Below are 114,042 nucleotides of genomic sequence, written 5' to 3'. Positions count from 1 at the left end.
TTGGCGGTGGGCGAGATGTTGGCGTCAAACCCTGATCTGCGCCAATCGCGCAAATCGCGGCTGCGCCGGGATCATCAGGGCGAGCCGGAGCCGCGCATCGTCCAGATCGCCGGCGCGGACCCGGCAACGATGGCCGACGCGGCCCGCTACAACGTAGAGCAAGGCGCGCGCATCATCGACATTAACATGGGCTGCCCCGCGAAGAAGGTCTGCAACAAGTCGGCGGGCTCCGCGCTGCTGGCCGATGAGGCCCTGGTGAGTAACATTCTGGAGGCCGTGGTGGCGGCGGTGGATGTGCCGGTAACGCTGAAGATGCGCACCGGCGTCAGCCCCGATCGGCGCAATGCCGTGCGCATCGCCCGGCTGGCGGAACAGGCTGGGATTCAGGCACTGGCCCTGCACGGACGGACCCGGCAGGATCTCTACCGAGGCGAAGCGGAATACGACACCATCGCCCGGGTGAAACAGGCGATCAGCATTCCGCTGATGGCCAACGGCGATATCGACAGCCCGGAGAAGGCCGCCCACGTACTGCGCCGCACCGGCGCGGATGCGCTGATGATCGGTCGCGGCGCCCACGGCCGTCCTTGGCTGTTTGGCCAGATCCGCCATTATCTGGCGACCGGCGAGGAATTGCCCGAACCGGCGCCGGAAACGATCGCCCGCATCGTGGACGGGCACCTGCGGGCGATGCACGATTTCTACGGCGTGCATCAGGGCGTGCGCATGGCGCGCAAGCACATCGGCTGGTATCTGGACGGACGTCCCGGCGGGGAAGCACTGCGACGCCAGGCCATGCGCCTGGAATGCCCGCTGGCGCAACGCCGTCTGCTGGGCGATTATTTCCGGCGCCTGGCCGATTCACAGGCCGCCTGAGCCCGCGGACAGGAAACACTAAACGGCGAGTACCGACAACGTGAAGAAGATCGAAAAATCCGCCAAGCTGGCGGATGTCTGCTATGACATCCGCGGCCCGGTGCTGGAGCATGCGAAGCGGCTGGAAGACGAAGGCCACCGCATCCTCAAGCTGAACATCGGCAACCCCGCCCCCTTCGGTTTCGAGGCACCGGAGGAGATCCTCCAGGACGTGCTCCACAACCTGCCCACCGCTCAGGGGTATTCCGACTCCAAGGGGGTCTTCGCCGCCCGCAAGGCCGTGGTGCAGCACTGCCAGGCCCGGGGCATCCCGGATGTGGGCATAGACGATGTCTACCTGGGTAACGGCGTCAGCGAGCTGATCGTGATGGCCACCCTGGCGCTGCTGAACAACGGTGATGAACTGCTGATCCCCGCCCCGGACTATCCGCTGTGGACCGCCGCGGTGAGCCTGGCGGGCGGCAAGCCGGTGCATTATCTGTGCGACGAGCAGGCCGACTGGTTCCCGGATCTGGAGGACATCGCGGCCAAGATCGGGCCGCGCACCCGGGGCATCGTGCTGATCAACCCCAACAACCCCACCGGTGCGGTGTATTCCCGGGAACTGCTGGAAGGCGTGGTGGAACTGGCGCGACGCCATGATCTGGTCATCTTCGCCGATGAGATCTACGACAAGATTCTCTATGAGGACGCGGTGCACATTCCCATGGCCTCCCTGGCCGATGACGTGCTCATCCTCAGTTTCGGCGGACTTTCCAAGGTTTACCGGGTGGCGGGGTTCCGCTCCGGCTGGATGTACATCACCGGCCCCAGGGATCAGGCGGCGGGCTACATCGAAGGCCTGGACATGCTCGCGTCCATGCGCCTGTGCGCCAATGTCCCCGCCCAGCATGCCGTGCAGACCGCGCTGGGGGGCTATCAGAGCATTCAGGAATTGATCCGCCCGGGCGGGCGGTTGCGGGAGCAGCGGGACCGGGCCTGGGACCTGCTCAACCAGATACCCGGGGTGAGCTGCGTGAAACCCCGCGGCGCCCTGTACCTCTTCCCCCGACTGGACCCGAAGGTCTACCCCATCCATGACGACCGTCAGCTGGTGCTGGACCTGTTGCGCCAGGAACACCTCTTGCTGGTGGAGGGCACCGCCTTCAATTGGCCGCAACCGGACCATCTGCGCATGGTCTTCCTGCCCTGGCTGGACACGCTGGAGCAGGCCGTGGAGCGCCTGGAACGCTTCCTCGCCCGCTATCGGCAATAGCGCGGCTGGACAGGACGCGGCGCTTGGGTTAGCTTGCGCACGGTGGCCAGGACGCCACGATAGCAATACCAACTACCAGGGATGGAAAAGCGGATGCAACAGCCGCCTGTCTTTGTGCGCCTCAGGGGCGCCCAGCATTCGGATATTTACCCCCGCCGTGATGATACCCGCCCCGCGCTGCGCCTGAGTCGGGACGCCGCCTGCCGCGTGGCCCACACCGGCGGCCGGCTTCAGAAGCCGGCCTCACCGCCCGCGCGACTCGAGCAACTGGGCCTGTCCGTGGCGCACCTTTTGGAGCAGCTACTGCATCTGCGCGACTGGGAGAGCCTGCGGCGTCGTTTCCCGGGCCTGGAGCCGGATGATGTGAGGGAGGCCCTGGACTACGCCGCCTGTCATGGCCTGGCGGGTGTCACGGGCTGAAGGCTTGCCCGAGGGGCAGGATGTGCTATGGATAGGCGCAGGCCAGCGATATCTGCACAGGCGAGCCCGGTATGGCGCATTATCTGTCGTCCTTCTTCAACCCGGCCTCCATCGCCGTCATCGGCGCCAGTGAACGCCCGGGTGCCATCGGCACCCTGGCGATGGCCAATTTCCTCGACAGCAACTTCGGCGGCGCCCTCTATCCGGTCAACCCCCGTCATCGGGAAATACAAGGTCGACAAGCCTACGCGCGGGTAGCGGACATCGCGGAACCGGTGGAACTGGCGGTGGTCGCCACCCCCGCTCGCACCGTCCCTGGGCTGATCCGCGAATGCGGCCAGGCCGGAATTCACGCCGTGGTGGTACTCTCCGCGGGCTTCGGCGAGCAAGGCGAGGCCGGCGTCAGGCTCGAGCGAGACATGCTCGCCGCGGCCCGCAACCACCGTGTACGGATCATCGGCCCCAACTGCATGGGCATCATGCGCCCGCGCCTGGGCGTCAACGCCACCTTCAGCAAGAATGCCGCCCTCCCCGGAGAGCTGGCTCTGGTCTCCCAGAGCGGCGCGCTGTGCACCGCCATTCTGGACTGGGCACTGGAGCGCAGGATGGGCTTCTCCGCCCTGGTGTCCCTGGGGCATGGGGTAGATGTGGGCTTCGGCGAAATCCTCGCCTTTCTCGCCATGGACCCGGCCACCCGCGGCATACTCCTGTACGTGGAAGGCGTGCACGACGCGCGCCGGTTCATGAGCGGGCTGCGCGCGGCGGCGCGGATCAAGCCGGTGGTGGTGGTGAAGGCGGGCCGGCGTGCTCCGGGAGTCCGCGCGGCCATGTCCCACACCGGCGCGCTGGTGGGGGAGGACGACGCCTTCGACGCGGCCTTGGCGCGTGCCGGCGCGGTGCGGGCGGACACCATCGAGCAATTGTTCGCCGCGGCCGAGATACTCGGCAGCGGCATCCGGGTGCAGGGCGAACGGCTCGCCGTTATCACCAACGGCGGTGGGCCCGGCGTGATGGCTGTGGACCGGGCGGCGGACATGGGCGTGGCGCTGGCGGATTTTTCCGAGCCCGGCCAACACGGCCTGCGTGCCCTGCTCCCGCCCCAGGCCGCCGCCGGCAATCCGGTGGATCTGCTCGGCGATGCCGATGCCGGCCGCTACCGCGAGGCGCTGGAGATCTGCCTGCGCGATCCGGCGGTCGACGGCGTGCTTGCCCTGCTCACCCCCCAGGCGGTGGCGGAGCCGGAGGCCACGGCCCGGGCCGTCACCGAGACTGCCGCCGCACAGCGCAAGCCGGTGCTGGCCTGCTGGATGGGCGGAGGGCGTGTCCGGGACGCCAGGCAGTGGTTTGCCGAGCATCGGCTGCCCCATTTCGACTCCCCCGAGGCCGCGGTGGAAGGTTTCTCCTATCTGGTCCGGCATCGGCGAAACCGCCAGCTGCTCTTCCAGGTGCCCGAGGCCAGCAGCCGGCCCCGGGAGCCGGATCTGCAGGCGGCGCACTGGATCATCGAGGCCGCGCTGGAGGAAGGGCGTGGCCTGCTCAGCCAACTGGAATCCAAGGCCCTGCTCGGCGCCTTCGGAATTCCGGTGGTACAGACTGTAGAGGCCCGCAGCGCATCCGAAGCCCTGCTGGTGGCCCAGTCACTGGGCTTTCCCGTAGCCATGAAGATCAATGCGCCGGGGATCACCCACAAGGGCGAGATCGGCGGCGTGCGGCTAAACATCAGCAACGCCCAGGCCGTGCGCAGCGCCTATGTGGATCTGCACGCCTCGGTCGCCCGGTGGGCACCCGAGGCGGAGGTGCACGGCGTTACCGTGGAGTGCATGCACACGCCCCGCCATGGCCGCGAATTGATGGTGGGAGTGCTGCGCGACCCGGTATTCGGACCGGTGATCAGTTTCGGCGCCGGGGGCGCACAGGTGGAAGTGATACAGGACAAGGCCGTGGCCCTGCCGCCCTTGAACAACTATCTCGTGCGGCAATTGATCCAGAGCACACGGGTCGCGCCGTTCCTGGCGGCCTACCGCCACGCCGCCGCGGTGGACATGACGGCGATCGAGGATGTACTGCTGCGGGTGTCGGAACTGGTGTGCGCCCTGCCCCAGATTCTGGAGATGGACATCAACCCGCTCATCGCCGACGAGGATGGCGTACGCGCCGTGGACGCGCGCTTTCGGCTCGCCCCCAGGCAGCCCAGCGCCGACCCCTACGCGCACATGGCCATCGTTCCCTATCCAGCGCAACTGCAGCGGGAAATCACGCTCAGTGACGGCACCCTCGTGACCCTGCGCCCCATACGCCCGGAGGATGCCGAGATGAAGCAGGCCTTCGTGCACGCCCTCTCCCCCCAGTCGCGTTTCTTCCGTTTCATGGAGCACCTGGCCGAACTTAGCGCCGATATGCTGGTGCGCTTCACCCAGATCGATTACGACCGGGAAATGGCCCTGGTAGCCACCACCGTGGACGAACAGGGCGAGGAGCGACAGATCGGCGTCAGCCGCTACGTCACCGATCCGGATGGGTTGAGCTGCGAGTTCGCCCTGGCGGTGGCGGATGACTGGCAGGGCAAGGGGATAGGCACCCGACTGATGAAGGCCCTGATGGAGCAGGCTCGCAGCCGCGGCCTGCAACGCATCCATGGCGAGGTCCTCACCAGCAATGTGCGCATGCTCGGGCTGATGCGTCGGCTGGGCTTTAGCAGCCGTAGAAGTGCGGAGGACTACACGGTCAGCCTGGTCAGCCGCGATTTATAGACTGGGCGCGCCAGCGGCAAGGCTGTCGCGCCGGCCCTAGACCGGCAGCGGGGCCGGGCGGGCAATGCCGTAACCCTGGGAGTAATCCACGCCCAGCTCACGCAAGGCCTGCAGAGTGGCCTCGTCCTCGACGAATTCAGCCACGGTCCGCCGGCCCACGGCGCGCCCCACCCGCACGATGGCATCGAGCATGGCATGGTCCACCGGGTCATGAAGGATGTTGCGCACGAACTCCCCGTCTATCTTCAAATAGCGCACGGGCAGTTGCTTGAGATAGGCGAAGGAGGACATGCCGCTGCCGAAATCGTCCAGCGCGAAGCTACACCCCAAAGCCTGCAGGGACTGCATGAAGCCCCGGGCCTGATTCAGGTTGGCGATGGCATGCGTCTCGGTGATCTCGAAACAGATTCGTTGCGCCTCCACGCCGGTCTCGGCAAGCACCTGTTCAACATGGTGGATGGTCCGAGGGTCCGAGACGCTGGCGCCGGAGAGGTTGATGCTGATCAGTGGCGGGGACTGCCGGCACTGCGAGAGCCAGCGCAGGGCCCGGCTGATGACCATACGGTCGATCTCCGGCATCAGGTTGTAGCGCTCCGCCGCCGGGATGAAGGCACCGGGCGCGATCAGCCCCCCCTGCCCGTCCTCCAGCCGCAGCAGCAACTCCCAGCAGGTAGTGTGCCTGGGGTCATCCGTCTTGACGATGGGCTGGTAGAACAGAGTGAAGCAGTCCTGATCCAAGGCCTTGCGAAGCTCGGTCACCCACTGGATCTGCCCGCGGCGTTGGGCGACCTGGGCATCGTTCGGGCGGAACAGGTGCAGGCGGTTGCGACCGGCATCCTTGGCCAGATAACAGCTCGCATCCGCGGCGCGCAGGGCCTCTTCGCCGCTGTGCACGTCGGCATCCAGCATTACCAGGCCGAGGCTGGCGCCGACGACGAAATTGCGCCCCTGCCAACTGAAACGGAACTGGCGGATCAGATCGATGAAATCCTCGGCGGTACGACGCGCGGCTTGCGGGCTGCAGTCGCGCAGCAAAATGGCGAACTCATCGCCGCCCAGGCGTGCCAGCGTGTCACTGCGTCGCACACGCTCGGCCAGCACCCGGCTCAGTTGGCGCAACAGCTCATCGCCCGCCGAGTGCCCACAGGTGTCATTCACCAACTTGAACTGATCCAGGTCCAGATAACACAGGGCATGGCCGGTATGACCGTCCCGCGCGTCCCGCACCAGCGCATCCAGGCGGCGCTCGAACTCCATGCGGTTCACCAGCCCCGTGAGCCCGTCATGGCAGGCCTGATGGGAGAGCTTCCGGGTAAGCCTGCGCTGCTCACTGACATCGCGCAGCACGATGACCGCGCCCACATTGCCCGCCCGGGTATCACGTATCGCCGACAGGGAAAGCTCCACCGCTATGGGCTCGCCGAGACGGGGGCGAAGCAGGCCCGGGTGGTTGCTGCTGCCGCGTTCGGCCAGTTGCCGCAACTGTCCGAGCAATTCCACCGGTGGGCTGTCATCCTCGGCTTCCAGGCGCAGCACCTGATCCACCCTCAGCCCCGCGCAGGCCTCTTGGGGCCATCCGAGGAGCGCCTCGGCGGCGGGGTTCATGTAGCTCACCGCATGGCGTGCATCGGTGGTCAGCACGGCCTCGCTGACCGACTCCAGGGTGGCCTGGGACCAGCGCTGTTCCTGGGCAAGTTCGGCGGTGCGTTGGTGCAACAACGCCTCAAGCCGCTGTTGCTGTTCCTGCAGGGCAATCTGGGTACGGCGGCGTTCACGGATATCGCGCACCGTCACCACGGTGGCGGCGTCCGCGCCCCGGCGCAGGACGGATACCGAGATCTCGGCGGCGATGGGGCTGCCGTCTCTATGCTGCAGCATGGTCTCGTAGCGGGTAGAGAACTGCTCGCCGTCGATGCGCCGCCGCCAGTTGGCCAGAATCCGGTCCCGGTCTTCCAGATGGAACACCCCGGTGAACAGCGGCATGGCCATGAGCTCATCCTCACGGTAACCGCAGAGCCGGCATAGGGCCTGGTTGACGAACACGAAGCGACGATCCTGGATGATCATCAGCCCCTCGCCCATCTCGTCCAAGGCTTCCACCAGCGCGCGGTAAGCCGCTTCTTCCTGATATTCTTCGGCGACGCTGAGCATTCAAGCTAACCTTTATCCGTCGCATACCGTGATACGGACGGCTGCTGCTGGCGAGCGAATGTGATTTCGTTCTCGTACAGCTAAAGCTAGCATGATAGGCCGCGAAGTGAATGGCGCGGCGCAGCACGCCCCGCGGCTGATGGGGCCGGGCGCCGGCCCCACCAGCATCAGTGCTCGCGGGTGGAATGGAAGCGGATTTCCGGCCAGCGCTCTTCGGCGAGTTGCAGATTCACCCGTGATGGGGCCAGGTAGGTCAGATTACCCGCCACATCCAGGGCCAGGTTGTCACTGGCCTTGCGGCGGAACTCCTCCAGTTTCTGCGGGTCCTCGCTGTCCACCCAGCGAGCGGTGCTGACATTCACCGGTTCGAAGATGCAATCGACCTTGTATTCGTGCTTGAGCCGAAAGGCGACCACGTCGAACTGCAGCACACCCACCGCGCCCACGATCACGTCATTGCTGTTGAGCGGGCGCAGCAACTGCGAAGCACCCTCCTCGCACAGCTGCTCTATACCTTTGTGCAACGCCTTGAGGCGCATGGGGTCCTTGAGCACCGCGCGGCGGAAAAGCTCGGGGGCGAAATTGGGGATGCCGGTAAACTTCAGCGCCTCTCCCTCGGTGAAGGTGTCACCGATCTGGATGGTGCCGTGGTTGTGCAGGCCGATGATGTCGCCGGCGTAGGCGTCCTCCACCTGATCGCGTTCACTGGCCATGAAGGTGATGGCGTTGGCGAGCCGCACGTCCTTGCCGACACGCACGTGCCGCGCCTTCATGCCCTTTTGGTAATGGCCCGAACAGACCCGCAGGAAGGCAATGCGGTCCCGGTGATTGGGGTCCATGTTGGCCTGGATCTTGAACACGAAACCGCTGAAGGCTTCCTCATCCGGCTCCACCTCCCGGCTGGCGGTGGCGCGGGGCTGGGGGGGCGGTGCGTTCTCCACGAAACTGTCCAGCAGCTCGCGAATGCCGAAATTGTTGATCGCCGAGCCGAAGAACACCGGGGTAAGCTTGCCGGCGAGGTAGGCCTGCTGGTCGAAGGGGTTACTGGCCTCACGGATCAGCTCGATCTCCTCGCGCAGCTCCGCGGCGCGCTCACCGAGCAGGTCACTCAGGCGCGGATCCTCCAGGCCCTCGATGACCTCGCCCTCCTGGATCCGGCCGCCATGCGTGGCGCTGAACAGGTGGATGCGGTCGTGGCGCAAGTGGTACACGCCCTTGAAGGACTTGCCCATGCCGATGGGCCAGGTGATCGGGGCGCAGCGGATCTTCAGCACCTGCTCCACCTCGTCCATCACCTCCATCGGGTCGCGGCCTTCCCGGTCCAGCTTGTTGATGAAGGTGATGATGGGGGTATCGCGCAGGCGGCAGACCTCCATCAGCTTGATGGTGCGGTCCTCCACACCCCTGGCACTGTCGATCACCATCAGCGCCGAGTCCACCGCGGTAAGCGTGCGGTAGGTGTCCTCGGAGAAATCCTCATGGCCAGGCGTATCCAGCAGATTGATGATGCAGTCCTTGTACGGGAACTGCATCACCGAGGAGGTCACCGAAATGCCGCGCTGCTTCTCCAGTTCCATCCAGTCGGAGGTGGCATGGGCCTTGGACTTGCGCGCCTTGACCGTACCCGCGAGCTTGATCGCCCCCCCGTAGAGCAGCAGTTTCTCGGTGACGGTGGTCTTGCCGGCGTCCGGATGCGAGATGATCGCAAAGGTGCGCCGTCGGCGGATTTGCTGTGAGAGCGAGCTCATGGTGTGGAACGGTTTCGCGCGGTGGCCGACAGGGCGCGCAGTATAACGAATTGACCGATCTGCCGCGAAACCCCTCCCCCTAGAGCGTGGGAATGACGGCGGCCGGCGGCGGGGTCAGCTCATGGGCCAGGCGAAAAGGAGCCCCTTCCGGGTCGGCGCCGCCCTGGGTCATTCGCTCGCTGATGCGCCGGGGCTCGCCGGTGAGCCGCCAGTCGAACACCACGGCGAAGGCCAGCAGGCTCTTCACGTAATCTCGGGTCTCGGCGTAACTGATGTTCTCTATCCACAGCGCCGCCGGCTGGTCCGGATTGCGCGCCAGCCAGTCCTCCACCCGGTGCGGCCCTGCGTTGTAGGCGGCCGCGGCGAGGATGGGGTTGCCATTGAAGCGGTCCAGCACCTCGCGCAGATAGGCGCTGCCCAGGCGCATATTGATCTCCGCATCCAGCAACGCCGAGGAACCGCTCAGTGGCTGGCGAATCCGCCGTGCCACCGCACGGGCGGTGCTGGGCATCACCTGCATCAGGCCGCGCGCACCCACCGGCGACACGGCATCGGGGGAGAAGGCGCTCTCCTTGCGCATCAGGGCGTAGGCCAACGCCGGATCCAGCGCATTGGCACCGGCGTGCTGGCGCACCTGCGCCGGGAAGGGGGTGGGAAAACGCAGCGCCAGAGCATCGTGCAGACCCGCCCTGTTGGCGGTGAAGATGGCCCGATCATGCCAGTTCCAATAGGCCGCAAGCTGCGCCGCCAGAGCCTGCTGTTCCCGCTCCAGCGGGATCACCGCCGCCTGCCATTCCCGGCGTGCATCTCGCAGCAGACCGAGTGCGCGCAGTTCGGCGGCACGCCGAAAGCCGGGGCGGCTCGCCAACTCCGCCAGCTCCGCGGGTTCCGCCGCAGGGCTCCGGTCGTTGAAACTGTAGGGCAACCGCAATGCGTCGGCGGCCAGGAATCCGTAGTAGCTGCGCTCACGGGCCAGATCGCCCAACAGCAGCCGGCCGGTTTCAGCCTCTCCGGTGAGAACCAGCGCATGCCCCTTCCAATAGAGCCATTCGGATTGGTTCGCGAGTACCGCGGGCAGCTGGTCTATGGCCTGTAGCAAGCCGGCCCAGTCCCGGGCCGCACGATTCATCTTCGCACGCCACAGCAGCACGGTGCGGTCCACCACCGCCTCGGGCAGCTGATAGAGCCAATCCAGCGCCTGCTCCTCACGGCTGTAGGCGGCGCGCAAGGCAATTTCGCGCTGTAATCCGGCACGCTGCGCCGGATGCAGACGCTCGGCGTACTGCTCCAACCAGTGTCGGGCGCCAGGCCGGTCCCGTCTGGCCAGGGACTCGATGGCGTCGCCAATGATCTGCTGGCCGCGAGGGTGCGCCACATCGAAGCCGGGGCGGCGCAAGCTGCGCTGGGGAGCCTGGCGCACGCGCAGCCAATGCTTCACCCACGGCTGTTGGTCAGCGGGCAAACCCCGGGCAAGGTAGCGGGCAAGACCGTGTTGGCGGTGCCGCATGGCGGCCTGGATCCGTTGCCAGCGCCGCTCCGGACTGATCAGGTCACGTTCGTACAGTAGCGCGAATACCGGGTCGCAGGCGTCGGGCTGGGAGCGGCCCACAGTCCAGAGAACCAGCGCCCGCTCTATCCAGTCCTCGTCTACCCCGCCCTTGGCCCGCCGCGCGCGCAGGGCGTAGCAATCGAGCGCCGCCCCCTCCCCGCTGCGGTAATGTCGCCGGAATGGCTCCCAGCGGCCCTGCTTGCCGAGGATCTCCAACCAGTCACGCCGCAGCCAGTAGGCCAGGGGCAAATCCGCATTTTCTTCGAGGAAGGCCTCCACTCGGGCGGTGTCGAGCTCCCAGAGGCGGTTTCGCAGCTGTCGGTATTCCAGATAGGGATGCAGCGGATAGTCGCGGAGGGCTTCCAGGCGCGCATCACCAACCGTCTCCCGGCGCCCCAGCGCCTCGTAGAGTTCCAGGAACTGCTGACGTTGGCGCGCGGTCTCATTCAAGGTGTCCGCCAACAGGGCCGGCGGCAGCAGGAGCAGCAGGATCGGCAACAGTCGGCGAAGAATGATGAACGGCATGCTTTCCCGGCTTGTGTAAGTTGTTGGACCCGTCCATACCAGCATAAGGCCGGCGGTCGGGCTGCCAAAGAGCGCACAGTCAACGATACAATACCCGTCCACACGACCCGGAGGGAACGCCTTGAGCAGGCCTTTTTGGGAAACACTGACCCTGGCGCAAATGAGCGCCGAGCAATGGGAGTCCCTCTGCGACGGTTGCGGGCGTTGTTGTCTGCACAAGCTGGAGGACGACGACAGCGGCGAGGTGTATGTCACGCGTGTCGCTTGCAAGCTGCTGGACACTCACAGCTGCCGCTGCAGCAACTACGGGGAACGCAAGCGCCATGTGCCCGATTGCACCCAGCTGAGCGTCGACAATGTGGGTGCCTTCCACTGGCTGCCTGCGAGCTGCGGCTACCGGCGCGTGGCGGAGGGTCGGGGCCTGGCCTGGTGGCACCCGCTGGTCTCGGGACGCGCGGAGAGCGTGCACGAGGCTGGCATTTCGGTCCGCGGGCAGATTATTTCCGAGGAGCGGGTCAGTCCCTCGGCGCTGGAGGATCACATCGTCGAGCTGTATCCGATGGATGATCCGGACCGTTGATGCCCCGACTTGAGCAGACATCGATCAGCCTCGCCGGTGGCGTGACGCCCCGCCTGCCTTCCAGTAAGATGCCCGCCGATACAACGCCGCCACGGCGACAGTGAGAACGACTGGATACCTCGATGACAAATCAGAACAGCTTCACCCGGGAAGAACTGCTCAAGTGCGGTTACGGCGAACTCTTCGGCCCCGGCAACCCCCAGTTGCCCGTGCCCAATATGCTGATGTTCGACCGCATCACCCACATCAGCGAAGAAGGCGGCGACTACGGCAAGGGCCAGATCATCGCCGAGTTGGACGTCAAACCGGATCTGTGGTTCTTCGGTTGCCACTTCCCCGGCGACCCGGTGATGCCGGGCTGCCTGGGCCTGGACGCGCTCTGGCAGCTGGTGGGCTTCTTCCTCGGCTGGACGGGCGGTACCGGCAAGGGCCGTGCCCTGGGCTGCGGCGAAGTGAAATTCTTCGGCCAGGTACTGCCCGAAGCCAAGGTGGTGACCTACAAGCTGCAGCTCAAGCGACTGATCCGTCGTCGCCTGATCATGGGCATCGCCGACGGCAGCCTGGAAGTGGACGGGCAGCAGATTTACACCGCGGCCGATCTGAAGGTCGGCCTGTTCAAGGACACCTCCGCCCTCGCGGGCGGTTGAGCAAGCATCAACGGCCCAAGGCCGGTATTGCGGGAGGATAGAAGGTGCGTCGAGTTGTAGTCACGGGGATCGGCATCGTTTCCTGCTTGGGCAATGACAAGGCCAGCGTGCTCACATCGCTGCGAGATGGCCGTTCCGGCATACGTCACAAGCCGGATTACGTCGAAATGGGGTTGCGCAGCCAGGTGGCCGGCGTGGTGGATCTGGACGTGGATGAACTGATTCCGCGCAAGGTGCGCCGTTTCATGGGTGATGCCGCGGCCTATGCCTATATCGCCATGGACCAGGCCATTGCCGATGCGGGGCTCACCGAAGAGCAGGTATCCCACCCTCGCACCGGCCTGATCGCCGGCTCCGGCGGTGGCTCCACCGGCAGCCTGGTGGCCGCCGCCGACACCTTGCGTAACCGCGGTGTGCGCAAGATCGGCCCTTACGGCGTGCCCAAGACCATGGCCAGCACCGTCTCGGCCTGCCTGGCCACGCCCTTCAAGATCCAGGGCGTGAACTACTCCATCACCTCCGCCTGCGCCACCAGCGCGCATTGCATCGGCAATGCCATGGAGCAGATCCAGCTGGGCAAGCAGGACATCGTCTTCGCCGGCGGTGGCGAGGAAGAGCACTGGTCCATGAGCATGCTCTTCGATGCCATGGGCGCGCTGTCCACCAGCTACAACGATGCCCCCGAAAAGGCGTCCCGCGCCTACGACAAGGACCGGGACGGCTTCGTCATCGCCGGCGGCGGCGGCATGCTGGTCATCGAATCGCTGGATTCGGCGCTGGCCCGCGGTGCCCATATCCACGCGGAGCTGGTGGGCTACGGCGCCACCTCCGACGGCTACGACATGGTGGCCCCCTCCGGCGAAGGTGCAGCCCGCTGCATGCGCCAGGCCATGGACATGGCCGGTGTGGACGTGGACTACATCAACGCCCACGGCACCAGCACCCCGGTGGGGGATCTGGCCGAACTGGGCGCGATTCGCGAAGTCTTCGGTGACCAGGCCCCCGCGATCAGCTCCACCAAGAGCCTCACGGGCCACTCCCTGGGCGCGGCCGGCGTGCAGGAGGCCATCTACAGCCTCCTGATGCTGGAGCAGGATTTCCTCGCGGCCTCCGCCAATGTGGACAATCTGGATCCGGCGGCCGAGGGCATGCCCATCGTGCGCGAGCGCAAGGACAATGCCGGCCTGAACGCGGTGATGTCGAACAGCTTCGGCTTCGGCGGCACCAACGCCAGCCTGATCTTCCGCCGCTACGAACCCTGAGGCCTCGCGCCTCGGGCGGATTAAGAAACGGCACCCCAAGGCGCCGTTTTTGCTTGGTTCATCGCGGGCTGGAAGGGAACCACCAATGCTTTTCCGGCGACCCGGGCAGTATGGGAGCTCACGCTTGGGCCTCGGCGGCTGCCGCCGTGTCCGGGTGGCTGCTTCTCGATCCAGAGTGCAACAAAGAGAGATCACGCTGTCGCTTTGCGACGGCGCGAGCGTTCTTCTCCCGGCTTCTGGGGTGGAGCTTGCGCCGACAGATGGGGTTCCGGGGTGGGTGCGGTCTGGGGCGGACGTCGATGCAGCCGAGCATCGCAGCCGGAAAGGGAAAAGCGGGTTGCCTGTTTGAGCGAAGCGAGTTTGCAACCCGCCCCTTTCCGGCGAGAAGCGCAGGGGAGCCCGGCGTAGCCGGGCCAAATCGTGGGCCGCCCCAGGCCGCACCCACCCCGGAACCGGCACCCACCCCGGAACCGGCACCAGCACCACAATCCTCGTGACAGGGCCCGCTCCCTAAGACGCCGCTTTCCCGCTAAAGGGCGAAGAACCTTTTATCAACCTGGCCGTGATGCGGCCGCAGGCGGACTCGAGGCTCCAGCCAGGTTAAGCGGTCAGAGCAGCCCGATCGCCTGGAACAACCCCAGCCCATAGGCCAACACAAGAGCAATCAGCACCGGCGACACGTAGCGCACGATGAAGCGCCAGACCCGGTAACCCCGCCCCATGGCCAACTCGTCCCGGCTGGAGGCCTGGTGCATGCGCCAGCCCGCGAAGAGCGCGATCAGCAGCCCGCCCAGGGGCAGCATGATGTTGGAGGAAAGCCCATCGAACAGATCGAACAGAGTCTTGTCCTCCAGCGGCTCGATGAAACCCAGGGGATAGAAATCGGCGAGCAGGTTCAAAGAGAACACGCTGCACAGACCCAGCGCCCAGATGCTGAAGGTGAGCACCGCCGTGGCCTTCCGTCGGCTCCAGTCCCGGTTCTCCACCAGATAGGCCACCGCCGGCTCCAACAGGGACAGCCCCGAGGTCAGGGCCGCGAAACTCACCAGCAGGAAGAACAGCGTGCCGAAGAAAGCGCCGGCGGGCATCTGCCCGAACACATAGGGGAGCGTCTGGAACAGCAGGCCGGGCCCGGCGCTGGCTTCCAAACCGGTAGCGAAGACGATCGGGAAAATCGCGAGCCCCGAGAGCAGCGCCACCAGCGTATCCGCACCGGCAATCAGAAAGGTGGTGCCGGCAATGGAGGCGCGCCGGGGCAGATAGGAGCCGTACACCATGATCGCCCCCATACCCAGACTCAGGGTGAAGAAGGCATGGCCCAGAGCCACCAGCATGGCCTCGCCGCTCAGGGCGCTGAAATCAGCGGTGAACATGAAGCTCAGGCCGCGGCCGAAATCGCCCAAGTGGTAAGCATAGGCCACCAGCAGCAAGAGCAGCAGAAACAGCAGAGGCATCAGCACCCGCACAGCCTGCTCGATACCCGAGCGTATGCCGCGGGCCACCACCAGAAAACACAGCACCATGAACAGCGTGTGCCAGCCCAGCACGACATGCCACTGAGCAAGCATGGCGCCGAACACCGCGTCCACCGCCGGTCCTTCCATACCCGTGAAAGTACCCGCCGCCATCTTGAACACATAGGCAACGGCCCAGCCCGCCACCACGCTGTAGAAAGACAGGATCAGGAAACCGGCGGCAACCCCCAGCCAGCCCAGCCCACTCCAACGCCGAGAAAGGTTTTCCTGGTCGGCGAGACTCGCGAGGCCGTTGATGGGACTTTGCCGGGAGCGTCGGCCGAGCATGGTCTCGGCCATCATCACCGGGATACCGATCACCGCGATACAGGCGAGATACACCAGCACGAAGGCGCCGCCACCGTTCTCACCGGCGATATAGGGAAACTTCCAGATATTGCCCAGCCCCACGGCGGAACCCGTGGCGGCCAGGATGAAAGCGAACGAGCTGCTCCACTCCGCGTGTATCGGTTTGCCCTGGTAGGCCATTGTTCTTGTTCTCCGTGAGATTCTCACGGAATTGTGCGCAATCGGCGTCACGCTGGCAACCGAGGGGCGGCATGCGGGGGACTGGTGCCCGGGGCCGGACTCGAACCGGCACGGCCATGCGGCCGAGGGATTTTCTGTTCCCCTCGTTTAATGCCGGGGGAGACGTACCGCGTGGATTTACTATCCACGCCCTTTTAAACCAGCTTGGAACAGATGTTGTGGCCAATTCCGTGGGGCACGAATTACGGATCGCGAATCAACCCCATTCGGCGGCGGGTTTGGTTCCAATAATGACGGATTCAACAATGAGTCCACCACCTGGAATATTCTCTGATCGGGGCGGCCCCTGCCCTCATCTTGAAGGCCTCCTCAATGCGGACAGCGAGGGGAGGCGAGCGGGACCGGTCGCTCTTGTTCTATCAGATGGACGCACGACCGAAGCTAGGGTGTCTGGGATAGACGCGCCGGATGCCACCCATCCGCATCCCGGTGTCAACCTCAATAGCCAAGAAGGCAGGCCAAGCCAGGCTGGCTGGTGTACCTGAGGAACGCCAGCGGCTCATTTCCTCGTCTTCTGCGAGGTACCTGATGCGGTGCTCCGATTCCTTCCTCCGCTCGATCTCCACCTTAGTTGATGATGAATCCATGGTCCGCGGCAAAGCTCAGCATCTCGCTCAACGACGACAGAGGGCGGTTGTTAGTGCGGTTGGACAGGCCTCGCGACTCGAACAGGAGGGTCATGTCGCCGATGCGCTGCTAGTTGATAACCCCCGGTATGAGGTTCGGTCTCATAGCTTCGCCCTCCTTCGCTCGCGGATGCCAGCTCGCCACGAAGGAGTGCTGTTTTGGCCTGCATCTACCATGCCTCAGTTTTTGCTCTGGAGCGGAAGGAATCCCTCTAGCGCGCCTTGATGGTGGCCGTGGCTTGGTAGCCGTGCCCTTTAGTGAGCACCGGCATTGCATCAACCAGTAGGTTTCTGGTTGAATCGGGCTAGGTTAGCTCGGGTGATGGAACTGGTAGACATTGGGCACTTAAAATGCCCTGGCTTTTAGCCGTGCGGGTTCAAATCCCGCCCCGAGCACCAAGCCCAAGGCGGCGGCCCCTCATCAGGCCTCAAGAAGGGCCTTCAATGATTCAGCAACCCGACGTCCCTTCGAAGTGAGGTGAACGAGCTTTCGACGCCGCTCCATAGGGTCTTCCGTCGCACGCACGAGGTCGAGTCCTGGGCGGTTTAGACGGTGATACTTCGAGAGCGCCGCCACGTTTCTGCTGGTGCTGGACTGTGATATGCCCAGCCGTTCGCACAGCTCTTTCATGGTCAGACCCTCGTAGTTCACGATCAGCATGAAGGCGACAGCCATTTGTAGCGGCATCTCGCTGTCCAACTTTCGGAACTCCTCGAGAAAACGTATGGCCTTGTCGTACGTTTTATCCACTTTCTTTTCCTATGTGACCCATCGGTTGCGCGCTGCGCTTCCCGGCACACTTCGTCGCTCCGGACGAAGAGTAGCCTTGCCCCACGGATAGCTGCATATCACCGCACGCACTTCCCGATTGGGGATCTTATTCGTAGCGGGGGCAGTCGGATTCTACCCCGTGGCTACAGGCACTTCTAAAAAGGTCCATCATAGGCCGCGAGGAGTGTTGCAGCCAAGCGCAGACGATTCAGCATAGAGTACAAGGCGTGCGCATGAGCAAGTGACCCGCGATTTCGGGATCGGCACCGGATCGTTCAAGCGTTGGCGGCGGGAGATGGACGTCGCCGTTGCGTCGGATTTTCCTGGGCTTGGAAACCCGCGTGACCAAGAGCTTGCTCGGCTCAAGCAGGAGCTCGCCCGGGTGAAGCAAGAACGGGACTACGGAGATTACCAAAGGGTGGCGGCTCCCCTCTCCCTATGCCTGCAACTGCCCCTAACCACCGGCCCGCTATACAGGGGTGCATCCGGTTCGCAAAAGGAGGCAACCAGGCCTTATGACGCGCCACATTCCATGTGGTGGCAAGACAAACCTCACCATGTGTGGATACGTGGGCAGCAAAAGAAACCAGAGCGCCTGCTGAGGCCCCATGTCCGGATGGAAAGCCGTTCGCAGTGCTTTCTAGGTACCCTTGCGTCTACCAGTTTCGCCACCCGGGCGGGCGCGGAGTCAGGAACGAATAATGGAGGCTAGGGCCGGAATCGAACCGACGTACACGGCTTTGCAGGCCGCTGCATAACCACTCTGCCACCTAGCCGGTCGAGTGCGTTGAGGACTGAATAATATCAGCCCGCGGGCACCTTGGCGAGATTTCAGGCGAAACCATTCCCCTGAACGACAAAACCCCGGAAAAACCGGGGCCTTGTCTTTATTTGGAGCGGGAAACGAGACTCGAACTCGCGACCCCAACCTTGGCAAGGTTGTGCTCTACCAACTGAGCTATTCCCGCTGCGTCGTTGATGGGCGTGTATTCTACGGCCCCCAGCGAAGCTGTCAAGCCCTTGCGCCAAATTCATGTTCAAGGGCGTTGCGGGCTGAGAAACACCCAGGCGGCCCGTAAATACACGACCATGGAGTACAGGGTCAACGCGGCGGCCACGTAAATCAGCAGCATGCCGATCAGTTGCAGGGGTATCGGCCCCAGATCCTGATTGAACAGCAGGATCAGGATGGCCGCCATCTGCGCGGTGGTCTTGATCTTGCCCACCTGCCCTACCGCCACGCTGGCCCGCTGGCCCAGCTCCGCCATCCATTCCCGCAGCGCGGAAACGGCGATTTCCCGGCCGATGATCACGGCGGCGGGCACCGCCATCCAGGCCGAGGGGTTCAATTCAACCAGCGCCACCAGCGCCACGGCCACCATCAGCTTGTCCGCCACCGGGTCCAGAAAGGCCCCGAAGGCCGAGGTCTGGTTCCAGCGTCGGGCCAGATAGCCATCCAGCCAATCCGTGATGGCCGCCAGGCCGAAGATCGCGGTGGTGGCCAGGTTCGCCCAGCTTGCCTCCAGCAGGAACAGCAGCCCGAACACCGGAATGAAGACAATGCGCGTCAGGGTCAAGGCAATGGGTACATTCCAGGGCATGGGCTCACTCGCTGTGGAAGACGTCGTAGATTTTCTGCGCCAGGGTGCGACTCAGGCCCGGCACCCGGGCCAGGTCCTCCACCCCCGCTCGGGAAACCGCTTGCAGGCCGCCGAACTGCTTCAACAAACTGGCACGACGCTTCGGCCCCAGCCCCGGGATGCTCTCTAGTGCCGATTCCGTGCGCTTTCTGCCCCGCCGGGCCCGATGCCCGGTGATGGCGAAACGATGTGCCTCATCGCGGACCTGCTGCAACAGATGCAAGGCCGGGGAGTTCGGCGGCAGCTGCACCTCCCCTTCCCGCCCGAGCAGGAAAAGGGTTTCCTCCCCCGGCCGGCGCTCCGGCCCCTTGGCAATCCCGAGGACGGCCAGGCCCTCCACCTGCAGTTCCTCGAGCACCTCCCGTGCCTGGCGCAGCTGCCCCTTGCCGCCGTCCACCAGCAGCAGATCGGGCATCACGCCCTCCCCGCTCTTCAACCGGGTATAGCGCCGAGTCAGGGCCTGGCGCATGGCGGCGTAGTCATCGCCCGCGGCTATGCCCTCTATGTTGAAGCGCCGGTAGTCGGACTTCAACGCGCCTTCACGGTTGAACACCACGCAGGACGCCACCGTGGCCTCGCCTCGGGTGTGGCTGATATCGAAGCACTCGATGCGCTCGGGGAGCTCATCCAGCGCCAGCGCGTCCTGCAAGGCCTCGAAGCGCTTGAGCATGCTGGCCCGATCGGCATGGCGCGCCTGCAGGGCGTGCACCGCGTTCTCCCGGGCCATGGCCAGCCAGCGCCGGCGTTCGCCGCGCAGCGCATGGCTGATGCTGACCTTGTGACCGTTCTCCCGGCTCAGAGCTTCTTCCAACAGCCCCTTCTCGGCGATCGGGTGACTGATGATCAGCTCCTTGGGCACACGCTTGCCCAGGTAGTACTGGGCCAGGAAGGCGGCCAGCAGGTCGGCCTCCTCCATGTCGGCCGGCGCGCGGGGGAAGTAGCTCTTGTTGCCCAGATTGTGGCCGGCGCGGAAGAAGAACACCTGCACGCAGGCCTGCCCGCCGGCGGCGACACAGGCCACCACGTCCAGATCCCCCTTGGCGCCGATGATGTACTGACGCTCCTGGATGCTGCGTAGCGCCGCGATCCGGTCGCGCAACTGAGCGGCCTGCTCGAAGTGGCGCCGCTCCGCGTGGCGCTCCATCTGCCGGACCAGCTCCTGGATCACCTCGTCGCTCTTGCCTTCCAGGAACATCTCGGCGTGGCGCACGTCCTCGCGATAGGCCTCGGGGCTGATGAAGTCCACGCAGGGTGCGGTGCAGCGCTTGATCTGATACTGCAGGCAGGGCCGGGTGCGGTTGGCGAAGAAGCTGTCCTCGCACTGGCGCACCGGGAAGACCTTCTGCAGGTGGTTGAGGGTTTCCCGCACCGCGCGGGCGTTGGGGTATGGGCCGAAATAACGCCCTTCGGCCCGGCGCGCGCCGCGATGGGTGGCCAGGCGGGGAAAGCGCTGCTTGCTGGACAGATAGATGTAGGGGTAGCTCTTGTCGTCCCGCAGCAGCACGTTGTAGCGGGGCTTGTGGCGCTTGATCAGGTTGTTCTCGAGGATCAGCGCCTCGGCTTCGGTATGCGTGAGGGTGAGCTCTACCGCGCGGATCTGACGCACCAGCACCGCGGTCTTGCCCTGCTGGCGGGAGCCGACGAAGTAGCTGGACAAGCGTCGGCGCAGGTTGCGCGCCTTGCCCACGTAGAGGATTTCGCCCTCGGCATTGAGCATGCGGTACACGCCGGGCCCATCGGGGGCGGTGCGCAGGAAGGCGCGGGCATCGAAGGTGTCGGGGGGGGGCGTTTGCTCGGTCATGGACTCCGGGGACGGCGCCAGCGGGCGCGCGAGCGCCTCAGCGCAGCTGGTCGATCATGTCGTGGCGTATGGCCAGGTGCGTGAGCTCGACATCGTTCTGCACGCCCAGTTTCTCGTAAAGGCGGTAGCGGTAGGTGCTCACCGTCTTGGGGCTCAGGCAGAGGGTGTCGGAGATTTCCTGCACCTTCACGCCCTGGGTGATCATCATCATCACCTGCACCTCCCGCTGGGAGAGCTTATCGAAGGGATTGCGGGAATTGCCGTTGAGATTGGACAGCGCCATCTGCCGGGCGATGTCGGCGCCGATGTAGCGCTCGCCGCGGGCCACGGCGCGTATCGCGCCGATGATTTCCTGCTCATCGCAACCCTTGGTCAGGTAGCCGGCGGCGCCGGCCTCCAGCAAGCGGGACGGGTAAGGCTCGTCCACGTGCACGGTCAGGGCGATAATCTTCAGGTTCTCGTCGATGCGCAGCAGCTTGCGGGTAGCTTCCAGCCCACCGATACCCGGCATGTTCACATCCATCAGCACCACGGTGGGGTGATGCTCACGCACCAGCTTGAGGGCTTCCTCCCCGGAGGCGGCCTCGGCGATGACCTGGATTCCCTCGGCCTCGTCGAGTATGCGGCGTATGCCACTGCGTACGAGCTGGTGGTCGTCGACCAGCACCACATCGATCATGTGTCCCTGTACTCCCATAATGACTCCCCCTGTCCATCGCGCCGGCTTATGCTAGCGCAGCCGGCAGCATCTGACCATCGACCGGAGACCCCCATGTTGCAAAGACTCTACCCCCTGCCCGCCGCCAGCGAAGCCCTGCAGGGCTGTTATCTGGGCAAGGCGCTGCGCCCGGCGGGCTGGCAGGGCCTGTTCTGCTACGCCAATTACGTCACCAGTTTGGATGGGCGCATCGCCGCACCCGCCAGCGACGGCGGCCTGCGGGTGCCCGAGACCGTGGCGAACCGCCGCGACTGGCGCTTGTTCCAGGAGCTGGCGGCCCATGCCGATGTGCTGATCACCAGCGGGCGTTACCTGCGGGATCTGGAGGAAGGCAGCGCTCAGGACGTACTGCCCATCGGTGGCGAGCGGGAATACGCGGACCTGCGGCTGTGGCGCGCCCAACAGGGTCGTCCACCCCAGCCGGACGTGGCGATCATGAGCGCCAGCCTGGATTTCCCGGTACCCCGGGAATTGCTGGACCAGGGCCGCCGCGTGCAGGTCTTCACCGGCGCGCGGCATGATGAAGCAAGGGCCCGCCGACTACGGGAACAAGGCGCGGAAGTCCACGCCATAGGCCGCGGGGCGGCGGTGTCCGGTAGTGAATTGATGCGCGCGCTGGCGGATCTGGCCTATCACAACGCCTATTGCGTCACCGGCCCCTACGTGCTGCACAGCCTGATGGCCGATGGCGTGGTGAACAGCCTCTTCCTCACCACCGTGAGCCGGATCATCGGCGGCGCGCCCTTCAGCAGCATCGTCGAGGGGCCGCTGCTGGACAAGCCGGTGGATTACCGCCTGGACTGGCTGTATCTGGATACCCAGGCGCCCGATGGCCTGGTGCAGCTGTTCGCACGCTACAACCAGCAATAGGGAGATGCGGACCAACCCCCGTGGGTCTCTGAGCGCCTGGCGGCTTCACCGCCAAGGCGCGGCTCAGCGGCCCGGGATGCCTCCCCGGGTGAGTTGTGCCGGGTCCAGCAGCGCCCGCAGCCTGCTCTCGTCCAGCCCCGTGAGCTCCCGCGCCACCTCGAGTATGGGCCGGCCATCGGCATAGGCCTGCTTGGCGATAGCGGCCGCCTGGTCATAGCCGATCACCGTGTTCAACGCCGTCACCAGGATGGGATTGCGCGACAGCGCCTGATCCAACTGTTCATGGCGCACTTCGAAGCCGGCAATGACGCGCTCGCCCAGCAGCCGCGAGGCATTGGCCAGCAGCTCGAGGCTCTGCAGCAGGTTGTGAGCTATCAGCGGCAACATCACGTTCAGCTGGAAGTTTCCGCTTTGGGCCGCGACGGCGATGGCGGCGTCGTTGCCCATTACCTGCGCCCCCGCCATGGCGACGGCCTCGGGGATCACCGGGTTCACCTTGCCGGGCATGATGCTGCTGCCCGGCTGCAGCGCGGGCAGCGCGATTTCGCCCAGGCCGGCCAGCGGACCACTGTTCATCCAGCGCAAATCGTTGCTGATCTTGATGAGCGCGGTGGCCAGGGCGCGCAGCTGGCCGGAGAGCTCCGCGGCGGTGTCCTGGCTCGCGAGCCGCTCGAAGGCATCCGGCGCGGCTTCGAAGGCGATCCCCGTGCGTTCCGCCAGAGCCGCCGCCACCCGCTGGCCGAACCCGGCCGGCGCATTGATCCCGGTGCCCACGGCGGTGCCGCCCTGGGCCAACAGCCACAGCCGCGGCGCGGTGTCCTGCAGCCGCGCCCGGGCTTGGGCGATCTGGGTGGCCCAGGCACCCAATTCCTGGCCCAGGGTCAGCGGCATGGCGTCCATCAGGTGCGTGCGGCCGGTCTTCACCACCGTGGCGAGCTCCTTCGCGCGCCGGCGGATGGTCGCCTCCAGCTCGGCCAGCGCCGGCAGCAGTTCCTCGTGCAGGGCCATGGCCGCACTTACGTGCAAGGTGGTGGGGATCACATCGTTGCTGCTCTGGCTCATGTTGACGTGATCGTTGGCATGCACCTTCGTGCGGCCCTCGGCGGCCACCAGATGGGCAATCACCTCGTTGGCGTTCATATTGCTGCTGGTGCCGGAGCCGGTCTGGAAGACATCCACCGGAAAGTGTTCATGGTGATTACCGGCGGCGATGGCTTCCGCGGCACGGATGATGGCGTCGGCCTGCTCGCCGCCCAGCCCGCCAAGCTCCCGGTTGGCCCGTGCCGCGCAGGCCTTCACCAGCCCCAGGGCGGCGATGAAGCGCCGGGGCATGGGCTGGCCGCTGATGGGGAAGTTCTCCACCGCGCGCTGGGTCTGGGCGCCGTACAGGGCGCCGGCGGGCACCTTCAGCTCACCCATGCTGTCGGATTCGATGCGGAAGTCCTGCTCGCTCATCGGGCCTCTCCTGTGGGTTCATCCTGACCCAACCGTATCAGGAAAATGTAGCGCATATCCTTTACAATCCGCGCCGTTGCGCCCCTTGCGCGTACTCCATACGCCCATGCTCTAGAGGAACACACCATGGATCTGACCCGGCTTACCGCCATCGCACCCGTAGACGGCCGTTATGGCGACAAGGCCGCGGCCCTGCAGCCGATCTTCAGCGAGTACGGCCTGATTCGCTTCCGCACCGAGGTGGAAGTGCGTTGGCTGCAGGCTCTGGCCGCCGAGCCGCGGATCAGCGAGCTGCCGGCCCTGTCCGCGGAGGCCGATGCGCATCTGGAGCGGATCCTGGCGGAGTTCGACGTGGCTGCCGCCGAGCGGGTGAAGACCATCGAGCGCACCACCAACCATGACGTGAAGGCGGTGGAGTACTTCCTCAAACAGCGTCTGGCGGAATCCGAGGAGCTCAAGGCTCATGTGGAATTCGTGCATTTCGCCTGCACCTCGGAAGACATCAACAACCTCTCCCACGGCCTGATGCTGAAAAGCGCCCGGGACCAGGTGCTGTTGCCGTTGATCGACGAACTCATCGACAGCCTGCGCGCCATGGCCCATGAGCAGGCCGAGCAGCCCATGCTCTCGCGCACCCACGGCCAGCCCGCCTCCCCCACCACCCTGGGCAAGGAAATCGCCAACGTGGTCTACCGCCTGCAACGCCAGCGCGCCCAGATCGCCGCGGTGCCGATCTTCGGCAAGATCAACGGCGCGGTGGGCAACTTCAATGCGCACCTGAGCGCCTACCCGGAGCTGGATTGGCCGGCGCTGGGTCAGCGCTTCGTCGAGAGCCTGGGCCTGGACTCGAACCCCTACACCACCCAGATCGAGCCCCATGACTACATCGCCGAGCTGTTCGATGCCTTCGCGCGGCTGAACACCGTGCTCATCGATTTCGCCCGGGATGTGTGGGGCTATATCTCGGTGGGCTACTTCAAGCAGCGGGTGGTGGCCGGCGAAGTGGGCAGCTCCACCATGCCCCACAAGGTCAATCCCATCGACTTCGAGAACGCCGAGGGCAATCTGGGCATCGCCAACGCGCTGCTGGAGCATCTGGCCCGCAAGCTGCCCATCAGCCGCTGGCAGCGGGATCTCACCGATTCCACCGTACTGCGCAATCTGGGCGTGGGCCTCGCCCATGTGGTGATCTCCCTGCAAGCCCTGCAAAAGGGCATCGGCAAACTGGATGTGAACGCCGAGCGACTGCACGCCGACCTGGACGCGAACTGGGAAGTGCTGGCTGAGCCCATTCAGACGGTGATGCGCCGCTATGGCATGGAGGGTGCCTACGAGAAGCTCAAGGAGCTGACCCGGGGCAAGCGCCTGGACCAGGCCGGGCTGGAGCGCTTCGTGGACAGCCTGGAGCTGCCGGAGGCCGTGCGCGGGGAACTCAAGGCCCTGCGGCCCTGGGGCTATGTGGGCAATGCGGCGGAGCGCGCCAAAGCGGTCTAGACTGCAGGGCATGAGCGACATCCAGACCGACCAAGGTCCGCGGCGCCTGGACAGCCTGGGCGCCCTGCGCGAGGCCACCGATGAACTGCTGCAAGGGGCGCGGCTGAGCGTGGACCTGCTCAGCCGCGACCTGGAGCCCGCCCTGCTCGACCGCGAACCGGTACGCCAGGCCCTGCGAGATCTGTGCACCGGCTCGCGCCGGGCGCAGGTGCGCATCCTGCTCCAGGACAGCACCCGAGCGATCAAGGAAGGCCACAGCCTGGTGGAATTGGCCCGGCGGCTGAGCAGCTTCATGGAAATCCGTCTGCTCGGCCCGGAGCACCAGGCAGTCAACGATGCGCTGCTGATCGTGGACCGGCGCGGCTACATCCGCCGTGAGAGCGGCGACCGGCCCGAGGGGATTGCCGAGCGGGACTCACCCGCGCGCGCCGTGGAGCTCGGCGAGGAGTTCCAGCGCTACTGGGATGCCAGCGTCGCCGACCCGAACCTGCGACGGCTGCACCTGTGAAACACCTCCCCGCCCTGCTGCTCTGCCTGCTTCTCGCCCCGGCCTTCGCCGAGGAAAGCCGCATCAGCCACCTGACGCTGAACTACCACAGCGCCGAGGAGATCCTGCCCCTGCTGCGACCCCATCTGGACGGGACCACCCAACTCAGCGGCCGGGGCCACAGCCTGATACTGCAGGGCGCGCCCGACACGCTGGCGCGTCTGGAAGCGCTGGTGGCGGAACTGGATACCGCCCCCACCAGCCTGCGCATCAGCCTGCGCCGCGGCGAGGCTGGGCACAGGCAGAACCGCGGTTTCAAGGCCCGCGGGCATATCCACTCCCACGAGGGGGCCAGTGGGCAGGTGCGGATCTACCGCGACACCCAGGCCAGCAGCGCTACCACCACGCAAAGCGTGCGGGGGCTGGATGGGCGCCCGGTGCGCATCGCCCAGGCCATCAGCCTGCCGGTGCGCGAGCGCACGGTGCTGGTGGGCCGGCACGGCACGGGTGTGGATGAGCGGGTGCATTACCTGGAGCTGCGCGATGGCTTTCACGCCCTGCCCCGCCTGCAGGGCAGTCGTGTCCGGGTGGACATTCTGGTACAGCAGCAGAGCCCGCGCCCCGGGGGGGCGCCGAGGGCATGGAATTGCTCAGCAGCGTCTCGGGGGAGCTGGGGGAATGGCTGCCGCTCGGTGCCTGGGAGGCCACCGAGAGCCACCGTAACGGCCACCGGCGCCTGTCCACCCGGCAAGCCTCCGAGCGCCAGCAGCGCTGGTGGTTACGGGTCGAGCGGCTGCCCGAATAGGGCCTCGGTGGCATCCGCCTCAGCCGCGCCCCACTGCCGGCGTACCCGATCCCGGTTCAAGGCCAGCCATTGCAGGGCGAGAATGGGCATGGCGGCGTTGATGCCGCCGCTCTCGATCATCGCCAGGGCCTCGTCCAGCGGCAGCACGTGAACCTGAATATCCTCGTCCTCTTCCGGCAGGCCGTATACCCCGCCCACACCTTTCGCATCCACCCGGCCCACGAACAGGGCCGTGCGCTCGCTGGTGCCGCCAGGGCTGACCAGATAATCGAACAGCGGAATCAGCTCCTGCACGGTACAACCGGCCTCTTCCTGCGCCTCTCGCCGCGCCACGTCTTCCGCGCTCTCTCCGGGCTCGATCATGCCGGCGACCACTTCCAGCAACCACGGCCCCAGGGGAGCGTCCACCGCCCCCACCCGGAATTGTTCGGTGAGCACCACCAGGTCCCGCTCCGGGTCATACAGCAATACCCCCGCCGAGTGCCCGCGCTCGAATACCTCGCGGTGAAACTCGCCGCTCATGCCGCCCTCGAACAGCGCATGGCGCAGCGTGTAACGATCGACCCGGAAAAACCCCTGAAACACGGGTTCGCGCTGGATGATCTGAAAACGACGGGACATGAACGCCTCCTTTGGCTCGCGCTTTTTCAACGCTCGAACAGAGCAATGCTCTCCACATGCGCCGTGTGGGGGAACATGTCCATCACGCCGGCGGCACGCAGCTGGTAGCCGAATTCCTTCACCAGCAGGCCCGCGTCCCGGGCCAGGGTCGCCGGGCCGCAGGACACGTAGACGATGCGCTCGGCGCCCAGCTTCGCGATATGGGGGATCATCTCCAGCGCGCCGCTGCGCGGCGGATCCAGCAACACCCGATCGTAGTCGCCCTTGAGCCAGGCGGCGTCGGTCTGATCGTGCATCAGGTTCGCCACGTGGTAGTCCACGTTGCTCAAACCATTGTGCGCCGCGTTCTCCCGGGCCCGGGCCACCAGTTCCTCGGCCCCCTCCACCCCGGTGACCTGCCCTGCCACACGGGCGAGCGGCATGGTGAAATTGCCCAGCCCGCAGAACAGGTCCAGCACCCGCGAGTCGGCGCTGGGTGCGAGCAGTTCCAGGGCCCGCGCGATCATCCGCTGATTGATGTGCTGATTCACCTGGGTGAAGTCGGAGGGGCGAAAGCGCACTTCCACATCGTAGTCGGGGATGCGGTAGTACAGCGATTCCGGCTCGGCGGGCCACACCGGGGCGATGCTGCTCTCATTGCCCGGCTGCTGGTAGATACGGAAACCATGGGCCTGGCCGAATTCGCTCAGCCGCTGCAGATCCGCCTCGGTGAACGGCTCCAGATTGCGAAATACCAGCGCCACGGCGTTGTCGGCCACGGCCACCTCGATCTGCGGCACCGCCCGGTACACGCTCAGCCCGCCGATCAGTTCCGCCAGCGCCGGCAGGCACTCCCCGACCCGGGGGTCCAGCACATGGCAGATGGACAGATCCGCCACGTAGGGGCTGTGCTTTTCCCGAAAGCCCACCAGCACCCGATCCCCCTTGCCGGCCACGTACCTGGCCGCCAACCGGGCTTTGCCCCGATAGCCCCACACCGGGCCGGTGAGCGGTGCCAACACGCGCTCGGGCTCCACGCCGCCGATCTGCCGGAACTGCTCCAGCAGCACCGATTGTTTGAAGGCGATCTGGTCCTCGGGGGTGAGCTGCTGCAGGCTACAGCCGCCGCACAGGCCGAAGTGCGGGCAGCGGGGCTCTATGCGATCGGGGGCGGCCTCCAGCACCTCCAGCAGCTTGCCGTCGGCCACGCCGCGGCGGCGCTTGGTGTATTGGAACATCACCCGCTCGCCGGCCAACGCCCCATGGATGAACACCGGCTTGCCGTCCACATGGGCCAGTCCCCGGCCTTCGTGGCTGAGCTTCTCGGTGAGCGCCTCCACCGGTTCCTGGGGCAGACGGTTACGACGGCGGCGGCTCATGCGTCCACTCCGCTCTGCCAGGTCTTGAGGAAGGTGTCCAGATGCGGCTTGCCCTCGGCGCGCAGGCTGTCGCGCACCCGCTCGCATTCGAGCTCATAGCCCGTCGCGTCCAGCGTGCCGCGCATGAGCTGGAAGCGCAGATACAACAGATAGGTATTCAATACATCGGTCTCGCAGTAATCCCGAATCCGGCCGATCTCGCCGGCCTGGAAGGCCTCCCAGACCTTGCCGCCGCTCATGCCCATCTTGCCGGGAAAGCCGCACAGGCTGGCGAGCTGGTCCAGGGGCGCGGCGGCACGGCCGTTGAAACAGGCCAGCACGTCCATCAGGTCGGTGTGGCGGTCGTGGAAACGGTTCTGATAATTGTTGAAGCGGAATTCCCGATCGCCGTCCCCGTTTTCCCAGTAACGCGGTGCGCTGATGCCGTGGTGCAACGCCCGGTAATGGAGCACCGGCAGATCGAAGCCGCTGCCGTTCCAGGACACCAGGGTGGGTGTGTAGCGCTCCACGCCGTCGAAGAAGCGTTCGATCAGGGAGGCCTCCGCCTCCTCCGGTTCACCCAGGGACCAGACCTTGAAGCGCTCGCCCATGCGCGCGGCGATGGATATGGCCACCACCCGGTGCAGGTGCAGGCGCAGAAAGTCGGAGCCGCCGCTTTGCTGGCGGCGCAGGGCAAACATGGCTTCCGCCGCCGCGTTGTCATCCAGCGCCTCGTCCAGGCCGTACAGGCGCCGCCCGCCGGCCACATCGGGCACGGTTTCTATATCGAAGACAAAGATATTCATAGTGTTGTCGGGCGCACCCGAGCTCAGCCCGGGAACACACCGGTGCTCAGGTAACGATCGCCCCGGTCGCAGACGATGCTGACGATGGTGGCGTTCTCCAGCTCTTCCGACAGGTGCAGGGCCACGGCGGCGGCGCCGCCGGAGGACACTCCGGCGAAGACCCCCTCCCGCGCGGCCAGCAAGCGGGTGTGCTCCTCGGCGGTGGCCTGATCCACCTCCAGTACCTGATCGATGCGCGAGGCCTCGTAGATCTTCGGCAGATAGGCCTCGGGCCAGCGCCGTATGCCGGGGATACTGGCCCCGTCCGCCGGCTGCACGCCGACGATTTGTATATCCGGATTCTGCTCCTTCAGATACTGTGACACCCCCATGATGGTGCCGGTGGTGCCCATGGAGCTGACGAAATGGGTAATCCGACCGCCGGTCTGGCGCCAAAGCTCCGGGCCGGTGCCATCGTAATGAGCGCGCGGGTTGTCGGGGTTGGCGAACTGGTCCAGCACCCGTCCCTCGCCCCTGCCCTGCATCTCCAGGGCCAGATCCCGGGCCTGCTCCATCCCGCCGCTTTGCGGCACCAGGAGCAGTTCGGCGCCGTAGGCCTTCATCGCCGCGCGGCGTTCCTCGCTCATGTTGTCGGGCATGATCAGGACCATGCGGTAGCCGCGTATGGCGGCCGCCATGGCAAGCGCGATTCCGGTATTGCCGCTGGTAGCTTCGATCAGGGTATCGCCGGGGCGGATCTCGCCGCGCTCCTCGGCGTGCTTGATCATGCCCAGCGCCGGTCTATCCTTGACGGATCCGGCCGGATTATTGCCTTCGAGCTTCAGCAACACGTCATTGGGCCGGTGCTGGCCCAATCGTTGCAGGCGAACCAGTGGCGTATTGCCCACGAAATCTTCTATGGTTGGGTACTTCATGGGCGCAGTTTAAGCAAAACCGGACAGGGACAGAAGGCGGGTTTCCACACCGCGCGCTTCGGGGGACAGGGATTGTATTGGGGTATCCGAAAACATCTGGCCGTATTGGCGCTGCTGCCGGGGCTGCTGGCGGCCCTTTTGGCGCTGGGGTATCTGCTTGGGCCGCAGCTGCAGGAGCTGCGTGTGGAGAGCCTGGAGCGTACCCGCGCGCTGGCGGGCTCGCTGGCCGCTGATGCCGCGACACATCTGAACCGCGAGCCGGAGGGTGGTTGGGAGCAGGACTGGCGTGCGCGGGCCAGCCGCATGGCGGAGATACAAACGCTGGGCCTTTATCGCCCCGACGGCCGTCGGCTGGCCGAGTGGGATGCGAGAACCGGCGAGTCCGGCTGGCGCCAACGCCTGGCCACCTGGGCGCTGCCGAAGAACTATCGTACGATCAGCCTCTCCGTCACCCGACCGCCTGAAGCGGTGTTCGACCCGGTTTCCGACCGCTTGAGCCGGGTCCGTCTTGCCCGGCTCAGCCTCACCCTGAATGCCGAGGATATCGCCGGGCCTTACGTGAACCTGCTGTTGCTCGCCCTTGCCTCCGTCGCCGTGGTGATAGGCATGAGCGGGATTTTAGCCATGTTGGTGGACGCGCTCATCGACCAGGTGCTCGACGATATACGCCGGGCGGTGCTGAGGCTGGGACGCGGCCAGTTCGACACGCCGCTGCGGCTGCGCTCATCCGGCCGGCTGGGGGAGCTGGAGCAGGCGATCAACGACAGCACCAAAGCCATGAGCGGGCGACGCCAGCTGTTGCAACAGCAAGTGGAGCGCACCACGCGGGAGCTACGCAATACCCTGCAGGCGGTGGAGACCCAGAACGAGGAGCTGGATCAGGCGCGCAAGCGCGCCTTGGAGGCGAGCCAGGTGAAATCCGAATTCCTGGCCAACATGAGCCACGAGATCCGTACCCCCATCAACGGCATTCTCGGTTTCGCCGATCTGCTGCGCCACACCAGCCTGGACGACGAACAGAGCGACCACGTTCACACCATCAAGCAGTCCTGCGCGAATCTGCTGGCCATCGTCAACGACATACTGGATTTCTCCAAGATCGAGGCAGGCAAGCTGGTCATCGACAACGTGGCCTTCGATCTGCGCGATTGCGTGGAGGAAGTCCTCTCCCTGCTGGCCCCTACCGCCTACGGCAAAAGCCTGGAGCTGCTGCACCTGATCTATGCCGATGTGCCGTTGAAGCTCTACGGTGACCCCATACGCGTGCGCCAGATCCTCACCAATCTGGTGCACAACGCCATCAAGTTCACCCCCGCCGGGCGCGTGGTGGTACGGGTCATGCTGGAGGAGGATGGCAGGGAAGACAGTCTGCTGCGAATCGCCGTCACAGACACCGGCATCGGCCTGAACGACAGCGATCAGGCAAAGCTCTTCCGGGCCTTCAGCCAGGCTGACACCTCCATCACCCGGCGCTTCGGCGGCGCCGGGCTGGGGCTGATCATCTCCCGCAAGCTGGTGGAGCACATGGGCGGCGAAATTCACCTGGAGAGCAGGCCGGGGCAGGGCTCCACCTTCTGGTTTACGCTACGCTGCCTGAAGCAACGAAAGCCCGAGCAGGATACCGAGTCCGGCGCGGACAACCCGCTGACGGGCAAGCGCGTGCTGCTGCTCGATGAGGAGCCCTTGTCCCGACTGGCCCTGCGTCATGTGCTCGAAGGCTGGGACATGCAGGTCCACGAGCAGGTCGACTGGCATCAATTCGCCGTGCGCCTGGCGAGCGGCAATTGGGACCTGGCCCTGCTCGGCCTGCGGCGCAGCGATCTGAACAACCGCATGCTGCGCGGCATACTGGATCGCGACGAAAATCTACGCACCCCCCTGGTGGTACTCGCCAGTACCGTGGACCGCCAAGAGCTGCGCGGCCTCTACCAGCAGGGCGCGCGCGCCGCCCTGACCAAGGCCACCCGCCGCCAGACCCTCTATCGGGAGCTGTGCCGGCTCAGTGGCGCCCAACCGCCGGAGCCGGCCCATAGCCCAATCCCCCCCCTGCCCGCGCCCCGCCGTTACGATCGGCTTCGGGTGCTGGTGGTGGACGATAACGAGATCAATCGACGCCTGGTGTCCAGTGTGCTGGGGCTGCATGGCGTTCGGGCAATGCAGGCAGCGGATGGCGAGACCGCCGTGGCCATCGCCCGCGAGCAGCCTTTCGATCTGATCTTCATGGATCTGCACATGCCCGGCATGAGCGGCGAGGAAGCGAGCCGTGCCATCACGCGCCTTGGCGACAACCGTCCGCGCATTATCGCCCTGACCGCCAATGTGTTGTTGGGTGATGGCGCCGATCTGCAGCGCTACGGCATCGAGCGATGCTTGGTGAAACCGGTCAGCGAGGACCAAATCATTGCCGTACTGGACACCGTAGCACCCCCGGTGGTGCTGGCCGGCGGTAAGCCACCGGCACGCCCCCACGGGGACAGCACCCGGCGTCGCGACCTGTTGGCGGAGTTGCGTGGCATGTTGTTGGCCGAGCTGGACGAACACAGGCGGGATATCCAATCAGCCTATCGAGCCGGTCGTCTGGAAGAGCTGAGGCAACGGGTGCACAAGCTGAACGGTGCGGCCAGCGTTTGCCGACTGGAGGGCCTCAAGGGCGCCTGTCAGGAGCTGGAGGCCAGCCTTCTGCGGGGAGACCGGGTGGTGGTGCCGGGAGGCGTGGAACGCCTGCTGGATGAAATGCGCGCCTTCGCCAGCGCCCGCAAGGCGGCCACGGGGTAAACCCGCGGCTCAGCTCTCCAGCACGACAAAGGCGACCGCGTAGTCTTGTTCGTCGCTAATGCTCAGATGGCAGCGGCGCCCGCCCAGGGCCTGCAAGCGCCGCGCCGCCGCCCCGTGCAGGCGCAACAGGGGTTTTCCCAGGGCATCGTGGCTCACCTCCAGGTCCTTGAAGGTCACTCCGGCCGCAATTCCCGTGCCCAGCGCCTTGGCGGCCGCCTCCTTGGCCGCCAGGCGCCTGGCGAGCACGGCCTCTGGGCGCGGGCTGCGTCGGTAGCCGGCCAGTTCCGCCTCGGTGAGGATGCGCAGGGCGAAACGCTCACCGTGGCGCGCCTGTATCCTCGCCAGGCGCGCCACCCGAACGATGTCCGTTCCCAGCCCGACAATGCTCACCGCCGCGCGTCCAGCATCAGCCGCTTCATTTCCCGCACCGCCTCAGGCAGGCCGCTGTACACGGCCCGGGCGATGATGCTGTGGCCGATGTTGAGCTCGTGGATATCCGCCATGGCGGCGACCGGCTGCACATTGTGATAATGCAGGCCGTGGCCGGCATTCACCCGCAGCCCCAGCGAGACGCCATGGGCCACCGCCGCCTCTATGCGCCGCAGCTCAGCGCCTGCCCGGGCCTCATCGCTGGCCTCCGCATAACACCCGGTGTGGATTTCCACCACCGGCGCGCCGGCCTCCCGGGCGGCATCCAGCTGAACCGGATCCGGGTCTACGAACAGCGATACCCGCACGCCCGCCGCCGCCAGCCGTTCGCAGGCCTCGCGCAGTCGCGGGATCTGCGAGGCCACATCCAGACCGCCCTCGGTGGTCAGCTCCTCGCGCCGTTCCGGCACCAGGCAACAATCCTGGGGACGCAAGCGTTCGGCAATGGCGAGCATCTCCTCGGTAACGGCTATTTCCAGGTTCATGCGGGTCTGCAGCAAATCCCGCAGCAAGGCTACGTCCCGATCCTGAATATGCCGGCGATCCTCCCGCAGATGCAGGGTGATGCCGTCGGCGCCGGCCTGTTCGGCCAGCAGCGCCGCCTGCACCGGGCAGGGATAGGTCGTGCCCCGCGCCTGACGCAGAGTGGCCACGTGATCGATGTTCACGCCCAGGGCAATACTGTGCTGTGGCATGCCTGTCTCCTACTTGCGTTTGCCGGCGAACTGCCGGTACAACTCTCGACTCTTCAGCGGTCGCTCGCCCAGGTAGGGCCGCAGCAACCGCCGCATGGTTCGTGTCAGCGCGCCCAGCTCGGGCGCGAGCGGGTCCTCCCGCGCCAGGGCCAGCAAGGCCCCTCCCGGCACGCTGTCCGGGGCCGGGGCGCCCAGGGGCACCGGCCCGCGTTCAGCCTCGTAACGGTAATGCCCGTGCTCACGCAACGGTTCACCGGCCAGATCGTGATCGAGCAATAAGCCATAGCCCAGCTCATCCAGCAGCCGTTTCTCGAAAACGCGCAACACACCGGCCTCCGGCGCATCGCTTCGAAGGGCTTTCAGCGCGGCGCCATAGGCCGAGAACAGGCCCTCATGGGGGTCCTCACGGCGCAGCAGGCGCATGAGCAATTCGTTCAGGTACAAGCCACTCACCAGGCGCGTGCCACTGAGCGGCCGATGCGCCTCGGCGCCCTCGACATCGGTGAGGGTGTGCAGCTCCCCCCTGCCCTGCCAGGACAGGCGCAGCAAGCCGAAAGGCTGCAGCAGGCCGGCGCGGCGGCTGCGCGGGCCCCGCACCCCGCGGGCGATCAGCCCGACCCGGCCATGATCCCGGCTGTAGATCTCCAGCAGCGCGCTGGTTTCACGGTAGGGCCGCTGATGCAGCAGATAGGCGCTCTGCAGACTGACGCGTTGTGGCGTCATGGGGGCGACTCAACTCTCGTCGTAGCCCAGGGAGCGCAGCGCCCGTTCGTCGTCCGTCCAGCCAGCGCGCAGCTTGACCCAGAGATTGAGATAGACCCGGGTCTGCAACAGCTGCTCGATCTGCAACCGCGCCGCCTGTCCCACCTGCTTGAGGCGATCCCCCTGCTTGCCGATGATGATGGCCTTCTGGCCAGGGCGCTCCACCCAGATCACCGCGCCGATGCGCACCAGCTTGTCGCTTTCCTCGTAGGCCTCGATCTCCACCGTGGTGGCGTAGGGGATTTCCTGCCCCAGTTGGCGCATGAGCTGCTCGCGCACCAGTTCGGCCACCAGAAAGCGGTTGCTGCGGTCGGTGATCTGGTCCTCGGGGAACAGCGGCTGGCTCGTCAGCGGCAGGCGCGAACGGATCTCCTCCTCCAGGGCCGGCAGGTTCTCGCCGCGAGTCGCGGACACCGGCACCACGGCGGCGAACTTCGCCTTTTCACTGAGCGCCTGCAGATGCGGCAGCAGACGGGCCTTGTCGGCAATGCGGTCCACCTTGTTGACGGCGAGGATCACCGGGACGTTCACCCGTCGCAGCCGGTCCAGCACCAGCTCGTCCTCTTCCCGCCACTGCAGGCCCTCCACCAGGAACACCACCACGTCCACATCATCCAGGCTGGAATCGGCGGCGCGGTTGAGGTAGCGGTTCATCGCTCGGGAACCGCCCCGGTGTAGGCCCGGGGTGTCCACGTAGATGATTTGCTGATCGGCCGTACTGTGCACGCCGAGGATACGGTGGCGGGTGGTCTGCGGTCGGCGCGAGACGATGCTGATCTTCTGCCCCAGCAGACGGTTCAGCAGGGTCGACTTTCCCACATTGGGGCGCCCTACAAGCGCAGCAAAACCGCAGGGAATTTCGTTACCTGCGCTGGAATCCTGCTCGTTGGTCAAGATTTTCCCTTGAGTAGTTGTAGCATGTGTTCGGCGGCGGCCTGCTCGGCCTTGCGCCGGCTTCCCGAACGCCCTTCGCCGTAAAAATCGTGACCCTGCAGGCGGCAGGCCACCCGGAAGCTTTGCTCGTGGGCCTTGCCGGTGATCTGCAGAAGCTCGTACTCCGGCAGCGGCTTGCCCCCCGCCTGCAGGTATTCCTGCAGGCGGGTCTTGGGGTCTTTCAAGCTCTCCACGTCCGGCAGATCCGCCAGCCGTGCCGCGTACAGCCGGTGCAGGAGCGCCACCGCCGCCTCGAAGCCGCCGTCCAGGTACACCGCGCCGACGATGGCCTCCACCGCGTCGGCGAGGATGGATTCGCGTCGGTGGCCGCCGCTTTTCAGCTCACCGCCGCCCAGCCGCATCCACTCCCCCAGTCCCAGATCCCGGGAGATCAGCGCCAGGCTGCCGCGGTTGACCAGATTCGCTCGCAGGCGGCTCAGCTCCCCTTCGTTGCACCGGGGGCGCAGCCGGAACAGCGCCTCGGCGATCACGAAATTCAGCAGGCCATCGCCTAGAAACTCCAGGCGTTCGTTGTTGGCACCGCCCATGCTGCGATGGGTCAGCGCCGCCTGCAACAGCTCCGGCTGTTGAAAGCGATAGCCGAGGCGCTCTTGCAGTTTGTCGGTATCCGGACTCAAGGGCCGCCGGCTCAGCGCGGGATCAGCGCTGTCTTGCGGAAGCGGGCCACCGCGTCCAGGTTACCCACCAGCTTCACCCGGTCCTCGTACTCGATGGTCACCTGCAGCCCGCCGGTAACCTGCTCGAAGACGATATCGTCCCGCTCCACGGCGTCAATGTCATTGATCTGCAGGCGCTTGCGGATGGTATCCAGCACCCGGGCACGGTCGGCGGCGCTGTATTGGCGATCGTTCTCCACCGCTTGGAGTATGCTGCCCACGGCCTGGGCGTTCAGGTACACCGGAACCAACCGCATGGCGATCAGCGCGGAAAAGGCGATGAAGATGAAGACCAGCAGCCAGCCGATCAGGGTCATACCCGCCTGGCGGCGGGGAAAGGGCTTGTTATTCGATTGCATTGCCTAACCTGTCCCAGTTGATGCCATTGCTTTCGGGGTTCCAGCTCAGCCAGATGAAAAAGGCCTTGCCGACGATGTTTTCCTCGGGCACAAAGCCCCAGTAGCGGCTGTCGCTGCTGCGATCCCGATTATCCCCCATGACGAAGTACGCGCCTTCGGGAACGGTGAGCTCCAGCACGCCCCGCCGGGAGCCATTATGGATCAGAATCTCCCGGCTCTCACCACCCTGGCGCTCCAGGCGCAGTTGGGCACCGGGTTCGGCCTCGGGGCCGTAATACGGCCCGAGCAGGCGCTGGGGCAACGCCTGGCCGTTGATGATCAATTGCTTGTCGCGGTACACCAGATGGTCCCCGGGCACGGCCACCACCCGCTTGATGTAATCCTGAGACGGATCTTCGGGGTAGCGGAAGACGATCACATCGCCCCGAGCCGGCTCGCCGAAATCGACCAGCTCCTTGTGCCAGACTGGAAAGCGCAGCCCGTAGCTGAACTTGTTCACCAGGATGAAATCACCGTTGTACAGGGTGGGTATCATGGAGCCGGAAGGAATGCGAAAGGGCTCGACGATGAACGACCGTACCACCAGCACCGCAAGGATCACCGGGAACAGCGAACGCGGCAGGTCGATCCACCAGGGGGGCTGCTGCTCGCTGGGTACGGGTTCGCCGGCGCGCTTCAGGCGATGGACCCGCAGCTTGTCCCAGCCCCAGACCACGCCGGTGAGCAGGGTCAATGCCAGCAGCAGAAACTCGAAATCAAAGTGCATCGATGGGGTTCCGTATTACTTGTTATCCACCTGCAGAACCGCCAGGAAGGCGGCCTGAGGAATCTCCACCCGACCCACCTGCTTCATGCGTTTCTTGCCGGCCTTCTGTTTTTCCAGCAGTTTGCGCTTGCGGCTTATGTCACCACCGTAACACTTCGCTGTCACGTTCTTGCGCAACGCCTTGACCGTGGAGCGGGCGATCACGTGGGCGCCGATGCTCGCCTGGATGGCCACTTCGAACTGCTGGCGGGGAATCAGCTCCTTCAGCCGCTCGGTCAGATCCCGGCCCCGGCCCTGAGCATGGTCCCGGTGCACGATGACCGCCAGGGCATCCACCCGCTCGCCATTGATCAATACGTCCAGGCGCACCAGGCTGGCGGTCTGAAAGCGGCGGAATTCGTAATCGAAGGAGGCGAAGCCCTTGCTGGCGGATTTCAAACGGTCGAAGAAATCCAGCACCACTTCGCTCATGGGCATTTCGTAGACCAGCGAGACCTGGTTGCCCACGAACTGCATGTCCTTCTGCACACCGCGTTTTTCCACGCACAAGGAGATGACGTTGCCGACGAACTCCTGGGGCACCAGGATGTTCGCGGTGATGATGGGCTCTCGGAATTCCTCGATCTGGCCCACATCGGGCAGATCCGAGGGGTTGGAGATGGCGAGCGTTTCGCCCTGCTTGGTCACCACCTCGTGGACCACGGTGGGTGCGGTGGTGATCAGGTCCAGATTGTATTCCCGCTCCAGACGCTCCTGGACAATCTCCATGTGGAGCATGCCGAGGAAGCCGCAACGAAAGCCGAAGCCCAGCGCGCCGGAGGTCTCGGGTTCGTAATGCAGGGCCGCGTCGTTCAGGCGCAGCTTCTGCAGCGCGTCGCGGAAGTCCTCGTAATCGTCGGCGTCGACCGGGAACATGCCCGCGAAGACCCGAGGCTGCACCAGCTTGAAGCCGGGAATGGGCGCATCCGCCGGTTGGTGCGCGCGGGTAAGGGTATCGCCCACCGGCGCCCCGTCGATATCCTTGATGCCGGCCACCACGAAGCCCACCTGGCCGGTGCGCAGCTCCGCCCCAGGGGTGCGTTTGGGTGTAAAGGTGCCCAGCTGATCCACCTGGAACTCACGCCCGGTGGACATGACGCGTATCTTGTCGCCCTTCCTCAGGCTGCCGTCGACGATTCGCACCAGGGAGACCACTCCCAGGTAGTTGTCGAACCAGGAATCGATGATCAGCGCCTTGAGCGGCGCGTCCGGCTGGCCCTCCGGGGGCGGTATGGTGGCGACGATGGATTCCAGCAGGTCCTCCACCCCGAGGCCGGTCTTGGCGCTGATTCGCAGCGCGTCCTCGGCGTCCAGGCCGATGATTTCCTCGATCTGCTGGATCACCCGCTCGGGTTCGGCCGAGGGCAGGTCGATCTTGTTCAGCACCGGCAGGATCTCCAGCCCCTGCTCCACCGCCGTGTAGCAGTTGGCCACACTCTGAGCTTCCACGCCCTGGGCGGCGTCCACCACCAGCAGGGCGCCTTCGCAGGCTTTCAGCGAGCGCGAGACTTCGTAGGAGAAGTCCACATGGCCTGGGGTGTCGATAATATTGAGCTGGTAGGTCTGCCCGTCGCGCGCCTTGTAGTCCAGGCTCACGCTCTGGGCCTTGATGGTGATACCACGCTCGCGCTCCAGGTCCATGGAGTCCATCACCTGCTCGACCATCTCGCGATCCGTCAGCCCGCCGCAGAGCTGGATGAAGCGGTCGGCCAGCGTGGATTTGCCGTGGTCGATGTGCGCGATGATTGAAAAATTGCGGATGTTCTGCATGCTCGCCCCGGGCCGGATATGGCCGCTGTGCCGAAAAAAACGCGCCCGCCCCGGGGGAGTCGAGATCCGGCTTCCCCGGGGCGGGCGCGTCATTCTACCTTGTGCGACGCCTTTCCCATAGGGCAATGCCCACAGTCACCGCGCGGTGCTATTCCTCGCCCGGCAGGCTGAGCGCGAGAAAGCGTGGCGCGCCGTCGCGCTGTATCAGCACAGGCACCGGCCTGCCCCGGGGCAGCTCACGGACCAGCTCACGAAAACCCTCCAGGCTATCCACCGAGCGCTGATTGATGCGCAGCAGCACATCACCGGGCAGTATGCCGGCGCGCTGGGCAGGCCCGCTGGTGACTTCCACCACCAGCAGCCCCGGGCCGTCCAGTGCCAGGGTCTCTCGCTGCTCCTGGTCCAGGCTCTCCAGGGTAAGCCCCAGTTCCCGCGCCTCTTCAGAGCCGCGCACCGGCCCGCGCATGCCGGAGGTGCTGCCGCCGATGTTCTCCGGCAACTCGCCGATGCGCACCTTCAGGCTCCGAGGCTTGCCCTCACGGATCACCTTCACCGGCACCGACTCACCAATGGCGCTGCGCCCCACCATGGGCGGCAGGGCCGCGGAGGTGCTGATTTCCCGACCGTCATACTCGACGATCACATCGCCCACCTGCAGGCCGGCCCGGGCCGCGGGGCTGCCCTCCATGACCTGGCTGACCAAGGCACCGTAGGGTTTGGACATGCCGAAGGACTGGGCCAGTTCCCGGGTCACGTCCTGGATCATCACCCCGAGCCAGCCGCGGCTGACCTTTCCGCTCTCCTTGAGCTGCTCGGCCACGTCCATGGCGAGCTCCACGGGAATGGCGAAGGACAGGCCCATGAAGCCGCCGGTGCGGCTGTAGATCTGGGAGTTGATCCCCACCACCTCGCCGTCCAGATTGAACAGCGGCCCACCGGAGTTGCCCGGGTTGATGGCCACGTCCGTCTGGATGAAGGGCACGTAGTTCTCGGTGGGCAGGTTGCGCCCCTTGGCGCTGACGATGCCGGCGGTCACGGAGTGATCGAAGCCGAAGGGCGAACCGATGGCCAGCACCCATTCCCCGACACGCAGCCGCGAGGCGCTGCCGATGGTTACCACAGGCAGATCGTTCGCCTCGATCTTCAATAGCGCCAGATCGGTGCGCTCGTCACTGCCCAGCAGTTCGGCGACGAACTCACGCCGGTCACTCAGCCGCACGATCACTTCGCTGGCGTTCCGCACAACGTGATAATTGGTGAGTATGTAGCCGCCCGCATCGATGATGAAGCCCGAGCCCAGGGACTGGGCATCACGACTCTCCGGCGGCAGCTCCCTCTCGCCCAGGAAACGGTCGATGAAATCCCGCAGCGGATGATCCGGCGGCAGATTGGGAATCTGCAGCCCACTCAAGGGGGATTCCACGCTCTGGGTGGTGCTGATGTTCACCACCGCCGCGCTGTGTTTCTCCACCAGATCGGCGAAGTCCGGCAGACCCGGGCGCGCCCAGGCCGCGCCCGCCGCGAGCATCAGCCCGATGAACAGGACCAAAGGCTGGACACAGCGGCGGAGGGGCTCAGGCTTCATCGTATTGCTCTCCGTATAGGCGTCGCAACAGACTGGGTTGGTAGCGTGGATCACGGGCGATCCGACGGCCGAACAGACGGACCCAGGCAAAACCCAGCGCCAGACCGACCAGGCCGAGCAGCACGACCAGAGCCTGCCCACGGCCCAGGCTGTCTCCCAGAGCCGCGAATACCAGCAACAGCAATAGCGGCACCAGGTAGACCGCCAGGGAGCCGCTCAACAGAGCCTGCTCCGGCAGCCCGATGAGTACGGGCTCGCCAATGCGTGCACCCAGCTCGTCAATGACCCGTATACGCAGGGGCTTGCGCCCCAGGGCCTTGGCCATCGCGCCGGTGCCGCAGCCCTTGTTCACCGCGCAGCTATCGCAGGTCGCCCGGCGCTGGGTCTCCACCCAGGCCACGCCATCCGCCACTGCCACTACGCGGCCCTCTTCCCGCAGCATCAGCCTCCCCCACCGATACGCCGTACGGCGTTGGCAATGGCTCTGACAGTGGCGGCGGGGACCTCGCCCATCGCGGTGATCTGGTGATCATCCAGTTGCCGCCCATAGGCATTCACTGCACCCATACGCGACATGCCGTCGAACACGGGCATGCCCGCCAGAGGCTCGATGTAGACGGAGACGCTGGCCAGCCCGTCGGAGAAAAGAAGATGCTCTCGAGGCCCCGTGGCTTCCCGCCCCTCGTGCTGGTAACGACGCAACAGGGTGAAGCCGGGCGGCAGCTTCGCCACCGACCAGGCCGAGGCATCCTCGGCCGAAGAGCCCGCACCGCCGCGCTCCTGGCCCCGATACCAGGTGAAGCCCTCGCCGCTGGCGCCGGGCTGAAGCAGCGCCTCATCAATGCTCTGCGGGGTGTCCAGCGAGGTGAACAGCAACTGCTCCACCGCCTCGCCCGCATCATTGTGCAGGCTGGCCCCCAGCATCAGTCCCGAAGCCTTGTCCAGCCAGAGCTGATAGCCATAGCGATAATTGTCACGGGGGCGGATGTGCAGGGCTTTGGCCGGGCGTCCGGCGATGCGGCCATCCGCACCCAGGCGAAACTCGTAGTGCTCACCCAGCGCGGCGATATCCTCGGGAACCCAGTCGGCGAAGGGGTTGCCAGGCGGGCGGTTGTCGACCAGCACGGACTTGTCGTCGGGCAGTATGCAGGTGACCTTGTCGTTGTCGCGGATAATCTCCCGCGCCGAGCCGTTCAAGGAATAGAGCCTTTCGCGCTCGCCCCCGGGCCCCGCGCGGTGAATAATGCGCAGGGTTTCCAGCTGCCCGCGATGCCTGTAAACGAAGGTGCCGATGTAGTTGCGCTCGCGTACTGCCTCGCGCATGCGTTCCAACCAGCCCCGGGCGTCATCGGGGTCTTGGGCCGCAGCCAGCGCCGGCAGACAGAGCAGGGAGAACAGCAGGCCACGTGCGCTTCTCACTACCATGGCCGGCTCAGTCTTCACGGCCGTGGCCGGCGATGCGCGCGTAGGTGAGAACACTGCCCACGCCCCCGGACGAGGCGTGTTCGCCGTGATTGACCAGATAAACGTTGAGGCGCTGCTTCACGCTCGGATCCAGGCGCTCCCAACGGGATTCGTCCAACGTTCCTCCCCGAGCGAATGCCGCCGCCTGGCCCTGGCTCAGCGAGCCTCGGGCAACCGGCTGTATGTTTGGGTTCCCGCCGCGCATGCCCGTGAGGGCAGGCGTCACTTGCCGTGAGGCCATCAATGCCTCTTGCCCCGGCGCGGTGCTTCCATCGAACCAGACCAGGACCGACACGGTGGCCACCGATGCCGCCACCGCCAGCCCCGCCACCGGACGCAGGGCACGCTTGCCAACCCGCGCCCAAAGACTGCTGCGGTACACCGCTTCCGTCTCCAATGCCGCCGTGACGCGTGATGCCAGAGTCCAGCTCTCGGCCGCCGGCAGCTCCCCGCTCATGGCCTCCCGGGCCAGGCAGTAACGGCCAATGAGTTCGGCGGACCCGGCTTGCCGCTCGAGGCTGCGCAACAAGAATGCGCGCTCCTCCCGACGCAGTTCATCGTCCACCAGTGCCGAAAGCTGCTCCTTGAGCTCGTCTTTCATAGCCGTCACCTTTCAATCAGGGGCTGCAAGCGCTTGTCGATGGCCTCCCGCGCCCGGAATATCCGGGAGCGGACGGTTCCCACGGGGCAGTCCATGGCCTGAGCGATGTCCGCGTAACTCATGCCTTCCAGCTCGCGCAGGATGATCGCCGTGCGCAGATCGTCGGGCAATGCCGCCAGCGCATCGTTCACGGTCTGTTCGATCTCGTCGCGATGGGCCAGTGCCTCGGGGGTATCGTAATCCTTGAGACGGGATTCAATGTCGTACTGCTCCGCATCCTGAGCGTCGATGTCGCTCTCCGGCGGCCGCCGACCCTGAGCCACCAGGTGGTTCTTGGCCGTGTTGATGCCGATGCGATAGAGCCAGGTGTAGAAGCTGCTGTCGCCCCGGAACCGGGGCAACGCGCGGTAGGCCTTGATGAAGGCCTCCTGGGCGACATCCAGCGCTTCGCTCGGATCATGTACGTATCGCATGATCAGTTTCACCAGCTTGTGCTGATACTTCTGTACGAGGACATCGAAAGCCTTCTTGTCCCCCGCCTGTACGCGTTTGACCAGTTCCTGATCGACCGGTGCCTTCTTCATCGGGCGCTCGACCGGAGGAACCGGATGCTCGTTCTATTGGGGTAGACCTTGGGCTGCATGGATAGTTCGCACGCGTCTGACGCTTGGAGGTATAGTGTCGCCGGCTCGTGGTAGCTTCAAGGCGGCGGATGCCGCCACCACGGCGGGTTCGAGAGTAGCCGATCGTGATTCCGGGGCGCAAGCGCATGCACAACACCGAGACGGCCTTCGACGTGCTGATCATTGGCACCGGCGCCGCGGGCCTGAGCCTCGCACTGCGCCTGCCAGCGCATCTGCGCATCGGCGTGCTCAGCAAGGGGCCGCTCGCCGAGAGTTCCAGCCTCTACGCCCAGGGCGGTGTCGCCGCGGTGCTGGATGAGCAGGATTCGGTGGAAGCGCACATCGAGGATACCCTGGTTGCCGGCGCCGGGCTCACCGCACCGGATACCGCCCGCTTCGTCGCCGAGCGTGCCGCCGCCGCCATCCACTGGCTTCAGCGCCAACAGGTGCCCTTCTCCACCGAGGCCGACGCCCGCACCCTGCACCTGACCCGCGAAGGCGGCCATAGCCATCGGCGGATCGTCCACGCCGCCGACGCCACCGGGCGCGCCATAGAGATCACCCTGGAAGAGCGGGTGCGCCAGTGCCCGCACGTCACGGTGCTCGAACACCATGTGGCGGTGGATCTGATCACCAGCGAGCGGCTGGGCCAGGCCGGCCGGCGCTGCCTGGGCGCCTATGTGCTCGACAAGGAACAAGGCCGGGTCCGGGCTCTGGCGGCCCGAAATGTAGTGCTGGCGAGCGGCGGCGCAAGCAAGGTTTACCTCTACACCTCCAACCCCGACGGTTCCACCGGTGATGGTATCGCCATGGCCTGGCGGGCCGGCTGCCGGGTGGCGAATATGGAGTTCAACCAGTTCCACCCCACCTGCCTCTACCACCCGCAGGCCAAGTCCTTCCTGATCAGCGAGGCGGTGCGCGGCGAGGGCGGCAAGCTGCGGCTGCCCGACGGCTCCACCTTCATGGAACGTTTCGACCACCGCGCCGAGCTCGCGCCCCGGGACATCGTCGCCCGGGCCATAGACCACGAAATGAAGCGCCTGGGGGCGGACTGCCTATACCTGGACATCAGCCACCAACCGCATGACTTCATCCTCGAGCACTTCCCCACCATCTATCGGCGTTGCCTGGAATACGGCTACGACATGACCCGCGAGCCCGTGCCGGTGGTGCCGGCGGCCCATTACACCTGCGGCGGGGTGTTGACCGATCTGCACGGGCGCACGGATATCAGCGGCCTGTATGCCGTGGGGGAGGTGAGCTACACAGGCCTGCACGGGGCCAATCGGCTCGCCAGCAATTCCCTGCTCGAGTGCCTGGTGTTCGCCGCCGCGGCAGCCGAGGACATCGCTGCTCGGGCCAGCGAACCGGCTCCGCCCGAGCAAGTGCCGCCCTGGGACGAGAGCCGGGTGAGCGACTCGGATGAGGCCGTGGTGGTTAGCCACAACTGGGACGAACTGCGCCGATTGATGTGGGATTACGTGGGCATCGTCCGCACCGACAAGCGTCTGGAGCGGGCCAAGCGGCGGGTGGACATGCTGCGCCGGGAAATCCACGAGTACTATGGGCATTTTCGGGTCAGCGCCGACCTGATAGAGCTGCGCAACCTCGCCCTGGTGGCGGATCTGATCATCCGCAGCGCCCAGGCCCGCAAGGAAAGCCGTGGCCTGCACTACACCCTGGATTACCCCAACTCCCTGCCCGAGACCCGCCCCACCGTATTGGTGCCGCCCGCCCCCCGCCCTTTCAGCAATCTGGGCGACGGGGAGTCGCCCGCGCCTGCGACCAAGCGGTGAGGTAGACCCGCAGCCGCCGGTGGGCATGATCGCCCAGGCAATCCCTCGGCAGTACCAGGCTGCGACGGCCTCCCGCGCCCCTTAGTCGAATCAGGCACACCGCCGGGTGGCGAAAGCCACTGGCGATGGCGTGCTTCGCCGCCACCTGGCGGTCCCCCCAACGCAGGCGCACGGCGCCGCTCGCCGCCAGGGCGATGGCACGGGGCAGATACCGGCGGCGCCGGTGCAGCGCCCACAGCGCCTCGGCCGCCAGGCCCAGTATCAGCGCCGACCACAACAGCGATACCGACGCGGGCAGGCGCGCAACCCAGGGAAGCATCAGCGCGAGACCATGACAGCCAATCAGCCAGGCCACCAGGCGTGCCGAGGGGCCGGGCTCAAGAAGCAGGGGTGCTGAGTATGAGCTGGACAATATGTTGCAGCTCCCTGTCCGTGGGTTGCTCGGAACCGATCAGCCAGTGCTGCAAATCCGTGTCTTCATGATCCAGCAGCCGGTCATAGGCGCCCTGCTCCGCTACGCTGAGCTGCGGATAGCGCCGGGCGAGGAAGCGCTCGAGCAGCACGTCGAGCTCCTTCAGCCCCCGGCGGGACTTCCAGCGGATTCTTGAAGATGCGCTCATGTACTTGTTCCTTAGGCTGTTTTCACGGAAGCTCACCGGTCGGGCGCCGCGCCTTCAGGCCAGGCCTCGCGCCCATAAAAAACGCCGGCGGAGCATCTGCCCGGCCGGCGTGTTCTGGGGCCCGGAGCGCGGGCTTTAAACCCGGCGCTCCACCATCAGCTTCTTGATCTCCGCGATGGCCTTGGCAGGGTTCAGACCCTTGGGACAGGTGCTCGCGCAGTTCATGATGGTGTGGCAGCGATACAGCTTGAACGGATCTTCCAGATCGTCCAGGCGCTCGCCGGTGGACTCATCACGGCTGTCGACGATCCAGCGATACGCCTGCAGCAGGATGGCCGGACCCAGGTAGCGATCACCGTTCCACCAGTAGCTGGGGCAGGAGGTGGAGCAGCAGGCGCACAGAATACACTCGTAGAGCCCGTCGAGCTTCGCACGGTCTTCCTTGCTCTGCAGGCGCTCCCGGTCCGGCGGGGTGGCCGACTGGGTGCGCATCCAGGGCTTGATGGAGGCGTACTGGGCATAGAAGTGCGTCAGATCCGGCACCAGATCCTTCACCACCGGCATATGCGGCAGCGGGTAGATGCGCACCTCGTCGGGCAGCTCCTGGATGTCCTTGGTGCAGGCCAGGGTGTTGCCGCCGTCGATGTTCATCGCGCAGGAGCCGCAGATGCCCTCGCGGCAGGAGCGCCGGAAGGTCAGGGTCGGGTCGATCTCGTTCTTGATCTTGATCAGCGCGTCCAGAACCATCGGCCCGCAGTTATCCAGATCCACCTCGTAGGTGTCCATGCGGGGGTTCTGGCCGTCTTCCGGCGCCCAGCGGTACACACTGAAGCGCTTCACATTCTTCGCACCCTCGGCCTTGAAGGTCTTGCCCTCGCCGACCCGCGAGTTGGCGGGAAGTTTGAACTGTGCCATTCGCTTTATCCTCGTTCCGGAATCGTCGGCTTAGTACACGCGCGCCTTCGGCGGGAAGGGCTCGACTTCGTCGGTCAGGGTGTACATGTGCACCGGGCGATAATCCAGGCTCACCTTGCCCTGCTCGTTCACCCAAGACAGGGTGTGCTTCATCCACTCCTCGTCATTGCGCTCCGGGTAGTCCTCGCGGGCGTGGGCGCCGCGGGACTCGGGCCGGTTGAGGGCGGACTGGATGGTCGCCTGGGCGCAGCCAAGCAGGTTCTCCAGCTCCAGGGTCTCGATCAGATCGGAGTTCCACACCAGGCCCCGGTCGCTGATCTTCACGTCGCTGAAGGAGGCGTACACCTCTTCCATCTTGCTCACGCCCTGCTGCAGTGACTCGCCGGTGCGGAACACCGCCGCGTAGCTCTGCATGGTGCGCTGCATATTGTCGCGAATCTCGGCGGTGCTCAGGCTGCCCTGGGCGTTGCGGATGCGGTCCAGGCGCGAGAGCGCCAGATCGGAGCCGTCCTCGGGCAGGGGCTTGTGGAGCTCGCCGGCATCCTTCACCAACTCGGCGGCGCGGATGGCCGCGGCGCGGCCGAACACCACCAGATCCAGCAGCGAGTTGGAGCCCAGACGGTTGGCGCCGTGCACGGACACACAGGCCGCCTCGCCGATGGCCATCAGGCCCGGCACCACCTGGTCGGGGTTGCCGTCCTTCAGGGTCACGACTTCGCCGTGGTAGTTGGTGGGAATGCCGCCCATGTTGTAGTGCACCGTGGGCAGCACCGGGATCGGCTCCTTGGTCACGTCCACGCCAGCGAAGATGCGGGCGGATTCGGCGATGCCCGGCAGACGCTCGTTGATCACGTCCGCACCCAGGTGCTCCAGGTGCAGGTAGATGTGGTCCTTGTTCGGACCCACGCCGCGACCTTCGTTGATCTCGATGGTCATGGAGCGGCTCACCACGTCGCGGGAGGCCAGATCCTTCGCGTTGGGGGCGTAGCGCTCCATGAAGCGCTCGCCTTCGGAGTTGGTCAGGTAACCACCCTCGCCGCGCACACCCTCGGTGATCAGGCAGCCGGAGCCGTAGATGCCGGTGGGGTGGAACTGGACGAACTCCATGTCCTGCAGCGGCAGGCCTGCGCGCAGCACCATGCCGTTGCCATCACCCGTGCAGGTGTGGGCGGAGGTGCAGGAGAAGTAGGAGCGGCCGTAGCCACCGGTGGCCAGGCAGACGATGTGGGCACGGAAGCGATGAATGTCGCCCGTGGCCAGATCGATCGCCACCACGCCGCGGCACTCGCCGTTCTCCATGATCAGATCGATGGCGAAGTACTCGATGTAGAACTCCGCCTCGTGGGCCAGCGCCTGCTGATACAGGGTGTGCAGGATGGCGTGACCGGTGCGGTCGGCGGCGGCGCAGGTGCGCTGGGCGCGTCCTTCGCCGTAATGGGTGGTCATGCCGCCGAAGGGCCGCTGGTAGATCTTGCCCTCTTCGGTGCGGGAGAACGGCACGCCGTAATGCTCCAGCTCCAGAATGGAGGGAATGGCCTGGCGACACATGTACTCGATGGCGTCCTGGTCACCGAGCCAGTCGGAGCCCTTGACGGTGTCGTACATGTGCCAGCGCCAGTCGTCCTCGCCCATATTGCCCAGTGCCGCGGAGACACCGCCCTGAGCCGCCACGGTGTGGCTGCGGGTAGGGAACAGCTTGGTGACGCAGGCGGTCTTCAGGCCCTTCTCGGCCATGCCGAAGGTGGCGCGCAGGCCGGCGCCGCCGGCACCCACCACCACGACGTCGTAGGTGTGATCGATGATGTTGTAATCGCCAGCCACGTATCAGCCTCCCAGAGAAACGCGCAGCACCGCGAAGATACCGGCCGCGGCCAGCAGATACGCGATGAATTTGACCAGATAGATGGCAAGCATCTTCTGCCATTCGACGTGCAGGTAGTCCTCGAAGATCACCTGCATGCCGTTGGCCGCGTGGTGCGCCGTCAGGCCCACCAGCAGGCTCATCAGCACCGCCGTCACCGGCGAGGCGAACCACTCACGGACCACCGCGTAATCGGCGCCGGCATAGCAGATCAGGCTGTAGACGAACCAGATGACCAGCGGCACCAGAGCGGCGGCGCTGACGCGCTCGGCCAGCCACACACCGGAGCCATGCTTGGCGGAACCCAGGCCGCGAGCCCGCTTGATCGGAGTACGCAGGTTCATCAGGCACCCCCTACGGTGTAAGCAATGATCCAGAGCAGCACGGTAATGCCGATGGAGCCGAACACGATCAGCTTGGCGGTGAACACCGCCCGATCCACTTCCACGCCGATCACCGCATCCCAGAACAGATGCCGGATGCCCGCGAGGGTGTGATAGATCAACGTCCAGGTCAGCGCGAACAGGAACACCTGCCCGACGATGCTGCCGAAGAAGCCCTGAGCCGTAGCGAAAGCCTCCGGCCCGGAGGCCAGGGCCACCAGCCACCAGATCAGCAGCACGCTGCCGGCGGTGGTCACGGCACCGGTGATGCGGTGCAGGATGGACGGCGTGCCGGTCCAGCCCTGCTTGTAAACCTGCACATGAGGGGAAAGCGGCCGATTATCGGTCTGCATTATTCATCGCTCCGCGGGTATGGGTATCGGACGGCGGCATACGCTAACCGTTAGGCCGCTCTGACGCAAGCTGTCGCGGCGCCAATAAACCGCCGCAAGCGCCTGATATTGCCCAAATTAGCAATATTTACGGGAGCTTGCGGATGGTATGGAAGTGTTCAGAAATCGGAACAGCGCCCGTTGCGCTCCCAGTCGCCGTAGCGGGTGGGCTCCGGGCCACTGGGGCCGCCGATTTCCGGTGGCAGCTCAGGGCTTTGCTCCGCCTGCGTGTTATCCTCGGGGGCCCGTGGGCTTTCCTGTTCGGGTTTCAACTTGTTCGGATCGGCCATGACCGGACGCTCCTGACTGAGTACTGGGAAGCCCCCATTATCGCACAGCAACGCGAGGTATGGCTTCATGGGCTGGCAAGAGATTTTCGCCACCGCACCGGAATTGCAGACCGCGCCCGCCGCAGCCGAGGGCAACAGCCCGGCTATCGCCGCCCTGCCCGGCTTTGGTGTGCTGGGCGTCAGCGGCGCCGACGCCGCGGGCTTTCTGCACAATCAGCTGAGCAACGATGCGGAGAATCTCGGCCCGGATGAATCTCGCCTGGCCGCCTACTGCAGCCCCAAGGGGCGGGTGATCGCCGTGGTGTTGCTGTACCGGGAAGGCGAGGACTTTCGCCTGCTCGCCCCCGTCGATCTGCTGGACACCCTGCGCAAGCGGCTCACCATGTTCGTGCTGCGCAGCAAGGTCAGCATTACCGATCTAAGCGCCGAACGCCTGGTCTGGGGCCTTGGCGGGCGCGGCTTGGCCGAGACCCTGGACGCCGTGGGGCTGGGCGCCCCGGATACGGGCAAGACCGTAGGCCACGAGGATGGCACCAGCCTGTTGCGCCTGCCGGGGGAAACGGCGCGTTATCTGCTGATCAGCACCCCGGATGCCGCCACCCGACGCCTGACCGCCCTGCGTGCGCAGTTCCTGCCCCAATCCGCCGAAGGCTGGGCGTTGGGCGACATCCGCGCCGGGTTGCCCTGGGTGCTGGACGCCACCCGGGAGACCTGGGTGCCCCAGACTCTGAACCTGGACCTGATCGGCGGCATCAATTTCCGCAAGGGCTGCTATCCGGGCCAGGAGGTGGTGGCGCGGATGAAGTACCTGGGCAAGCTGAAGCGTCGCTGCTACCGCATCAGCCTGTCTGGCTCCGAGGCACCCGCCCCGGGGAGCGAAGTGCGCGATGGCGACGAGAAGCTGGTCGGTGAGCTGGTCAACGTCGCGGCGGACGGGGCCGGCGGCTACGAAGCGCTGGCCGCCCTGCGCATGGATGCACTGGATAAACCGTTAAGCTGCGAGGGGCATCCGGTAACTCTACGCGACCTGCCCTACGAGATCAGCAACGAGACCGCCTGAGGGCGGAGGCAGGTGCGAAGGGCGTGGGCCGCGGTCCCCACACATGGACCACGAAGCACAGCCCGCGCCACTCGCTTACAGGTCCGTTGCGCCATGGCTGCTCCCCGCTTGGCCGGCTCCAGGTGGGCACCCGGCGGCTTCTTCAGGGCTCGACTGCCGCCCCGCCAGCGGAAGGTTCGCTGAGCGCGGGATCATCACGGCAGGCATCGAGTACGCGCCGCTGCGTGCCGAGGATCCGCTCAATACGCTTCGCTCGGGAATCGGTGAGGACCTCCAGGCAAGTACAGCCATAACCGTAAGCGCGATTGGTGCGCACCCACTCACCCGGCGCGAAGTCCGGCCACTGCCCTTCGGCCTGATGACCGCCCTGCAGGCCCACCAGCCATTCGCCATCCCTGTCACTCAGCCAGGCGTTGCCGGGGGTGGGGTTCTCGAACCACCCGCAACGAAGTTCGGCCGCATCCAGGGCAAACGCCGGGGCGCTCGCCAGGGCCAGCACGAAGCCAAGAAGCAGTCCTGGGATCAGTTGCATCGGCCTCCTCTCTTGCGGGGCGAACACGGTCACTGCCCCAACGGCGAAGAACGCGATTGACTCAGCCATTATGCTGTAGGTCCATCTGCTCCCGGCGGAAGGATTCGAGCCGCTGGTACTCCGAGCCGCTCAGCTTGAAACGCTCCAGAGCCGCCGCCGAGTATTGGCGCACCTCCCATAATTCATTGGCATCGGCCATCCGATCGAGCAAGGTGCGCCGCAGCGAGTCATCCACCACCGTCGATCGGGAGAGCGCCATGGCGGCACTGATCCGGTCATCCGTCGGCCGGTGTGCCGCCAGGGCCTGCACCACGGGGCGCAAGTCCTCGCCGTCCTTGGCCCAGTCGGAAATCTTGAAAAGGCTGTTGGAACGGACCCCGTCGTGGGGGTGGTGCGCCGCCAGCTCCGTGAGACTGCTTAGGGATTCCGCCGTTGCATGCTGCGACATGGGCATTACCGGCATGGCCCGTATGGCGCCCATAAGCAAGTCCGGGTCGGAATACGGCTGGCGGATGATCTGCTGGGTCATGCGCAGGGTCTCCTCGGAGGGGATTCCCAGTTCACCCAGCACCATCAGGCCGGCTTTCATCTGATCCGGTGCACCAGAGCGCACCAATTGCTGCGCCATGGTTTCCACCTCCGGGTCCTTGATCTCCGCCAGCAGGGAGCCGAGATGCTGACCGAGCACGGAGCCCGGGTCAGTGCGGAAGACGTCGATGATGCCTTGCAGCGCGAGACTATCGACGCCGGCCTTGTCCAGCAGCGCCTGCTTGAGCGCCTGGATCTCACGCTCATTCCCGAAGGCCGCACTGTTCAGCGCCATGGCCAGTCGGTCCACCGTAGCCAGGGCCTGGTCGCGGGCCCGCTGGGCGATACGCGGATCTTCGAACGCCTCGAACTCCGGCGTCTCGGCGTCGGTGCCACGCTCGACGATCGCACCATTGGCTGTTGGCTCCTGGGCCGGCCGCTGCTGGAAGGCCCAGCCATCCCGCGGCCCGTCCCGCAGCGGCGACGGCGCGGGATGCTCGACGAGCGCAGGGACTTCATCGACGGCCGCCGGGCTACCGAGCCAGTAGCCCGTCACACCACCGACCCCCAGGGCCACGAGCGCGACAATGACACGGGAAGCCTTCATGGCGTCACCCCCTACTTCGCCACTGTCGAACGTTCCAGTGCAGTCTGGAACGAGCGGGCATAGCCGGACAGCAGACTGGCCCGGTCCAGGCCGTTGACGACGCGACGGGCATTGTAATAGTCGGTGGTGCCGCGCTTGATGTAGTCGCCCAGGCGGCGACCGGTAAACATGCCGTGGTACATCCCGTGGGACATCACCGTGTAGGCGATATCGGGGCGCAAGGCAAGCTTGGGATAGGCCACCAGATCCACACCCACAATGGGAGACATCTTGGCGTAGTTGGAGCGGTGAGTCAGCTGAACGTAGCCCCGGCCCTTGTAGGTGCAACCGCCTTGGTAGCGCACGCAGGTGGTTTTGCTGTATTCGGTGATCGGCTGATAGGTGTTGGCCACCTCATGCTTGACCGTCGAGAACAGGTAGGCGATCTGACGCATCCAAACGGTCTTGTCCTTGATCGCCGGGCGGGTGTCCTTCTCGATATTGCTCAGCAGGTAATTGATGCCGTCCACCTGGCTCTTTCGCAGGGAGCCGAAGGAGGCGCGCACATGGCCCAGGAAGCGTTGGCGGTCGACGCGAAAACCGTTGCTGGAGGGCGGCGGGGGCGGCGTGTAGGTAATGGTGTCGCTGCGGACATTCGACAGGCGCCCCTGGGCGTTCTTCACCTGGAAGTAGACCCGCTTGCGGCCTGCCGCGGCGGAGAGGGTGAAAGCGGCCCGGCTGCTGTAGCGCTTCCAGCTGGCGCCCGAGAATCTGGCGTCTTCGCTGATGCGATAATAACGCGGCTGCGAGCTGCGGGTGGTGCTGTAGGCCGAGACATAGCGGCTGCTGGTGCTGTCCGTGTTCTTGTTGATATTGAAGCCGGTGAGCTCGATCTTCGGCACTGGCACCGATTGGTTCAGGTACCCGCCGTGGACCCAACGCCGCTCACTGGCATACCAGATCCGCCGCCAGGCGCCGCGGCTCTCGATCACCGCCCATTTCGCGCCCTTGCCGGTGGTGCCGACGATCCGGTATCCGGTACCGGGGCCGGAGCGAACGTTAAGCGTGGAAGCGGTGACGGTGCCGCAAGAGTATTTCTGGGATGAGGTATAGCCACTGGCGTAGATCCAGCGGGCGGCGTGGTTGAACCAGATCTGGCGCCAGCCCCCGGACTTGGCGCCGGTGGCGATGTAGCGCTCGTTCCGGTGGATCACCCCCACCACCGTGCCGCGGGTCGAGGGCGATGTGCGCACATTCAGGCCGCCCGTGGTCACCTTGAAGCCCGTACAAGACGCCGCCTCGGCATTGGCGGAGACGCCGAAGCCGGCGACTGCCAGTAACAGGCCGAGTACGGAGGCGTAAAACGATCGATTTCGCATCGGTTCCATCCTTGCTTATTGTTATCAACATCCGTGTGCACGGGAACGCGCCACTGCGGGGCTCGCCCTTGGCGGCCGCGGCCCCTTGCCAGTAGTGGCAAAGGCCTTGGACAGCGTCTCCCTGGGGTGCCGCGGAGCTGGCGGGCTATCGCTACCTCTCGGCACCCTTGCATATCGTTATATTTCAATTATCGAGCAACCATAGTCGAGCGCTTCTCAAAATCAAGGAAGGCCGATCAGAACCCGCACGATGGCGCCCTGCCCCGGGGCGAAGGGAGGCGGGACGATAACCGCCGCGCAGGCGCACGCTGGGCTTGTACCCCTGGCCTCACCCCTGAGCCAACAACTGCCGCAGCACATAGGGCAGGATGCCGCCATGCTGGTAGTAGTCGGCTTCGGCGGGCGTATCGATACGCACGGTGGCATCGAAGCTGCGAGTCTCCCCCCGGGGGTCGGTGACGGTCACGCGGACCTTGCCGGTGGGCGCCTCGGTTCCGGCCAGACCGGCAATGCTGTAGAGCTCTTCGCCGTTCAGACCCAGGCTTTCAGCGCTCTCCCCGTCCGGGAACTGCAGCGGCAGCACGCCCATGCCGATCAAGTTGGAGCGGTGGATGCGCTCATAGGACTCGGCGATCACCGCCCGCACCCCCAGCAAGGCGGTGCCCTTGGCGGCCCAGTCGCGGGAAGAGCCCGAGCCGTACTCCTTGCCCGCCAGGATCACCAGGGGGGTGCCCGCCTGGGCGTAGCTTCCCGCCGCCTCGTAGATGGTGGTGACCGGGCCATCGGGCCGGGTGAAATCGCGGGTGTAGCCGCCCTCGGTGCCGGGGGCCAATCGGTTGCGCAAGCGCAGGTTGGCGAAGGTGCCGCGTATCATCACTTCGTGGTTGCCGCGCCGGGCACCGTAGGAATTGAAGTCCTTGCGGGCGACGCCGTGTTCGGTGAGATAGCGGCCCGCCGGCGAATCCGCGGCGATCGCACCGGCGGGGCTGATGTGATCGGTGGTGACGGAGTCACCCAAGAGCGCGAGCACGCGCGCGCCCTCGATGTCCGTCAGGGGCGCGGGCTCGGCCTCCATGCCCTCGAAGAACGGCGGTTTGCGCACATAGGTCGACTCCGGCTGCCACTCGAAGGTATCGCCCGCGGGTACCTCCATGCCCTGCCAGCGTTCATCGCCGGCGTAGACGTCGGCATAGCCTGAGGTGAACATCTCCGCCTGCAGATTCTCCGCGATGGTCTGCTCGATGGCCTGCGGCGAGGGCCAGATATCCCGCAGATAAACCGGCTCGCCATCGGATCCGGTACCCAGCGGGTCCGTCGTCAGGTTGACGTGCAGGCTGCCGGCCAGCGCGTAGGCGACCACCAGCGGTGGTGAAGCCAGGAAGTTCATTCGCACCTCGGGATGGATGCGGCCCTCGAAATTACGATTGCCGGAGAGCATGGAGCAGACGATCAGGTCGTGCTCGGCGATCGCGGCGCTGACCTCGGGGATCAGCGGCCCGGAGTTGCCGATACAGGTCGTGCAGCCATAGCCCACCAGATGAAAGCCCAGCGCGTCCAGGTAGCGAGTGAGCCCCGCGCGCTCGATATAATCGGTTACCACCCGTGAGCCCGGGGCCAGCGAGGTCTTGACCCAGGGCTTGCTGAGCAGGCCCTTTTCCACGGCGTTCTTCGCCAGCAACGCCGCGCCGATCATGACCGAGGGGTTGGAGGTGTTGGTGCAGGAGGTGATGGCGGCAATCACCACGGAGCCGTGGTCGAGTTCGACACGGCGCCCATCGGCCAGCATCACCGGAACCGGGTTGGGCTGCCAGTCGGCGACAGCGCAGTTGTCGCCCGCCAGCGTGCGCGGCGCGTCGCTGGGGTCGTCGTGGCTCAGCGAGATCGGGTCGCTGGCCGGGAACGAGGAGGCGGAGGCCGCGTCCAGACCGACCTTGAGCGCTTCGGCCTGGGAATGGCCCGCCAGCAGCGCACAGACGGCATTGGGCGCGATATGCAGGGGCACGCGGTCCTGGGGCCGCTTGGGGCCGGCCAGCGAGGGTTCCACCGTTGCCAGGTCGAGCTCGATGGTCTGGGAGTACTCGGCCTCGTGGTCCGGGTCATGCCACAGGCCCTGGGCCTTGGCGTAGGCTTCGACCAGGCGGATCTGGTGCTCGTCGCGACCGGTCAGGCGCAGGTAGGAAAGCGTCTCCTGGTCGATCGGGAAGATGGCGCAGGTGGAGCCGTACTCGGGGCTCATATTGCCGATGGTGGCACGGTTCGCGAGCGGCACATTGGCGACACCAGGGCCGTAGAATTCGACGAACTTGCCCACCACGCCCGTGCGCCGCAGCAGTTCGGCCACCGTGAGCACCAGATCGGTGGCCGTGGTACCCGGGCGCAATTCCCCGGTGAGCTTGAAGCCCAGCACCTCGGGCATGAGCATGCTGACCGGCTGGCCGAGCATCGCGGCCTCGGCCTCGATACCCCCCACGCCCCAGCCGAGCACTCCCAGGCCGTTGACCATGGGCGTATGCGAGTCGGTCCCCACCAGGGTGTCCGGGTAGGCGAGCGTGCCCTGCGCCGTCTCCCGGGTGAACACGACCCGAGAAAGATATTCCAGATTCACCTGATGGCAGATGCCGGTATCCGGCGGCACGACCTTGAAATCGTCCAGCGTCTGCGCGCCCCAGCGCAGCAGCTGATAGCGTTCCGCATTGCGCTCGAATTCCAGCGCGGCGTTGGTCTGGAAGGCGTCCTCGCGCCCGAAGACATCGACGATGACCGAATGGTCGATCACCAGTTCGGTGGGAATCAGCGGATTGATCCGGCGGGCATCGCCGCCGAGATCGGCGATGGCATCCCGCATGGCCACCAGGTCGACGACGCAGGGCACGCCGGTGAAATCCTGCATCAGCACCCGCGCCGGCGTGTACTGCACTTCCTGCACCCCCACCTGCTTCGCCTGCCAGCCCGCCAGGGCTTCGATCTGCGTGGTGGTGATCCGCTCGCCGTCCTCGTTGCGCAGCAGGTTCTCCAACAGGACCTTCAGGCTGAATGGCAGCCGTTGCACGCCATCGATCCGATCGAGACGGTGGATCAGGTAGCGCTTGCCGTCGACCTCGAGCTGATCACGGGTATCGAAGCTGTTGGATATCATGACGCGTCCTCCGTAGGGGCCGGGGCGGCAAGCTACTCTATGAGTAGTAATAGCATCAGTTGCAAGGGTGGCCAGCCGCGCTGGCGGATCCGCGGCTAGCGCCTGCGGCCAATGTTCGTGGCGGGCGGTCCGGACCGGTCCTGGCGCCGACCGCCCCGGGCTGCGGATCGACCCCGGCTTATCGGCGCATCGATACACCGCCGTAGGGAATTCCCGCGAGCTCGGACAGGGAGCTCTTCCAGCTGGTGATGTCGTCCAGAGAAAACGCATCGAGCCGGTCATGACCGCAGGCACGGGCCATTACCTGCATCAGCGCACAGGATCCGTGGAGAAAGCGCGCGAGGCGTTGCGCCGCCACATCGACTTGCAGACGCGCGCGCAGCTCTTCGTTCTGGGTCGCGACGCCGCTGGGGCAATTATTGGTGTGGCAGATCCGGGCGGCTATACAACCGATGGCCTGCATGGCGCTGTTGGCCAAGGCGATGCCATCCGCCCCCAGGCACAGCGCCTTGATGAAATCCGCCGGTGTGCGCAGACCGCCAGTGACGATCAGGGTGACCTCGGGGCGTCCGCACCGGTCCAGGTGGCGCCGGGCCCGGGCCAGGGCGGGGATGGTCGGGACCGAGATATTGTCCCGGAACAACAGCGGCGCGGCGCCGGTGCCGCCTCCGCGGCCGTCCAGGATGATGTAATCGGCGCTGGCCTCCAGCGCGAAATCAATATCGTCCTCAATATGTTGTGCCGACATCTTGAAGCCGATTGGAATGCCGCCGGAGAGTTCACGCACGCGGTCGGCGAAGGCCTTGAAGTCGGCCGGCGTACGCAGCTGCTCGAAGGCGGCCGGTGAAACCGCATCCTCACCGGGCGGGAGCTGGCGTATCTCGGCGATGCGCTCGGTGACCTTCGCGGCCGGCAGATGCCCCCCGGTGCCGGTCTTGGCGGCCTGGCCCGCCTTGAAATGAAAGGCCTGCACCCGCGCCAACAAGGCCTCCCGGTAGCCGAACTGCGCCGAGGCCAGTTCGTAGAAATAACGCGAGTTGGCCTGCTGTGCCTCGGGCAGCATGCCGCCCTCGCCGGTGGCGATGCCGGTGCCGGCAAGCTCGGCGCCACGCGCCAGGGCCAGCTTCGCCTCCTCCGACAGCGCACCGAAACTCATGTCCGAGACGAACAGCGGCATGGCCAGACGCAGGGGCTTCCTGGCCCCGGGCCCGATCACCAGCTCCGTCGCCACCGGTGCCTTATCGGCCAAGGGCCGACGATGCAGCTGGGCGGTAAGGATCTGAATATCCTCCCAGGAGGGCAGCTTCGCCCGCGGTACGCCCATCGCCGCCACCGGACCATCGGGCCCGATGCCCTCCAGACCCTCGCTGGCGAGGGCGTGGATGAACTCCAGCGAGGGCTCCTCCGCGGTGTCCTTCGGGGCGGGCGCCCGGCTATGGCTGGCGGAACGTTCCGGCACATCCAGTTCCCTCGCCTCCTCGGGCAGCGTCTTGTGGGTCCCATCGCAATAGGGCGGGGTGCTGCTTTGCTTGCACCGACACAGCCAGGCCTTGCCGGGCTTTTCAACCCGGAAGGAGAGCGGGGTGAGCCCGGTACCCGCATGGGACCCATCACAGAAAGGCTGATTCTGCGATCGTCCGCAGCGACACCAGTGGTATTGCGTCTCCGGCGTGAGACTCACCTCGATGGGTGATCGGGCCGCGATCTTCGCCTTGGCCATGGTTACCTCCCGTCCTGATCATCTTGGGCCAGCCAGCGCCGTTTACGATCGCGGCAGCTCAAGGCCCGCGATCCGCCCTCTCCCGGCTCCGGCCCAGCCCATGCCCATACACCAGGCGCCCGCCCAGCCAGCCGCCGATGGCAAGGCTGACGAAACCGGCGGCATCCAGCCAAAGAGCGAGCGCATCCGGGGCGAAAGCGGGTCCTTGCGACAGGCCAAGCAGCAAACGGGTGGTGAACAGGGTGAATGCCAGCAACATCGCGCCCATGTGCCACCAGGTGTCCCGCAGGGCCGGGCCCTCCGGGATCCGGGAAAGCTCCAGCAGGCCCGCCAGCATGGCCGGAATTGCCATAATGCAAGCGACGATCAACAACCCCTGGGACCAGCGCCAGGCCGCGTCGCCGAAGTACAGACCGGCGAAATCCGCGACGACTGCCAGCGACCAGCAGGCGATGGGGAAATGGACCAGCGCCGGGTGCAGTGGGTGTCGCATCGCTCAAAGCACCAGGCTCAACAGTGTCAGAAAGCCGGCCACGGCGACCAGCGCGTGTGCCGCCACTACCGCCTTGGGCGGGATTTTTCTGCGCATATGGAAGGAGACCAGGAAAAACCCCGCCAGCGCGGCCAGCAGCAACAGCACGAAACCGATCAGCAGCCGTTGTGGTGCGGAACCCTGTATCAGGATCATGATCAGCAAGATCAGCCCACTGGCCCCCAGCAAAGCGTGCAGCACGGACAAGCCCCAGGGCGCGAACCTGTCGCGCAGGACACTGGACGCGAGCACCAGGCCGCCTACGGCGGCGATCCCAAAGGCAATCAAGGCATACGTCAACATTACTCTTCTCCCTAATTAAAACGCCGCGCCGCGGGTAGCAGCGCTCACCCGATAGCCGCCGCGGTGGTCGTTCGAGACGCAGGAATCATCCCTGCGTGCCTACTGGATGCGCTCCGCGCTTGCGAGGTTCCCGAACAGGCAAGGCGCCGCTTGCCGGGCAACATCCCCGCCGCCCACGTTCCTTCGCCCCTGCCGCCGGGGCCGCATCGTCAGGAAACCCAGCAAGTGACGGAGATGCCCGCCGCTGGCCCTCACGTTCACGACCGTTGTATGCTATATGCCGACTTGTGGCTGCCGGCGACAGCCCCAGCGTCCGGCCCGCCCGCGAATGCGGGCCTGGCCCATCCGCCAGCTCGCCACGCACCAGGAGATCCTGCGCATGTCCGCCCTGCCCCCCTGTCCGAACTGCGATTCCCCCTATGCCTACGAGGATGGCACCCTGTACGTCTGCCCCGAGTGCGCTCATGAATGGACGCCCGGCGAAGAGGCGGCGGGCGAGGACCCCAACGCCGTCCGGGACGCCAACGGCACGGTGCTGAACGATGGCGACACCGTTACCGTGATCAAGGATCTGAAGGTCAAGGGTCGCAGCCAGGTGGTCAAGGTCGGCACCAAGGTGAAGAACATCCGCCTGGTGGCGGGCGATCACAACATCGACTGCAAGATCGAGGGCATCGGGGCGATGAAGCTCAAGTCGGAGTTCACTCGCAAGGTGTGAGCGAGCGCGGGCGCCCCCGGCCGGCGCGAACTAGGCGCGTCGGCGCTCGGCCCGCGCCAACGGGCCGAAGTACCAAAGCCCGAAGACCAGCCAGCCACCCGCCACCGCGGCGGTGAACACGAGCATCGCCACCGGCCCGAGGGCGACGATCAACGGCAGGGAGGCGGCGGTGAACAGGCCCCCGCCGACGATAGGCTCGAAAAACAGCTGCTTGTAGCCGAAACTCTCCAATGCGCCGGAACGGTTGTGGGGGTCGCTCATGCGCATGAGCAGCAGACCGGTGGTGGTCACCCCCATGGACTGGCCGAAATCGCCTATTCCGCGCTCGAACCAATTATAGGGGATCAGCCTCGGGGCCAGCACCAGCACGCAGAACAGGCACCAGATGCTGCCCGCCACCGCGAGCAACAGAAACGGCAGCAGATGTTCACCGATGGCCGAGAGCGAGAGTGTCGCCAGCGCGGTGACGATGGTGAAATCCAGTGCCGCGCCGGAGATCCGATTCATGAGCCGGCGACTGATGTGATGCCCCCAACCGAATCGGTCGACCAGGAGCTGTATGAGCACCCCGCCGAGCATCGCCAGGGGAAAAAGCGGCACATGGTTCATCAATTGCAGGCCGCCGCGCCCCCAGCTGAGCGCCTCCAAGCCGATCAGCAACTTGTGCAACAACCACCCGAGGCCGATGGCGACGGCGACGATTCCGATGTGCAAGGACAAGGGCTCGGTGCTTTCGGCATTCTCTTCGCGCAGCCGATCGAGCTCGGCCCGCTCCCCGGCCGGATCAGCCACCGGCACCACATCGCCCTCCTCACTGAGGGCAATATGGCCGCGCCGCACCGCCCAGTTGACCAACACCACGCCGAACAGCACACCGCCCACGATACCCACGGTGGCCAGACCCAGCGCCAGATCCGCGCCCTCGGCGAAGCCCAGCTCGGCGAAGCTTGCCGCCATGCCCGCCGCCGTACCGTGCCCGCCCTCGAAGCCGATCTCGATCAACGCGCCGGCCATCGCATTCATGCCAAAAAAGGGTGTGAGCACCAACAGCGTGAGTGTGAGCCCGACCACGTATTGACCCCAGGCCAGGGTCTGACCGAACACCACCTGGGGCCCTGCCCGATACCACATCTCCCGCATGCCGGGTATGGCCTTGCCCAGAAAAAGCGCGGCGAACACCACATTGATCAACAACCCCGGAAGGCCCTGCCAGACCTCCAACACCGCCTTCGGCACCAAGCCATCGGCGGCGACCCCCGCGCCCTCGCCGGCCAGCGTTCCCAGCACCTCCGGGCCCAACAGCAGCGCCGCGGTGCCGGCAATGATCGAGCCGGGCAGGAACAGCCTGCGCAACAGCCGAATGCGGGCGCGCAGCAGTTGGGCCGCGAGCAGCAAGAAACCGATCAGTAGAATCGAGAAAAATGCCTGTCGCAGGTTCACACGCTCCCCAAGCGAAAACTGCCGGCGCGGACCAGGCCCGCGCACGCGACGCCGATTGGCCGCACTGCCCCGGAACTACCGCCGGCCCGCCACCGCGGCGCGGCGGCTAGAAGCGGTAGATGGCGGCGGCACCCGTGGTGGAAGGCATGCGCTCGGCGGGGACGACCACCACCTGCCCCCCTGGCTGAGCACCAGCTCGCCCAGGTCATCGAGCAGGTCGTCGGTCGCGGCCTTGCCCGGTTCATCGAATTCCACGGCACCACTTTGCCCATCGATATGGCCGGGGACCTGACGGTCGGCCTCAATCAACAAGGTGGCGATGCGCCCGGCGACCGCGTTACGGCCTATCAGCACCAGATCGGCGTCGCCCTGGGCCCGGGCACGGGCCGCGGCGAACATCTCGCACAGGGCTGCCAGGCGCTGCAGGTACTGCGGCTCTATCACCTCCCAGGCTCGCCGGCGCAAATCTTCCACGGACAGCGCCGTGGGCGAGGCGTCGATGCCCTGCTCCAGCAGAAAGGGGTTGTGACTCAGCCGGCGAAAATCGCCCTGATTTTCCGGCAAGGCCAGCAGCACCAGGGGCAGGCGACGAGGTCGCGAATACTGCGCGAACATCGCCCGGTCGACGCTGCGAAAGAACCGTTCGATCTGCCCCTTCTCCAGGTCCGCCAGGGAGGCGGCACCATGCACACCACCGATTTCGGCCGAACCGTGGGTGCGAATGGGCTGTGGCTTGTTGTCATGCTCCGGGATGACGTCCGCCAAGGTGCGCGGAAAGTCCGCCGGCAGCTCGACTTGGTGCAAGCCGTCACGGTTACCCTGGTAGAGCCTCGCCTCCTGGCGGCTGATGCCAAGGATCTGGTAGTCGTCCGCCGACTGCAGCATCCGCAGCAGGGGCTTGATGTGAAAGCGCTCCCCTACCAGCGCCAACTCCTCCACCGGCCGCTCCAGCGGATAGGCGCGGAACAGCCCTGGTGCGGCGAGCACCGCCAGACCGTCGCCGGTATGGATCCAGAAGTCGCGATCCGCCGCCAGATCGTGGAAGGGTTGCAGCAACGGTGCGCTGTCCTGCCGGGGATACTTCTGCGCCAGTAACTCCTCCAGGGTCTTGACCAGGTTGCCGAAGCGGATCCGGTCCTGGCTGTCGTCCGGGTGACTGCGGTGGGTGGACTGACAGAGGGACAGGCAGGGCGGCCGAGGTGTGCGGAAAATGCCTTTGGCGAAGTCTTCGGCGAGTGGATTGCTCATCTCGTCTCCTTGACTGGCTGTGGGCCGCATCCCGCGACCCGTGCATGCAAATGCAACCCTTGCACGGGCATCGCTCAGCGGACGCTCCCCCGCCAAGCCAAGCCTGCCCGCCAGGGCGCGGCATTGAAATCGTTAGCTGACTCTCATTGGGGTCGCGCCCTGGCGAAACGAGGGCTGCACGACGTCTCCTCCCCTTGCCCAGTGCCTTGAAACCCCCTCGGGTTACCGTTACATCGACATCGACTCGACCGTTGCAGCCCGAGCGGGTCGCAGCGAGCTCGGTGGAGCATCTGAGGCCTGGGCGTCGATGCCGGGCGTGGCCACGGAGGGGAAATCCAACACGGATTCCACTGGCGAAACGCAAGTGCCGCAATGAAATGGCAAGGAGAGCGATGTGAGCATCAACGGACAGGTCGCGCTGATCACAGGAGCAGGCCAAGGCATCGGGCGGGGGATCGCGCTTCGGCTGGCCAAAGACGGCGCGGACATCGCGATCGTGGATCTGGACGAAGACTCCATGGCGAGCGTCGCCGACGAAGTGCGGGCCGTGGGGCGCAAGGCGACGGTTTTCAGAGCCGATGTATCCAGCCGCGATGAGGTCTACGCGGCTGTCGAGCACGCCGAAAAGGAACTGGGCGGCTTCCATGTCATGGTCAACAATGCAGGCATCGCCAGCATTCAACCCATCGCGGAGGTGACACCCGCGGACATAGAGAAAATCAACAAGGTGAATATCGAGGGGGTGCTGTGGGGCATCCAGGCCGCGGCCGCGAAATTCAAGGCACGCAAGCAGAAAGGCAAGATCATCAACGCAGCCTCCATTGCGGGGCATGACGGTTTCGCCTTGTTGGGCATCTATTCGGCGAGCAAGTTCGCGGTGCGCGCCTTGACCCAGGCGGCGGCCAAGGAGTTCGCGGGCGACGGCATCACGGTCAACGCCTATTGCCCCGGTGTGGTCGGCACCGATATGTGGGTCGAAATCGACCGACGCATGGCTGATATCACAGGGGCTGAAATCGGTGAAAACTACAAAAAATTCGTCGGCGGCATCGCCCTGGGTCGGGCCCAGACGCCCGAGGACGTGGCCTCTTTCGTCTCTTACCTTGCGGGGCCGGATTCTGATTACATGACCGGTCAGCCCCCCATTATCGACGGCGGCCTGGTGTATCGGTGAGCCGGGCAACTCACACTGTCCCCCTATAGCAAGGCGGCGTCCTTCAGAAGCCGTATTCCGCCTTCAGCCACACCCGGGGCTGTTCATCCCGGGTATCCGACTCGGGGTCGCCACCCCGGCCCGCCCAGGCCAGCGCCGGCTGATGAGGTAATTCGGTGCATCGCTCGATGATTTCCGTCGAGGCCGCATCGGGTCTTTGGCGAAAGAGCGTGCCTTGCGAGCCGGGGCCGGAACCCTTCGTCCACCATACCCAGCCGCCACCCAGGTAACGCGCACCGCTGCCGGACACCGCGATGCGCATGACGTGGCTCTCGCCCTGATACCGAATCTCAGCGGAGTCGGTTGCAGGATAACGCGCGGTGATCCTTGCACCGCTGTCGCACCGATAGTGCACCGCATTCGCTTGCCCGTCCTCCGTTCTCGGGGAGGGCCCCGCGCAGGCGGACAGAAACAGGCCGGAAGCGATGGCGAGGGTAGCGAGCGTGTTCATGGATGGCTCCGTGTGTCGACCCATGGAGGGCAAGGCGCGGTGTCGCGCTGGCCCCGCACAGGGGGGGCACCCTTCAGTCGGCGTTGACACGGCCTGCCTGAAATTCGTGCCCGATGTGGGGCGTTTGCCAGATTTCCTCACATCACTTTCAGTCGCTATAGAACCAGGTGGAAAAGCGAATACAACACTACAGCCGTCGGAAACGCCGGGAAAGAGCGCGGAGGATCTCGTGAAAACTCTTCTTCCAGGACGATCAGAACGATCCCCCCGCCGACAAATGCCAGCAACAGCGCCACGATGGATGGAGAGATTGCCGTTGTGACACATCATCCGCCCTAGTGGATCCCTTGCATTGGCGATACAGCACAGGACACAGGGCTTTTGGAAGTAGCAAAACACACTACGCCGACGGGGCCATCGCCGGAACCGCAAGCAGGCCGCTTATCCTTGGCTGCCGGTGCTTTCCTGGTGCGGGTTATTTGATTTCCCACACCGAGCGAGGGAAGTCCCTAACTTGGCAACCAAGTAGCCGACGGTCGAGCCCATGCCTGTAAACAAAAGCATGGCGGCCAACTCTCCGCCGGCTTCTCGACCACTGGTCCCCACGAACCCCATCAAAAGAACACCAGAAAATGATAAACCGAAGATGGCTGAGCAGAGGACCGATCCCCAGCCTAAAAAAGACAATATTCTCCCGAGCGAATGCATTCTCTGACCACTCAAGGTGCGGTTGAGCCCCGACGAAGTCGCCGGCCTGAACCGCGGGTTGGAACGGTGGGGACCGGCAAGCCGAGCGTGGGCCACCGATACTGCTTGTTCTTCTCCTTCACCGAGGGGGCCGAGGCCGAAAGTCAGGCACTACCTTTGGTGAAGCGTTCACCCCGAACAGGCTACAAAAGCTGAACTTGCCTGAGGGTGCTTGTTGTGGCCACTGATCCAGACGATTCAACGGCGAGCGTTGTCGCCGAGCTCCACTGTTTGAAGCCGCCACGCGGCTTCAAACTGTCGGCTCCAGCGCTGGTCATGCATCCTCGTCCGCGGGGCCGACCCAGAACTGCGGATTGTGGGCCACTTCCCATAAGTAGCCATCTGGATCGGAGAAGTACCCAGCGTACCCGCCCCAGGAGGTTTTCTCGGCGGCTTTCGTAACAATGGCGCCGGCAAGCGCGGCCTGGGCCATGACGTCATCCACCTCTGCCTCGGAGCAGACATTGTGCGCCAGACTAAACCCGGGAAAACCACCAGCGACAGCTGAGACGGCAGCATCTTGTGCGAGCGCTTCCCGGCCGTACAGACCGAGCCAGCTGCCATTGAGGGTGAAAAACGCGATCTCCGGCGGTGAATCCATCCGGGGAAGACCGAGCCCTTGCTCATAGAACCGGATAGAGCGGGTCAGGTCCTCGACGCCCAGCGTGACCATACTAATCCGTGGCTTCATCGTCGGACCCTCCCCGCATGACAGTGAACAGACCACGCCCCCTCTCCCGCAATGAAGGCATACGCCCAATCAGCAACAGCGCTTTCTTTTTATTACGCCACAGGGGAAGAACAAATCAGGCGCTGCCTGGACACAGCGCCCGGTAGGTCTCTCTTGCCTCAGGCCTCCGGGCGCATGGCCGGAAACAGCAACACATCGCGAATCGACGCCGCATCGGCCAGCAGCATCACCAGCCGGTCTATGCCGATCCCCTCCCCGGCCGTCGGCGGCAGGCCGTATTCCAGCGCCCGTACATAATCGGCGTCGTAATGCATGGCTTCCTGATCGCCGGCCGCCTTCTCCGCCGCCTGCTGACGGAAGCGCTCGGCCTGGTCCTCGGCGTCGTTCAACTCCGAGAAGCCGTTGGCGATCTCTCGCCCGCCCACGATCAGCTCGAAACGATCGGTGAGGAAGGGGTCGGAGTCCTTGGGCCGGGCCAGCGGCGAGACTTCCTTGGGATAGTCGATGACGAAGGTGGGTTCACGCAGCTTGTGTTCGGTGGTCTTCTCGAAGATCTCCAACTGCAGCTTGCCCAGGCCATAAGCTTCCTTGACCTCGATGTTCAGGTCTTCGCAAAGCTTTCTCGCCGCTTCCAGGCCGTCCAGCTGGTCGGCGGTAATCCCCGGGTTGTGCTCCAGGATGGCGTTCTTCACCGAGATGCGGGTGAAGGGTTTGCCGAAGTCGAAGCGCTCGCCCTGGTAACTGATCTGCTCGGCACCCACCACGTCCACCGCCAGTTTGCGCAGCAGGTCTTCGGTGAGGTCCATCAGGTCCTGGTAGTCGGCGTAGGCCTGGTAGTACTCCAGCATGGTGAACTCGGGGTTGTGCCGGGTGGACACGCCCTCGTTGCGGAAGTTGCGGTTGATCTCGTAGACCTTCTCGAAGCCGCCCACCACCAGCCGCTTCAGATACAGCTCCGGGGCCACCCGCAGGAACAATTCCATGTCCAGGGCATTGTGATGGGTGCTGAAGGGCCGCGCGGTGGCGCCGCCCGGAATGGGATGCATCATGGGGGTTTCCACTTCCAGGAAGCCCCGCTGGTCCAGGTAGTTGCGGATGAAACGCACGATCCGGCTGCGCAGCACGAAGGTGTCGCGGGATTCCTCGCTGACGATCAGGTCCACGTAGCGCTGGCGGTAGCGCACCTCCTGATCGCTCAAGCCCTTGTACTTTTCAGGCAGGGGGCGCAGGGACTTGGTGAGCAGCTTGAGCTCCCGCACCCAGATGGACAGCTCTCCGGTCTTGGTGCGGAACACGTGCCCCACCGCGCCGACGATGTCCCCCACGTCCCAGCCCTTGAAGTTCTGGTACACGCCTTCGGCGAGATCATCCCGGCGCAGGAACAGCTGAATCCGCCCGGACATGTCCTGGATGGTGGCGAAGCTCGCCTTGCCCATCACGCGCTTGAGCAGCATGCGCCCGGCCACCCGCACTTCCACGGGCTCGGCCTCCAGCTGCTCGGCGGTAAGCTCGCCGAATCGCTGGTGGATCTCCCGCGCCAGGCTGTCGCGCCGGAAATCGTTGGGGAAGGCTTCGCCCTGCTCGCGCAGCTCAGCCAGCTTGCGCCGGCGCTCCGCTATGAGCTTGTTGTCGTCCTGCAGCTGCTCGTCGCTCATCTGTCCGCCTCGAATTCTTGCCTATTGCCTACAGGCCCGCCTTCAGGCTGGCCTCGATGAACTGGTCCAGGTCGCCGTCCAGCACCGCCTGGGTGTTGCCCACTTCCACGCCGGTGCGCAGATCCTTGATGCGGGACTGGTCCAGCACGTAGGAGCGGATCTGGCTGCCCCAGCCGATGTCCGACTTGGTCTCTTCCACCTGATCGGCCTCGGCGCGGCGGTTCTGCATCTCCAGCTCATAGAGCTTGGCCTTGAGCTGTTTCATGGCCGTGGCCCGGTTCTTGTGCTGGGAACGGTCATTCTGACACTGCACCACAATCCCGGTGGGGTTGTGGGTGATACGCACCGCCGATTCGGTGCGGTTGACGTGCTGGCCACCGGCACCGCTGGCGCGGTAGACGTCCACCCGCAGATCGGCGGGGTTGATGTCGATCTCGAAGTCGTCGTCGACTTCCGGCGAGACGAACACCGAGGCGAAGCTGGTGTGGCGGCGGTGGCCGGAGTCGAAGGGGGATTTGCGTACCAGGCGATGCACGCCGGTCTCGGTGCGCAACCAGCCGAAGGCATATTCGCCCACCACCCGGATGGTCGCGCTCTTGATGCCGGCCACCTCGGCTTCGGACAGTTCGATGATCTCGGTCTTGAAGCCGTGCCGTTCGAACCAGCGCAGGTACATGCGCATCAGTATGCCGGCCCAGTCCTGGGCCTCGGTGCCGCCGGAGCCGGACTGGATGTCGACGAAGGCGTTGCTGGCGTCCATCTCGCCGGAGAACATGCGGCGAAATTCCAGCTTGGCCAGATCGGCTTCGTAGCTGTCCAGATCCCCGCTCAGCGAGGCGATGGTTTCCTCGTCGTCTTCTTCCTTCGCGATATCCAGCAGCTCACGGGCGTCACCCAGGCCGGATTCCAGCGCGGAGAGCACATTCACCACGGCTTCCAGACTGGCCCGCTCCTTGCCCAGGGCCTGGGCCCGGTCAGGTTCGTTCCAGACGTCCGGCTGTTCCAGCTCGCGGCTTACTTCTTCGAGGCGGTAGCGCTTTTCAGTGTAGTCAAAGATACCCCCTCAGGGCTTCGAAGCGCCCTTGGAGGTCGTCGATCTTCTGGTATAGCGGCGTGGTGGTTTCGATCATGCGTGTCGATTCCCGTAAAAACGCGTCGGGGAAAGGCGATGCATGGTACTACAGGGGGGGTGGGGGTGTCAGTTGGGCGGGCTACGGGGGGATAAGGGGAATCGCGGCCATGAGCCGCTCCCGCAGGGCAAGTAGCTGATGCAGGAGCGGCTCATGGCCGCGGCGCCTTATCCGCTGAATGCCATCAACCCTGCCCCGGCGGGCGCTCGGCGGGATGATCCTGCATCTGTTGCTGCCGTTGCTGGTCTTGCAGCCCGCCGACTTGCTCATCCGGCTGGAAGCCGGTGTCCTCGTCACCGCCGCAGGCGGCGAGCATCAAGGCGAAAGCGGGGACCGCTAGCCACTTGAGTCGTTTCATGGGGCACACTCCCTGTTGGAACGGAGATTCCGTCCCACGGCAGGTGTGGGTCGTAGCCACCGGATTCAAGAGGCGGTCATGGCACCGGCCAGCGGCGCGCCTTCCAGCCGCTCCAGGGGCTGGGCGATGAAGTTGCCCTGCACGTAGTCCACACCGCAGCGCTTGAGCTGAGCGAGGATGTCCTGATTCTCCACGTACTCGGCCACGGTGCGTTTGCCCAGTGCATGGGCGATCTCGACGATGGACTGCACCACGGCCAGGTCAATGGGGTCGGTCACCAAGCCTTGCGTGAACAGGCCATCGATCTTGATCACGTCCACGGCCAGGTTCTTCAGATGGCCGAAAGAGCAGAAACCGCTGCCGAAATCATCCAGCGCGAACTGGCAGCCGATGGCATGCAATTCGTCCATGAGGCGACGGGCGCTGTCCAGATTGGTGATCGCACAGCTCTCGGTAATCTCGAAGGTGAGCGCGCTGGGGTCGACCGCGTACTTCTCCAGCAGCGCCTTGATGTCGCCGGCCAGTTCCCGGTCCACCACGGTGTGGCCGGAAAGATTCACCGACAGGCGGATCTTCATGCCCCGCCCGTGGGCCTCGGCCAGCGAGGCAATGGCCTTCTCGGTGACCCATCGGTCGATGCGCGGCATCAGGTTGAAGCGCTCGGCGGTGGGCAGGAAGGCATCGGGCATGATCCACTCCGGCCCCTCGCCTCCGCGCAGGCGCAGCAGCACCTCGTAATGGTGCGCCCGCTCGCCGATGCGCTCGCGCACCCGTCGCCAACGGGTCACCGGGTCGGCGTCGGCGCTCATGGGGGGCATGTCGTCTATGCCAATAATGGGATGGAAGGCGAGTTCGAACAGATCGTTCTCCAACGCGTCATGCAGGCGCGCGGACCAACCCAGCTCCAGGTCCATGGCCCGGCGCTGGTCGCTCTCGGGGGCGTATATGTGGGTGCGGTTACGGCCCTTTTCCTTGGCAATGTGACAGGCGACATCGGCATTGGCCAGCGCCTCGCCCGGGGATTTGGTGTACTGATCCAGGTTGGCCACGCCCACGGAGCCGTTGACCTTGTAGCTCTTGCCGGCGTACTGGAAGGTGTGCCCCACCAGGATCTCGCGAAAGGCCTCGGCGGCCTCGTAGGCCTCGCCGGGCTGGACGTTGCGCAGTATCACGGCGAATTCGTCGCCGCCCAGTCGGGCCAGGGTGTCGGAGGCGCGCAGGCGGGTCTGCAGCTGCTGGCCGATCTCCACCAGCAGCTTGTCGCCCGCGGCATGGCCAGCGGTGTCGTTGATGTACTTGAATTGATCCAGATCCAGGTAAAGCAACGCGCTGTGCTCGGCATTGCGTTGCAGGCGGGCCACTTCCTGCTCCAGTTGGCTCTCGAAGTAGGAGCGGTTGAGCAGCTTGGTGAGCGGGTCGTGATTGGCCTGCCAGCGCAGCTCCTCTTCCATGAGCTTGCGCTCGGACACGTCCCGGAAGGCCACCACGGAGCCCTCCCGATGACCATCGATATGTAGCGGGTAGACCGTGCACTCTACCGGTACGGGGCGCCGCTGGGCGTTCCAGAACACGGTCTGCCAGTTCAACAGCCGGTCACCGGAGCCGTAGGCGCGGGTAAGGAAGCAGGTCTCCGGCGGGTTCTGGGTGCCGTCCTGGAAGGAATGGTGGAACAGCGTGTGGGGCATGCAGCCGTTCAGTTTATCGCGCTCGCCGAAACCGAGAATTTCCCGGGCGGCGGTGTTCATGAAGGTGATCAGGCCGTTGTTGTCCACGCCGTACACACCATCGCCCACGGACCCGAGGATGCCCTCCAGGCGGCGGCGTTCGCGCTCTATGTTGCGCTTGCTGAGCACGCTGCGGCTCATGGCCGCCACCCGTGCGAGGAACAGCGCCTCGGCCTCGTTCTTGAACATGCACTCCACGGCGCCGGCGTCCAGGGAATCCTTGATGACCTTATCCAGATACGTGCCGGTGATGATCGAGGAGGTGACGCCCGCCGTGTCCGGGTTATCCCGCAGCTGGCGGCAGAGCTCGTCTCCGGTGGCATCGGGCATGAAGTAGTCGATGATGGCGATGTCGTAGGGGTTACGGCTCGCCAGGTCCATGCCCTCGCGCACGGAGCTGGCCGTATCGGTCTCGTAGCCGTGGCGGTTGAGCAGCCGCCGGTAACTCACCCGCACCGTGGGCGAGTCGTCCACGAACAGTACCCGGATGGCGTCGCGAGCGGCGGGCTTGGCCGGCGGCGGGCAGGGGTTGTCCAGGCTGCTGGCACTGAGCAGCGTTCTCAGCGAATCCACGGTCTCGTGGAAATCCGCCCACAGCAGCATGGCGGTGGAGGGGCGCTTGGTGACCCAGTTGAGCTTGGCCGCCTCGGCCTCTTCGCTGAGCACCACCACCGCCAGTGACTTGAAGCGGGGCGATTCGAGCAGCGAAAAAAGCTCATCGGCGGTGGGGTCGGTGCGCGAGGGCCAGCCGATGATGGCGGCGTCGTACTCTTCCGGCCGCTGACCGAGTGCGCTCAGGCCCTGTTCGAAGGACGGCAACAGGGACACCTGATAGTCCTGGCCGGACAACATCTTGTTCAGACCGTGACGCAGGGTCGCGGACAATTCGATCACGAGCACCCGATGCATGGCGGAGCTCTCCCTCCGGCGCCCCAGGAGGGGCTTGTCGTTCTTATATCCGGATACTCTGCCAGATGATTCTCCAGCCACCTAGCTGCGCTGCAACATGGCTATGCCCTATTGGACTTCCTTCCAGAGCTGATGCAGCCGTTTCTCGGATACCGGCACGGCGGTGCCCAGTTCCTGAGCGAACAAAGACACCCTGAACTCTTCCAGCAGCCAGCGATATTGCCGCAGCGCCGCATCGTCGATGCCACGGCTCTCGTGCTGCCGGCGGCGCTCCAGATACTGCTCCCACAGGGGGCGGATTCGACGCAGGCCCGGGCGGTCGCGGCCCGGATCCCGAGCGATCTTGTCCAGACGCTTGTGCAGGGCCTGAAGATAGCGCGGCAGATGCGGCCACCACTCACGTGGAGTGCGCAGCGCGAAATCCGCGGGCAGCAGGGCATCCAGCTGTTCCCGGGCGTCGGCCAGGCTTTCCATCTGGCTGAGCGCCTGGGGCGCGCGCAGTGCCCGGCGCACGCCCTGGTAGGCTTCCAGCACCTGGGCGGTCTGCTCGGCGAGTCGGGTGGCGACGGGCACCAGCTCGGCCCTGCCCTGCTCCAACCGGCGCAGGAACTCCGCGCGACTGCGGGGCAAGCCCAGGTCCAGCTCGAAGCAGCGCTCGAAAGCGGTCTCGGTGATCAGCGCGCGCAGCTCATCGCTGTTGCCCAACCCCCGGTAGAGCAGGCCCAGCTTGTCCAGGCCCGGGAGCTGTCGGCGCAGGTAACGGTGCTGTTGCGCCAGACGCAGCTGGTAGAGCCGACGAATACCCTCGCGGTTGGCCTGCGCCGCCCGGGCCGGGTTGTCCATCAGAGTCAGCGCAAGCCCCTGGCCCTGCACCTGCAGCGCAGGCCAGGCCTGCAGGCTGACCCCCTGCTGTTCGAAGCGGATGCTCTCGGGCAACTCGTCGAAATCCCAATCCCGCACCTCCTCGCGCTGCCACTGCGATGCCGCGGCGGGCTCGAAGGCACCGGCCGCCTCGCCGCCCCAGCGCCGTTGCAGGGCGCGCAGATCACGGCCCTCGGCGAGCACCTTGCCCTTGGGACTCAGCACGCGGAAATTCATCCGCAGATGGGCCGGAAAATCCACGCCATCCCAGGCATCGATGGGCACGTCCACCCCGCTCATGCGCCGCAGCTCGGCGCGCACCGCCTCCAGCAGGGAACCCTCGCCGGCGGGCAAGGATTGCATCAGCGCCCGAGCATAATCCGGGGCCGGCACGAAGTGCTTGCGCAGTGCCTTGGGCAAGGCCTTGATCAGGGCGATGAGCTTCTCTTCCAGCAGCCCCGGCACCAGCCATTCAAAGGCGCCGGGGTCCAGCTGGTTGAGCGCGGCCAGGGGCACCTCCACGGTGACGCCGTCATCGCTGGCCGCCGGGTCGAAATGGTAGGCGAGCGGCAGGCGCAGCGGGCCCAGGGTGAGCTGCGAGGGATAGGCCTGGTCGGTGACCTGCTCGGCCTCGTGGGCCATCAGGTCCTCGCGGCGCATGTGCAGCAGCCGCGGATCGTCCTGCTCCGCCTGCACCCGCCAGCGCTCGAAACTCACCGTGTCGTGGATGTGCCCGGGGACGCGGGCGGCGTAGAAGGCGTAGCGACTCTCCTCGTCGGCGAGCACATCGCGGCGGCGGGATTTCTCCTCCAGGGCGCGGATCTCGTCGATCAGCGCCCGGTTGGCCGCGAGGAAACGGCCGCGGGTGCGCAGGCGTTCCTCCACCAGCCCCTCGCGCAGGAAGATCTCATGGCTGGCCGCGGGGTCCAGCGGGCCGTAGTTGACCTTGCGCTTCTCCACCAGCACCAGGCCGTAGAGGCTGATCTGCTCCCAGGCCGCGACCCGGCCGGCGCGGGCCTGCCAATGGGGCTCGAAGTGGCTGCGCTGTAGCAGGTGCGGGGCGAGCGCCTCCACCCATTCGGGGCGGATCTCGGCCACGTCCCGGGCGAACAGGCGCCGGGTCTCCACCAGCTCCGAGGCGACAATCCATTTCGGCTTGCGCTTGGCGAGCCCCGAGCCGGGGAAGATGCGCAGGCGGATTCCCCGCGCGCCCTCGTATTCGCCCTCCTCGTCCTTGCGAGCGATCTGCCCCACCAGCCCGCTGAGCAACGCCTGATGCAGGGCGCGGTAATCCGCCGGCTCCTGGTTGGCACGCAAACCCATGCCGTGGGTGAGTTCCCGCAGCTGGCGGTGGATCTCCTGCCATTCTCGCACCCGGGCGGGCGAGAGGAACAACCCGCGCAGGTGTTGCTGCCATTTCCGCTTGCTCAGATGCCGGGCCTGCTCGCGCAGATGCTCCCAAAGCTTCAGATAGCCGAGAAAATCCGAGCGCTCGTCGCGAAAGCGCGCATGGGCCTCATCGGCCGCCTGCTGCGCCTCCAGGGGGCGCTCCCGGGGGTCCTGAATGCTGAGCGCGGCGGTGATGACCAGGGTCTCCTCCAGCGCGCCGTTGCGCTCGGCCTGCAGCAGCATCCGCGCCACCCGCGGGTCCACCGGCAGGCGGGAGAGTTGCCGGCCTCGCTCGGTGAGCGCCCGCTGCTCGTCCACCGCGCCCAGTTCCCAGAGGGTCTTGAAACCGTCGTTGATCAGGCGCTGGTCGGGGGGTTCCAGGAAGGGGAAGGCCTCGATGTCCCCCAGGCCCAGGGCCTTCATCTGCAGGATCACCGCGGCGAGGTTGCTGCGGCGGATCTCCGGGTCGGTGAATTCGGGGCGGCCGAGGAAGTCGTCTTCGGCGTAGAGTCGGATGCACACACCCGGGCCCAGGCGCCCGCAGCGCCCGGCGCGCTGGTTGGCACTGGCCTGGGAGATGGGTTCCACCGGCAGGCGCTGTACCTTGCTGCGGAAGCTGTAGCGGTTGATGCGGGCGTAGCCGGTGTCGACCACATAACGGATGCCGGGCACGGTGACGGAGGTTTCCGCCACATTGGTGGCGAGCACAATGCGCCGGCCCCGCCCGGTGCGAAAGGCGCGCTGCTGCTCGGCCGCGCTCAAGCGTGCATACAGCGGCAGGATTTCGGCCTGCTTCGGGTGATGCTTGCGCAAGGCCTCGGCGGCCTCGCGAATTTCCCGCTCGCCGCTGAAGAACACCAGGATGTCGCCGGGGCCCTCGCGGGCGAGCTCGTCCACCGCGCTGACCACCGCCTGGGCCTGGTCGGCCTCGTCGTTGGGGGGCGGGCGGTAACGCAGCTCCACCGGGTAGCCACGGCCAGAGACCTGGAGAATGGGTGCGTCGTTGAAATGCCGGGCGAAGCGCTCGGGGTCTATGGTGGCCGAGGTGATGATCACCTTCAGATCCGGCCGCTGAGGCAGGATCTGCTTCAGGTACCCCAGCAGGAAGTCGATGTTGAGGCTGCGCTCGTGGGCTTCATCGATGATCAGGGTGTCGTAGGCGTCCAGGCGCCGATCGCCCTGCACTTCGGCGAGCAGCATGCCGTCGGTGAGCAGCTTGATGTGAGTGTTCGGGCCCACCCGGTCGCTGAAGCGTACCTTGTAGCCCACCGCCTCGCCCAGCGGCCGGCCCAGTTCCTCGCTGATGCGCGCGGCCAGCGTGCGGGCGGCCAGGCGCCGGGGCTGGGTATGACCGATGTGGCCGCGCACCCCCCGACCCAGTTCCAGGCAGATCTTCGGCAGCTGGGTACTCTTGCCCGAGCCGGTCTCGCCGCAGACCACCACCACCTGGTGGTCGCGAATGGCCCGGGCGATATCCTCGCGGCGGGCGCTGACGGGAAGCTCATCGGGGTAATCCGGTGTGGGCAGGTGCGCCTGGCGCCGGGCGACCGTTTCCCGGGAGTGTTCCAGGTCGGCGCGCAGGCTGTTCAGGCCCCGCTCATAAGGCTGGCCGCGGGCGGCGCGGCGTTTCAGCCCGCCAAGGCGCTTGCGCAGCGCCGGCCGGTCGGCGCCGAAGGCCTCGAGCAGTTGCTGCTCGAGCTGCGCCAGGGGTTTATCGCTCACGCGCCCTCCCCCACGGTGTCCAGATCAGATTGCGCGATACTTGCGCGGCTCCAGCCGCAGGGCTTCCACCTGCCAACCGTCCTCGTCCGCCTCCAGCACCAGGCAGGAAGGCCCGCCGTAGGTGCGAGTGCGCCCGGCGGCGCCGGGGTTGAGCACCCAGGGCTCGGCGCTGTCGTCCACCACCAGGCGGTGGCTATGGCCGTAGACGATAGCCCGGGCGTCGGGGTAGCGCTCGCGCAGATTGGCATGGCGCACATCCACCCCACCCGCGTCATCGCCGTGCACCACCACCAGTTGGCCGCCCGGCAGGTCCAGCCGGGCTTCCTCGGGCAGGGTTTCGAGCATGTGCACTTCCTGGCGCGACCAACGCTCGGGGCTGTCGTTATTGCCCTTGACCGCCACCAGCTGACCCCGGGGGCTCATGGCCAGCAGTACGTCGGCGCCGCCGATATCACCCGCGTGCACGGCCAGATCGCACTCGGCAATCTGGTCGGCGATGCGTGGGTCGAGGAAACCGTGAGTATCGGAGACGATGGCTACTCGCATGAATAACCGTCAGGCCCCGAAGCCCTGATCGATCTCGGCGCGCAACTCGTCGTAGGTGCGGGTCACCGGGTACTGCGGGAATTCGTCGATCACGTTCTGCGGCGGACAGAACAGCACGCCCTTGTCGGCGGCGCCGAGCATGGTGGTGTCGTTGTAGGAATCCCCCGCGGCCACGGTGCGGAAGTTCAGCTCCCGGAAGGCTTCCACGGCGCGACGCTTGTGGTCCTTCAGGCGCAGGCGGTAGTCGGCGATGCGGCCGCCCGCGGCGACTTCCAGCTGGTGGCAGAACAGCGTCGGCCAGCCCAGCTGGCGCATCAAGGGGCGGGCGAACTCCACGAAGGTGTCGGAGAGGATCACCAGCTGGTAGCGCTCGCGCACACCGTCCAGGAACTGCCGCGCGCCCTCCAGCGGGGTGAGCTTGTCGATGACCTGCTCGATGTCCGGCAGTCCCAGCTTGTGACGGTCCAGGATATCGAGCCGGTAGCGCATCAGTTCATCGTAATCGGGCACGTCACGGGTCGTGGCCCGCAGCTCCTCGATGCCAGTGAGCTCAGCGAAGTTGATCCAGATTTCGGGGATCAGGACCCCTTCCAGGTCCAGACAGACGATTTCCACAAAACACCCCTGGGTAGTCTGCGCGGCTTGAAAGCGGCGCCAACATATTCGGTTTCCGGGGCCGGCGCAAGGAAGCACCCTCGCGCCGGCGGATGAACCAGCCTTCAGAAGCCGGCCATGGTTTCCTCGTTGGCGACGCCGTGGGGCACGTGGCCGGTGGCCACATGCCGGCTCGCCAGCTCGCAGTGACCCTGCTGGTCGTCAAAAAAGATGTCGGCGCCGAAGGCCTCCAGGAACTCCGCCTTGGGCAGCCCGCCGAGAAACAGCGCCTCGTCGATACGCACCTGCCATTCGCGCAGGGTGCGAATCACGCGCTCGTGGGCGGGCGCGCCGCGGGCAGTGACCAGGGCGGTGCGAATGGGGCAGCTGCGGGCGTCGTACTGGGACTGCAGCGCATGCAGCGCGGCGAGGAAGCTCTTGAAGGGGCCGCCCTGCAGGGGCTCGCGGGCCTGGGCGCGCTCGGTGCTGGCGAATTCCTGCAACCCCTTGCTGCGGAATACCCGCTCGGCCTCGTCGGAGAACACTACGGCATCGCCGTCGAAGGCGATCCGCAATTCAACGTCCTCGCATTCATCGTCCCCGTCATGGCGCGCCGCCGAGGGCAGGATGGTGGCGGCGGCCTGACCGTGGTTGAGCGCCTCCACCACATCGTCCGGGTCCGCGGAGAGAAACAGATGGGCACCGAAGGCCGGCACGTAGCGGTAGGGGCTGAGCCCGTTGGTGAAGGCCGCGCGGGTGATGTTCAGCCCGTAATGGGCCACTGAATTGAACACCCGCAGGCCGGTGTCGGCGCTGTTACGCGAAAGCAGGATCACCTCCACCTTGGTGCGGTCCTGCTCGTCGTTCAACGCCAGCAGCTTGCGCACCAGGCCATAGGCCACCCCCGGGGCGAGCAGCTGGTCCTCGTGCTCGATCTGGTAACGGCAGTAAGCCTCCACGCCCTCTTCGGTATAGACCCGGTGGCTCTCGCTCATGTCGAACAGCGCGCGGGAGGAAATAGCGATGACCAGCGTATTGTCGAAGGTGACCGGCATAAGACCTCGCTAGGGGAACCGGATACGGTCAGTGTGGTCGAAAAACAGGGAACAAGCCCGGATTATGTTGGCAGAGGATAACCCTTCCGTTACCTTTGGTGCAGCGTACCTTTGGGGCAGCGCCAACAACAGGCGCAGAAAACTAGTCAATGGAGAGAGCATCGATGAATCAGCAGACCCAGACAGCCGCCATCGCCCGGGAAGGCGTACTGGCGACCAACAAGGTCATTCGCAACACTTATATCCTGCTGTCGCTCACCCTGCTGTTCAGCGCGCTGACCGCGGGTATCGCCATGGCGAGCAACGCCGCGCCCCTGCCCTGGTTCGTGGTGCTGATCGGCTACTTCGGCCTGCTGTTCCTGACCACCAAGCTGCGCAACAGCGTCTGGGGCCTGGCCTCGGTGTTCGCCCTCACCGGTTTCATGGGCTACACCCTGGGCCCGCTGCTCAGCTTCTACTTGAGCGCCTTCAGCAACGGCAGCGAACTGGTGATGATGGCCATGGGCGGCACCGGCGTGATCTTCGTCGGGCTCTCGGCCTACGCGCTGACCACCCGGAAGGACTTCAGCTTCATGGGTGGCTTCCTGCTGACCGGCATCCTGGTGGCTTTCCTGGCCGGGATCGGCGCGCTGCTGTTCAATTTGCCGGGCCTCGCCCTGGGCGTGAGCGCCATGTTCGTGCTGCTGATGGCCGGTCTGATTCTCTACGAGACCAGCAACATCATCCACGGCGGCGAGACCAACTACATCATGGCCACCGTGACCCTGTACGTGGCCATCTATAATCTGTTCACCAGCCTGCTGCATCTGCTGGGTGCGTTCATGGGCGAAGACTAGACCATCGGGGCGGCCCGGGCGCCCTTGAGTAGCCCCGCTTCGGCGGGGCTTTTTCATGCTTCTTCGCGGCTTGGCGGGCAAACCACTTCAACAAAGGCATTCACGCCTACACATCGGGCGGCCGGAAGCAGCCATCATCGGTGGAGCCGACGGGCTCGAACCAGCTGAGCTGGCGGTGCAGCTTCACCACGTCACCGACGATGATCAATGTGGGCGCACACAACTGTGAACGCTCGGCCAAGGCCGGCAGGGTCCGCAGATTGCCCACCAACACCCGCTGGTGATCCGTAGTGCCCTGCTGCACCAGGGCCGCGGGCGTGTCCGCCGCCAGCCCATGTTCTCGCAGGCCCGCGCAGAGCTCCGCGAGGCCGGCGAGCCCCATGTAAACCACCAGAGTCTGGCCGGGCCGCGCTGCGACTGGCCAATCCAGCTCCAGCCGGCCGTGGCTGCGGTGCCCGGTGACGAACACACAGGAATGGGCATGATCACGGTGCGTGAGCGGAATGCCCGCATAAGCCGAGCAACCGCTGGCCGCGGTGATTCCCGGTACCACCTCGAAGCGCACACCCTGGTCCATCAGGGTTTCGATCTCTTCTCCGCCCCGGCCGAAGATGAACGGGTCACCCCCTTTAAGGCGCACTACCCGGCGCCCGGCGCGGGCATGCTCCACCAGCAACTCGTTGATCCGGGCCTGGGGCACCGGGTGGCGCTCACGGCGTTTGCCCACGTCGATCAACCGAGCACCGGGTGGCGCCAGCGCGACGATGGCCGGCGCTACCAGCCGGTCGTACAGCACTACTTCAGCCTCACGCAACAAGCGGTAGGCCTTGAGGGTGAGCAGCTCGGGGTCGCCGGGCCCGGCGCCCAGCAGATAGACGATGCCTGTATCAGCCATGCCAGGAATCCTTCACATGCAGGCCGGCACTATAAGCGCCCCGACGATAGTTGCAAAAGTAATCAATTATTGTACTTTTAGACGATAGAGTTATAGGAGGCCGCATGAAACTCAACCAGCTGCGCTACATCTGCGAGGTCGCCCGGCGCGGGCTGAAAGTCTCCGCCGCGGCAGAGGCCTTGTATACCTCCCAGCCCGGAGTGAGCAAGCAGATTCGCATGCTGGAGGATGAACTGGGCGTACAGATATTCGCCCGCAGTGGCAAACACCTCAGCCACATTACCCCAGCGGGCAAGGCGGTGCTGGAGGAGGCGCAAAAACTGCTCGGGCAGGTACAGAACATCCGCTCCATTGCCGCAGAGCACAAGGACGAGAACCGCGGCAGCCTGAGTATCGCCACCACCCATACCCAGGCACGCCATGCCCTGCCCCACGTGGTTGCCCGTTTCCGCGAGCAGTATCCTGGGGTGAGTCTGCACATGCATCAGGGCACGCCCATGCAGATCGCGGAAATGGCCGCTCGCGGGCAGGTGGATTTCGCCATCGCCACGGAGGCCATCGCCCTGTTCGAGGATCTGGCCCTGCTGCCCTGTTACCGCTGGAACCGCTGCGTGGTGGTCCCGGAGGGGCATTCGCTGCTGAAAGAGAAGACGCTCACGCTGGAGAAGCTCGCCGAGCATCCACTGGTGACCTATGTCTTCGGTTTTACCGGTCGCTCCAAGCTCGACAAGGCCTTCCAGGACTGTGGGCTACAGGCCAATGTGGTGTTCACTGCCACGGATTCCGAAGTGATCAAGACCTATGTGCAGCTGGGCCTGGGGGTGGGCATCATGGCTGGAATGGCCTTCGAGCCGGAGCGCGATCAGGGCCTGCGGGCGATAGACGCCAGCCATCTTTTCGAGCCCAGTGTGACGAACATCGGCTTTCGCCGAGGTGCCTATCTGCGCGGCTACATGCACGAGTTCATCAAGCTTTTCGCCCCCCATGTGACGCGGGAGGTGGTGGAGCGCGCCGTGGCGGCACGCACCAAAGAAGAAAGGGCCAAGCTCCTCGAGGAGCTCAGCCCTTACCTGGAAGACCATTGATTCCCAGGCTTTGGGGGTAAGCAAGCCGGGCATCCTGCCCCTGCCCTGTTCGTCCGTGAGCCGTGCCTGTTTCCTCTCCAGGAACCCGCGTCCCTGCGGGTTCAAGCGCCTTGCATCCCTGCGACAGGCCGTCCTTGGCCAGTCGACGCATCCTTGCTTTATTGTTGATTTTCAGCCAGTTTGAGCTTCAGCCGCCTCAGGCGGTCTTCGCCGCTCGCTGAGCATTCTTGGCCGCCGGAGCCTTGGCCTGTGCGGCCTTCTCCGCCTTGCTCTCGGCCTCGGCCTGCTCGTCCGCCTGGCTACCGATGGCCTGCAGCCATTCCCGGTAGCGGGTACCGGCGGTGCGGGACATGTCGTTCCAGGCTTGCAGCAGACTGGCCTGATCGGTAGCGCCCTGGTGGCGCAGCTGCTCTCCGGCGCTCCGGGCCAGATCGAAGCCGGTGTGCCAGAGCGACTCACGCAACTCCAGGTTCAGCTCTATCGCATCCCAGTAGAAGCTGTTAACCGCGGCGGGCAGTGGCGGCATCGTGCTGGCGCCCACCGTGTGTTCACGAGCCTTGGCCAGCCACTGACGCTGCGCCTGCAGGACCGACTGCACGCTTTTCTCTGCCTGTGTGAGCTGCTCGGTGTAGAAGTCGGCCATGCGCGCACTGCCAGCCTGCTCACCCAAGGCGCGGGCGCCCCCGATCCACTGCTGCATGAGCGTGCGCCCCATTACCGCGAAACCATCCATAACGCCTTGCACCTTTTCTACTTCAGCCATGCCTGACCTCCTGGTCTTATTCTTCCCTGGAACACTGCCCCTTCCTGGGCTCGGCCGCGGAATGGCGAGTGGCCGTTCCGCGTCTGGGAACCAAGATTAGGAGGATGGGGCGCAGGGGTAAATGCTCCCTCGACGACAGCTCGTGTAAGCCTTGGCCGGGGGCTGTAGGCATTTTCTGACGCGCTGCAACACAATTGTTACAGCGCGAGGGCGAACGGACGATCAGTCGCCCAGGTAGCGGCTGCCACCGAGGTACGGCTGCAGTGCATCGGGCACACGCACGCGACCGTCGGCGTCTTGATAGTTCTCGAGGATGGCCACCAGACACCGCCCCACGGCGAGCCCCGAGCCGTTCAAAGTGTGCAACAGCTCAGGCTTTCCCGTTTCCGGGTTGCGCCAGCGCGCCTGCATGCGCCGGGCCTGGAAGTCTTCGAAGTTGCTGCAGGAAGAGATTTCCCGATAGGTCTGCTGCGCCGGCAGCCACACTTCCAGGTCGTAGGTCTTGGCCGCGGAGAAGCCCATGTCACCGGCGCACAGCGCCATGACCCGATACGGCAACCCCAAACGCTGCAGCACTTGCTCGGCGTGACCGGTGAGCGCTTCCAGGGCGGCGTAGGAATCCGCGGGGCGCACCATCTGTACCAGCTCCACCTTCTCGAACTGGTGCTGGCGGATCATTCCCCGGGTGTCCTTGCCGTAGGCGCCGGCCTCGGAGCGGAAGCACGGCGTGTGCGCGGTGTAGCGCAGGGGCAGGGATTCGGCGGGCAGGATCTCGTCACGCTGCAGATTGGTGACCGGCACTTCCGCGGTGGGGATCAGATAAAAGCGCTGCTCCCCGGCGGTGGCGAACAGATCCTCCTCGAACTTGGGCAGCTGGCCGGTGCCGCGCATGCTGTCGGCATTGACCAGGTACGGTACATAGACTTCCTCGTAACCGTGCTCGCGGGTGTGCAGGTCGAGCATGAACTGCACCAGTGCGCGCTGCAGTCGCGCCACGGCGCCGCGCAGCACCACGAAGCGGGAACCGGCGAGCTTGGCGGCGGCCTCGAAGTCCATGCCCGCGTGCAAGGCACCCAGCTCCACATGGTCCCGGGGCTTGAAATCCAGCGCCGGCGGCTCGCCCCAGCGACGCACTTCCTGGTTGTCCGCTTCGCCATTGCCCGCCGGAACGCTCTCATGGGGCAGATTGGGCATCCCCATCAGAAGCTCGTCCAGTTCGTCCTGTACGCCCTGCAATTCGCCCCGCGCCTGCTCCAGGCGCTCGCCCAAGCCGGCCACTTCGTCTAGCAGCGGCTGTATGTCCTCACCCTGGGCCTTGGCCTTGCCGATGGCCTTGGAGCGGGAATTACGCTCATTCTGCAGCTCCTGGGTCTGCACCTGCAGCGTCTTGCGGCTCTGCTCCAGTTCACGGTAACGAGCGACGTCCAGTTCGTAGCCGCGGCCGAGCAGGCCTTGCGCGACGGCTTCCACATCGGCGCGCAGCAATCTTGGGTCCAGCATGACGTTCCTTGCGAGTAATCAAATAAATTGTCGGGCCACCAGCAGGCCGGCCCAGGCGCCCAGCAGACACAGCAGGGTGCTCGAGAGCACATACACAGCGGCCTTCACAGGCTGGCCGGACTGCATCAGCAAGATCGAATCCAGCGCGAAACTGGAATAGGTGGTGAAGGCGCCCAGCACTCCCGCAATCAGCAGTGCCTTGCCCGTGGCGTGGCCCGGCGCTTGTTCCACCAACACTACGTAGGCCAGGCCGATCAGGGTACTGCCGATCAGGTTGACCGCGAAGGTCCCATAGGGAAAGCCCCGCCCCAATGCGCCGTAGATGACCTGACTGAGCACGAAGCGGCCCATGGCCCCCAGGGCGCCCCCGGCAGCCACCAGCAACAGCTCACGCCCCATACCGGCGCCCGGGAATTGTATCGAGTGTGCGCCTCAACGGACCAGTCCTCGGGCGCTCGTCACTGCCCGGGGGCGATCACGTCCACGCCCTCGGGAACCTCGAAGCGGAAGGTATCGACGGGCAATCGCGGATTGACCCGCAGATCCGCCAGCTCCAGCCGGGTGATCTGGCCCATGCCGTCATCCACTTCCAGCAACCGCGGCAAGCCGCCTTCCAGGTACATCATTATCGCTTGAAAGTCCCAGTCCGGATCACGGGGGATCAGACGCAGCCAGTTCTCGTCCACTTCCTGCAGGCGAAAGGCCTCGGTGAGTTCGCTGCCGTCGCCGCTCAGCAGAATCGCCGGGCCCACTCCCAGCACATCGCCCAGGGAGCGCACCGTGACCTGTTCCAGATCCGCGTCGTAGACCCATAGCCGCTGGCCGTCGGCGAGTATCAGTTGCTCGTAGGGCTCGCGATAATCCCAGCGAAAGCGGCCCGGGCGCTGCAGGGCCATACGCCCGCGAGACTCCTCGAGCACTCGCTCCTGCCCGTTCTCCACGGTCTGGCGGAACTCGCCGCCGAGACTGCGCACGTCCTGGAAATAGCGCATCAGATCGGCCCTGGGACCGGCGAGCGACGGCAGGGCGAGCAGCGTCAGCATCAAGGCGAGCAGCGTGCGTGCGATCATCGGTTTCAATCCTTCGGTGGCGGCGGGGCTAGAACGTCCCGTTGGCCGTTGGCTTGCAGGGCGCCCACCACACCGCTCTCCTCCATCTGCTCCACCAGGCGCGCGGCCCGGTTATAGCCGATCTTCAACCGGCGCTGCACACCGGAGATGGAGGCACGGCGGGTTTCGGTGACGATGGCCACGGCCTGGTCATAGAGCGGGTCGGCCTCGCCGTCCGGCGAGGATTCACCACTCAGGCCCGGCACGGGGGCGGTTTCCGAGGCGTCCTTGAGCACTTCTTCCACATACTCCGGCCGGCCATGCTCCTTCAGGTGCGCCACCACCTTGTGGACCTCGCCATCGGCGACGAAAGCGCCATGCACCCGCTGGGGCAGGCCGCTGCCCGGCGCCAGGTAGAGCATGTCGCCATGACCCAGCAGCGCCTCGGCGCCCATCTGGTCGAGAATGGTGCGGGAATCCACCTTGGAGGACACCTGGAAGGCCATGCGGGTGGGGATGTTGGCCTTGATCAGGCCGGTGATCACGTCCACCGAGGGGCGCTGGGTGGCCAGCACCAGGTGGATGCCGGCGGCGCGCGCCTTCTGAGCGAGACGGGCAATGAGTTCCTCTACCTTCTTGCCCACCATCATCATCATGTCGGCGAACTCGTCCACCACCACCACGATGAAAGGCAGCGCCTGCAGATCGGGCGCGGTGGGCATGGCTTCGGTATCGCCGAAGGCCGCCGTGTCGGGCACCTTGAACAGCGGATCCTTGATCGGCTCGCCCCGCTCGGCGGCCTCCCGTACCTTGCGGTTGAAACCGGCCAGGTTGCGCACGCCCAAAGCCGCCATCAGGCGGTAGCGCCGTTCCATCTCGCCCACGCACCAGCGCAGGCCATTGGCGGCTTCCTTCATGTCGGTGACCACGGGGGCGAGCAGGTGCGGAATATCGTCGTAGACCGAAAGTTCCAGCATCTTCGGGTCGATCATGATCAGCCGCACCACCTCCGGTGTGTACCGATAGAGCAGGCTGAGGATCATGGCGTTCACGCCCACGGACTTGCCCGAGCCGGTGGTGCCCGCGACCAGCAGATGAGGCATCTTCGCCAGGTCCACCACCACGGGCTTGCCCGAGATGTCCTTGCCCAACGCCAGCGGCAGCGCGGCGCCGGCCTTCTCGTATTCCCGGGAGCGGATGATTTCGGAGAAGGCGATCAATTGGCGCTGCTCGTTGGGAATTTCAAGCCCCACCACGGACTTGCCGGGAATGACTTCCACCACACGCACGGCGGTCACCGAAAGGGCCCGAGCCAGATCCTTGGAGAGATTGCTGATCTGGCTGACCTTCACCCCGGGGGCGGGCTGCAGCTCGAAGCGGGTGATCACCGGCCCGGGCTGCACCTCGACAACTTCCACCTCCACGCCGAAGTCGCCCAACTTGAGCTCCACCAGCCGCGACATGGCCTCCAGCGCTTCCTTGCTGTAGCCCGCCCGCTGCTCGGGCGGCGGGTCCAGCAGGACCACCGGGGGCAAACCGTCGCTGGTGGGGCCATCGAACAGGGGAATCTGCCGCTCCTTCTGGGCTTTGACACTGAGCTTGGGCTCTTCCAGCTTGGGCGCGATCTGTGGCGGCTTGCGCTTGGCCAGCTTGCGCGCTTCCTGGACGCGGCTGGCGCTGCGCTCGCGCCGCGCACGGCGCCCGGCCTGGTAATCCCGCAAACGCTGCCAGGCTCCGGCCGTGGCCGCCGCCAGGCGCAGGGACAGGCGGCCGAGCATGTCCATCAGCGCCAGCCAGGACAGACCTGTGAAGATAGTCACGCCGGCAAGGAAGGCCGCCAGGGTGAAGATGGTGGCCCCGGTGAAGTTCAGCGTTGCCCGCAGTGCACCGCCCGTCAGCTCGCCCAACACTCCGCCGGCGCTAAGCGGCACGGTGCCCGGCACCGCGGCGAAGTGCAGATACGCCAGCGTCGCCCCGGATATCACCGTCACCACGAAGCCGGCGAAGCGCAGGGAGAATACGCCCCAGTGGAAACGCCCGTCCTGACGCTGCCAGCGGAACGCCAGCAACGCCCCATAAGCGATCATCACCGGGAACAGATAGGCCAGATAGCCGAAGAGATAAAGGCTGATATCGGCGAACAGCGCGCCGGCCTCGCCGCCCAGGTTATGAATACGCTCGGCCGAGACCCCGTAGCTCCAACTCGGATCACGCGGATCGAAGCTCAGCAGCGCCAGCAGCAGAAAGATGGCCAGCGCCAGCAGCAGCAACAACACCGCCTCGCGCAGACCGCGATGGATATGGTGCCCCAGGGGCGATGGCAGCGCCTTGCTGTTATCGGTGTCGGTTTTCGCCACGAAAGATCACTATTCCCTGTTGGGGGCGGAAGGGCGTCTTTTGATGTGCCGCACAATTACCCCAAAGCCGTGCCGCTGTGCAAGGAAGGCGCGCACTACACGCGCAATTCCCCAGTGCGGCGCTGATTAATACCCTCGGGAGACACTGATCATTGCCCATGGGCCTCCCGCACCGCAGGGTGCACGATACGGCCCTCGGCCACGTTCAGGCCCATGCTCAGGCCCGGGTCCCGGTCGGCCCCATCGCTCAGCAGGCGCCGCAACCAGGGCAGCAGACGGGCCGACAGCGCTTCACTGGCGGTGCGCGGCACCGCGCCGGGCATATTGCTCACACAGAAATGGTTCACGCCATGCACCTGATAGACCGGATCGCGGTAATCGGTGGCCCGCGTGGTGGCCACGCAACCGCCCTGGTCCACGGCGATGTCCACGATCACACTACCGGGCTCCATGGCCCGCACGCTGTCCTCGCTCAGTATCACCGGCGCGCGCGCACCCGGGACCAGGACTGCGCCGATGATAACATCCGCAGCGGGCGCGAGTTCCGCCACCAGCTCGGGATAACTGAAGCGGCTCTCCACATTGGCCCCCAGGGCCGAGGCCGCCTCCAGCGCGCGGGGTTTGATATCCAGCACCTGCACCCGGGCGCCGGCGGCCGCCAGCCCCGCGGCGGCGTGCAAGCCGGCCTGGCCCCCACCCAGCACCAGGGCGTGCCCCACAGGGGTACCGGGGAGCCCGCCCAGCAGCAGCCCCTTGCCACCCCGGGGCGCGCACTCAGCAGATCAGCGGCGATCTGCGCGGCCAGCCGCCCGGCAATGGCACTCATGGGCTGCAACAGCGGCAAGCCCCCCTCCTCTTCGACGGTCTCGAAGCCATAGGCCCGCACACCCTGCCGACACAGCCCCTCGGTCAGCGCCCGATTGGCCGCCAGATGCAGATAGCAGAACAGCTGCTGCCCCTGACGCAGGCGCTGCAGCTCCTCATCCAGCGGTTCCTTGACCTTCACCAGGGTATCGGCTCGCGCCCAGAGCTCTTGGGTATCAACAAGCCGAGCGCCCACCGCCTCGTAGGCCGTGTCCGAAAATCCGCTGAGCCGGCCGGCAGCCCGCTCCACCAGCACTTCATGCCCCTCATCGACCAAGGCGGCACAGGCCGCCGGTGTCAGCGCCACGCGCGCCTCCAGCGGCTTTGTCTCCCGGGCCACACCCAGCCGTGCCATGGATACCTCCAGCTCTACCGCCTCGCATCGGTTAACATCAGTATACATAGCCGCTTCGGGGAGCCCCGCGCCCAGCATGCAGATCCGTTTTGCCGCCAGCCTGGACGAGGTGGAAGCCAGCCACTGGAATCGCCTGGCGGGTACCGACAACCCGTTCGTGCGTCACGAGTTCCTGCATACGCTGGAGGTGAGCGGTAGCGTGGGCGGGCACAGCGGCTGGCACCCCCATCACCTGCTGATCGAGCACCAGGGCGAGCTGCTCGCCGCCGCGCCCCTTTATCTCAAGGCGCATTCCTGGGGGGAATTCGTCTTCGACTGGAGCTGGGCCGAGGCCTACGAACGCCACGGTTTGGCGTATTACCCGAAGCTGGTCGCCGCCTCACCGTTCAGCCCCGTGACGGGGGCACGGCTGCTTTGCGGCGACGTGGAACGCGGGCCGGAGCTGAGGGCGCTGGCGGCGCGGGCCATCCGTGACGAGGCCCGGCGGCTGGGTCTGAGTTCCGCCCATGGGCTCTTCCCCGAGGAATCGGAGCTGAGCAGCTGGGAGGCTCAGGGCTTCCGGCACCGTCTGGGGGTTCAGTACCACTGGCACAACCGCGACTATCGCGACTTCGAGGACTTCCTCGCCGCGCTTAGCTCACGCAAGCGCAAGAACATACGGCGGGAGCGTCGGGGAATTGAGCACAGCGGCATCGAATTCCAACGCCTGCGCGGCACCGCCATCAAGGCCTCCCACTGGCGCGCGATGGAGCGCTTCTATCGGAGCACCTTCATGTCGCGGGGCAACCCTGCCCCCCTGCGCCCGGGCTTTTTCGCCGCCCTGGGCGAGCGGATGCCGGAGGCGGCGTTGCTGATTCTCGCCTGTCGGGACGGCGAGCCTGTGGCCGGCGCCTTCTGTCTGCAAGGCGCGGACACCCTGTACGGCCGCTACTGGGGCTGCGATGAGGAGATCTCCGGACTGCACTTCGAGACCTGTTACTACCAGGGCATCGATTACTGCATCGAGCAGGGCCTGCAGCGATTCGAACCCGGCGCCCAGGGCGAGCACAAGGTCCCTCGCGGCTTTCTGCCCCAGGCCACCCATTCCGCGCATTGGATCGCGGAGCCAGCCTTCGCCGCGGCCATCGAGGATTTCCTGCAACGCGAGCAGGCCATGGTGCGCGAGTATATGTCCGGGCTGCTGGAGCGGCATAATCCCTATCGAAATTCGGGTGACACCGAGGCCCCAGGATGATCGAATTGCCCTGGCTGAACGAGGATGACCAAGCCTGCGAATTCCCGCCGGTGACGCAGGCGCTGAGCGAGCCCAATGGCTTGCTCGCGGCCGGCGGGCGCCTCAGCCCACAGCGCCTGGAAGCGGCCTACGCCCGGGGCATCTTTCCCTGGTTCTCCGAGGGCCAGCCCGTGCTGTGGTGGAGCCCCGATCCGCGTGCCCTGCTCTATCCCCAGGAGCTGCGCGTCAGCCGCAGCCTGCGCAAACGGCTGCGCAACGGCGGCTTTCGCGTCAGCCTGGACGAAAACTTCCCGGCAGTGCTGCGCGCCTGCGCCGCCCCTCGGGAAGACGGCGCCGGCACCTGGATCACCGAAGACATGCAGGCAGCCTACCGCGCACTGGCCGAACGGGGCGTGGCCCATTCGGTGGAAGTCCGGCGCGGCGACGCCCTGGTGGGCGGGCTCTACGGCGTGGCGCTGGGCGGCGCCTTTTTCGGGGAGTCCATGTTCAGCCGTGAGCGGGACGGTTCCAAGATCGCCCTGTGCTGGCTGGCCGGGCAACTGCGACGCTGGGGCTACGCCTTCATTGATTGCCAGTTACCCAGCGCCCACCTCATGAGCATGGGGGCCCGGAGCGTGGCCCGCGCCGACTTTATCCGCCAACTGCAGCACGCCCTGATGCGGCCCGGCGCACCCCGCGCCCCGTGGTGCTTCGACCTGGATTATCACCCCCTGACGGAGGCACAGCCCGGTGTCCATGCAGAACATTGATTCCGCGGATCAGGCTCGGTTGTCCCTGTTCGGCACCGGTCCGCACCCCTGCGCCTACCTGACGGAGCGTGTGGCCCAGACCCAGTTCGTCGACCCCGGCGCCCGGCTGTCCACGCCCAGGTACAGCGCGCTTGTGCAGCGCGGCTTCCGTCGCAGCGGCCAGTACGTTTACCGGCCCCGTTGTCCGGAGTGCAGCGCCTGCCAGTCGCTGCGGGTGCCGGTGGCCGAGTTCACCCCGCGCCGGCGCCACCAGCGATGCCTGCGCAGGAATGCCGATTTACAGGTGAGGCGCGCACCGGCGCACTTCGACGAGGAGCATTTCGCCCTATACCGCCGCTACGTGGCCAGCCGCCATGCCGGCGGCGACATGGACGACCCGGACCCACACAAGTACATGGACTTCCTCCACGCCCCCTGGTGCGATACCGGCTTTTACGAATTCCGCGCGGCCGGGCGGCTGATGGCCGTGACCGTGGTCGATGAGCTGCCCGCCGGCCTGTCGGCGGTCTACACCTTCTTCGACCCGGAGGCCTCTGGGCGGGGCCTGGGTACGCTGGCGATACTCTGGCTGATGCAATACAGCCGCCGCCTGGGATTGCCACACGTCTATCTGGGTTACTGGATCGGCGAGAGCCCGAAAATGGCTTACAAGGCCGATTATCATCCCCATGAAATCTACACACGAGACGTCTGGCGCCGGGTGGAAGCGCCCTGAACCAAGGGCTGAGCACGCACCTTTTGCCGCTGCGAGCAAAACTTGCCTGCGCAGGGCAATGCTTTGCTACAATGCGCGGCTATCCGGCAACAAAGACGTTTCCGGAACATTTGTCAGGCATCAAGAGAGAGGTTGAATGGCAAAGGAAGAGTCGATCAAGATGCAGGGGACCATCATCGATACCCTGCCCAACACCATGTTCCGCGTCGAGCTGGAAAACGGCCATGTGGTGACCGCACACATCTCCGGCAAGATGCGCAAGCATTATATCCGCATTCTCACCGGCGACATCGTGACCGTGGAACTCACGCCCTACGACTTGACCAAAGGCCGCATCACCTACCGCCAGCGCTGATCCCCCGCCTGCCCGGCGCTCCGGGCCCTCTCGGCAAACCGATTTGACCCGGCGCGGGATCCGGGGAAGCGGCCGTGTCAGTGCACGGCCTCTTCTTCGCCCAGCTCGAAGCTCAGCGCGTCGCCCTCCAGCCGCACCTTGACGTGCCCGCCCCGGCTTAGTCGCCCGAACAGCAGCTCCTCGGCCAGGGGCTTCTTCAGGTGCTCCTGAATGACCCGGGCCATGGGCCGCGCGCCCATCTTGGCATCGTAACCCTTCTCCGACAGCCATTGCCTGGCCGGCTCGGTCACCGCCAGGGTGACGCGTTTGTCCGCCAGCTGCAGCTCCAGCTCGCCGATGAACTTGTCCACCACCCGCTGAATGGTGTGGGCGTCCAGCGGGTTGAACTGGATGACCGTGTCCAGACGGTTACGAAACTCCGGCGTGAAGGTCCGACGGATCGCCTCCATGCCGTCGCTGCTGTGGTCCTGGGGCGTAAAGCCGATGCTGCCCCGATGCATCTCGGTGGCGCCCGCATTGGTGGTCATGATCAAAATCACGTTGCGGAAATCCGCCTCCCGACCGTTGTTGTCGGTGAGCGTGCCGTGGTCCATGACCTGCAGCAGCAGGTTGAAGACATCCGGGTGGGCCTTCTCGATCTCATCGAGCAGGACCACTGAATGCGGGTGCTTGATCACCTCTTCGGTGAGCAGCCCGCCCTGGTCGTAGCCCACGTAGCCCGGCGGCGCGCCAATCAGCCGCGACACCGTGTGCCGCTCCATGTACTCGGACATGTCGAAGCGGATCAGGTTGATCCCCAGCAGCTTCGCCAGCTGTCGGGTGACCTCGGTCTTGCCCACCCCGGTGGGGCCGGCGAAGAGGAAGGAGCCCACCGGCTTGTCCACGCCACCCAGGCCGGCGCGAGCCATCTTGATGGTGGCCGCCAACGCGCCGATAGCCGAGTCCTGCCCATAGATCAGCAGTTTCAGATCCCGCTCCAGGGTCTCCAGCACTCCCATGTCGTGGCTGGATACCCGTTTGGGCGGAATACGGGCGATCTTGGCGACGATTTCCTCGATATCGTGCACACCCACGGTCTTCTTGCGCTTCGAGGGCGGCGCCAGCTGCAGCCGCGCCCCGGCCTCGTCGATCACGTCGATGGCCTTGTCGGGCAAGCGCCGGTCATTGATGTGACGCGCGGCCAGATCCGCCGCCGCCTGCAGGGCGGGCTCGGTGTAGCGCACGCTGTGATGTTTCTCGAAGCGGGACTTGAGGCCCTTGAGGATCTGCACCGTCTCGGGCACGGTCGGCTCGCCCACGTCGATCTTCTGGAAACGCCGAGCCAGCGCCCGGTCCTTCTCGAAGATACCGCGATATTCCTGATAGGTGGTGGAACCGATGCACTTCAGCTCGCCGCTGGCGAGCATGGGCTTGATCAGGTTGGAGGCGTCCATCACCCCGCCGGAGGCGGAGCCGGCGCCGATCATGGTATGGATCTCGTCGATGAACAGCACCGCGTGCGGTCGCTTCTTCAGCTCCGCCAGCAGGCCCTTGAGCCGTTTCTCGAAATCGCCCCGGTACTTGGTCCCCGCCACCAGCGCGCCCAGATCCAGCGAGTAGATGACGCTGTTCTTGAGCACATCGGGCACCTGGCCATCGACAATCAGCTTGGCCAGCCCCTCGGCGATCGCGGTCTTGCCCACACCGGCCTCGCCCACATAGAGCGGGTTGTTCTTGCGCCGCCGGCAGAGCACCTGGATGGTGCGCTCGACTTCCAGTGCGCGGCCGATCAGCGGGTCGATCTGCCCCTTGCGTGCCTTCTCGTTGAGGTTGCTCGCATAGGCCTTGAGCGGACTCTTGGCGGTTCCGCCCTCGCCTTCATCCTCGCCCCCGGGCGCGGCCTGCTCGGCATCTTCCTCATCGGAGACACTGGAAATTCCGTGGGAGAGGTAGTTCACCACATCGAGGCGGGTGATGTTCTGCTTTTGCAGGAAATACACCGCCTGGGATTCCTGCTCGCTGAAGATCGCCACCAGCACATTGGCGCCGGTCACCTCGCTCTTGCCCGAGGACTGCACATGCAGGATCGCCCGCTGCAGCACACGCTGGAAACCCAGGGTCGGCTGGGTCTCGCGGCTGTCATTGGGGGGCAGCAAAGGGGTGGTCTCCTCGAGAAACACCTCCAGCTCCCGGCGCAGGCGGTCCAGATCAGCGCCGCAGCCACGCAGGACAGCGACCGCCGCGGGGTTGTCGGTAAGCGCCAACAGCAAATGTTCGACGGTGAGAAACTCGTGCCGCTTCGCCCTCGCCTCCTTGAAGGCCAGATTGAGGGTGAATTCCAACTCTTTACTCAACATGGACGCTCACCTCGATGCCCGGGACATGGACTCCGACAGAACCTGATTCCTCGCTGGGGAACCGCCGGCATATTCGCCCACCGCCACTGGTTGACCGGCGGTACCTTGGAATGCAGCGCCTCTTCAAGCCTCTTCCATGGCGCTCAACAACGGATGGCCGCATTCGCGCGCATAGTCGTTGACCTGCATGACCTTGGTCTCGGCGATGTCCCGGCTATAGACGCCGCACTCCCCCTTTCCTTCAGTATGAACGCGAAGCATCACCTGTGTCGCGCGGCTTCGGTCCATGCCGAAGAAGTTCTGCAGTACCTCTACCACGAACTCCATGGGCGTGTAGTCGTCATTGAGCAGTACCACCCGGTACAGGGGCGGCCGCTTCAAGCCAGGCCTGGCCTGCTCTACCGCCAGACCGCCGTCATGCCGTTCCTCAGTCATCGCTATCAGTGGAAGATCTAGGAGCAAGGCGCTCACTTTAAAAGACCGCGCGCGCGGCACAAAATTCCCCCGCCCTCGCCAATCGCCTGACCGAGAACGGGCCCGATGGCAGCCATCATAACGCGAACATAGCCGCACCGCAGAGACACCACGCATAAAAGCCCTCGTCGCGCTGGAGCGGACCACCTACCAGCGTTGCGCAGGGTGTCGAGAGGCCTCTGCGAGATCGTTGCGGGCTCTCCCGGAAAACGGGTTGAGTCATAAAAAAACCCCCGCGAGCGCGGGGGTTCCTCGTAGGGGACGCCGAAGCGTCCGCACCATGGGCGTTCCTTAGAACTGGTTCATGGTGTTGTCTTTACCACCGGCCTTCAGCGCAGCTTCACCGGCGAAGAACTCCTTGTGGTCATCGCCGATGTTGGAACCGGCCATGTCCTGGTGCTTCACGGTGGCGATACCCTGACGGATCTCCTTGCGCTGCACACCGGCAACATAGGCCAGCATGCCTTCGTCGCCGAAGTAGCCCTGGGCCAGGTTGTCGGTGGACAGGGCCGCGGTGTGGTAGGTCGGCAGGGTGATCAGGTGATGGAAGATACCTGCCTTGGCGGCGCCCTCACGCTGGAACTCCGCGGTCCACTTGTCGGCTTCCACAGCCAGCTCGGTGCTGTCGTACTCGGCGCTCATCAGCTTGGCACGATCGTAGGCGGACACGTCCTTGCCCTGCTCCTGCCAGGCGTCGAACACCTGCTGGCGGAAGTTCAGCGTCCAGTTGAAGGACGGGCTGTTGTTGTAGACCAGCTTGGCGTTCGGCACCGCTTCGCGGATGCGGTCCACCATGCCGGCGATCTGGCCGACGTGGGGCTTCTCGGTCTCGATCCAGATCATGTCCGCGCCGTTCTGCAGGCTGGTGATGCAGTCCAGCACCACGCGGTCTTCACCGGTGTCCTTGCGGAACTCGAACAGGCCCGAGGCCAGGCGCTTGGCCTTGACCAGCTTGCCGTCCTGCTTGATGACGACATCACCGGGGCCGATCTCGGAAGCGTCGCTGATGACATCACCGGCGATGAAGCTGTTGTACTGATCACCCAGATCCCCGGCTTCCTTGGAGACGGCGATCTTCTGGGTCAGGCCGGCACCCAGGGAGTCGGTGCGGGCGACGATCACGCCGTCGTCGACACCCAGCTCCAGGAAGGCCATGCGCACGGCGTTGATCTTCTGCAGGAAGTCGGCGTGGGGCACGGTGACCTTGCCGTCCTGATGGCCGCACTGCTTCTCGTCGGACACCTGGTTCTCGATCTGAATGGCGCAGGCGCCGGCTTCGATCATCTTCTTGGACAGCAGGTAGGTCGCCTCGGCGTTGCCGAAACCGGCGTCGATGTCGGCGATGATCGGCACCACGTGGGATTCGTGGTTCTCGATCTGGTTTTCCAGATCCTTGACCTTGGCCTGGTCACCGGCCTGCTTGGCTTCGCTCAGGGCACGGAACAGGTGGTTCAGTTCCCAGGCATCGGCCTGACGCAGGAAGGTGTAGATTTCCTCGATCAGCGCCGGCACGGAGGTCTTCTCGTGCATGGACTGGTCCGGCAGCGGGCCGAACTCGCTACGCAGGGCGGCGACCATCCAGCCGGACAGGTAGATGTAACGGCGCTTCGTGTTACCGAAGTGCTTCTTGATGGCGATCATCTTCTGCTGGGCGATGAAGCCGTGCCAGCAACCCAGGGACTGGGTGTAGTTGGCGGGATCGGCGTCGTAGGCCGCCATGTCCTCGCGCATGATCTTCGCGGTGTACTTGGCGATGTCCAGGCCGCTCTTGAAGCGGTTCTGGGCGCGCATGCGCGCGGCATCTTCCGGGTTGATGGCGTCCCACCGGCCGTCCTGAGCCTGGCGCAAGGCTGCGATTGCTTCGATATCTTTGGAGTACTGTGACATGGTCAATCCCATTGCTGCGGAGTGAAGCCCGAAGTGCTCGGACGGGTCGGGTACCTTGGTTCTCGTTGCCAGGCGCACCCACCGAGCCGGGTGCGCATTCTAGCGACAAATGATGCCCGCGTCAGTTTCTGCCCGGCGCTCTAGCACCGATGGCTGCTCCAGGGACCGGGATTCGAATGCGGCCGTTGCGCTGTGGGCATCCCGTTGCATCCAGGCGTCGCGACCAGGCATCGCTCGGCGCCCTGGAGTTGCGCGGCACCGCAAGCTGGCGAGGCTGAGCCGGCTTGCGCACCGCGCGGGTGGCGCGCTTGGGTTGTGCGTGCCTGAATCGCCGCGACGGGTTGGGCGCGGCAATCCCCGACGGACACCAGTTCCGTCAGGGGATGCAGTCTAGTGCCGCAGCGCAGCATTTGACAACCTCATTCTGTCAATATCGAATATTGCGATTCGCTATAGAAGGCAGGAGTCGCGCGTGTCCAGAAACTCGGGTCGCGTCTATTACAAGCACAACCGGGTCAAACAGCTGCGCGCTTTCTGCTTCGCGGCGCAGTCCGGCAGCATCTCCAAGGCCGCCGAACGGCTGTATCTGAGCCAGCCATCCGTGTCGCTGCAGATCCAGGCCCTGGAGCGGGAGCTGGGGATCACCCTGTTCGAGCGGCGCGGACCGCGTATCCGGCTCACCCCCGACGGGCGCACCCTGTACGAGCTGGCCCTGCCCCTGGTGGACGGCATAGACGCCCTGCCCGAGCAGTTCCTGCAGCGTAATGAAAGCCTGCAGTCCGGGCGACTGGATATCGCCGCCGGCGAATCCTCCACCCTGTACATCCTTCCCGAGCTGCTGCGCGACTACATGCATGCCTATCCCAAGGTGCGCATCAAGCTGCACCATGTGGCCGCCAAGGACATGCTCGCGGTACTGCGCAACGACCAGGTGGATTTCGCCGTGGGCTCCATGCTCGATCTGCCCGATGACATCATGTACAAGGCTGTCTACTCCTACGGGCTGTCGTTGATCACCCCGCCGGACCACCCCTTGGCGCGCAAGCCGGAGATCACCCTGGAGGACATCGCCGAGCAGGATCTGATCCTGCCGCCCCGACACCTGAGCACCTGGCGAATGGTCAACCTGGTCTTCCAGCAACACAGCATTCCCTACAAGGTGCGGCTGGAGGTGGGCAGCTGGGAGACGGTGAAGCGCTACGTGGCCATGGGGTTCGGCGTCTCGGTGGCCAGCGATATCTGTCTCAGCGGCGACGAGCCCTTGGCCGTGCGCCCCATCCCCGAGGCCTTCCCCCGACGCACCTACGGCATCATCAGCCGGCGAGGCAAATTCCTCTCGCCCCAGGCCAAGCGCTTCATCGAGATGATGAAGCCCGACTTCTTCGAGACCACCGGCGGCAGCCTGTCCGACGACGACGCCGAAGCCCAGAGCGTATTCATCGGCCGCGACACGGAGCAGGACTGATGGTCTGGCGTCCGCGTGTCACCGTCGCCGCCGTGATTGAACGAGAAGGTCGACTGCTGATGGTCGAGGAGCGCCGCGGCGGACGTCTGCTGCTCAATCAACCGGCCGGGCACCTGGAATCCGGCGAGTCGCTGATCCAGGCCGTGGTGAGAGAGGTGCTGGAGGAAACTGCGTGGGACTTTCTCCCCCAGGCCCTGATCGGCCTGTACCGCTGGCGCAGCGCCGACGGCGATACCTTCCTGCGGGCCGCCTTCGCCGGCGAGCCGCTTTACTGGCACGAAGAGCGCGCCCTGGACCCGGACATCGAACGCTGCCTGTGGGTCGCGCCGACAGAACTGGCGCAGCATGCCCTGCGCAGCCCGCTGGTGGCGCGCTGCGTGGAGGATTATCTGGCCGGCGCCCGCTACCCTCTGGCGCTGCTGAGCGACCTGTAGACGCGATCCTGGCCGCGCAGTGGGGCATGCGCCTGGGCCCTTGTCGGCCGCAGCGCGCGCCGTTCCCGTTCCGAGCCGCGCTGACGCAAGCCACGGCGCTTGCAGTCCCGCGCCGCTGTGGCCACCATATAACGCCCTCTGCCATCAACCACTTGTCGAGCGTTCATGAACCAGAAACGCACCCGCGTGATCGTCGGCCTGTCCGGCGGTGTCGACTCCTCCGTAGCCGCCCTACGCCTGCAGGAACAAGGTCATGAGGTTCACGGCCTGTTCATGAAGAACTGGGAAGACGACGACACGGCCACCGAATGCACCGCGGAGCAGGACCTGGCCGACGCCCGCCAAGTGGCCGAACGGCTGGGCATCCCCCTGCACCAGGCCAACTTCGCCGCCGAGTATCGCCAGCAGGTCTTCGACCACTGCCTGGAAGAGTTCCGCCGTGGCCGCACCCCCAACCCGGACATTCTCTGCAACCAGCAGATCAAGTTCCGCGCCTTCCTGGACTACGCCCTGCGACTGGGCGCGGACTACGTGGCCACCGGCCACTATGCCGGTGTGGATGGCGATGCGGATTCCGGCTTTCGGCTGCTGCGCGCCGTCGACCAGGCCAAGGACCAGACCTATTTCCTCTACACCCTGGGCCAGCGAGCGCTGGCACACAGCCTCTTTCCGCTGGCCGGCCTGCATAAACGCGAGGTGCGCGAGATCGCGGAGGGCGCGGGCCTGGACACCTTCGACAAGAAGGACAGCACCGGCATCTGTTTCATCGGCGAGCGGGATTTCCGCGAGTTTCTCGGCCGCTACCTACCCCGGGAGCCGGGCGAGATAGTCACCGACACGGGTCACACCGTCGGCCGCCATCATGGCCTGGCCTTCTACACCCTGGGCCAGCGCCGGGGGCTCGCCATTGGCGGGCGGGCCGGCCACACGGAAGGCGCCTGGTATGTGATCGACAAGGAACGGGAAAGCAACCGCCTGCTGGTGGCCCAGGACCACGCCCATCCACGGCTGCTCTCCCGCGCCCTGCGGGCCACGGACCTGCGCTGGGTGGCCGGCGGGCCGCCGGCCACGCGCTTTCGCTGCACCGCCAAGACCCGTTATCGGCAGGCGGATCAGCCCTGTGAGGCCAAGGTGCGGGACGATGGCACGCTGGAGCTGCGTTTCGACGAGCCCCAGCGCGCCGTCACCCCGGGGCAATCGGTGGTGCTCTACCAGGACGAGGCCTGCCTGGGCGGCGGCATCATCGACTGGCGCGACCGGCTGGATCTGGCCCCATGAGCCGACAACTACAACAGCAGACCGCGGCCTTGGCCGCCATCGTCATGTCCCTGGAGCAGGTGCTGTCCATCGCCCGCCATGGCCGAATCGACACCGCGGCTTTCCACACCTGCCTTGCGGGCTTGCTGGCCCCCTATGAGGGCGATGTGCTCGCCGCCTACGGCGGCGTAGCGGCTCTGCGCCCGGGACTGGACAGCCTGGCGACCCAGTTGCACCGCCCGGATCGCCCGGAACTCAGCCGATACCTGATCCTGCTGCTGCACCTGGAGCGCAAGCTCGCCCGTCACCGGGCCATGCTCGCCCACCTGGGCGACGGCCTGGCACAGGCCCGTCAACAGCGCGAGTACTTCGGTGAGGGCCACGAAAACGTGGTCAAGAACCTGGCGGGGCTGTACACGGAGACGGTGAGCACACTACGCCCGAAGGTGATGATTCAGGGCGAACGGGTCTATCTGCAGGATGCCGGCAATGCCGAACGCATACGCGCGCTGCTGCTCGCCGGGGTGCGCGCCGCCAGCCTCTGGCGCGCCCAGGGCGGCTCGCGCCTGAAACTGCTTTTCCGCCGGGCACAACTCTTGGAGAACCTTGAAAGGCTGCGCTCCGACGGGGCGAATCCACCGCAACCATGAAACAGTGCACAAAACTCATAAGGGCTGGTGTATCATATGCGCCGCTTTTGGGGCGGGTGCCGCTCCCGAACATCGCGAGAAATAACTGGGAGGTACGATGACTGACAGCTACAACGCCCGCTCGACCCTGCAGGTCAACGGCAAGGACTACGAGATCTTTCGGTTCGACGGCCTGAAAGAAAAATACGACATCGATCGTCTTCCGTACTCCCTGAAGGTGCTGCTGGAGAACCTGCTGCGCTTCGAAGACGGCGAGAACGTCACCCAGGCGCACATCGACGCCCTGGCCCAGTGGGACGCCAAGGCCGCGCCCGACACCGAAATCGCCTACACCCCGGCCCGCGTGGTGCTGCAGGACTTCACCGGCGTCCCCGCCGTGGTGGACCTGGCCGCCATGCGCGACGCCATGACCAAACTGGGCGGCAACCCCCAGAAGATCAACCCGCTCTCCCCCGCCGATCTGGTCATCGACCATTCCGTGATGGTGGATTACTTCGGCACCCCCGATGCGCTGAAGAAGAACTCCGATATCGAGTTCCAGCGCAACCAGGAACGCTACACCTTCCTGCGCTGGGGCCAGAAGGCCTTTGACAACTTCCGCGTCGTGCCGCCGGACACCGGCATCGTCCATCAGGTGAACATCGAGTACCTGGCCGACGTGGTCTTCACCCGCAAGACCGACGACGGCAAGCTGCAGGCCTACCCGGACACCCTGGTGGGCACCGACTCCCACACCACCATGGTCAACGGCCTGGGCGTGCTGGGCTGGGGCGTCGGCGGCATCGAGGCCGAGGCCGCCATGCTCGGTCAGCCGATCTCCATGCTGATTCCCCAGGTGGTGGGCTTCAGGCTCACCGGCAAGCTGGCCGAAGGCGCCACCGCCACCGACCTGGTACTGACCGTCACCCAGATGCTCCGTGCCAAGGGCGTGGTGGGCAAGTTCGTCGAGTTCTTCGGCGACGGCCTGGATCACCTGCCGCTGGCCGACCGCGCCACCATCGCCAATATGGCGCCCGAATACGGCGCGACCTGCGGCATCTTCCCGGTGGACCAGGAGACCCTGAACTACCTGGAGCTGACCGGCCGCGACCAGGAAACCATCGATCTGGTGGAAGCCTATGCCAAGGCCAACGGCATGTGGCGCGAAGCCGGCGCCCCCCAGGCCGACTACAGCGACGTGCTGGAACTGGACATGGGCACCGTGCAGCCGTCCCTGGCCGGCCCCAAGCGCCCGCAGGACCGGGTCACCTTGGGTGACACCGCCGCCGCCTTCCGCAAGGCCCTGGACGCCCGCCTGGAAGAAACCGGTCACAGCGCCGGCGCCACCCGCGGCGTGGAATACACCGAGAACGGCGAGACCCACACCCTGGAAGACGGCGCCGTGGTGATCGCCGCCATCACCTCCTGCACCAACACCTCCAACCCGGCCGTGCTGCTGGCCGCCGGCCTGGTGGCCAAGAAGGCCGACGAACTGGGCATGCAGGTCAAGCCCTGGGTGAAGACCTCCCTCGCCCCCGGCTCCCAGGTGGTCCCCGCCTACCTCAACAAGGCCGGCCTGACCCCGCACCTGAACAACCTGGGCTTCGACGTGGTCGGCTTCGGCTGCACCACCTGCATCGGCAACGCCGGTCCGCTGCCCGAGGCCATCGGTGAGGCCATCAAGGAAGGCGATCTGGTGGTGGGCTCCGTGCTCTCCGGCAACCGCAACTTCGAAGGTCGCATCCATGGCGATGTGCGCACCAACTGGCTGGCGTCCCCGCCGCTGGTGGTGGCCTACGCCCTGGCCGGCAACATGCAGATCGACCTGACCAAGGAACCGCTGGGCCAGGACCGCAACGGCAACGACGTCTTCCTCAAGGACATCTGGCCGAGCCAGAAGGAAGTGGCCGAAGCCATGGCCGGCAACGTCACCCGCGAGATGTTCCAGCAGAGCTACGCCGATGTGTTCGCCGGCGACGCCAACTGGCAGGGCCTGCAGGTGACCGAGTCCGAGATGTACGACTGGCCGGAGTCCACCTACGTCAAGAACCCGCCCTACTTCGATGGCATGACCATGGAAGAGCCGGGTCTGCCGGCGGTGGAAGGCGCGCGTTGCCTGGTCTACGTGGGTGATTCCATCACCACCGACCACATCTCGCCCGCCAGCGCCATCAAGGCCGACACCCCCGCGGGTCAGTACCTGATGGACAACGGCGTGGAGCCGAAGGACTTCAACTCCTACGGCAGCCGTCGCGGCAACCACGAGGTGATGATGCGCGGCACCTTCGCCAACGTGCGTCTGCGCAACAAGATGGCCCCGGGCACCGAGGGTGGCTACACCACCTACCAGCCCGACGGCGAGCAGATGTTCATCTTCGACGCCGCCATGAAGTACAAGGAAGCGGGCGTGCCGCTGGTGGTGCTGGCCGGCAAGGAATACGGCACCGGCTCCTCCCGCGACTGGGCGGCCAAGGGCACCAACCTGCTGGGCGTGAAGGTGGTCATCGCCGAGAGCTTCGAGCGCATCCACCGCTCCAACCTGGTGGGCATGGGTGTCGTGCCGCTGCAGTTCAAGGACGGCGATTCCGCGGAAGGCCTGGGCCTGACCGGCAAGGAAACCTTCTCCTTCGGCAGCCTGGACGGCAAGCCGAAGTCGGTGACGGTGACCGCCCGCGCCGAAGACGGCAGCGAGAAGAGCTTCGAGGCCACCGTGCGCATCGATACGCCGAAGGAGTGGGATTACGTCCGCAACGGCGGCATCCTGCACTACGTGCTGCGCGACCTGGCGAAGAAAGCCGCCTAAGGGGCGCGCTGCCAACCCCAGTAGAAAGCCGGGCCCTGTGCCCGGCTTTTTTGTGGGGCCGGGCACCGCGGGACACTCGTCATGCCACGCCCACAGGCCGCTCTTTCCGCGCCGCAGGCTAAAGCGGCCGGTTTCCCCGCCGATACCTTAAGCATGCGCGCCCTATTGCTGCTCACATTGCTCTTGCTCTCCAGTCCGACCATCGCCGGCCAACGGCATTACCTGGCCGCGCTGGATCAGAGTGAATGGCTGCACAAGGCGGACGCGGGCAGCTGCTATCTCTCGCACCCCATTCCGCGCTTCGGCGTGGCGCTCTTCAGCGTCAACCAGGCGCTGGAGTTCCATCTACGGCTGCTCGTGGACTGGCCGGCCGCCACCGACGGCACCGCCGAGCTGCACCTGACCGCGCCGCACTGGCGCAGCGAGCCGGAGCAGTTGGTGCGCAAGGTGCGCTACCGGGGCGAGCGGGACGCTTTCCTGTTCAACCACTACATCTCCCGCCAGCTGTTCACCGCCCTGGAGCAGGGCCGCCGGCCGGCCCTGCGGTTCGCCGACTGGTTCCGCCGCGGCGCGGTGCAGGTAAGCCTCTCGCCGGTGTATTTCCGCCAGGCCTCCATGGCCTTCGATCGTTGCGTGAGGCGCCTCGTGGCCGCCTCGCCCGAGGGCTATGGCGGCCACGCCAACCTCCTGCGGGCCTACGAGCCCCCGCCGCGCATCACCGACCAGGAACCGCCCCGGCTGTACTTCGCCACCGACAACGCCGGTCTTGACCGCCCCGCCATGGAGCGTCTGGAAGAGATTGCGCAGGAGTTGCTGCATCGCTCTGCCTGGGACCGGGTGCTGATCAGCGGTCATGCGGACGTACGCGGCAGCGTGGCCCACAACCGGCGTCTGTCGTTACAGCGCGCCCGCGAGGCGCGGGACTATCTGGTGAAGCTGGGGCTGCACCCGGCGCGCATCCAGATACGTGCCCACGGCGAGGCCATGCCCGCCAAGACCGGACCACGGCCGCTGGACCTGGCCGCCAATCGCCGGGTGGTGCTGGAGATCGAGACGCTCACCGACTGGGAAAAGGCCTCGGATCAACGAGCCCTGAACGCGCTGCGCCTGTTGCACAGCGCGGACGCCACCACGCCCTGAAGGCGTTGCCCACACCCTTTGCAGCGCCGCCGCCGCGGTATACCGTAGGGCCCATCATTCGCTACAAGAGCACCGGCTAGATGCTGCCCGCCGAGCAAAGCACCGATACCTCCCTCGCCCGCTGGATGCATCGTCTCAACGAGCGTGACATGCCCGTGCTCAACAACACGGTGCAGCAGCTGTGCAACATCTCCACCGACACGGGGGCCTCGGCCAATGACCTGGCGGCGGTGGTGCTGCGTGATGCCTCCATGACTTCCGGGGTGCTGCGCATCGCCAACAGCGCTCACTACAACCGCAGCGGTCGCGAGATCAATACCATCAGCCGCGCCGTGGTGATGCTGGGGTTCGATACCGTGCGCGGCATAGGCCTGTCGCAGATCCTCATCGACACCTTCCTCAACGGCGAGGCCCGCAGCCATCTGGTGGGGCTGATGCGCCAATCCGTCTACGCCGCCGTGCAGGCCAAGCTCATCGCCCAACAGGCGGGGGACGAGGCGCCCGAGGAGATCTTCATCGCCGCCCTGCTCTACCGCTTGGGCGAGATCGCCTTCTGGGCCTATGCCGGAGATCAGGAGGCCTAGGAACTGGAGCGCCGACTCGCGGACGGTGAGCCCCCGGGCAGCGCCCAGAAGCAGGCCCTGGGTTTCGAGCTGCGGGAGCTCAGCCTGGGCCTTGCCCGCCAATGGCACCTGGGCAGCGTGCTGGAAGAGGCGCTGCGTGCCTCGCCCGACACGCCGCTGCGCGGGCGGCCCGGCAGCGTGTGCCTGGGGCATCGCCTGGAGCGCGCGGTGCGCCAGAACGGCTGGAGCTCGGCGATGGTCAGCCAGGTGACCCAGGAAATCGCCAGGTTCACGCAACGCAGCCTCGCCCAGACCAAGGACTTCCTGGAACGCTCCCGGACCGAGCTCAACCGCGCCGCCGAGGCCTTCGGCATGCGCTTCGACGAAATGGGCAGCGAAACCGCGCGCCAGCAGCAGGAGCCGGACAGCGGTCCGCGCCGACCGGCGCCCATTCTGCAGCTGAAGATCCTGCGGGAGCTCTCCGCGGTGCTGGAGCAGAAGCCCGATGTGCAGACCGTACTGGACATGATCATGGAGGGCATCTACCGCGGCATCGCCATGGATCGCACGGTACTGCTGGTGCTCTCCACGGATCGGCGGGAACTGCGCCTGAAATACGCCTTGGGCGTGCGCAACGATACCCTGGAGGAGAGCCTGCGCTTTCGACTGGCGGAGCCAGACTGCGCCCTGCTGCGGGAAACCCTCGCCGACGGCCAAGGCCGCTGGTACGGCCCCGGGGGGGAGGACGCCGTGCCACAGGCGCTGGCCGAGCGCCTGGCCCAGGATTTCTTTCTCGGCGCGCTGCGGGTGCGGGGCAAGGGGATAGGGCTGATCTACGCGGACTGCCGACAGGGCGGACGGGCGCTGGATCGGGACAGCTTCGAAGCCTTCCGCCACTTCCTGCAGCAGGGCAACCTGGCGCTGGGCCAGCTGATGGCGTGACGAAAACTCGCCTCGCCCCGGCGGGCCGTTAATACGCCAGGCTCATGCAGGTATACTGACGACGGCATCGTACAAGACCAAGGATACCCTCAGCGCTATGAACAACAGGCATTTCGACACGCTGGTCATCGGCAGCGGCCCGGGCGGCGAGGGGGCTGCCATGAAACTGTCCAAAGCGGGTCGCAAGGTCGCCATGGTCGAGCTTTACCGCATGGTCGGCGGCGGCTGCACCCACTGGGGCACCATCCCCTCCAAGGCGCTGCGCCACAACGTGAAGCGCATGATGGAATTCAACTCCAACCCCCTTTACCGGGATATCAGCGAGCCCAAGGCGCTGACCTTCCCCCAACTCATGCGCAGCACCGAACGCGTCATCGGCCAGCAAGTGGAACGCCGCAGCCGCTACTACGCCCGCAACAGCATCCCCGTGCTGCAGGGCCGCGCCCGCTTCATCGATGCCCACACGGTGGAACTGGTGCAAAAGGACGGGCGCCGGCAGCGCTACAGCGCCGATCACTTTCTCATCGCCACCGGTTCCCGCCCCTATCGCCCGGACGACGTGGATTTCGAGCACCCGGCGGTGTTCGACAGCGACACTATTCTGAACCTTTCCCATACACCCCGCTCCATCACCATCTATGGGGCCGGCGTGATCGGCAGCGAATACGCCTCCATCTTCCGCGGGCTGGGAGCCAAGGTTGACCTGATCAACACCCGCGAGCGCCTGCTCACCTTCCTGGACGACGAGATCTCCGATGCGCTCAGCTACCACCTGCGGGAACTGGGCGTGCTGATCCGCCACAATGAGTCCCACACCCGGGTGGAGGCCCTCGACGATGGCGTGGTGCTGCAACTGGAGTCGGGCAAGCGGGTGAAGAACGAAGTGCTGCTCTGGGCGATCGGGCGCACCGGCAACACTCAGGACATGGGGCTGGAAGCCCTGGGCATAGAGCCCGACGGCCGTGGCCAGCTGGCGGTAAACGCGTGCTACCAGACTGCCCAGCCGCACATATACGCGGTGGGTGATGTGATCGGCTACCCCAGCCTCGCCAGCGCCGCCTATGACCAGGGGCGGCTCGCCGCCGGCCATATCCTGCACGGCGAATCCGATCATCGTCTGGTGAAGGACATCCCCACCGGCATTTACACCATTCCCGAAATCAGCTCCGTGGGTCGCACCGAGCAAGAGCTTACCGAGGCCAAGGTACCCTACGAAGTGGGCCACGCCTTCTTCCAGGACCTGGCCCGCGCGCAGATCACCGGCCAGACCACCGGCATGCTCAAGCTGCTGTTCCACATAGACACCCTGGAGATCCTGGGCATCCACTGCTTCGGCGACCAGGCCTCGGAGATCGTCCACATCGGCCAGGCCATCATGTCGCAGCCCGGCGAGGCCAATAACCTGATGTACTTCATCAACACCACCTTCAACTACCCGACCATGGCCGAGGCCTACCGGGTGGCCGCCATCAACGGCTACAACCGCCTGTCCTGAGTATTTCCATGAGTAGCGCGCATTCCGAGCCCACCACCGTCAGCTTCTTCTTCGACTACATCTGCCCCTTCTGCTATGTGGGCAGCCACCGCCTGCAGCGCCTGGGCAGCGACTGGCCCCTGGCAGTGGAGTGGCGTTTCCTGGAGATCCACCCGGACAATCCCGCGGGCGGCCGCCCGCTGGAGGAGCTGGGCTACAGCGCCGAGCAGTGGCAGCGGATGAACCAGCAGCTGGACACGCTGCTCGCCGAGGAAGGTCTGCCCAGCGCGCCCAGGTCCTTCACCACCAATTCCCGCCGCGCCCTGTTGATGGCCCAGGCGGTGCTGGAGCAGCGCCCCACGCAATTTCTGGCCCTGCACAACGCGCTGTTCCACGCGTATTTCGTGGAGCAGCGCAATATCGGCGACCCCGAGGTGCTGATGAGCATCGCCCGGGAGCACGGCGTGGAAGACCTGGCGGAACAGGCGTGGTCCGGGCCCGAGTATCTGCAGAAGCTGTTGCGCCATGTGGAAGGCGCCCAGGCCCTGCAGCTCAGCGGCGTGCCCACCCTGGTGGTGGCGGGGCGGAGTTTCCCCGGGGTGGTGTCGGTGGACACCCTGGCGGCGGCCCTGCAACGCGAGCACGGGGGCGGCTGAGCCATGGCGCGGGTGAAGCTGGAGCTGCCGGCGCAGTTACCCTGGAGCACAGAGCTTCGGGTGCGAGTCACCGACATCAATTACGGCGGGCATCTGGGCAATGACGCCCTGCTCGGGCTGATCCACGAGGCGCGGGCGCGTTTCATGAGCGCGCAGGGCTACAGCGAACTGGACGTGGAGGGGCTGGGGATCATCATCGCCGATGCGGTGCTGGTGTATCGCTCCGAGGCCTTCTTCGGCGAGACATTGCGCATTCACATCGGCGCGGATGACTACAACCGCTACGGCTGCGATCTGTTCTATCGGGTGGAAAGCGCGGATGAGCCGCCACGGGAAGTGGCGCGGGTGAAGACCGGCCTGGTGTTTTTCGACTACGCCAGTCGCCGCCCGGCCAGCATGCCCGAAGCCTTCCGGGCACGGCTGCAAGCCCTGGAGTCGGATAACAACGGCGTCTGACCCGAAAGAGGGCCCGGGCGCTGCAGATCCCGCCGGCCTACTCCGAAAGCCCCAGCAGCGCTTCCTTGAGGCGACCCTGCGCGGGCTTCTCCCCAAGCCAGATGCGCAGCAGCGCCGAGAAGAAATCCGCCCCTTCGATCACCCCACCCAGTTCGCCGTTGGCGATCACCCGGGTGCCGTCCTCCGGCCAATACTCCAGCACCAGCTCCGCGCCCTTCTCCGCGTCGGTAAACAGCGCAAAGAGCTGATTCACCCGCGGCTGCAGTCGAGCGAGCTCCTGTTCGCTGTGGTTCGCCGCCAGGCCGTCCTGCAGCGCCTCGGTGAGCTGCGAGGCCTTCAGATCGCGCAGCGCGTGGATCTCCAGGCGCTTGGCGCCGGGCATGGCGATCACCGCCTCGGGCTCGGCGCTGCGGGCAGGCAGATAAAGCCCCGCGGCATAGACCTTGAACATGAACCGGGTACGCAGGCCCGCGCCGTTGAGGAGCAACGGCGCGTTGCCGACGCTGGTCCGGTCGGCGAAGCGCACGCCGGCCACGTCTCGCTCGGCCAGCGCCGTCATCGATACCAATAGCAGGCACAACAGTGTCAAGAACCTGGACATTGTTCTTCTCCATTCCGCCGCAGCGGAGCCTGGCCACTTCTACATCCGCTCGAACACGGCGGCGGCGCCCATGCCCGTGCCTATGCACATGGTCACCATACCGTATCGTCCACCGGTGCGCCGCAGGCCATGCAGCAGGGTGGCGCTACGCACCGCGCCGGTGGCCCCCAGGGGGTGGCCCAGGGCAATGGCGCCACCCTGGGGGTTGACCTTGTCCGGGTCCAGATCCAGCTCGCGGATCACCGCCAGGGCCTGGGCGGCGAAGGCCTCGTTGAGCTCTATCCAGTCCAGCTGATCGCGCTCGATGCCGGCACGCTCCAGGGCGAGCGGTATGGCCGCCACCGGCCCGATGCCCATTACCTCCGGCGCCACGCCGGCCACGGCGAAACTGACGAAGCGCGCCAGGGGCTGCAGGCCCAGTTCGCGCACCATGCGCTCGCTCATCAACACCGCGGCCCCGGCGCCATCGCTCATCTGCGAACTATTGCCGGCGGTGACACTGCCGCCGGCGGCGAACACCGGACGCAGGCCGGCCAGGCCCTCCAGGCTGGCATCCGGGCGCACGCCCTCGTCGGTGTCCACCGGCTGCTCCGCCACCCGCACCCGGCCGCCGCCATCGGGCAGATGCCGGTGCACGGTGTAGGGCGCGATTTCATCGCCAAAGGCACCGGCGGCTATGGCCCGCGCCGCCCGCTGGTGGCTGCGCAGGGCGAAGGCGTCCTGGTCCTCCCGCGAAACCCGCCAGCGCCGGGCGACGTTTTCAGCGGTGATGCCCATGCCGTAGGCAATGCCCAGATGCTCGTCGCCGGCGAGAATCGCCGGGTTGAAACGCGGCTTGTGGCCCATCATGGGCACCGCGCTCATGCTCTCGGTGCCACCGGCGAGCATCACATCCGCTTCACCCAGGCGGATGCGGTCCGCGGCCAGGGCGATGGACTGCACGCCCGAGGAGCAGAAACGGTTGATGGTCATGCCCGGTACACTCTCGGGCAAGCCCGCCAGCAACCCGGCGATACGCGCCACGTTCAGGCCCTGCTCGGCCTCGGGCATGGCGCAGCCGACGATCACATCGCCCACCTGGATAGGGTCCAGCCCGGGGCAGCGGGCCAGCGCCTCGCGCAGCACATGGGCCAGCAGATCATCGGGCCGGGTGCGGCTGAACACCCCGCGCGGCGCCTTGCCCACGGGCGTGCGCACACTGCTGACGATATAGACTTCCTGCGGACTCTCGCTCATGGTCCTGCTCCCTGATCAGTTGCGCAGCGGCTTGCCGGTTTTCAGCATGTGGACGATGCGCTGCTGAGTCTTCTCCTCGCGCAGCAAGGCGACGAACAGCCGTCGTTCCAGATCCAGCAGATATTGCTGGCTGACCGGTGTACCCGCATCCAGCTCGCCGCCGCACAGGGCCTCGGCCACCGCCGAGCCCACCCGGTAGTCGTAGTCGCTGATGAAACCGCCCGCGTGCATATTCACCAGCGCGGTGCGCAGGCTCGCCAGCACATCGCGGCCGGCCACCGGCACCGGGTCTTCCGCCGGGGGGCGATAGCCTGCTTCCGCCAGGGCCCGGGCTTGCCACAGGGCCACGTGCAGCACCTCGTCCGGATTCATCACCACCAGGTCCGACTCCCGCAACAAGCCGGCCCGCTGGGCCTGTACCGCGCTTTTCGCCACCTGGCCCCGGGCCAGGAACTCGAAAGCCTTCTGGATATAGGGCTGCACATCGCCATCGGGCGCCTGTCGGGCCGCCCGCAGGGCCATTTCCTTGCAACCGCCTCCGGCGGGAATGAGCCCCACGCCCACTTCCACCAGCCCCACGTAGCTCTCCAGCGCCGCCACCACCCGATCACAGTGCATCAGGTACTCGCAGCCACCGCCCAGGGCCATGCCCCGCAGGCCGGCGACCACCGGGATGCGCGCGCGTCGCAGGGCGCCGGTGGCCTGCTGGAAGCGCTCCACCACCTGCTCCAGGGCTTCAAAGTGGCCCTGTTCGAGTTCGCTCGCCACTTCCTTCAGATTCGCCCCCACGCTGAAGGGTTCGCTGTCCTGCCAGATCACCAGGGCAGGGAAACGCTGCTCGGCGATGGCGACGGCCTCCAGGGTGCCCTTCAGCACACCATCGCTCACCGTGTGCATGGCTGTCTTGAAGCTGAGGATGCCGATCTCGCCATCCAGGCTCCAAAGCCGCACGGCTTCGCTCTCCCAGGCGGTCTCGCCGGCCGGGGGCCGGAACTCGCCCAGCACACCGGGACGCACCCGCTGGCGGCGGTATACCGGCAGCTCTCGCTGGGGCACCGGCTTGGCGAGCGCGGGGCTGTAGGAGCCCTGTGGGCCGTGGACGGCGTCCAACCGTTCCACCCAATCGGGCAAGGGAGCGAACGACAAGGTCTCGCCGGCGGCGATCTCGGCCTGCAGCGCCTCGCGTACCGCGGCCCAACCGGCGGCCTGCCAGATCTCGAAGGGGCCCTGATGCCAGCCAAAGCCCCAGCGCATGGCCAGGTCCACGTCCCGGGCGGTCTCGGCAATGTCCGCGAGGAGCACGGCGGCGTAATGGAACAGATCCCGGTGGATGGCCCACAGGAATTGGGCCTGGGGGTGCTCGTGGCGGCGCAACTCGCCCAGCCGTTCAGCCGGGTCGCGGATGGCCAGCAAAGCCTGCACCTGCTCGTCCACCTGGCCCTCGGCCGGGCGGTAATCACCGGCGCGGGGGTCCCAGACCAGGATCCCGGCGCGTTTGTCCTTGCGATATACGCCGGCGCGAGTCTTCTGCCCCAGGGCGCCGGCCTGGATGCGCTGGTGCAGCCACTCGGGCAGGCGCAGGTAGGCATGCCAGGGGTCGCCGGTAAGGCGCGCCGCGGAGCCGTCCACCACATGGGCCAGGGTGTCCAGGCCCACCACATCGGCGGTGCGCCAGGTCGCGCTCTTGGCGCGGCCTATGGCCGGGCCGGTGAGCTTGTCCACCACGTCGGGGCTGATCCCCAGCACCTCGGCGTGATGCATGGCGGCCAAGAGCGAAAACACGCCAATACGGTTGGCGATGAAGTTGGGCGTGTCCTTGGCGCGGATCACCCCCTTGCCCAGGCCACTGACCAGGAAAGCTTCCAGCCGATCCAGCAAGGCCGCATCGGTGGCGTCGGCGGGAATCAGCTCCACCAGGTGCATGTAGCGCGGCGGGTTGAAGAAATGCACCCCGCAAAAACGGGGTCGAAGCGGTTCCGGCAGGCTGTCCGCCAGGGCCTCGATGGAGAGCCCCGAGGTGTTGCTGGCGAGCACCGCGCCCTCGTCCAGGTGGGGGGCGATGCGGCGGTACAGGGCTTCCTTCAGTTCCAGCCGCTCGGCGATGGCCTCGATGACCAGATCACAATCCGCCAGCCGGGCAAGATCCGTGTCGTAATTGGCCGCACACAGCCGCTCCGCCACCGCCGGCTCCGCCAGCGGGCTGGGTTCGAGCTTGCGCAAGCCGGCTATGGCCTTGCGGGCCGGGGCGCTGGGGTCGGCGCCCTCCCCCGGCAGCTCGAAGAGCAGGGTGTCGATGCCGGCGTTGACCAGATGGGCGGCGATCTGCGCGCCCATCACGCCGGCCCCCAGTACTGCCGCCCGTCGCACGGCAAGCAACTCGTTCATGTGCTTCTCCCTACCTCAGGCGGCCTGGTGCGCGCCCTTCGCCTTGAAGTTCTTCGGGGCCAACTGCTCGGGCTCGAAGGCATCGGTGATGATCGCGTCGTAACGCGCCGCCTCGTACTCGCGCAGCTGCTCGGCTTCCTCGGCCTTGATCAGGCCCTGTCGCAGGGCATCCTCCAGGCGCTGCTCGAACTCCAGACCTTCCACCTGGCCCTTGGCCACCGCCTTGTTGAAGCGGTTGTACAGCGGTTCGACCTGTTCCAGCAGCGTGAAGGTGCGTTCCATGCGCCCGGTGACGTCATCGGCGTCACGGCCCCAGTAACTCTCGGCGGTGATGCGATCTCGCACCCCACCGCTTTGCATCATGGCTTCCGCCACCTGCTGGCCGATACGGTCCCGCACCGGTTTATAGGGCCGGCCCAGAGGGAACACCAGCGCGCGCAGGAAGCCCGCGATCAGGCGGTTGGGGAAGTTCTGGAAGAACTCGTCGAAGGCCCGCCAGATCTGATAGAGGCTGTCCTCCACCGCCCAGGCCACATAGGCCCGCTCGTCCGCCGGCTCGCCCGCCTGGTGATGGAACTTGAGCACCGCCGAGGCCAGGTACAGGTGGCTGAGCACATCACCCAAGCGCGCGGAGAGCCGCTCCTTGCGCTTGAGATCACCGCCCAGCACACCCATGGCCACGTCGCTGACGAAGGCCAGCGCCGAGCTCATGCGCTCCAGCTGGCGGTAGTAGCCCGCGGTGGGGCCGCTCGCCGGGGCGCGGGCCAGACGCCCGGCGGTCAGGCCCAGCAGCAGGCTGCGAGTGCCGCGGTTCACGGAATAGCCGATGTGGCTGAACAGCAGCTTGTCGAAAGCCGTGAGATCATTGCGCCGGGCGGCCTCCATCTCGGGGAAGACATAGGGATGACAGCGGATCGCACCCTGGCCGAAGATCATCAGGTTGCGAGTGAGGATGTTCGCCCCCTCCACGGTGATCCCCACGGGAATCGCCTGATAGCCGTAGCCCAGGTAGTTGCGCTCGCCGTAGATGATCGCTCGGCCGCCGTGGATGTCCATGGCGTCGTTCAGGGTGGTGCGCATCATCTCGGTCATGTGGTATTTGGCAATGGCCGAGACCACCGAGGGCTTGACCCCCAGATCACCGGCGCTGGCGGTAAGCACCCGGCTCGCTTCCAGCCGGTAGGTCATGCCGCCGATACGAGCCATGGCCTCCTGCACGCCCTCGAACTTGCCGATGGGCAGCTTGAACTGGCGGCGGATGCGCGCATAGGCGCCGGTCATGCGGTAGCTGACCTTGCCCGCGGCGGTGCCCAGCGCCGGCAGGGAGATCGCTCGGCCGACGGACAGGCATTCCACCAGCATGCGCCAGCCGCGACCGGCCATACGGGGACCGCCGATGATCCAGTCCAGCGGGATGAACACGTCCTGGCCGCGGATTGGGCCGTTCATGAAGGCGAGCCCCATGGGGAAGTGGCGGGTGCCGATCTCCACCCCGGGATGGTTGGCGGGAATCAACGCGCAGGTGATGCCCAGCTCTTCCTTGTCGCCCATCAGGCCGTCCGGGTCATGCAGCTTGAAGGCCAGACCCAGCACCGTGGCCACCGGCGCGAGGGTGATGTAGCGCTTGGTGAAGTTCAGGCGCACGCCCAGCACTTCCTCACCCTCGTGCAGGCCCTTGCAGACCACGCCGTAGTCGGGCATGGAGCCGGCATCGGAGCCCACATCGGGGCCGGTGAGCGCGAAACAGGGCACCTCCCGGCCATCGGCCAGGCGCGGCAGCCAGTACTGCTTCTGCTCCTCGGTGCCGTAGTGCATCAGCAGCTCACCCGGCCCCAGGGAGTTGGGCACCATCACGGTGACCGCGGCGGAAATGCTGCGGCTGGCGATCTTCGCCACGATGGTGGACTGGGCGAGCGAGGAGAAGCGCTTGCCGCCGTACTCCTTCGGAATGATCAGGCTGAAGAAACCCTTTTCCTTGATGAACTCCCAGACCTTGGGCGGCAGGTCGTGGTCCTCGCGCACGATGCTGTCCTCGTCCAGCATGGCGCAGAGCTCCTCCACCTCATTGTCGATAAAGCTGCGCTCTTCGGCCGAGAGACGGGTGTAGGGGGTTTCCTCCAGCAGCTTGTGCCAGTCCGGCTTGCCGCGGAACAGATCCGATTCCCACCAGGTATCCCCCGCTTCCAGGGCCTCGCGCTCGGTGTCACTCATGGGCGGCAGGGCCTTGCGGAAGGGCCCGAAGAGCCGCGCGCTGACCAACTGGCGGCGCCATTGCGGCACATTCAACAGCAGCAGGGGCGGGGCCAGCAGCAGCACGGCGATGCCGAATCCCAGCCAGCCGATGGTGCCGGTGGCCAGCAGCGCAACGAAGTACAGCGCCAGCGCGGCGCTCCACACCAACAGCGGCACGCCG

Annotated in this window: 97 protein-coding genes, 3 tRNA genes and 3 pseudogenes (2 of these 103 cut by a window edge); 34 read left to right on the top strand and 69 right to left on the bottom strand. The window is 65.8% G+C overall.

All coding sequences use genetic code 11. From position 1 onward, the window contains the following. From dusB to GBG68_RS03760, 4 genes are all read left to right on the top strand, one after another. Positions 1-876 carry the 3' portion of a tRNA dihydrouridine synthase DusB gene (dusB, locus tag GBG68_RS03775; RefSeq protein WP_152145284.1) on the top strand. Its footprint begins 105 nt before the window's first position, so the window shows 876 of its 981 coding nt (coding positions 106-981); the start codon falls outside the window, past its left edge; the stop codon is at positions 874-876. A gap of 40 nt (positions 877-916) precedes the next feature. After that, positions 917-2,131 carry a pyridoxal phosphate-dependent aminotransferase gene (locus GBG68_RS03770; RefSeq protein ID WP_152145282.1) on the top strand — a complete coding sequence of 405 codons (1,215 nt, stop codon included), beginning with the start codon at positions 917-919 and terminating at the stop codon, positions 2,129-2,131. Positions 2,132-2,224: 93 nt separating this feature from the next. Then, a complete protein-coding gene (locus tag GBG68_RS03765; protein WP_152145280.1) occupies positions 2,225-2,551 on the top strand; it encodes a hypothetical protein in 327 nt (108 codons plus the stop codon). A 71-nt stretch (positions 2,552-2,622) separates the two neighbouring features. Next, complete coding sequence (locus GBG68_RS03760) at positions 2,623-5,301, top strand: GNAT family N-acetyltransferase (RefSeq protein ID WP_152145278.1); 2,679 nt, start codon at positions 2,623-2,625, stop codon at positions 5,299-5,301. Positions 5,302-5,337: 36 nt separating this feature from the next. On the opposite strand, the gene GBG68_RS03755 is transcribed toward GBG68_RS03760, so the two are convergent. The 3 genes from GBG68_RS03755 to GBG68_RS03745 all read right to left on the bottom strand — a co-directional run bounded on the left by GBG68_RS03755 (position 5,338) and on the right by GBG68_RS03745 (position 11,274). Continuing rightward, positions 5,338-7,452 carry an EAL domain-containing protein gene (locus GBG68_RS03755; protein ID WP_152145276.1) on the bottom strand — a complete coding sequence of 705 codons (2,115 nt, stop codon included), beginning with the start codon at positions 7,450-7,452 and terminating at the stop codon, positions 5,338-5,340. A gap of 167 nt (positions 7,453-7,619) precedes the next feature. Next, the gene (locus GBG68_RS03750) at positions 7,620-9,200 is read right to left on the bottom strand and encodes a peptide chain release factor 3 (RefSeq protein WP_152145274.1); all 1,581 of its coding nucleotides are present in this window, start codon (positions 9,198-9,200) and stop codon (positions 7,620-7,622) included. 79 nt (positions 9,201-9,279) lie between these two features. Further along, complete coding sequence (locus GBG68_RS03745) at positions 9,280-11,274, bottom strand: transglycosylase SLT domain-containing protein (protein WP_193222205.1); 1,995 nt, start codon at positions 11,272-11,274, stop codon at positions 9,280-9,282. Between the two features lie 121 nt (positions 11,275-11,395). On the opposite strand from GBG68_RS03745, the gene GBG68_RS03740 reads away from it, so the two are divergent. The 3 genes from GBG68_RS03740 to fabB all read left to right on the top strand — a co-directional run bounded on the left by GBG68_RS03740 (position 11,396) and on the right by fabB (position 13,763). Further along, complete coding sequence (locus GBG68_RS03740) at positions 11,396-11,854, top strand: YcgN family cysteine cluster protein (RefSeq protein WP_152145271.1); 459 nt, start codon at positions 11,396-11,398, stop codon at positions 11,852-11,854. Between the two features lie 122 nt (positions 11,855-11,976). Beyond that, entirely contained in the window at positions 11,977-12,501 is a 525-nt protein-coding gene (gene fabA, locus GBG68_RS03735; protein ID WP_152145269.1) for a 3-hydroxyacyl-[acyl-carrier-protein] dehydratase FabA, read from the top strand. A 44-nt stretch (positions 12,502-12,545) separates the two neighbouring features. Next, positions 12,546-13,763, top strand: coding sequence for a beta-ketoacyl-ACP synthase I (gene fabB / locus GBG68_RS03730; protein ID WP_152145266.1), 1,218 nt, complete (start codon positions 12,546-12,548; stop codon positions 13,761-13,763). A gap of 608 nt (positions 13,764-14,371) precedes the next feature. On the opposite strand, the gene GBG68_RS03725 is transcribed toward fabB, so the two are convergent. Then, entirely contained in the window at positions 14,372-15,766 is a 1,395-nt protein-coding gene (locus tag GBG68_RS03725; RefSeq protein WP_152765426.1) for a sodium-dependent transporter, read from the bottom strand. Positions 15,767-16,765: 999 nt separating this feature from the next. On the opposite strand from GBG68_RS03725, the gene GBG68_RS03720 reads away from it, so the two are divergent. Then, positions 16,766-16,851: transfer RNA gene (locus GBG68_RS03720), tRNA-Leu, on the top strand. A 22-nt stretch (positions 16,852-16,873) separates the two neighbouring features. On the opposite strand, the gene GBG68_RS03715 is transcribed toward GBG68_RS03720, so the two are convergent. From GBG68_RS03715 to uvrY, 6 genes are all read right to left on the bottom strand, one after another. Continuing rightward, entirely contained in the window at positions 16,874-17,203 is a 330-nt protein-coding gene (locus GBG68_RS03715; protein WP_226801608.1) for a MarR family winged helix-turn-helix transcriptional regulator, read from the bottom strand. A 723-nt stretch (positions 17,204-17,926) separates the two neighbouring features. Next, positions 17,927-18,000: transfer RNA gene (locus tag GBG68_RS03705), tRNA-Cys, on the bottom strand. Between the two features lie 116 nt (positions 18,001-18,116). Beyond that, a tRNA-Gly gene (locus GBG68_RS03700) sits at positions 18,117-18,192 on the bottom strand. Positions 18,193-18,261: 69 nt separating this feature from the next. Continuing rightward, positions 18,262-18,825, bottom strand: a complete 564-nt coding sequence (gene pgsA, locus GBG68_RS03695; protein WP_152145262.1) for a CDP-diacylglycerol--glycerol-3-phosphate 3-phosphatidyltransferase — start codon at positions 18,823-18,825, stop codon at positions 18,262-18,264. 4 nt (positions 18,826-18,829) lie between these two features. After that, positions 18,830-20,665 carry an excinuclease ABC subunit UvrC gene (gene uvrC / locus GBG68_RS03690; RefSeq protein WP_152145260.1) on the bottom strand — a complete coding sequence of 612 codons (1,836 nt, stop codon included), beginning with the start codon at positions 20,663-20,665 and terminating at the stop codon, positions 18,830-18,832. Positions 20,666-20,702: 37 nt separating this feature from the next. Continuing rightward, on the bottom strand, positions 20,703-21,344 hold the full coding sequence (gene uvrY / locus GBG68_RS03685) for a UvrY/SirA/GacA family response regulator transcription factor (RefSeq protein WP_152145508.1): 642 nt from the start codon (positions 21,342-21,344) through the stop codon (positions 20,703-20,705). A gap of 93 nt (positions 21,345-21,437) precedes the next feature. Here uvrY and GBG68_RS03680 point away from each other — a divergent pair, with 93 nt between their 5' ends. Beyond that, the gene (locus tag GBG68_RS03680) at positions 21,438-22,253 is read left to right on the top strand and encodes a RibD family protein (RefSeq protein WP_226801606.1); all 816 of its coding nucleotides are present in this window, start codon (positions 21,438-21,440) and stop codon (positions 22,251-22,253) included. A 63-nt stretch (positions 22,254-22,316) separates the two neighbouring features. On the opposite strand, the gene GBG68_RS03675 is transcribed toward GBG68_RS03680, so the two are convergent. Further along, complete coding sequence (locus tag GBG68_RS03675; protein ID WP_152145258.1) at positions 22,317-23,708, bottom strand: class II fumarate hydratase; 1,392 nt, start codon at positions 23,706-23,708, stop codon at positions 22,317-22,319. Between the two features lie 126 nt (positions 23,709-23,834). On the opposite strand from GBG68_RS03675, the gene purB reads away from it, so the two are divergent. The 3 genes and pseudogenes from purB to GBG68_RS14705 form a co-directional block, all read left to right on the top strand. Continuing rightward, positions 23,835-25,202 (top strand): adenylosuccinate lyase, encoded by a 1,368-nt coding sequence (gene purB, locus GBG68_RS03670; RefSeq protein WP_152145256.1) that lies wholly within the window; start codon positions 23,835-23,837, stop codon positions 25,200-25,202. A gap of 10 nt (positions 25,203-25,212) precedes the next feature. Then, on the top strand, positions 25,213-25,710 hold the full coding sequence (locus GBG68_RS03665) for a hypothetical protein (protein WP_152145254.1): 498 nt from the start codon (positions 25,213-25,215) through the stop codon (positions 25,708-25,710). Next, a pseudogene (locus tag GBG68_RS14705) lies at positions 25,707-25,934 on the top strand (hypothetical protein); the annotation flags it as partial. The gene GBG68_RS03665 and the pseudogene GBG68_RS14705, both read left to right, overlap by 4 nt. Positions 25,935-26,467: 533 nt before the next feature. Here GBG68_RS14705 and nudF read toward each other — a convergent pair. Genes nudF through cysM form a run of 4 tightly spaced genes read right to left on the bottom strand, consistent with a single transcriptional unit; the run spans position 26,468 to position 30,172 of the window. Continuing rightward, positions 26,468-27,115, bottom strand: coding sequence for an ADP-ribose diphosphatase (nudF, locus tag GBG68_RS03660; protein WP_152145252.1), 648 nt, complete (start codon positions 27,113-27,115; stop codon positions 26,468-26,470). Between the two features lie 26 nt (positions 27,116-27,141). Beyond that, the gene (gene rlmD, locus GBG68_RS03655) at positions 27,142-28,473 is read right to left on the bottom strand and encodes a 23S rRNA (uracil(1939)-C(5))-methyltransferase RlmD (protein ID WP_152145250.1); all 1,332 of its coding nucleotides are present in this window, start codon (positions 28,471-28,473) and stop codon (positions 27,142-27,144) included. After that, positions 28,470-29,258 carry a 3'-5' exonuclease gene (locus GBG68_RS03650; RefSeq protein WP_152145248.1) on the bottom strand — a complete coding sequence of 263 codons (789 nt, stop codon included), beginning with the start codon at positions 29,256-29,258 and terminating at the stop codon, positions 28,470-28,472. The genes rlmD and GBG68_RS03650 overlap by 4 nt, the downstream gene beginning before the upstream one ends. Before the next feature lie 23 nt (positions 29,259-29,281). Continuing rightward, complete coding sequence (cysM, locus tag GBG68_RS03645) at positions 29,282-30,172, bottom strand: cysteine synthase CysM (protein WP_152145246.1); 891 nt, start codon at positions 30,170-30,172, stop codon at positions 29,282-29,284. A 105-nt stretch (positions 30,173-30,277) separates the two neighbouring features. On the opposite strand from cysM, the gene GBG68_RS03640 reads away from it, so the two are divergent. Continuing rightward, positions 30,278-32,947: an ATP-binding protein gene (locus tag GBG68_RS03640; RefSeq protein WP_152145244.1), complete on the top strand. Its 2,670-nt coding sequence runs from the start codon at positions 30,278-30,280 to the stop codon at positions 32,945-32,947. A 9-nt stretch (positions 32,948-32,956) separates the two neighbouring features. On the opposite strand, the gene acpS is transcribed toward GBG68_RS03640, so the two are convergent. The 13 genes from acpS to rpoE all read right to left on the bottom strand — a co-directional run bounded on the left by acpS (position 32,957) and on the right by rpoE (position 43,611). Next, positions 32,957-33,337 carry a holo-ACP synthase gene (gene acpS / locus GBG68_RS03635; RefSeq protein WP_152145242.1) on the bottom strand — a complete coding sequence of 127 codons (381 nt, stop codon included), beginning with the start codon at positions 33,335-33,337 and terminating at the stop codon, positions 32,957-32,959. Further along, positions 33,334-34,071 (bottom strand): pyridoxine 5'-phosphate synthase, encoded by a 738-nt coding sequence (pdxJ, locus tag GBG68_RS03630; RefSeq protein WP_152145240.1) that lies wholly within the window; start codon positions 34,069-34,071, stop codon positions 33,334-33,336. The genes acpS and pdxJ overlap by 4 nt, the downstream gene beginning before the upstream one ends. Positions 34,072-34,080: 9 nt before the next feature. After that, positions 34,081-34,794: a DNA repair protein RecO gene (recO, locus tag GBG68_RS03625; RefSeq protein ID WP_152145238.1), complete on the bottom strand. Its 714-nt coding sequence runs from the start codon at positions 34,792-34,794 to the stop codon at positions 34,081-34,083. A 9-nt stretch (positions 34,795-34,803) separates the two neighbouring features. Next, a complete protein-coding gene (gene era / locus GBG68_RS03620; protein ID WP_152145235.1) occupies positions 34,804-35,727 on the bottom strand; it encodes a GTPase Era in 924 nt (307 codons plus the stop codon). Beyond that, positions 35,724-36,404 (bottom strand): ribonuclease III, encoded by a 681-nt coding sequence (gene rnc, locus GBG68_RS03615; protein ID WP_152145232.1) that lies wholly within the window; start codon positions 36,402-36,404, stop codon positions 35,724-35,726. The genes era and rnc overlap by 4 nt, the downstream gene beginning before the upstream one ends. Positions 36,405-36,415: 11 nt before the next feature. Further along, entirely contained in the window at positions 36,416-36,802 is a 387-nt protein-coding gene (locus GBG68_RS03610; protein ID WP_152145230.1) for a DUF4845 domain-containing protein, read from the bottom strand. Next, the gene (lepB, locus tag GBG68_RS03605; protein ID WP_152145228.1) at positions 36,789-37,568 is read right to left on the bottom strand and encodes a signal peptidase I; all 780 of its coding nucleotides are present in this window, start codon (positions 37,566-37,568) and stop codon (positions 36,789-36,791) included. Before lepB ends, GBG68_RS03610 begins: the two co-directional genes overlap by 14 nt. A 15-nt stretch (positions 37,569-37,583) precedes the next feature. Further along, entirely contained in the window at positions 37,584-39,377 is a 1,794-nt protein-coding gene (lepA, locus tag GBG68_RS03600; RefSeq protein ID WP_152145226.1) for a translation elongation factor 4, read from the bottom strand. A 148-nt stretch (positions 39,378-39,525) separates the two neighbouring features. Further along, the gene (locus tag GBG68_RS03595) at positions 39,526-40,962 is read right to left on the bottom strand and encodes a DegQ family serine endoprotease (protein ID WP_193222204.1); all 1,437 of its coding nucleotides are present in this window, start codon (positions 40,960-40,962) and stop codon (positions 39,526-39,528) included. Further along, complete coding sequence (locus GBG68_RS03590; protein ID WP_152145224.1) at positions 40,952-41,404, bottom strand: SoxR reducing system RseC family protein; 453 nt, start codon at positions 41,402-41,404, stop codon at positions 40,952-40,954. The genes GBG68_RS03595 and GBG68_RS03590 overlap by 11 nt, the downstream gene beginning before the upstream one ends. After that, positions 41,404-42,387 (bottom strand): MucB/RseB C-terminal domain-containing protein, encoded by a 984-nt coding sequence (locus GBG68_RS03585; protein WP_152145222.1) that lies wholly within the window; start codon positions 42,385-42,387, stop codon positions 41,404-41,406. The genes GBG68_RS03590 and GBG68_RS03585 overlap by 1 nt, the downstream gene beginning before the upstream one ends. 7 nt (positions 42,388-42,394) lie before the next feature. Next, positions 42,395-43,027, bottom strand: a complete 633-nt coding sequence (locus GBG68_RS03580; protein ID WP_152145220.1) for a sigma-E factor negative regulatory protein — start codon at positions 43,025-43,027, stop codon at positions 42,395-42,397. A gap of 5 nt (positions 43,028-43,032) precedes the next feature. Beyond that, complete coding sequence (gene rpoE / locus GBG68_RS03575) at positions 43,033-43,611, bottom strand: RNA polymerase sigma factor RpoE (RefSeq protein ID WP_152145218.1); 579 nt, start codon at positions 43,609-43,611, stop codon at positions 43,033-43,035. 185 nt (positions 43,612-43,796) lie between these two features. Here rpoE and nadB point away from each other — a divergent pair, with 185 nt between their 5' ends. Further along, on the top strand, positions 43,797-45,446 hold the full coding sequence (gene nadB / locus GBG68_RS03570) for an L-aspartate oxidase (protein WP_152145215.1): 1,650 nt from the start codon (positions 43,797-43,799) through the stop codon (positions 45,444-45,446). On the opposite strand, the gene GBG68_RS03565 is transcribed toward nadB, so the two are convergent. From GBG68_RS03565 to GBG68_RS03535, 7 genes are all read right to left on the bottom strand, one after another. Then, the gene (locus tag GBG68_RS03565) at positions 45,397-45,765 is read right to left on the bottom strand and encodes a protein YgfX (protein WP_152145213.1); all 369 of its coding nucleotides are present in this window, start codon (positions 45,763-45,765) and stop codon (positions 45,397-45,399) included. The two genes, nadB and GBG68_RS03565, sit on opposite strands and share 50 nt — an antisense overlap. A gap of 58 nt (positions 45,766-45,823) precedes the next feature. Then, positions 45,824-46,066 carry a succinate dehydrogenase assembly factor 2 gene (locus GBG68_RS03560; protein ID WP_152145211.1) on the bottom strand — a complete coding sequence of 81 codons (243 nt, stop codon included), beginning with the start codon at positions 46,064-46,066 and terminating at the stop codon, positions 45,824-45,826. 135 nt (positions 46,067-46,201) lie between these two features. Then, positions 46,202-46,981, bottom strand: coding sequence for a succinate dehydrogenase iron-sulfur subunit (locus GBG68_RS03555; protein ID WP_152145209.1), 780 nt, complete (start codon positions 46,979-46,981; stop codon positions 46,202-46,204). A 30-nt stretch (positions 46,982-47,011) separates the two neighbouring features. After that, positions 47,012-48,802 carry a succinate dehydrogenase flavoprotein subunit gene (gene sdhA / locus GBG68_RS03550; RefSeq protein WP_152145207.1) on the bottom strand — a complete coding sequence of 597 codons (1,791 nt, stop codon included), beginning with the start codon at positions 48,800-48,802 and terminating at the stop codon, positions 47,012-47,014. A 3-nt stretch (positions 48,803-48,805) separates the two neighbouring features. Continuing rightward, entirely contained in the window at positions 48,806-49,186 is a 381-nt protein-coding gene (gene sdhD, locus GBG68_RS03545; protein WP_152145205.1) for a succinate dehydrogenase, hydrophobic membrane anchor protein, read from the bottom strand. After that, complete coding sequence (gene sdhC / locus GBG68_RS03540; RefSeq protein ID WP_152145202.1) at positions 49,186-49,578, bottom strand: succinate dehydrogenase, cytochrome b556 subunit; 393 nt, start codon at positions 49,576-49,578, stop codon at positions 49,186-49,188. Before sdhC ends, sdhD begins: the two co-directional genes overlap by 1 nt. Positions 49,579-49,736: 158 nt before the next feature. After that, entirely contained in the window at positions 49,737-49,907 is a 171-nt protein-coding gene (locus GBG68_RS03535) for a DUF1674 domain-containing protein (RefSeq protein ID WP_226801604.1), read from the bottom strand. Between the two features lie 67 nt (positions 49,908-49,974). Between GBG68_RS03535 and GBG68_RS03530 the strand changes: the two genes are divergently transcribed. Further along, complete coding sequence (locus GBG68_RS03530; protein ID WP_152145200.1) at positions 49,975-50,967, top strand: YgfZ/GcvT domain-containing protein; 993 nt, start codon at positions 49,975-49,977, stop codon at positions 50,965-50,967. A 142-nt stretch (positions 50,968-51,109) separates the two neighbouring features. Here GBG68_RS03530 and GBG68_RS03525 read toward each other — a convergent pair whose 3' ends face one another. The 7 genes from GBG68_RS03525 to GBG68_RS03495 all read right to left on the bottom strand — a co-directional run bounded on the left by GBG68_RS03525 (position 51,110) and on the right by GBG68_RS03495 (position 59,683). Continuing rightward, on the bottom strand, positions 51,110-51,568 hold the full coding sequence (locus GBG68_RS03525) for a DUF4087 domain-containing protein (protein WP_226801602.1): 459 nt from the start codon (positions 51,566-51,568) through the stop codon (positions 51,110-51,112). Further along, on the bottom strand, positions 51,561-52,634 hold the full coding sequence (locus tag GBG68_RS03520; protein WP_152145198.1) for a hypothetical protein: 1,074 nt from the start codon (positions 52,632-52,634) through the stop codon (positions 51,561-51,563). The genes GBG68_RS03525 and GBG68_RS03520 overlap by 8 nt, the downstream gene beginning before the upstream one ends. A gap of 11 nt (positions 52,635-52,645) precedes the next feature. Then, positions 52,646-53,992, bottom strand: coding sequence for an SH3 domain-containing protein (locus GBG68_RS03515; protein WP_193222203.1), 1,347 nt, complete (start codon positions 53,990-53,992; stop codon positions 52,646-52,648). Between the two features lie 328 nt (positions 53,993-54,320). Continuing rightward, entirely contained in the window at positions 54,321-57,125 is a 2,805-nt protein-coding gene (locus GBG68_RS03510) for an aconitate hydratase (RefSeq protein WP_319020492.1), read from the bottom strand. 181 nt (positions 57,126-57,306) lie between these two features. After that, complete coding sequence (locus GBG68_RS03505) at positions 57,307-58,848, bottom strand: glutamate synthase-related protein (protein WP_152145191.1); 1,542 nt, start codon at positions 58,846-58,848, stop codon at positions 57,307-57,309. Positions 58,849-58,906: 58 nt separating this feature from the next. Continuing rightward, positions 58,907-59,341, bottom strand: a complete 435-nt coding sequence (locus GBG68_RS03500) for a DUF2231 domain-containing protein (RefSeq protein WP_152145189.1) — start codon at positions 59,339-59,341, stop codon at positions 58,907-58,909. A gap of 3 nt (positions 59,342-59,344) precedes the next feature. Continuing rightward, positions 59,345-59,683 (bottom strand): hypothetical protein, encoded by a 339-nt coding sequence (locus tag GBG68_RS03495; protein WP_152145187.1) that lies wholly within the window; start codon positions 59,681-59,683, stop codon positions 59,345-59,347. Positions 59,684-60,062: 379 nt separating this feature from the next. Between GBG68_RS03495 and GBG68_RS03490 the strand changes: the two genes are divergently transcribed. Next, a complete protein-coding gene (locus tag GBG68_RS03490) occupies positions 60,063-60,401 on the top strand; it encodes a zinc ribbon domain-containing protein YjdM (protein WP_152145185.1) in 339 nt (112 codons plus the stop codon). A gap of 30 nt (positions 60,402-60,431) precedes the next feature. Here the strand turns inward: GBG68_RS03490 and GBG68_RS03485 are convergent, their stop codons facing one another. Beyond that, on the bottom strand, positions 60,432-61,841 hold the full coding sequence (locus GBG68_RS03485) for a sodium/glutamate symporter (RefSeq protein WP_152145184.1): 1,410 nt from the start codon (positions 61,839-61,841) through the stop codon (positions 60,432-60,434). A gap of 75 nt (positions 61,842-61,916) precedes the next feature. Next, a complete protein-coding gene (locus GBG68_RS03480) occupies positions 61,917-63,089 on the bottom strand; it encodes a hypothetical protein (RefSeq protein ID WP_226801600.1) in 1,173 nt (390 codons plus the stop codon). 394 nt (positions 63,090-63,483) lie between these two features. Between GBG68_RS03480 and GBG68_RS03475 the strand changes: the two genes are divergently transcribed. After that, entirely contained in the window at positions 63,484-64,263 is a 780-nt protein-coding gene (locus tag GBG68_RS03475) for an acetoin reductase (protein ID WP_152145182.1), read from the top strand. Between the two features lie 43 nt (positions 64,264-64,306). Here the strand turns inward: GBG68_RS03475 and GBG68_RS14080 are convergent, their stop codons facing one another. The 10 genes from GBG68_RS14080 to GBG68_RS03430 all read right to left on the bottom strand — a co-directional run bounded on the left by GBG68_RS14080 (position 64,307) and on the right by GBG68_RS03430 (position 78,134). Further along, positions 64,307-64,753: an MliC family protein gene (locus GBG68_RS14080; protein WP_193222202.1), complete on the bottom strand. Its 447-nt coding sequence runs from the start codon at positions 64,751-64,753 to the stop codon at positions 64,307-64,309. A gap of 1,021 nt (positions 64,754-65,774) precedes the next feature. Further along, positions 65,775-66,173 (bottom strand): VOC family protein, encoded by a 399-nt coding sequence (locus GBG68_RS03465; protein ID WP_226801596.1) that lies wholly within the window; start codon positions 66,171-66,173, stop codon positions 65,775-65,777. A gap of 176 nt (positions 66,174-66,349) precedes the next feature. Beyond that, positions 66,350-67,846: a lysine--tRNA ligase gene (gene lysS, locus GBG68_RS03460; RefSeq protein ID WP_152145175.1), complete on the bottom strand. Its 1,497-nt coding sequence runs from the start codon at positions 67,844-67,846 to the stop codon at positions 66,350-66,352. Positions 67,847-67,874: 28 nt separating this feature from the next. Further along, a protein-coding gene (gene prfB, locus GBG68_RS03455; protein ID WP_152145173.1) for a peptide chain release factor 2 occupies positions 67,875-68,976 on the bottom strand; the annotation gives its coding sequence in 2 pieces (ribosomal slippage) (positions 67,875-68,897 and positions 68,899-68,976; 1,101 coding nt in all). A gap of 184 nt (positions 68,977-69,160) precedes the next feature. Further along, the gene (locus GBG68_RS14075) at positions 69,161-69,334 is read right to left on the bottom strand and encodes a hypothetical protein (protein ID WP_193222201.1); all 174 of its coding nucleotides are present in this window, start codon (positions 69,332-69,334) and stop codon (positions 69,161-69,163) included. Positions 69,335-69,399: 65 nt separating this feature from the next. After that, positions 69,400-71,967 carry a GGDEF domain-containing response regulator gene (locus tag GBG68_RS03450; protein WP_152145171.1) on the bottom strand — a complete coding sequence of 856 codons (2,568 nt, stop codon included), beginning with the start codon at positions 71,965-71,967 and terminating at the stop codon, positions 69,400-69,402. Between the two features lie 108 nt (positions 71,968-72,075). Next, positions 72,076-75,939 (bottom strand): ATP-dependent RNA helicase HrpA, encoded by a 3,864-nt coding sequence (gene hrpA / locus GBG68_RS03445; RefSeq protein ID WP_152145169.1) that lies wholly within the window; start codon positions 75,937-75,939, stop codon positions 72,076-72,078. A 24-nt stretch (positions 75,940-75,963) separates the two neighbouring features. Then, positions 75,964-76,485: a metallophosphoesterase family protein gene (locus GBG68_RS03440; RefSeq protein WP_152145167.1), complete on the bottom strand. Its 522-nt coding sequence runs from the start codon at positions 76,483-76,485 to the stop codon at positions 75,964-75,966. Positions 76,486-76,494: 9 nt separating this feature from the next. Then, positions 76,495-77,100, bottom strand: coding sequence for a bifunctional phosphoserine phosphatase/homoserine phosphotransferase ThrH (thrH, locus tag GBG68_RS03435; RefSeq protein WP_152145165.1), 606 nt, complete (start codon positions 77,098-77,100; stop codon positions 76,495-76,497). Positions 77,101-77,204: 104 nt separating this feature from the next. Further along, on the bottom strand, positions 77,205-78,134 hold the full coding sequence (locus tag GBG68_RS03430) for a 5'-nucleotidase (RefSeq protein ID WP_152145163.1): 930 nt from the start codon (positions 78,132-78,134) through the stop codon (positions 77,205-77,207). A gap of 164 nt (positions 78,135-78,298) precedes the next feature. Between GBG68_RS03430 and GBG68_RS03425 the strand changes: the two genes are divergently transcribed. Then, positions 78,299-78,970 carry a Bax inhibitor-1/YccA family protein gene (locus GBG68_RS03425; RefSeq protein WP_152145161.1) on the top strand — a complete coding sequence of 224 codons (672 nt, stop codon included), beginning with the start codon at positions 78,299-78,301 and terminating at the stop codon, positions 78,968-78,970. A gap of 106 nt (positions 78,971-79,076) precedes the next feature. On the opposite strand, the pseudogene cobA reads toward GBG68_RS03425, so the two are convergent. Then, positions 79,077-79,859, bottom strand: a pseudogene (gene cobA / locus GBG68_RS03420) (uroporphyrinogen-III C-methyltransferase); the annotation flags it as partial. A gap of 110 nt (positions 79,860-79,969) precedes the next feature. Here cobA and cysB point away from each other — a divergent pair. Next, positions 79,970-80,950: an HTH-type transcriptional regulator CysB gene (gene cysB, locus GBG68_RS03415; RefSeq protein ID WP_152145157.1), complete on the top strand. Its 981-nt coding sequence runs from the start codon at positions 79,970-79,972 to the stop codon at positions 80,948-80,950. 196 nt (positions 80,951-81,146) lie between these two features. Here cysB and GBG68_RS03410 read toward each other — a convergent pair whose 3' ends face one another. The 7 genes and pseudogenes from GBG68_RS03410 to GBG68_RS14280 form a co-directional block, all read right to left on the bottom strand. After that, positions 81,147-81,713 (bottom strand): hypothetical protein, encoded by a 567-nt coding sequence (locus GBG68_RS03410; RefSeq protein ID WP_152145155.1) that lies wholly within the window; start codon positions 81,711-81,713, stop codon positions 81,147-81,149. A 222-nt stretch (positions 81,714-81,935) separates the two neighbouring features. Further along, a complete protein-coding gene (serS, locus tag GBG68_RS03405) occupies positions 81,936-83,213 on the bottom strand; it encodes a serine--tRNA ligase (protein ID WP_152145153.1) in 1,278 nt (425 codons plus the stop codon). A gap of 18 nt (positions 83,214-83,231) precedes the next feature. Then, a complete protein-coding gene (gene crcB / locus GBG68_RS03400) occupies positions 83,232-83,612 on the bottom strand; it encodes a fluoride efflux transporter CrcB (RefSeq protein WP_152145151.1) in 381 nt (126 codons plus the stop codon). Between the two features lie 59 nt (positions 83,613-83,671). Beyond that, complete coding sequence (lolA, locus tag GBG68_RS03395; RefSeq protein ID WP_152145149.1) at positions 83,672-84,283, bottom strand: outer membrane lipoprotein chaperone LolA; 612 nt, start codon at positions 84,281-84,283, stop codon at positions 83,672-83,674. Positions 84,284-84,288: 5 nt separating this feature from the next. Next, positions 84,289-86,619, bottom strand: a complete 2,331-nt coding sequence (locus GBG68_RS03390; RefSeq protein ID WP_152145147.1) for a DNA translocase FtsK — start codon at positions 86,617-86,619, stop codon at positions 84,289-84,291. Positions 86,620-86,768: 149 nt separating this feature from the next. Next, positions 86,769-87,338 carry a hypothetical protein gene (locus tag GBG68_RS14285; protein ID WP_264297973.1) on the bottom strand — a complete coding sequence of 190 codons (570 nt, stop codon included), beginning with the start codon at positions 87,336-87,338 and terminating at the stop codon, positions 86,769-86,771. A gap of 152 nt (positions 87,339-87,490) precedes the next feature. Next, positions 87,491-87,838: pseudogene (locus GBG68_RS14280) on the bottom strand (alanine dehydrogenase); the annotation flags it as partial. Positions 87,839-87,914: 76 nt separating this feature from the next. On the opposite strand from GBG68_RS14280, the gene GBG68_RS03380 reads away from it, so the two are divergent. The 4 genes from GBG68_RS03380 to infA all read left to right on the top strand — a co-directional run bounded on the left by GBG68_RS03380 (position 87,915) and on the right by infA (position 90,891). Then, positions 87,915-89,072 carry a GNAT family N-acetyltransferase gene (locus tag GBG68_RS03380; RefSeq protein WP_152145145.1) on the top strand — a complete coding sequence of 386 codons (1,158 nt, stop codon included), beginning with the start codon at positions 87,915-87,917 and terminating at the stop codon, positions 89,070-89,072. Next, positions 89,069-89,821, top strand: a complete 753-nt coding sequence (gene aat, locus GBG68_RS03375) for a leucyl/phenylalanyl-tRNA--protein transferase (RefSeq protein WP_152145143.1) — start codon at positions 89,069-89,071, stop codon at positions 89,819-89,821. The genes GBG68_RS03380 and aat overlap by 4 nt, the downstream gene beginning before the upstream one ends. Then, positions 89,808-90,536 carry an arginyltransferase gene (locus GBG68_RS03370; protein WP_152145142.1) on the top strand — a complete coding sequence of 243 codons (729 nt, stop codon included), beginning with the start codon at positions 89,808-89,810 and terminating at the stop codon, positions 90,534-90,536. Before aat ends, GBG68_RS03370 begins: the two co-directional genes overlap by 14 nt. A 136-nt stretch (positions 90,537-90,672) precedes the next feature. Next, positions 90,673-90,891, top strand: coding sequence for a translation initiation factor IF-1 (infA, locus tag GBG68_RS03365; RefSeq protein ID WP_152145140.1), 219 nt, complete (start codon positions 90,673-90,675; stop codon positions 90,889-90,891). Between the two features lie 77 nt (positions 90,892-90,968). Here infA and clpA read toward each other — a convergent pair whose 3' ends face one another. The 3 genes from clpA to GBG68_RS03350 form a co-directional block, all read right to left on the bottom strand. Beyond that, complete coding sequence (gene clpA, locus GBG68_RS03360; RefSeq protein ID WP_152145138.1) at positions 90,969-93,227, bottom strand: ATP-dependent Clp protease ATP-binding subunit ClpA; 2,259 nt, start codon at positions 93,225-93,227, stop codon at positions 90,969-90,971. A gap of 123 nt (positions 93,228-93,350) precedes the next feature. Further along, positions 93,351-93,662, bottom strand: coding sequence for an ATP-dependent Clp protease adapter ClpS (clpS, locus tag GBG68_RS03355; RefSeq protein ID WP_152145136.1), 312 nt, complete (start codon positions 93,660-93,662; stop codon positions 93,351-93,353). A 330-nt stretch (positions 93,663-93,992) separates the two neighbouring features. Next, positions 93,993-95,588 (bottom strand): isocitrate lyase, encoded by a 1,596-nt coding sequence (locus GBG68_RS03350; protein WP_152145134.1) that lies wholly within the window; start codon positions 95,586-95,588, stop codon positions 93,993-93,995. Between the two features lie 472 nt (positions 95,589-96,060). On the opposite strand from GBG68_RS03350, the gene GBG68_RS03345 reads away from it, so the two are divergent. From GBG68_RS03345 to GBG68_RS03295, 11 genes are all read left to right on the top strand, one after another. Further along, positions 96,061-97,053, top strand: a complete 993-nt coding sequence (locus GBG68_RS03345) for a LysR family transcriptional regulator (protein WP_152145131.1) — start codon at positions 96,061-96,063, stop codon at positions 97,051-97,053. Continuing rightward, on the top strand, positions 97,053-97,487 hold the full coding sequence (locus GBG68_RS03340; protein WP_152145128.1) for an NUDIX hydrolase: 435 nt from the start codon (positions 97,053-97,055) through the stop codon (positions 97,485-97,487). Before GBG68_RS03345 ends, GBG68_RS03340 begins: the two co-directional genes overlap by 1 nt. Before the next feature lie 165 nt (positions 97,488-97,652). Continuing rightward, positions 97,653-98,765 carry a tRNA 2-thiouridine(34) synthase MnmA gene (gene mnmA / locus GBG68_RS03335; protein ID WP_152145126.1) on the top strand — a complete coding sequence of 371 codons (1,113 nt, stop codon included), beginning with the start codon at positions 97,653-97,655 and terminating at the stop codon, positions 98,763-98,765. Then, entirely contained in the window at positions 98,762-99,394 is a 633-nt protein-coding gene (gene hflD / locus GBG68_RS03330) for a high frequency lysogenization protein HflD (RefSeq protein ID WP_152145123.1), read from the top strand. Before mnmA ends, hflD begins: the two co-directional genes overlap by 4 nt. Before the next feature lie 97 nt (positions 99,395-99,491). Next, positions 99,492-102,176 (top strand): aconitate hydratase AcnA, encoded by a 2,685-nt coding sequence (acnA, locus tag GBG68_RS03325; RefSeq protein ID WP_152145120.1) that lies wholly within the window; start codon positions 99,492-99,494, stop codon positions 102,174-102,176. Between the two features lie 153 nt (positions 102,177-102,329). Beyond that, positions 102,330-103,316 carry an OmpA family protein gene (locus tag GBG68_RS03320; RefSeq protein WP_193222200.1) on the top strand — a complete coding sequence of 329 codons (987 nt, stop codon included), beginning with the start codon at positions 102,330-102,332 and terminating at the stop codon, positions 103,314-103,316. An 80-nt stretch (positions 103,317-103,396) separates the two neighbouring features. Beyond that, positions 103,397-103,900, top strand: a complete 504-nt coding sequence (locus tag GBG68_RS03315) for an HDOD domain-containing protein (protein ID WP_152145116.1) — start codon at positions 103,397-103,399, stop codon at positions 103,898-103,900. A gap of 117 nt (positions 103,901-104,017) precedes the next feature. Continuing rightward, positions 104,018-104,821 carry a hypothetical protein gene (locus tag GBG68_RS03310; RefSeq protein ID WP_152145113.1) on the top strand — a complete coding sequence of 268 codons (804 nt, stop codon included), beginning with the start codon at positions 104,018-104,020 and terminating at the stop codon, positions 104,819-104,821. 97 nt (positions 104,822-104,918) lie between these two features. Continuing rightward, positions 104,919-106,316: a Si-specific NAD(P)(+) transhydrogenase gene (gene sthA, locus GBG68_RS03305; RefSeq protein WP_152145111.1), complete on the top strand. Its 1,398-nt coding sequence runs from the start codon at positions 104,919-104,921 to the stop codon at positions 106,314-106,316. An 8-nt stretch (positions 106,317-106,324) separates the two neighbouring features. After that, entirely contained in the window at positions 106,325-106,951 is a 627-nt protein-coding gene (locus GBG68_RS03300) for a DsbA family protein (RefSeq protein WP_152145108.1), read from the top strand. A 3-nt stretch (positions 106,952-106,954) separates the two neighbouring features. Continuing rightward, a complete protein-coding gene (locus tag GBG68_RS03295; RefSeq protein ID WP_152145106.1) occupies positions 106,955-107,407 on the top strand; it encodes a thioesterase family protein in 453 nt (150 codons plus the stop codon). Between the two features lie 37 nt (positions 107,408-107,444). Here GBG68_RS03295 and GBG68_RS03290 read toward each other — a convergent pair whose 3' ends face one another. The 4 genes in view from GBG68_RS03290 to GBG68_RS03275 are tightly spaced (at most 39 nt apart) and all read right to left on the bottom strand, a layout consistent with a single transcriptional unit that may run on beyond the window. Beyond that, entirely contained in the window at positions 107,445-108,008 is a 564-nt protein-coding gene (locus GBG68_RS03290; protein ID WP_226801592.1) for a chalcone isomerase family protein, read from the bottom strand. 39 nt (positions 108,009-108,047) lie between these two features. Then, complete coding sequence (locus tag GBG68_RS03285; protein WP_152145103.1) at positions 108,048-109,244, bottom strand: acetyl-CoA C-acyltransferase; 1,197 nt, start codon at positions 109,242-109,244, stop codon at positions 108,048-108,050. Positions 109,245-109,259: 15 nt separating this feature from the next. Beyond that, positions 109,260-111,629 carry a 3-hydroxyacyl-CoA dehydrogenase/enoyl-CoA hydratase family protein gene (locus GBG68_RS03280; protein ID WP_152145101.1) on the bottom strand — a complete coding sequence of 790 codons (2,370 nt, stop codon included), beginning with the start codon at positions 111,627-111,629 and terminating at the stop codon, positions 109,260-109,262. A 15-nt stretch (positions 111,630-111,644) separates the two neighbouring features. Beyond that, a protein-coding gene (locus tag GBG68_RS03275) for an acyl-CoA dehydrogenase (RefSeq protein WP_152145098.1) crosses the window boundary here: on the bottom strand, positions 111,645-114,042 show its 3' portion. The gene runs 59 nt beyond the window's last position; 2,398 of the gene's 2,457 nt are visible here — the last part of the coding sequence; its start codon lies off the right edge, out of view; the stop codon is at positions 111,645-111,647.

The sequence above is a fragment of the Alkalilimnicola sp. S0819 genome (assembly GCF_009295635.1).
GTDB lineage: Bacteria > Pseudomonadota > Gammaproteobacteria > Nitrococcales > WHIW01 > S0819.
This window is presented reverse-complemented; position numbering and strand designations above follow the sequence as displayed.

What these genes read in the sequence shown, in the direction of transcription:
- GBG68_RS03755 (WP_152145276.1), bottom strand. Translation starts at nt 7,452, where the DNA reads ATGCTCAGCGTCGCCGAAGAATATCAGGAAGAAGCGGCTTACCGCGCG.
- lysS (WP_152145175.1), bottom strand. Translation starts at nt 67,846, where the DNA reads ATGAGCGACGAGCAGCTGCAGGACGACAACAAGCTCATAGCGGAGCGC.
- GBG68_RS03320 (WP_193222200.1), top strand. Translation starts at nt 102,330, where the DNA reads ATGCGCGCCCTATTGCTGCTCACATTGCTCTTGCTCTCCAGTCCGACC.
- GBG68_RS03565 (WP_152145213.1), bottom strand. Translation starts at nt 45,765, where the DNA reads ATGCTTCCCTGGGTTGCGCGCCTGCCCGCGTCGGTATCGCTGTTGTGG.
- GBG68_RS03450 (WP_152145171.1), bottom strand. Translation starts at nt 71,967, where the DNA reads ATGCATCGGGTGCTCGTGATCGAATTGTCCGCGACCCTGCGTCACGGT.
- lolA (WP_152145149.1), bottom strand. Translation starts at nt 84,283, where the DNA reads ATGATCGCACGCACGCTGCTCGCCTTGATGCTGACGCTGCTCGCCCTG.
- GBG68_RS03750 (WP_152145274.1), bottom strand. Translation starts at nt 9,200, where the DNA reads ATGAGCTCGCTCTCACAGCAAATCCGCCGACGGCGCACCTTTGCGATC.
- GBG68_RS03520 (WP_152145198.1), bottom strand. Translation starts at nt 52,634, where the DNA reads ATGAAGGCTTCCCGTGTCATTGTCGCGCTCGTGGCCCTGGGGGTCGGT.
- mnmA (WP_152145126.1), top strand. Translation starts at nt 97,653, where the DNA reads ATGAACCAGAAACGCACCCGCGTGATCGTCGGCCTGTCCGGCGGTGTC.
- GBG68_RS03560 (WP_152145211.1), bottom strand. Translation starts at nt 46,066, where the DNA reads ATGAGCGCATCTTCAAGAATCCGCTGGAAGTCCCGCCGGGGGCTGAAG.
- lepB (WP_152145228.1), bottom strand. Translation starts at nt 37,568, where the DNA reads ATGCACTTTGATTTCGAGTTTCTGCTGCTGGCATTGACCCTGCTCACC.
- GBG68_RS03535 (WP_226801604.1), bottom strand. Translation starts at nt 49,907, where the DNA reads ATGGCCGATCCGAACAAGTTGAAACCCGAACAGGAAAGCCCACGGGCC.
- infA (WP_152145140.1), top strand. Translation starts at nt 90,673, where the DNA reads ATGGCAAAGGAAGAGTCGATCAAGATGCAGGGGACCATCATCGATACC.
- GBG68_RS03440 (WP_152145167.1), bottom strand. Translation starts at nt 76,485, where the DNA reads ATGCGAGTAGCCATCGTCTCCGATACTCACGGTTTCCTCGACCCACGC.
- GBG68_RS03495 (WP_152145187.1), bottom strand. Translation starts at nt 59,683, where the DNA reads ATGTTGACGTATGCCTTGATTGCCTTTGGGATCGCCGCCGTAGGCGGC.
- GBG68_RS03490 (WP_152145185.1), top strand. Translation starts at nt 60,063, where the DNA reads ATGTCCGCCCTGCCCCCCTGTCCGAACTGCGATTCCCCCTATGCCTAC.
- GBG68_RS03380 (WP_152145145.1), top strand. Translation starts at nt 87,915, where the DNA reads ATGCAGATCCGTTTTGCCGCCAGCCTGGACGAGGTGGAAGCCAGCCAC.
- GBG68_RS03585 (WP_152145222.1), bottom strand. Translation starts at nt 42,387, where the DNA reads ATGGTAGTGAGAAGCGCACGTGGCCTGCTGTTCTCCCTGCTCTGTCTG.
- GBG68_RS03505 (WP_152145191.1), bottom strand. Translation starts at nt 58,848, where the DNA reads ATGGCCAAGGCGAAGATCGCGGCCCGATCACCCATCGAGGTGAGTCTC.
- aat (WP_152145143.1), top strand. Translation starts at nt 89,069, where the DNA reads ATGATCGAATTGCCCTGGCTGAACGAGGATGACCAAGCCTGCGAATTC.
- rpoE (WP_152145218.1), bottom strand. Translation starts at nt 43,611, where the DNA reads ATGAAGAAGGCACCGGTCGATCAGGAACTGGTCAAACGCGTACAGGCG.
- GBG68_RS03515 (WP_193222203.1), bottom strand. Translation starts at nt 53,992, where the DNA reads ATGCGAAATCGATCGTTTTACGCCTCCGTACTCGGCCTGTTACTGGCA.
- GBG68_RS14080 (WP_193222202.1), bottom strand. Translation starts at nt 64,753, where the DNA reads ATGAACACGCTCGCTACCCTCGCCATCGCTTCCGGCCTGTTTCTGTCC.
- GBG68_RS03290 (WP_226801592.1), bottom strand. Translation starts at nt 108,008, where the DNA reads ATGTCCAGGTTCTTGACACTGTTGTGCCTGCTATTGGTATCGATGACG.
- GBG68_RS03765 (WP_152145280.1), top strand. Translation starts at nt 2,225, where the DNA reads ATGCAACAGCCGCCTGTCTTTGTGCGCCTCAGGGGCGCCCAGCATTCG.
- GBG68_RS03580 (WP_152145220.1), bottom strand. Translation starts at nt 43,027, where the DNA reads ATGAAAGACGAGCTCAAGGAGCAGCTTTCGGCACTGGTGGACGATGAA.
- cysM (WP_152145246.1), bottom strand. Translation starts at nt 30,172, where the DNA reads ATGAAGTACCCAACCATAGAAGATTTCGTGGGCAATACGCCACTGGTT.
- serS (WP_152145153.1), bottom strand. Translation starts at nt 83,213, where the DNA reads ATGCTGGACCCAAGATTGCTGCGCGCCGATGTGGAAGCCGTCGCGCAA.
- GBG68_RS03650 (WP_152145248.1), bottom strand. Translation starts at nt 29,258, where the DNA reads ATGAATATCTTTGTCTTCGATATAGAAACCGTGCCCGATGTGGCCGGC.
- sdhC (WP_152145202.1), bottom strand. Translation starts at nt 49,578, where the DNA reads ATGCAGACCGATAATCGGCCGCTTTCCCCTCATGTGCAGGTTTACAAG.
- GBG68_RS03745 (WP_193222205.1), bottom strand. Translation starts at nt 11,274, where the DNA reads ATGCCGTTCATCATTCTTCGCCGACTGTTGCCGATCCTGCTGCTCCTG.
- uvrC (WP_152145260.1), bottom strand. Translation starts at nt 20,665, where the DNA reads ATGACCGAGCAAACGCCCCCCCCCGACACCTTCGATGCCCGCGCCTTC.
- nudF (WP_152145252.1), bottom strand. Translation starts at nt 27,115, where the DNA reads ATGTCCCGTCGTTTTCAGATCATCCAGCGCGAACCCGTGTTTCAGGGG.
- cysB (WP_152145157.1), top strand. Translation starts at nt 79,970, where the DNA reads ATGAAACTCAACCAGCTGCGCTACATCTGCGAGGTCGCCCGGCGCGGG.
- GBG68_RS03280 (WP_152145101.1), bottom strand. Translation starts at nt 111,629, where the DNA reads ATGAACGAGTTGCTTGCCGTGCGACGGGCGGCAGTACTGGGGGCCGGC.
- GBG68_RS03425 (WP_152145161.1), top strand. Translation starts at nt 78,299, where the DNA reads ATGAATCAGCAGACCCAGACAGCCGCCATCGCCCGGGAAGGCGTACTG.
- clpA (WP_152145138.1), bottom strand. Translation starts at nt 93,227, where the DNA reads ATGTTGAGTAAAGAGTTGGAATTCACCCTCAATCTGGCCTTCAAGGAG.
- pdxJ (WP_152145240.1), bottom strand. Translation starts at nt 34,071, where the DNA reads ATGCCACAGCACAGTATTGCCCTGGGCGTGAACATCGATCACGTGGCC.
- GBG68_RS03315 (WP_152145116.1), top strand. Translation starts at nt 103,397, where the DNA reads ATGCTGCCCGCCGAGCAAAGCACCGATACCTCCCTCGCCCGCTGGATG.
- GBG68_RS03500 (WP_152145189.1), bottom strand. Translation starts at nt 59,341, where the DNA reads ATGCGACACCCACTGCACCCGGCGCTGGTCCATTTCCCCATCGCCTGC.
- lepA (WP_152145226.1), bottom strand. Translation starts at nt 39,377, where the DNA reads ATGCAGAACATCCGCAATTTTTCAATCATCGCGCACATCGACCACGGC.
- GBG68_RS03760 (WP_152145278.1), top strand. Translation starts at nt 2,623, where the DNA reads ATGGCGCATTATCTGTCGTCCTTCTTCAACCCGGCCTCCATCGCCGTC.
- GBG68_RS03680 (WP_226801606.1), top strand. Translation starts at nt 21,438, where the DNA reads ATGTTGCAAAGACTCTACCCCCTGCCCGCCGCCAGCGAAGCCCTGCAG.
- acnA (WP_152145120.1), top strand. Translation starts at nt 99,492, where the DNA reads ATGACTGACAGCTACAACGCCCGCTCGACCCTGCAGGTCAACGGCAAG.
- GBG68_RS03350 (WP_152145134.1), bottom strand. Translation starts at nt 95,588, where the DNA reads ATGTCACAGTACTCCAAAGATATCGAAGCAATCGCAGCCTTGCGCCAG.
- GBG68_RS03525 (WP_226801602.1), bottom strand. Translation starts at nt 51,568, where the DNA reads ATGGCTGAGTCAATCGCGTTCTTCGCCGTTGGGGCAGTGACCGTGTTC.
- GBG68_RS03465 (WP_226801596.1), bottom strand. Translation starts at nt 66,173, where the DNA reads ATGGTCACGCTGGGCGTCGAGGACCTGACCCGCTCTATCCGGTTCTAT.
- GBG68_RS03430 (WP_152145163.1), bottom strand. Translation starts at nt 78,134, where the DNA reads ATGCCGGTCACCTTCGACAATACGCTGGTCATCGCTATTTCCTCCCGC.
- sthA (WP_152145111.1), top strand. Translation starts at nt 104,919, where the DNA reads ATGAACAACAGGCATTTCGACACGCTGGTCATCGGCAGCGGCCCGGGC.
- pgsA (WP_152145262.1), bottom strand. Translation starts at nt 18,825, where the DNA reads ATGCCCTGGAATGTACCCATTGCCTTGACCCTGACGCGCATTGTCTTC.
- GBG68_RS03590 (WP_152145224.1), bottom strand. Translation starts at nt 41,404, where the DNA reads ATGCTGCGGGAAGAGGGCCGCGTAGTGGCAGTGGCGGATGGCGTGGCC.
- GBG68_RS03295 (WP_152145106.1), top strand. Translation starts at nt 106,955, where the DNA reads ATGGCGCGGGTGAAGCTGGAGCTGCCGGCGCAGTTACCCTGGAGCACA.
- recO (WP_152145238.1), bottom strand. Translation starts at nt 34,794, where the DNA reads ATGACGCCACAACGCGTCAGTCTGCAGAGCGCCTATCTGCTGCATCAG.
- GBG68_RS03300 (WP_152145108.1), top strand. Translation starts at nt 106,325, where the DNA reads ATGAGTAGCGCGCATTCCGAGCCCACCACCGTCAGCTTCTTCTTCGAC.
- sdhD (WP_152145205.1), bottom strand. Translation starts at nt 49,186, where the DNA reads ATGAACCTGCGTACTCCGATCAAGCGGGCTCGCGGCCTGGGTTCCGCC.
- GBG68_RS03370 (WP_152145142.1), top strand. Translation starts at nt 89,808, where the DNA reads ATGCAGAACATTGATTCCGCGGATCAGGCTCGGTTGTCCCTGTTCGGC.
- GBG68_RS03595 (WP_193222204.1), bottom strand. Translation starts at nt 40,962, where the DNA reads ATGAAGCCTGAGCCCCTCCGCCGCTGTGTCCAGCCTTTGGTCCTGTTC.
- GBG68_RS03725 (WP_152765426.1), bottom strand. Translation starts at nt 15,766, where the DNA reads ATGGCCTACCAGGGCAAACCGATACACGCGGAGTGGAGCAGCTCGTTC.
- crcB (WP_152145151.1), bottom strand. Translation starts at nt 83,612, where the DNA reads ATGGGGCGTGAGCTGTTGCTGGTGGCTGCCGGGGGCGCCCTGGGGGCC.
- GBG68_RS03675 (WP_152145258.1), bottom strand. Translation starts at nt 23,708, where the DNA reads ATGAGCGAGCAGGACTTCCGCATCGAATCCGACAGCATGGGTGAGCTG.
- nadB (WP_152145215.1), top strand. Translation starts at nt 43,797, where the DNA reads ATGCACAACACCGAGACGGCCTTCGACGTGCTGATCATTGGCACCGGC.
- GBG68_RS14075 (WP_193222201.1), bottom strand. Translation starts at nt 69,334, where the DNA reads ATGAAACGACTCAAGTGGCTAGCGGTCCCCGCTTTCGCCTTGATGCTC.
- GBG68_RS03665 (WP_152145254.1), top strand. Translation starts at nt 25,213, where the DNA reads ATGAGCGACATCCAGACCGACCAAGGTCCGCGGCGCCTGGACAGCCTG.
- GBG68_RS03340 (WP_152145128.1), top strand. Translation starts at nt 97,053, where the DNA reads ATGGTCTGGCGTCCGCGTGTCACCGTCGCCGCCGTGATTGAACGAGAA.
- GBG68_RS03285 (WP_152145103.1), bottom strand. Translation starts at nt 109,244, where the DNA reads ATGAGCGAGAGTCCGCAGGAAGTCTATATCGTCAGCAGTGTGCGCACG.
- hflD (WP_152145123.1), top strand. Translation starts at nt 98,762, where the DNA reads ATGAGCCGACAACTACAACAGCAGACCGCGGCCTTGGCCGCCATCGTC.
- GBG68_RS03555 (WP_152145209.1), bottom strand. Translation starts at nt 46,981, where the DNA reads ATGGCACAGTTCAAACTTCCCGCCAACTCGCGGGTCGGCGAGGGCAAG.
- uvrY (WP_152145508.1), bottom strand. Translation starts at nt 21,344, where the DNA reads ATGATCGATGTGGTGCTGGTCGACGACCACCAGCTCGTACGCAGTGGC.
- GBG68_RS03410 (WP_152145155.1), bottom strand. Translation starts at nt 81,713, where the DNA reads ATGGCTGAAGTAGAAAAGGTGCAAGGCGTTATGGATGGTTTCGCGGTA.
- GBG68_RS03530 (WP_152145200.1), top strand. Translation starts at nt 49,975, where the DNA reads ATGGGCTGGCAAGAGATTTTCGCCACCGCACCGGAATTGCAGACCGCG.
- fabA (WP_152145269.1), top strand. Translation starts at nt 11,977, where the DNA reads ATGACAAATCAGAACAGCTTCACCCGGGAAGAACTGCTCAAGTGCGGT.
- clpS (WP_152145136.1), bottom strand. Translation starts at nt 93,662, where the DNA reads ATGACTGAGGAACGGCATGACGGCGGTCTGGCGGTAGAGCAGGCCAGG.
- purB (WP_152145256.1), top strand. Translation starts at nt 23,835, where the DNA reads ATGGATCTGACCCGGCTTACCGCCATCGCACCCGTAGACGGCCGTTAT.
- GBG68_RS03480 (WP_226801600.1), bottom strand. Translation starts at nt 63,089, where the DNA reads ATGAGCAATCCACTCGCCGAAGACTTCGCCAAAGGCATTTTCCGCACA.
- GBG68_RS03610 (WP_152145230.1), bottom strand. Translation starts at nt 36,802, where the DNA reads ATGCAATCGAATAACAAGCCCTTTCCCCGCCGCCAGGCGGGTATGACC.
- rlmD (WP_152145250.1), bottom strand. Translation starts at nt 28,473, where the DNA reads ATGAGCCGCCGCCGTCGTAACCGTCTGCCCCAGGAACCGGTGGAGGCG.